At 60.0% G+C, this 115343-nt stretch carries 89 protein-coding genes and 1 pseudogene (2 of these 90 cut by a window edge); 56 read left to right on the top strand and 34 right to left on the bottom strand.

Annotated features, from left to right (window positions below; translation table 11 throughout):
• Both treS and AD670_RS18075 read right to left on the bottom strand, forming a co-directional pair.
• A protein-coding gene (gene treS / locus AD670_RS18080; protein ID WP_053135272.1) for a maltose alpha-D-glucosyltransferase crosses the window boundary here: on the bottom strand, nt 1-462 show its 5' portion. The gene continues 2886 nt to the left of window position 1, outside the view; the window shows 462 of its 3348 coding nt (coding positions 1-462); its start codon is at nt 460-462; the stop codon falls past the left edge of the window.
• A 93-nt stretch (nt 463-555) separates the two neighbouring features.
• Nucleotides 556-2544: an alpha-1,4-glucan--maltose-1-phosphate maltosyltransferase gene (locus tag AD670_RS18075; RefSeq protein WP_053135269.1), complete on the bottom strand. Its 1989-nt coding sequence runs from the start codon at nt 2542-2544 to the stop codon at nt 556-558.
• A gap of 204 nt (nt 2545-2748) precedes the next feature.
• Between AD670_RS18075 and AD670_RS31690 the strand changes: the two genes are divergently transcribed.
• Nucleotides 2749-2925 carry a hypothetical protein gene (locus AD670_RS31690; RefSeq protein WP_172681496.1) on the top strand — a complete coding sequence of 59 codons (177 nt, stop codon included), beginning with the start codon at nt 2749-2751 and terminating at the stop codon, nt 2923-2925.
• On the opposite strand, the gene AD670_RS18070 is transcribed toward AD670_RS31690, so the two are convergent.
• Nucleotides 2903-3394 (bottom strand): MgtC/SapB family protein, encoded by a 492-nt coding sequence (locus tag AD670_RS18070; RefSeq protein ID WP_053135266.1) that lies wholly within the window; start codon nt 3392-3394, stop codon nt 2903-2905. The genes AD670_RS31690 and AD670_RS18070 overlap by 23 nt on opposite strands.
• 120 nt (nt 3395-3514) lie before the next feature.
• Between AD670_RS18070 and AD670_RS18065 the strand changes: the two genes are divergently transcribed.
• From AD670_RS18065 to mapR, 3 genes are all read left to right on the top strand, one after another.
• Nucleotides 3515-3754 (top strand): DUF3203 family protein, encoded by a 240-nt coding sequence (locus AD670_RS18065; protein WP_053135264.1) that lies wholly within the window; start codon nt 3515-3517, stop codon nt 3752-3754.
• Nucleotides 3755-3938: 184 nt separating this feature from the next.
• Nucleotides 3939-5348, top strand: coding sequence for a cytochrome c oxidase accessory protein CcoG (gene ccoG, locus AD670_RS18060; protein WP_053135261.1), 1410 nt, complete (start codon nt 3939-3941; stop codon nt 5346-5348).
• A 100-nt stretch (nt 5349-5448) separates the two neighbouring features.
• Nucleotides 5449-6858: a GntR family transcriptional regulator MpaR gene (gene mapR, locus AD670_RS18055; RefSeq protein ID WP_053135258.1), complete on the top strand. Its 1410-nt coding sequence runs from the start codon at nt 5449-5451 to the stop codon at nt 6856-6858.
• A 123-nt stretch (nt 6859-6981) separates the two neighbouring features.
• Here the strand turns inward: mapR and AD670_RS18050 are convergent, their stop codons facing one another.
• Nucleotides 6982-7728 carry an SDR family oxidoreductase gene (locus tag AD670_RS18050; RefSeq protein ID WP_053135255.1) on the bottom strand — a complete coding sequence of 249 codons (747 nt, stop codon included), beginning with the start codon at nt 7726-7728 and terminating at the stop codon, nt 6982-6984.
• A 53-nt stretch (nt 7729-7781) separates the two neighbouring features.
• The gene (locus AD670_RS18045; protein ID WP_053135253.1) at nt 7782-9878 is read right to left on the bottom strand and encodes a bifunctional diguanylate cyclase/phosphodiesterase; all 2097 of its coding nucleotides are present in this window, start codon (nt 9876-9878) and stop codon (nt 7782-7784) included.
• 252 nt (nt 9879-10130) lie between these two features.
• Between AD670_RS18045 and AD670_RS18040 the strand changes: the two genes are divergently transcribed.
• Together AD670_RS18040 and AD670_RS18035 are read left to right on the top strand one after the other, a co-directional pair.
• The gene (locus AD670_RS18040; protein ID WP_053135250.1) at nt 10131-11054 is read left to right on the top strand and encodes a hypothetical protein; all 924 of its coding nucleotides are present in this window, start codon (nt 10131-10133) and stop codon (nt 11052-11054) included.
• Nucleotides 11047-11514 (top strand): hypothetical protein, encoded by a 468-nt coding sequence (locus AD670_RS18035; RefSeq protein WP_053135247.1) that lies wholly within the window; start codon nt 11047-11049, stop codon nt 11512-11514. Before AD670_RS18040 ends, AD670_RS18035 begins: the two co-directional genes overlap by 8 nt.
• A 7-nt stretch (nt 11515-11521) precedes the next feature.
• On the opposite strand, the gene AD670_RS18030 is transcribed toward AD670_RS18035, so the two are convergent.
• The 5 genes from AD670_RS18030 to tpx form a co-directional block, all read right to left on the bottom strand.
• Entirely contained in the window at nt 11522-13087 is a 1566-nt protein-coding gene (locus AD670_RS18030) for an efflux transporter outer membrane subunit (RefSeq protein WP_053135244.1), read from the bottom strand.
• Nucleotides 13084-16191, bottom strand: a complete 3108-nt coding sequence (locus AD670_RS18025; RefSeq protein ID WP_053135241.1) for an efflux RND transporter permease subunit — start codon at nt 16189-16191, stop codon at nt 13084-13086. The genes AD670_RS18030 and AD670_RS18025 overlap by 4 nt, the downstream gene beginning before the upstream one ends.
• Nucleotides 16188-19289 carry an MdtB/MuxB family multidrug efflux RND transporter permease subunit gene (locus AD670_RS18020; protein ID WP_053135238.1) on the bottom strand — a complete coding sequence of 1034 codons (3102 nt, stop codon included), beginning with the start codon at nt 19287-19289 and terminating at the stop codon, nt 16188-16190. Before AD670_RS18020 ends, AD670_RS18025 begins: the two co-directional genes overlap by 4 nt.
• Nucleotides 19286-20584 (bottom strand): MdtA/MuxA family multidrug efflux RND transporter periplasmic adaptor subunit, encoded by a 1299-nt coding sequence (locus AD670_RS18015; RefSeq protein ID WP_053135235.1) that lies wholly within the window; start codon nt 20582-20584, stop codon nt 19286-19288. The genes AD670_RS18020 and AD670_RS18015 overlap by 4 nt, the downstream gene beginning before the upstream one ends.
• A gap of 232 nt (nt 20585-20816) precedes the next feature.
• Nucleotides 20817-21317, bottom strand: a complete 501-nt coding sequence (tpx, locus tag AD670_RS18010) for a thiol peroxidase (protein WP_053135232.1) — start codon at nt 21315-21317, stop codon at nt 20817-20819.
• 159 nt (nt 21318-21476) lie between these two features.
• Between tpx and AD670_RS18005 the strand changes: the two genes are divergently transcribed.
• From AD670_RS18005 to AD670_RS17940, 14 genes are all read left to right on the top strand, one after another.
• Nucleotides 21477-22766 (top strand): glycosyltransferase, encoded by a 1290-nt coding sequence (locus AD670_RS18005; protein ID WP_053135230.1) that lies wholly within the window; start codon nt 21477-21479, stop codon nt 22764-22766.
• A 72-nt stretch (nt 22767-22838) separates the two neighbouring features.
• Entirely contained in the window at nt 22839-23744 is a 906-nt protein-coding gene (locus AD670_RS18000; RefSeq protein WP_053135227.1) for an AraC family transcriptional regulator, read from the top strand.
• A 146-nt stretch (nt 23745-23890) separates the two neighbouring features.
• A complete protein-coding gene (locus AD670_RS17995) occupies nt 23891-30175 on the top strand; it encodes a hypothetical protein (protein ID WP_156338262.1) in 6285 nt (2094 codons plus the stop codon).
• Nucleotides 30176-30447: 272 nt separating this feature from the next.
• Complete coding sequence (locus AD670_RS17990; RefSeq protein ID WP_053135221.1) at nt 30448-36204, top strand: hypothetical protein; 5757 nt, start codon at nt 30448-30450, stop codon at nt 36202-36204.
• Between the two features lie 485 nt (nt 36205-36689).
• The gene (locus AD670_RS17985) at nt 36690-37169 is read left to right on the top strand and encodes a hypothetical protein (protein ID WP_053135217.1); all 480 of its coding nucleotides are present in this window, start codon (nt 36690-36692) and stop codon (nt 37167-37169) included.
• 287 nt (nt 37170-37456) lie between these two features.
• Nucleotides 37457-38767 carry a sugar ABC transporter substrate-binding protein gene (locus AD670_RS17980; RefSeq protein WP_053135213.1) on the top strand — a complete coding sequence of 437 codons (1311 nt, stop codon included), beginning with the start codon at nt 37457-37459 and terminating at the stop codon, nt 38765-38767.
• A gap of 134 nt (nt 38768-38901) precedes the next feature.
• Nucleotides 38902-39792, top strand: a complete 891-nt coding sequence (locus tag AD670_RS17975) for a carbohydrate ABC transporter permease (RefSeq protein ID WP_053135211.1) — start codon at nt 38902-38904, stop codon at nt 39790-39792.
• Between the two features lie 10 nt (nt 39793-39802).
• Entirely contained in the window at nt 39803-40633 is an 831-nt protein-coding gene (locus AD670_RS17970; RefSeq protein ID WP_032886872.1) for a carbohydrate ABC transporter permease, read from the top strand.
• 39 nt (nt 40634-40672) lie between these two features.
• Nucleotides 40673-41776, top strand: coding sequence for an ABC transporter ATP-binding protein (locus tag AD670_RS17965; RefSeq protein WP_053135206.1), 1104 nt, complete (start codon nt 40673-40675; stop codon nt 41774-41776).
• Between the two features lie 15 nt (nt 41777-41791).
• The gene (locus AD670_RS17960) at nt 41792-43273 is read left to right on the top strand and encodes a mannitol dehydrogenase family protein (protein WP_053135202.1); all 1482 of its coding nucleotides are present in this window, start codon (nt 41792-41794) and stop codon (nt 43271-43273) included.
• 78 nt (nt 43274-43351) lie between these two features.
• Nucleotides 43352-44833: a xylulokinase gene (xylB, locus tag AD670_RS17955; RefSeq protein WP_053135199.1), complete on the top strand. Its 1482-nt coding sequence runs from the start codon at nt 43352-43354 to the stop codon at nt 44831-44833.
• Between the two features lie 12 nt (nt 44834-44845).
• Nucleotides 44846-45784, top strand: coding sequence for a carbohydrate kinase (locus tag AD670_RS17950; RefSeq protein ID WP_053135196.1), 939 nt, complete (start codon nt 44846-44848; stop codon nt 45782-45784).
• A 633-nt stretch (nt 45785-46417) separates the two neighbouring features.
• Nucleotides 46418-47632 (top strand): hypothetical protein, encoded by a 1215-nt coding sequence (locus tag AD670_RS31480; RefSeq protein ID WP_156338260.1) that lies wholly within the window; start codon nt 46418-46420, stop codon nt 47630-47632.
• 98 nt (nt 47633-47730) lie between these two features.
• Nucleotides 47731-48000, top strand: coding sequence for a DUF2790 domain-containing protein (locus AD670_RS17940; protein WP_053135191.1), 270 nt, complete (start codon nt 47731-47733; stop codon nt 47998-48000).
• Nucleotides 48001-48061: 61 nt separating this feature from the next.
• Here AD670_RS17940 and AD670_RS17935 read toward each other — a convergent pair whose 3' ends face one another.
• The gene (locus tag AD670_RS17935; RefSeq protein ID WP_053135187.1) at nt 48062-48331 is read right to left on the bottom strand and encodes a DUF1652 domain-containing protein; all 270 of its coding nucleotides are present in this window, start codon (nt 48329-48331) and stop codon (nt 48062-48064) included.
• A gap of 233 nt (nt 48332-48564) precedes the next feature.
• Nucleotides 48565-49587, bottom strand: coding sequence for a threonine ammonia-lyase, biosynthetic (gene ilvA / locus AD670_RS17930; protein ID WP_082340993.1), 1023 nt, complete (start codon nt 49585-49587; stop codon nt 48565-48567).
• 248 nt (nt 49588-49835) lie between these two features.
• Between ilvA and AD670_RS17925 the strand changes: the two genes are divergently transcribed.
• Together AD670_RS17925 and map are read left to right on the top strand one after the other, a co-directional pair.
• Nucleotides 49836-50036, top strand: coding sequence for a ParD-like family protein (locus tag AD670_RS17925; protein WP_027606410.1), 201 nt, complete (start codon nt 49836-49838; stop codon nt 50034-50036).
• On the top strand, nt 50036-50797 hold the full coding sequence (map, locus tag AD670_RS17920; protein ID WP_053135184.1) for a type I methionyl aminopeptidase: 762 nt from the start codon (nt 50036-50038) through the stop codon (nt 50795-50797). The genes AD670_RS17925 and map overlap by 1 nt, the downstream gene beginning before the upstream one ends.
• Nucleotides 50798-50881: 84 nt before the next feature.
• On the opposite strand, the gene AD670_RS17915 is transcribed toward map, so the two are convergent.
• Together AD670_RS17915 and AD670_RS17910 are read right to left on the bottom strand one after the other, a co-directional pair.
• Nucleotides 50882-51814, bottom strand: coding sequence for a magnesium transporter CorA family protein (locus tag AD670_RS17915; RefSeq protein ID WP_053135181.1), 933 nt, complete (start codon nt 51812-51814; stop codon nt 50882-50884).
• A gap of 6 nt (nt 51815-51820) precedes the next feature.
• Nucleotides 51821-53407 carry a RimK family protein gene (locus AD670_RS17910; protein WP_053135178.1) on the bottom strand — a complete coding sequence of 529 codons (1587 nt, stop codon included), beginning with the start codon at nt 53405-53407 and terminating at the stop codon, nt 51821-51823.
• 94 nt (nt 53408-53501) lie between these two features.
• Here AD670_RS17910 and AD670_RS17905 point away from each other — a divergent pair.
• Nucleotides 53502-53951: pseudogene (locus AD670_RS17905) on the top strand (GNAT family N-acetyltransferase); the annotation flags it as partial.
• Here AD670_RS17905 and sfnG read toward each other — a convergent pair.
• The gene (sfnG, locus tag AD670_RS17900) at nt 53947-55032 is read right to left on the bottom strand and encodes a dimethylsulfone monooxygenase SfnG (RefSeq protein WP_032886892.1); all 1086 of its coding nucleotides are present in this window, start codon (nt 55030-55032) and stop codon (nt 53947-53949) included. The pseudogene AD670_RS17905 and the gene sfnG sit on opposite strands and share 5 nt — an antisense overlap.
• Before the next feature lie 268 nt (nt 55033-55300).
• On the opposite strand from sfnG, the gene AD670_RS17895 reads away from it, so the two are divergent.
• On the top strand, nt 55301-56539 hold the full coding sequence (locus tag AD670_RS17895) for an acyl-CoA dehydrogenase family protein (RefSeq protein ID WP_053135172.1): 1239 nt from the start codon (nt 55301-55303) through the stop codon (nt 56537-56539).
• Nucleotides 56540-56578: 39 nt separating this feature from the next.
• Here AD670_RS17895 and AD670_RS17890 read toward each other — a convergent pair whose 3' ends face one another.
• A complete protein-coding gene (locus AD670_RS17890; protein WP_027606416.1) occupies nt 56579-57364 on the bottom strand; it encodes a sulfite exporter TauE/SafE family protein in 786 nt (261 codons plus the stop codon).
• A gap of 91 nt (nt 57365-57455) precedes the next feature.
• Nucleotides 57456-58226 (bottom strand): class I SAM-dependent methyltransferase, encoded by a 771-nt coding sequence (locus tag AD670_RS17885; RefSeq protein ID WP_053135169.1) that lies wholly within the window; start codon nt 58224-58226, stop codon nt 57456-57458.
• Between the two features lie 137 nt (nt 58227-58363).
• Between AD670_RS17885 and AD670_RS17880 the strand changes: the two genes are divergently transcribed.
• From AD670_RS17880 to AD670_RS17870, 3 genes are all read left to right on the top strand, one after another.
• Nucleotides 58364-58885: a DUF3455 domain-containing protein gene (locus tag AD670_RS17880; protein ID WP_053135166.1), complete on the top strand. Its 522-nt coding sequence runs from the start codon at nt 58364-58366 to the stop codon at nt 58883-58885.
• Between the two features lie 166 nt (nt 58886-59051).
• Nucleotides 59052-59582, top strand: a complete 531-nt coding sequence (locus tag AD670_RS17875) for a sigma-70 family RNA polymerase sigma factor (RefSeq protein ID WP_053135347.1) — start codon at nt 59052-59054, stop codon at nt 59580-59582.
• Complete coding sequence (locus AD670_RS17870; RefSeq protein ID WP_053135163.1) at nt 59579-60253, top strand: anti-sigma factor domain-containing protein; 675 nt, start codon at nt 59579-59581, stop codon at nt 60251-60253. The genes AD670_RS17875 and AD670_RS17870 overlap by 4 nt, the downstream gene beginning before the upstream one ends.
• Here the strand turns inward: AD670_RS17870 and AD670_RS17865 are convergent, their stop codons facing one another.
• Both AD670_RS17865 and AD670_RS17860 read right to left on the bottom strand, forming a co-directional pair.
• Nucleotides 60254-61555, bottom strand: coding sequence for an ATP-binding protein (locus AD670_RS17865; protein ID WP_053135159.1), 1302 nt, complete (start codon nt 61553-61555; stop codon nt 60254-60256).
• 3 nt (nt 61556-61558) lie between these two features.
• Complete coding sequence (locus AD670_RS17860; RefSeq protein ID WP_053135156.1) at nt 61559-62260, bottom strand: response regulator transcription factor; 702 nt, start codon at nt 62258-62260, stop codon at nt 61559-61561.
• Nucleotides 62261-62431: 171 nt separating this feature from the next.
• Here AD670_RS17860 and AD670_RS17855 point away from each other — a divergent pair, with 171 nt between their 5' ends.
• The 6 genes from AD670_RS17855 (at nt 62432) to AD670_RS17830 (ending at nt 70453) form a co-directional block, all read left to right on the top strand.
• Complete coding sequence (locus AD670_RS17855; RefSeq protein WP_053135153.1) at nt 62432-63589, top strand: efflux RND transporter periplasmic adaptor subunit; 1158 nt, start codon at nt 62432-62434, stop codon at nt 63587-63589.
• A gap of 12 nt (nt 63590-63601) precedes the next feature.
• Nucleotides 63602-66691 carry an efflux RND transporter permease subunit gene (locus tag AD670_RS17850; protein WP_053135150.1) on the top strand — a complete coding sequence of 1030 codons (3090 nt, stop codon included), beginning with the start codon at nt 63602-63604 and terminating at the stop codon, nt 66689-66691.
• Nucleotides 66692-66789: 98 nt separating this feature from the next.
• Nucleotides 66790-67431, top strand: a complete 642-nt coding sequence (locus AD670_RS17845; protein ID WP_053135146.1) for a DUF1345 domain-containing protein — start codon at nt 66790-66792, stop codon at nt 67429-67431.
• Nucleotides 67432-67503: 72 nt separating this feature from the next.
• Nucleotides 67504-68343: an AraC family transcriptional regulator gene (locus AD670_RS17840; RefSeq protein ID WP_053135144.1), complete on the top strand. Its 840-nt coding sequence runs from the start codon at nt 67504-67506 to the stop codon at nt 68341-68343.
• A gap of 53 nt (nt 68344-68396) precedes the next feature.
• Complete coding sequence (locus AD670_RS17835; RefSeq protein WP_053135141.1) at nt 68397-69002, top strand: LysE family translocator; 606 nt, start codon at nt 68397-68399, stop codon at nt 69000-69002.
• 116 nt (nt 69003-69118) lie between these two features.
• On the top strand, nt 69119-70453 hold the full coding sequence (locus AD670_RS17830; RefSeq protein ID WP_053135138.1) for a hypothetical protein: 1335 nt from the start codon (nt 69119-69121) through the stop codon (nt 70451-70453).
• Between the two features lie 72 nt (nt 70454-70525).
• Here the strand turns inward: AD670_RS17830 and AD670_RS17825 are convergent, their stop codons facing one another.
• The 3 genes from AD670_RS17825 to AD670_RS31475 all read right to left on the bottom strand — a co-directional run bounded on the left by AD670_RS17825 (nt 70526) and on the right by AD670_RS31475 (nt 77112).
• On the bottom strand, nt 70526-72757 hold the full coding sequence (locus AD670_RS17825) for an autotransporter outer membrane beta-barrel domain-containing protein (RefSeq protein ID WP_053135135.1): 2232 nt from the start codon (nt 72755-72757) through the stop codon (nt 70526-70528).
• 228 nt (nt 72758-72985) lie between these two features.
• On the bottom strand, nt 72986-75007 hold the full coding sequence (locus AD670_RS17820) for a hypothetical protein (protein ID WP_053135132.1): 2022 nt from the start codon (nt 75005-75007) through the stop codon (nt 72986-72988).
• Nucleotides 75008-75126: 119 nt separating this feature from the next.
• Nucleotides 75127-77112, bottom strand: a complete 1986-nt coding sequence (locus tag AD670_RS31475) for a hypothetical protein (RefSeq protein ID WP_172681495.1) — start codon at nt 77110-77112, stop codon at nt 75127-75129.
• Nucleotides 77113-77287: 175 nt separating this feature from the next.
• On the opposite strand from AD670_RS31475, the gene AD670_RS17805 reads away from it, so the two are divergent.
• The 5 genes from AD670_RS17805 to AD670_RS17785 all read left to right on the top strand — a co-directional run bounded on the left by AD670_RS17805 (nt 77288) and on the right by AD670_RS17785 (nt 82418).
• Nucleotides 77288-78307 carry a LacI family DNA-binding transcriptional regulator gene (locus AD670_RS17805; RefSeq protein ID WP_053135123.1) on the top strand — a complete coding sequence of 340 codons (1020 nt, stop codon included), beginning with the start codon at nt 77288-77290 and terminating at the stop codon, nt 78305-78307.
• Between the two features lie 70 nt (nt 78308-78377).
• Nucleotides 78378-79160 (top strand): sugar phosphate isomerase/epimerase, encoded by a 783-nt coding sequence (locus tag AD670_RS17800; protein ID WP_053135120.1) that lies wholly within the window; start codon nt 78378-78380, stop codon nt 79158-79160.
• Nucleotides 79153-80094 carry a sugar kinase gene (locus AD670_RS17795; protein WP_053135117.1) on the top strand — a complete coding sequence of 314 codons (942 nt, stop codon included), beginning with the start codon at nt 79153-79155 and terminating at the stop codon, nt 80092-80094. The genes AD670_RS17800 and AD670_RS17795 overlap by 8 nt, the downstream gene beginning before the upstream one ends.
• A gap of 45 nt (nt 80095-80139) precedes the next feature.
• The gene (locus tag AD670_RS17790; protein WP_053135114.1) at nt 80140-81432 is read left to right on the top strand and encodes an MFS transporter; all 1293 of its coding nucleotides are present in this window, start codon (nt 80140-80142) and stop codon (nt 81430-81432) included.
• The gene (locus AD670_RS17785) at nt 81429-82418 is read left to right on the top strand and encodes an NAD(P)-dependent oxidoreductase (protein WP_053135111.1); all 990 of its coding nucleotides are present in this window, start codon (nt 81429-81431) and stop codon (nt 82416-82418) included. The genes AD670_RS17790 and AD670_RS17785 overlap by 4 nt, the downstream gene beginning before the upstream one ends.
• Before the next feature lie 98 nt (nt 82419-82516).
• Here the strand turns inward: AD670_RS17785 and AD670_RS31470 are convergent, their stop codons facing one another.
• Together AD670_RS31470 and AD670_RS17780 are read right to left on the bottom strand one after the other, a co-directional pair.
• Nucleotides 82517-83218 (bottom strand): hypothetical protein, encoded by a 702-nt coding sequence (locus AD670_RS31470; RefSeq protein ID WP_156338254.1) that lies wholly within the window; start codon nt 83216-83218, stop codon nt 82517-82519.
• Nucleotides 83219-83374: 156 nt separating this feature from the next.
• A complete protein-coding gene (locus AD670_RS17780; protein ID WP_053135108.1) occupies nt 83375-85000 on the bottom strand; it encodes a methyl-accepting chemotaxis protein in 1626 nt (541 codons plus the stop codon).
• 233 nt (nt 85001-85233) lie between these two features.
• Here AD670_RS17780 and AD670_RS17775 point away from each other — a divergent pair, with 233 nt between their 5' ends.
• From AD670_RS17775 to AD670_RS17765, 3 genes are read left to right on the top strand one after another with little or no spacing between them, the layout of a single operon-like run.
• Nucleotides 85234-86661, top strand: coding sequence for a nucleobase:cation symporter-2 family protein (locus AD670_RS17775; RefSeq protein ID WP_053135105.1), 1428 nt, complete (start codon nt 85234-85236; stop codon nt 86659-86661).
• Between the two features lie 13 nt (nt 86662-86674).
• Nucleotides 86675-87136, top strand: a complete 462-nt coding sequence (locus AD670_RS17770; protein WP_053135101.1) for an LEA type 2 family protein — start codon at nt 86675-86677, stop codon at nt 87134-87136.
• 7 nt (nt 87137-87143) lie between these two features.
• The gene (locus tag AD670_RS17765) at nt 87144-87695 is read left to right on the top strand and encodes a GNAT family N-acetyltransferase (protein ID WP_053135099.1); all 552 of its coding nucleotides are present in this window, start codon (nt 87144-87146) and stop codon (nt 87693-87695) included.
• Nucleotides 87696-87930: 235 nt separating this feature from the next.
• On the opposite strand, the gene AD670_RS17760 is transcribed toward AD670_RS17765, so the two are convergent.
• Complete coding sequence (locus AD670_RS17760; RefSeq protein ID WP_053135096.1) at nt 87931-88857, bottom strand: carbon-nitrogen hydrolase family protein; 927 nt, start codon at nt 88855-88857, stop codon at nt 87931-87933.
• A gap of 91 nt (nt 88858-88948) precedes the next feature.
• Between AD670_RS17760 and AD670_RS17755 the strand changes: the two genes are divergently transcribed.
• Nucleotides 88949-89869 carry a LysR family transcriptional regulator gene (locus AD670_RS17755; RefSeq protein ID WP_053135093.1) on the top strand — a complete coding sequence of 307 codons (921 nt, stop codon included), beginning with the start codon at nt 88949-88951 and terminating at the stop codon, nt 89867-89869.
• Here AD670_RS17755 and AD670_RS17750 read toward each other — a convergent pair.
• The gene (locus tag AD670_RS17750) at nt 89841-90095 is read right to left on the bottom strand and encodes a hypothetical protein (protein ID WP_053135090.1); all 255 of its coding nucleotides are present in this window, start codon (nt 90093-90095) and stop codon (nt 89841-89843) included. The two genes, AD670_RS17755 and AD670_RS17750, sit on opposite strands and share 29 nt — an antisense overlap.
• A gap of 165 nt (nt 90096-90260) precedes the next feature.
• Between AD670_RS17750 and AD670_RS17745 the strand changes: the two genes are divergently transcribed.
• Nucleotides 90261-90581 (top strand): YqjD family protein, encoded by a 321-nt coding sequence (locus tag AD670_RS17745; protein WP_053135087.1) that lies wholly within the window; start codon nt 90261-90263, stop codon nt 90579-90581.
• A 96-nt stretch (nt 90582-90677) separates the two neighbouring features.
• On the opposite strand, the gene AD670_RS17740 is transcribed toward AD670_RS17745, so the two are convergent.
• A complete protein-coding gene (locus AD670_RS17740; protein WP_053135084.1) occupies nt 90678-91712 on the bottom strand; it encodes an Ldh family oxidoreductase in 1035 nt (344 codons plus the stop codon).
• Between the two features lie 180 nt (nt 91713-91892).
• Here AD670_RS17740 and AD670_RS17735 point away from each other — a divergent pair, with 180 nt between their 5' ends.
• A complete protein-coding gene (locus tag AD670_RS17735; RefSeq protein WP_053135081.1) occupies nt 91893-97034 on the top strand; it encodes a dermonecrotic toxin domain-containing protein in 5142 nt (1713 codons plus the stop codon).
• Between the two features lie 21 nt (nt 97035-97055).
• On the opposite strand, the gene AD670_RS17730 is transcribed toward AD670_RS17735, so the two are convergent.
• A complete protein-coding gene (locus tag AD670_RS17730; RefSeq protein WP_053135078.1) occupies nt 97056-97325 on the bottom strand; it encodes a PepSY domain-containing protein in 270 nt (89 codons plus the stop codon).
• A gap of 152 nt (nt 97326-97477) precedes the next feature.
• Between AD670_RS17730 and AD670_RS17725 the strand changes: the two genes are divergently transcribed.
• The 7 genes from AD670_RS17725 (at nt 97478) to AD670_RS17695 (ending at nt 103497) form a co-directional block, all read left to right on the top strand.
• Nucleotides 97478-98473 (top strand): FecR family protein, encoded by a 996-nt coding sequence (locus AD670_RS17725; protein ID WP_053135075.1) that lies wholly within the window; start codon nt 97478-97480, stop codon nt 98471-98473.
• 327 nt (nt 98474-98800) lie between these two features.
• Nucleotides 98801-99250 (top strand): hypothetical protein, encoded by a 450-nt coding sequence (locus AD670_RS17720; RefSeq protein ID WP_053135073.1) that lies wholly within the window; start codon nt 98801-98803, stop codon nt 99248-99250.
• Entirely contained in the window at nt 99250-99801 is a 552-nt protein-coding gene (locus AD670_RS17715) for a hypothetical protein (RefSeq protein WP_053135070.1), read from the top strand. Before AD670_RS17720 ends, AD670_RS17715 begins: the two co-directional genes overlap by 1 nt.
• A gap of 67 nt (nt 99802-99868) precedes the next feature.
• The gene (locus AD670_RS17710; RefSeq protein ID WP_053135066.1) at nt 99869-100615 is read left to right on the top strand and encodes a hypothetical protein; all 747 of its coding nucleotides are present in this window, start codon (nt 99869-99871) and stop codon (nt 100613-100615) included.
• A gap of 61 nt (nt 100616-100676) precedes the next feature.
• Nucleotides 100677-101357, top strand: a complete 681-nt coding sequence (locus tag AD670_RS17705; RefSeq protein ID WP_053135063.1) for a C39 family peptidase — start codon at nt 100677-100679, stop codon at nt 101355-101357.
• Nucleotides 101358-101396: 39 nt separating this feature from the next.
• Nucleotides 101397-102140: a hypothetical protein gene (locus tag AD670_RS17700; protein ID WP_053135060.1), complete on the top strand. Its 744-nt coding sequence runs from the start codon at nt 101397-101399 to the stop codon at nt 102138-102140.
• Between the two features lie 49 nt (nt 102141-102189).
• Nucleotides 102190-103497, top strand: coding sequence for a hypothetical protein (locus AD670_RS17695; protein ID WP_053135057.1), 1308 nt, complete (start codon nt 102190-102192; stop codon nt 103495-103497).
• Nucleotides 103498-103572: 75 nt separating this feature from the next.
• On the opposite strand, the gene AD670_RS17690 is transcribed toward AD670_RS17695, so the two are convergent.
• The gene (locus tag AD670_RS17690; protein WP_053135054.1) at nt 103573-104895 is read right to left on the bottom strand and encodes a sigma-54 dependent transcriptional regulator; all 1323 of its coding nucleotides are present in this window, start codon (nt 104893-104895) and stop codon (nt 103573-103575) included.
• Nucleotides 104896-105237: 342 nt separating this feature from the next.
• On the opposite strand from AD670_RS17690, the gene AD670_RS17685 reads away from it, so the two are divergent.
• Nucleotides 105238-105498: a hypothetical protein gene (locus tag AD670_RS17685; RefSeq protein WP_032887053.1), complete on the top strand. Its 261-nt coding sequence runs from the start codon at nt 105238-105240 to the stop codon at nt 105496-105498.
• Nucleotides 105499-105563: 65 nt separating this feature from the next.
• Here AD670_RS17685 and AD670_RS17680 read toward each other — a convergent pair whose 3' ends face one another.
• Genes AD670_RS17680 through gnd form a run of 3 tightly spaced genes read right to left on the bottom strand, consistent with a single transcriptional unit; the run spans nt 105564 to nt 108933 of the window.
• Nucleotides 105564-106388: a Cof-type HAD-IIB family hydrolase gene (locus AD670_RS17680; RefSeq protein WP_053135051.1), complete on the bottom strand. Its 825-nt coding sequence runs from the start codon at nt 106386-106388 to the stop codon at nt 105564-105566.
• Nucleotides 106385-107908, bottom strand: coding sequence for a glucose-6-phosphate dehydrogenase (gene zwf, locus AD670_RS17675; RefSeq protein ID WP_053135047.1), 1524 nt, complete (start codon nt 107906-107908; stop codon nt 106385-106387). Before zwf ends, AD670_RS17680 begins: the two co-directional genes overlap by 4 nt.
• Entirely contained in the window at nt 107905-108933 is a 1029-nt protein-coding gene (gene gnd / locus AD670_RS17670; RefSeq protein ID WP_256243922.1) for a phosphogluconate dehydrogenase (NAD(+)-dependent, decarboxylating), read from the bottom strand. Before gnd ends, zwf begins: the two co-directional genes overlap by 4 nt.
• A gap of 226 nt (nt 108934-109159) precedes the next feature.
• Here gnd and AD670_RS31685 point away from each other — a divergent pair, with 226 nt between their 5' ends.
• The 4 genes from AD670_RS31685 (at nt 109160) to AD670_RS17655 (ending at nt 113954) form a co-directional block, all read left to right on the top strand.
• Nucleotides 109160-109339 carry a DUF6026 family protein gene (locus tag AD670_RS31685; RefSeq protein ID WP_256243920.1) on the top strand — a complete coding sequence of 60 codons (180 nt, stop codon included), beginning with the start codon at nt 109160-109162 and terminating at the stop codon, nt 109337-109339.
• A 160-nt stretch (nt 109340-109499) separates the two neighbouring features.
• The gene (locus AD670_RS17665) at nt 109500-111248 is read left to right on the top strand and encodes a phosphoethanolamine transferase CptA (protein ID WP_053135041.1); all 1749 of its coding nucleotides are present in this window, start codon (nt 109500-109502) and stop codon (nt 111246-111248) included.
• Between the two features lie 123 nt (nt 111249-111371).
• Nucleotides 111372-113600 carry a TonB-dependent siderophore receptor gene (locus AD670_RS17660; RefSeq protein ID WP_053135038.1) on the top strand — a complete coding sequence of 743 codons (2229 nt, stop codon included), beginning with the start codon at nt 111372-111374 and terminating at the stop codon, nt 113598-113600.
• A 144-nt stretch (nt 113601-113744) separates the two neighbouring features.
• Nucleotides 113745-113954, top strand: coding sequence for a hypothetical protein (locus AD670_RS17655; RefSeq protein WP_053135035.1), 210 nt, complete (start codon nt 113745-113747; stop codon nt 113952-113954).
• Between the two features lie 102 nt (nt 113955-114056).
• Here the strand turns inward: AD670_RS17655 and AD670_RS17650 are convergent, their stop codons facing one another.
• Complete coding sequence (locus AD670_RS17650; RefSeq protein ID WP_053135032.1) at nt 114057-114548, bottom strand: GNAT family N-acetyltransferase; 492 nt, start codon at nt 114546-114548, stop codon at nt 114057-114059.
• Between the two features lie 172 nt (nt 114549-114720).
• Nucleotides 114721-115343 carry the 3' portion of a cell division protein ZapE gene (zapE, locus tag AD670_RS17645; protein ID WP_053135030.1) on the bottom strand. 481 nt of this gene lie beyond the right edge of the window, so only the last 623 of its 1104 coding nucleotides appear in the window; the start codon falls outside the window, past its right edge; the stop codon is at nt 114721-114723.

Below are 115343 nucleotides of genomic sequence, written 5' to 3'. Positions count from 1 at the left end.
GAAAATGATGCGGGTGCCGTCGTATTTCTGGTCGTCATCGGACCACACGTAGAAGTCCCGCGCCGCCGAGCCCGGCTTGGCCTTGCGTGCCCTCTGGAACCACGGGTGCTGGTCGGAGGTGTGGTTGATCACCAGTTCCGTGATCACCCGCAGCCCGCGCTTGTGGGCCTCGGCGATAAAGCGCTTGGCATCGGCCATGGTCCCGTAGTCGCTGTGCACGCCACGGTATTCGGCGATGTCATAACCGTCATCACGGCGTGGCGAGGGGTAGAACGGCAGCAGCCAGATGGTGTTCACACCCAGGTCGGCGATGTAGTCGAGCTTGGCGATCAGGCCGGGAAAGTCACCGATGCCGTCATTGTTGGAGTCGAAATAGGATTTGACGTGAACCTGGTAGATCACCGCGTCCTTGTACCAGAGCGGGTCTTTGATAAAGGTGGCAGCCTTGGGTTTCTTCGCCATTGGAAACTCCTGAAATTCTCGAAAAATCTTGCAGACTGAACCGGGTCAATGTGGGAGGGGCTTGCCCCCTCCCACAGTTGATCTGCGCAAGACTTAGGAAACAGTGATGCGCCAGATCCCGAACGGCATGTGCGGCTCAAGCCGCATCCACTGGGTCTTGCCGTACCAGGTCCAGCGATGACCGTTCATCAGGTCTTCGCCTTGGGTCTGAGCATCGTCCGGCAGGCCCAATTCCCATAGCGGCAGCTCGAAGTGGGCTTCCTGGGCATTGAACGGGTCGAGGTTGACCGCCACCAGGATGAAGTTGCTGCCATCCTCGCTGCGCTTGCCGAAGTACAGGATGTTGTCGTTCCAGGCGTTGTAGAGCTTCAGGCCCAGGTGGGTCTGCAATGCCGGGTTTTGGCGGCGGATGCGATTGAGCTGGGCGATCTCGGCGATGATATTGCCGGGTGCAGTGAAATCCCTTGGGCGGATCTCGTATTTCTCCGAGTCCAGGTATTCCTCTTTGCCCGGTACGGGTGCCGCTTCGCACAGCTCAAAGCCCGAATACATGCCCCACAGGCCTGAGCCCATGGTGGCGAGCGCCGCGCGGATGAGGAAACCCGGACGTCCTGATTGGTGCAGGAAGCCTGGGTTGATGTCCGGCGTATTGACGAAAAAGTTCGGCCGGTAGCATTCGCGCCACGGCGACTCGTTCAATTGCGTCAGGTACTCGGCCAGCTCGGCCTTGCTATTGCGCCAGGTGAAATAGGTGTAGCTCTGGGAGTAACCGACCTTGCCCAGGCGCGCCATCATCGCCGGGGTGGTGAACGCTTCGGCGAGGAAGATCACCTCGGGGTACTTGGCTCGCACATCGCTGATCAGCCATTGCCAAAAGGGCAGCGGCTTGGTGTGGGGGTTGTCGACCCGAAAGGTCTTCACGCCCTCTTCCACCCAGCCCACCACCACGTCGCGCAGTTCGGTCCACAGGCCCGGGATCGCATCCGCCGCGTAGAAGTCGACGTTGACGATGTCCTGGTACTTCTTCGGCGGGTTCTCGGCGTATTTGATCGTGCCGTCCGGGCGCCAGTTGAACCAGCCCGGGTGCTGCTTGAGCCATGGGTGATCCTGGGAACACTGGATGGCGAAATCCAGCGCGATTTCCAGGCCATGCTCGGCGGCGGCCTGGACCAGGCGACGGAAATCGTCACGGCTGCCCAATTGCGGGTGGATCGCCTCGTGGCCACCCTCCTCGCTGCCGATGGCATACGGGCTGCCTGGATCATCGGGGCCGGCGGTCAGGGAATTATTCTTGCCCTTACGGTGGCTGCGCCCGATCGGATGGATCGGCGGGAAGTACAGCACGTCGAAACCCATGTCATGAATCATCGGCAAACGCGCGTGCACGTCATTAAACGTACCGTGGCGTGCGGGATCGTCGGTGATCGAACGGGGGAACAGCTCGTACCAGCTGGCAAATTGCGCGGCTTCGCGTTCCACATCAATGGGGTACACGGCGCTGATGCTCAAGTAGGCGCGGTGGTCGGCCTGGGTCATCAGGTGTGCACTGTCTTCGTGCAAAAACAGCGCGACCTGCTCGGTTTCCAGCAGGCCGGAGAGTTCGTGGTGCAGCAGCATCAGGCGGTCGCGCAGTTCATTGTCGCTGCGCTCGGCGGCCTGCAACACCAGGCTGCGCCCTTCCTGCAACTCCAGGCTGACCGGCACACCGGCTTCATGCTTCTTGCGCAATTCGTAGCAGAAGCTGGCGAAGGTATCGATCCAGGCCTCTATGCAGTATTCGTGGGGGCCTTGGACGCTGACGGTAAACGCGCCTTCCCAGCCATTGTTGCCCACGTCGTTCATGACCACGCTGTGCCAGCTTTCTTCATGCCGCGCACGCCAGCGGATCAGGACCGCGAGCTTGTCGTGGCCGTCGGCGAATACCTTACTGGTGACATTGACCCGCTGGCCAACCACAGCCTTGACAGCAAATTCGCCGCCGTCGATCACGGGTGAGGTGCTTTCTATCGCGATCCTGGGCAACAACAGCGCCTGGGACAGCGGCAATATGGAATCTTCTGGAGCCAGTGTTTCAGCAGTCATCGAGCATCTTCCCCTTACGCCCTGTGGACGCTCTTTGCTTGATCCGAATTCTGATACGGCAGCGCTCTCCCTGAGCAGGGCCGCTATAGGTCCGAGCTTGGGCCGAGGTTAAAAGTTCAGGTGGATGTACCGCCATTGGGCGGGGAATCAATTCGCATCGGCGGATGTCCACCGGTAGAGCAAAGCACAAAGGAGGCCACACCGATGAATATCCCGATCCCTGCAGAAACCCCGGACCCGAATATCGACAACCCGACCCTGCCGCCCACCGAGCCATCACCGATTCCCGAGAAGGAACCGCCGGAAAATGAGCCGCCACCGGTGGAAGAACCGCCGACGACCATGCCGCCGGTGATCGTCAGTCCTTCTCGAACCGCTTGACGATTTTTGGCATCACACTGAACACCGCCAATGCAAGCAAGGTACTCAGCACCGCTGTCGATTCCCGACCCAACCCGGCCGAGACCCCAATCGCAGCGGTCATCCACAAACCCGCCGCGGTGGTCAGGCCTTTCACATGCCCTTCTTCATCATCCTTGCCTTTGATGATGGTACCGGCCCCCAGGAACCCAATCCCGGCAATCACGCCCTGCACCACGCGGCTCATGGCATCCGCCTGATTGCCGGACATCTGCGGCACCAGCACAAACAGCGCCGCGCCCAAGGCCACCAGCATGTGGGTGCGCACACCCGCCGCCTTGCCCTTGCTCTCGCGCTCAAAGCCAAGGATGCCGCCAAGGATCGCTGCGATCAGCAGGCGCACGGTGATTTGTGTCACTTGCTTCGCATCGCCGATATCGGCGAATTCGGCTTGCAGGGTTTGCCACACTTCGTGCCACCAGGCGTTCATGGATGCCGTCCGTTGTCTTTGTCGGTAAAGGATGGACAGCGGCGACCGCCAGTCAGTTGCCTTGAACCCACGCCGATTGCGCAGCCCTAACCCCTATAGCCCATGAAAAAGGAGATCGGCATGACCCTACGTATCGAAAACCAGCTGTGCTACTTCATGCTCGACGACAATGGCCAGGAACAGAGCGTGCCAGCCACCCGCGTCAATATCGTGACCGACACCGAAAAATCCATGTCGTATGTGGAATTGGCGGCCGAGCGGATCTACATCACCGAAGCCGAGGCGGACGCCCTGACGGTGGCAGGCGCCCACGATGGACGACAGCACGTAAAGGCGGACGAACCTGGTTCGCTGATTTAATTGATCTGTATCAGCTCTTGCTGGACAAGGCTGTACCCCTTTAACCGTGGGGTGCAGCACATTGCCGCAGGGACGCACAGAAATCCCATCTGATCCGCTTTTTATCGACCCACCTGAGTCTGTTATGCAAACAGACTGGCGCTCATAGTTGATTGGCCTGATGGAGGCTGATGAGCGAACGACCATGAGCGAACGAATCCCAACCGTGGAAACCTTTGAGCCCATACACCCAAAGAAGGTGAAGGCCAAATCCAGCGACAACCTGATCCATACCCGTAGCTTCACCGGCCTGTTCCGCACCTTGCGCGTGGCCGGCGCTGGCTTTCTGTTCCTGGCATTTTTCGGCACGGTGTGGCTGAACTGGGGTGGGCGGCAAGCGGTGCTGTGGGACTTGGCCGAAAGCAAATTCCATATTTTCGGCGCGACCTTCTGGCCCCAGGATTTCATCCTGTTGTCCGCGCTGCTGATCATCTGCGCCTTCGGCCTGTTTGCGATTACCGTGTTCGCCGGTCGAGTGTGGTGTGGCTACACCTGCCCGCAAAGCTCGTTTACCTGGCTGTTCATGTGGTGCGAAAAAATCACCGAGGGCGAGCGCAACCAACGCATCAAGCTGCACGCCGCCCCCTGGAGCCTGGACAAACTCGCGCGGCGCTCGGCCAAACACACCTTGTGGCTGGGCATCAGCGTGCTGACGGGACTGACGTTTGTTGGCTACTTCACGCCGATTCGTCCGTTGGCCGCCGAATTGCTGACCTGGCAAATGGGTGGCGTGAGCCTGTTCTGGGTGCTGTTTTTTACCGGCGCCACCTATATCAATGCCGGTTGGCTGCGCGAAGCGGTGTGCATGCACATGTGTCCGTATGCGCGATTCCAGAGCGTGATGTTCGATAAAGACACGCTGACTATCTCCTACGATACCGCTCGGGGCGAGCATCGCGGCCCGCGTAAACGCGAGGCCAAACCGGCGGATGTCGGCCTCGGCGACTGCATTGACTGTCAGCTGTGCGTGCAGGTCTGCCCCACCGGTATCGACATCCGCGACGGCCTGCAGATGGAATGCATCGGCTGTGCGGCGTGCATCGACGCCTGTGATTCGATCATGGACAAGATGGGCTATGCGCGGGGCCTGGTGAGCTATACCTCCGAGCATCAATTGCAAGGCGGCAAGCCCCATCTGCTCAGGCCACGCCTGATCGGCTACAGTGCGGTGCTGCTGGTGATGATTGCCGCGTTGGTGGTGGCACTGGTGCAGCGGCCAATGGTGTCGCTCGACGTGACCAAGGACCGTGGCATGTTCCGCGAGAACGCCCAGGGCCAGATCGAAAATATCTACAGTCTCAAGGTCATCAACAAGACCCAGCAGCGCCAGGAGTACCGCCTGGAACTGCTGGACGCCAAAGGCTTCCAGTTGCAGGGCAAGACCGAGATCAGCCTGGCGCCGGGGGAAATCGTCGATGTGCCGGTGTCGGTGGCGCTGCTGGCGGATACCCCGGCGAGCAGTTCGCAGACCCTGCGGTTCAAGGTGACGGACGTTGATGAACCGTGGATCTCTACCGCAGCCGACAGCCGCTTCGTGGCGCCGTTAAACCGCTGATACCTGGGTATCAAAAATGATGAAGATCAAATGTGGGGGTGGGCCAGCCCCCCCCCACATTGGGATCTCCACTCATATAAAACATTTGTTTAAGGCCAAAATGAAACGCTACGAAAAATTCGCCGACGACATCGCAGAACTGATCCGCTCTGGCGTACTCGGCCCCGGCCAGCGTGTGCCGTCGGTGCGCTACGCCAGCCAGACGTATGGCGTCAGCCCGTCCACGGTGTTCCAGGCCTACTACCTGCTGGAACGCCGTGGCCTGATCCGCGCACGGCCGCGCTCCGGCTACTTCGTCAACACCCATGCACCCAGCCCGTTCTCCGAGCCGGTGGTGAGCGAGCAGGTGCATGAGTCCACCGAAGTCGATGTCAGCGAGTTGGTGTTCTCGGTACTCGATTCGATCAAAGACCCCAATACCGTGCCCTTCGGCTCGGCGTTCCCCAGCCCCATGCTGTTTCCGCTGCCACGCCTGGCCCGCTCCCTGGCCAGTGCCAGCCGCGAGATGGACCCGCGCCTGGTGGTCACCGACATGTCGCCGGGCAACCCACAACTGCGCCGACAAATAGCCCTGCGCTATATGGTCGGCGGCCTGATGCTGCCCATGGAGGAGTTGCTGATCACCAACGGCGCCCTGGAAGCGTTGAACCTGTGCCTGCAAGCCGTTACCGAGCCGGGCGACCTGGTCGCCATCGAGGCCCCGGCGTTCTACGCCTGCCTGCAAGTGCTGGAACGCCTGAAGCTCAAGGCGGTGGAAATCCCCGTGCACCCACGCGATGGCATCGACTTGGCCGCCCTGGGGCAAACCCTGGAGCGCTACCCGATCAAGGCTTGCTGGACCATGACCAGCTTCCAGAACCCCATGGGCGCCACGCTGCCGGAAGCCAAGAAGCAGGCGCTGGTCGAGCTGTTGCGCAGCCATCAGGTGCCGTTGATCGAGGACGATGTGTACGCCGAATTGTATTACGGGCAACAGGCACCGAAGCCGGCCAAGGCCTTCGACACCGAAGGCCTGGTGATGCATTGCGGCTCCTTCGCCAAGAGCCTGGCGCCTGGATATCGCGTCGGCTGGGTGGCTGCCGGGCGCTATGCGCAGAAAGTCGAACGCTTGAAGCTGATGACCTCACTGTGCCCCTCAATGCCGGCCCAGGCAGCAATTGCCGATTATCTGCAACATGGCGGCTATGACCGGCACCTGCGTAAATTGCGCTACGCCCTGGAGGAGCAACAAAGTGCCATGCTCGCCGCCATCGCCCGCTATTTCCCGGCACAGACGCGCGTCAGCCAGCCGGCCGGGGGGTATTTCCTGTGGTTGGAATTGCCGGAGCAAACCGATTCGTTGAAGTTGTTCCAGATGGCCCTGGCGCAAGGCATCAGCATTGCGCCGGGGCCGATCTTCTCGGCGACCCAGCGATTTCGCAACTGTATTCGCCTGAACTACGGCAGCCCGTGGACTGAGGCCTCGGAAAAGGCGATGGAGACGTTGGGGCGGATTGTGCGGTCGTTCTGAGTGATGGTGGTGAGCGTTCTGACGCCATCGGGGGCAAGCCCCCTCCCACATGTTGAGCGTTGAATACGCTCAAGTGTGGGAGGGGGCTTGCTCCCGATGGCGCCGGTGCAGGCACTGCATGAGCTAGCGACCGCCACCTAAATCGACAAACGTCCCCGTGGCATACGAAGCCTTGTCCGACAACAACCAGATAATCGCTTCCGCCACTTCATCCGGCCGCCCCCCACGCGCCATGGGAATCCCGGACTCCAGCTTGCTGACCCGGTCCGGGTCGCCGCTGAGGGCGTGGAAGTCGGTGAAGATGTAGCCAGGGCGCACCGCGTTGACGCGAATGCCCTCGCCCGCCACTTCTTTAGACAGGCCGATGGTGAAGGTATCGAGCGCGCCCTTGGAGGCCGCATAGTCGACGTATTCACCCGGCGAGCCGAGGCGCGAGGCGACCGAAGACACGTTGACGATACTGCCGCCCTGCCCGCCGTGCTTGGGCGACATGCGCAGCACCGCTTGCTTGGCGCACAGGATCGGCCCGAGCACGTTGGTTTTCATGATGTTCAGGATGCGGAATTCAGACATCTCATCGACCCGCGCCTTGTGCGCCACAGTGCCGGCGTTGTTGACCAGCGCGGTCACGCGGCCCAACTCGACGTCGACACGATGAAACAGCGCGATCACTTCATCTTCGATGCTGACATCAGCCCGCACGACAATCGCCTGGGCTCCGAGGGCACGCACCTGTTCCAGCACGCTATGGGCGGCTTTTTCGTCTGAGTGGTAGTTGATGCAGATACGGTAACCTTCGCGCGCCGCCAGCAATGCTGTTTCGGCGCCAATGCCGCGACTCCCCCCGGTGATGATGACAACTTTGTCCATGCGTGCGGTCTCCTGATCCAAGCCGGTGTAAGGGTTGGATCCGATACTAACCGTCATGCACGGCTTTTGTCAGGCATTGCTGCGTCTTCGGCGCGCTGGATATCGGCCATGAAGCTGTCTGCCGGCAGCGGATGGCCAAGCAGATAGCCTTGCAGGGAGTTGCAGCCCAGCCGCGTGAGGAAGCTCTGTTGCACATCGGTCTCCACCCCTTCAGCGACAATCCTCAGCCCCAGCGCCTGGCCGAGCGCGACGATGGCCGAAACGATGGCCGCGTCGTCGCTGTCGTGCTCCAGGTCCCGCACAAAACCGCGGTCGATCTTCAGCTCGTTGGCCGGCAGACGCTTGAGGTACATCAGGCTGGAATAGCCGGTGCCGAAATCGTCGATGGACAGGTCCACCCCCATGTCCGACAGCTGCTGCAACACCGTCATGCTCGCATCGGCATCGCTCATGGCGGTGGTCTCGGTGATCTCCAGGGTCAGGCTGTTGGCCGGTAATCGGTGCCGGGCAAGTGCGCCGGCCACGCTGTTGACCAGCCCGGCGTGGCAGAACTGCAACGCCGACAAGTTCACCGCGATGCGCCAGTGCTCATAACCCTGGGCGTACCACACGCTCATTTGGCGGCAGGCTTCATTGAGCACCCATTCGCCGATGGGGATGATCAAGCCGGTTTTTTCCGCCAGTTCGATAAAGGTCGCCGGCAACAACAAGCCTTGTTGCGGATGCTCCCAGCGCACCAGCGCTTCGGCCCCTACCGGGATGCCACTGATTGCATCAAACTTGGGCTGGTAATACAGACGAAATTGCTCTTGCTCAAGGGCATTGCGCAGGTCTTGCAGCAACTGCAATTGCTTGCGCGCATTGGTGTTCATCGACACATCAAAAAAGCTGTAGCCGTTCTTGCCCATGCCTTTGGCGTGGTACATGGCGGCGTCGGCGTTCATCAACAGTTCCTGGGGGTTGTTACCGTTGCCCGGGAACATCGCGATGCCGAGGCTGGCGGAAATTTTCAACTCATGCTCGGCCACTTGGAACGCCCGGTTGATCAACATCACCTGGCGTTCGGCGAGGCCAAGGGCATCGTCGGGCTGCGTCAACTGCACCAGCAAGACAAACTCGTCACCACCGATACGCGCCAGGGTGTCATGGCTGCGCAGGTCTTCGCGCAGGCGCAGGCCGACTTCGCGCAACAACTGGTCGCCCATGTGATGACCAAAGGCATCGTTGACCGGCTTGAAGCCGTCCAGGTCGATAAACATCAAGGCGAAGCAACCGCCCTGCTCTTTTACCGCTTCAATGGCCTGTTGAATGCGATCCGCCAACAACGTGCGGTTGGGCAGGCCTGTGAGCATGTCGTGCAGGGCCAGGTGAGTCAGTTCCTGGTTGGCCAGGGTCAGCGAGTCGGCGAGCACCGCGGTGCGTGCTTCCAGACGGGCATCGAGCAACGAAGTGAGCAATGCAATCGCCAGCACCGCCAGGGTGGTGACCAATACCAGATTATCCAGGCCATTGCCGCTCAAGCCGTCCAATGCCGCACCACAGAAGCTTTCATCGGCAAAACGGGCCGCCGCCATACCGGTGTAGTGCATGCCGACGATGGCAAACCCCATCACCACCGCCGCCCCGCCTCGGGCCAGGCGCACGAACGGGGTATTACGGCGCAGGTTGAACGCGATCCACAGCGCGGCGCCGGAAGCGACCACTGCTATCAGTAAAGAAGCACCGAACAGCGTGGGGTCGTAGTCGATGCCCGGCGTCATACGCATCGCGGCCATGCCGGTGTAGTGCATGCTGGCGATACCGCTGCCCATGACCAGCGCGCCAAACGCCAGTTGCCAGGCTGGCAGACGGGGTTGGTTGACCAGCCATAACGCGAAGCCGCTGGACAGCACCGCAATCAACAACGACAAAGCGGTGATACCCACGTCAAAGCCCAGCGCAAATGGCAAGCGCAACGCCAGCATGCCGATAAAGTGCATGGACCACACCCCCACACCCATCGCCATGGCCCCGCCGGCTATCCACAAATAGACAGCACGGCCCCTGGCCGTTGCAATGCGGCCGCTGAGGTCCAGCGCGGTGTAGGAAGCAAGGATCGCGACAAACAGGGAAATAACGACCAGCGAGGGTGAATAGCTACCGATGAGCATGGGACTTCTCGTGGGCAACGGACCTGAAACGCCCGTACCAAGTGGCAAAGCTGGCAATTGTAGCGAGAATAATTCTTGGACAGTTGATTAATTATCAGAGGGCCACTAGTGGCAATTTGACGTCAATTCACCGACTCAAAAGCATCAGATAACTGGCAGGCATGATCCTACAAAACATAGCGAATGGCCTGACATAAAAACCGGGAACTATTCCCCAGGCTCTTTCACCTCTATCGACTCACCGGTGAAAGGATGCCAAGCGATTTCCTGCGTAGCGGTGTGCCGGATGCACACTCCACCACCCGTCAACGACTCATGAGTCTGTTGGACCTGCCCGAACTCTATCGAACCATCGACGCCGACCCCGGCATCGTTGGTGCTGGAGTGGTGCATATCGGCAGCGACTACCAGGTAACAGTGTTACGCGAGTTTGTGCCGCTGTGCAGTATCAAGCCCAAACGGGTGATTTTGCGCGAGGCGGCCGGGCCTATTAAGACTGCCGACGAATATGCAGAACTGGCGGCACGTTCCCCGCGTGAATCACAGCTATGGAAGGAGGCATCGGGGATGGTGATTTCCTGCGGCGGAGCTGTGATTAGCTACATCGTGGCGAAGACGGGTATCGCGGCAGCGCCATTTACCCTAGGTGCGAGCCTCGTATTGACCTACATCGCTTTTGTCGGGACAGCGGCCAGTGGGGCACAGTGTTTGAACAGTTTATGGAGGACCCGAAACGAGTTAATCAATCCCGCCCTGAATGATCACTACGACACGTTAAGGTGGTATCAGGCAACGACGCTTGCCTTAGACGGTATCTCACTTGTGGGAGCAGGCTCCAGCAGCTTCGCTGCGGTCAAATCAGTGTTGGCCATACGGCGTTCGACGGGGCGCCACATGACGGACATCCTGCGGGCCATGAGCCGTCAGGAACGGGCAACGTTAACGGACGAAATCCTGCGGCTTAAAAATCCCCGCCATCCATTCGAAATCGTCCGGCTGAAACAGCTCGCCGGGGAGTTACCCAAACGGTATAGCAATCCACAATTACGCCAGGACATCCTCACTCAAATCAAAGATCAAATCGGAGCGACCCTATCGGTTACTGGCAGCGCGCTGTCAGGGAATATCAGCCACCTGCTTATTGCCCTGTATGAGGAGTTCGACAGCCATGACTGATTACACCGACCCTCTGCGCGAGTATCGAATATGGCGCCGTTATGCGTATCGATTCTTGCCGTCGTTCGGCGGTGCTCTATTGCTTAGTCTCAACAATATCGCCGCTAACATGTCACTTAGCCTGGCGTACTACGCAGAAAGCCATCACTTGCCCAATGAATACGCTTTTGCAGCCGGCATGGCGCTTTGTTTAGTCTTTAACGCTGGACAAATAATGCTATGCCAAGGGTTTCGTTATGCGCCCTGGGTACTCATGCTCGTGGCGATCGTGAATATTCTATTGGCGATAGGTTATCTGGCCAGCCACCCACCCACGCTGCTCAACCTATCCACGCTCATCTCGGCCTTGATCTACGTCCTGGTCCTCAATTCAAAAAACCACCGCCGCTACACCAGCATGTTGCGGGTCAAGCGTCGGCGCAAGCTCAGGGCCCACAGCCAGGTCAACGCCCCAACTTGACGGGTCATCAATCCTTCTCGGCAATCGGCGTCTGCCCATCCCAGCCACCGCCCAGTGCGGCGATCAGTTGCACGCTGGCCACCAGGCGCGTTTGCAGCAAGGTCAACACGGTGCGCTCATTACTCAGGGCGGTGGCCTGGACTGTCACCACATCCAGGTAGGCAATCAGCCCGGCCTTGTACTGGTTCTGGGTCAACCGCAGCGATTCACGCGCGGCCTCAAGCGCTTCGTTGCTGACCACCGCCTCGTCTTCCAGCACCTTGAGCTGGACCATGTAGTTTTCCACTTCACGGAAGCCGTCGAGCACGGTCTGGCGGTACTTGGCCACGGTTTCGTCGTAGGACGCCACGGTGCGGTCGACTTCCGCCGAGCGCTGGCCGCCGTCGAACAGGGTCATGGCCAGTTTCGGCCCTACCGACCAGAAGCGGTTCGGCAGGCTGATCCAGTCGGCATAGGTGCTGCTGGAGTAGCCGCCGGCCAGGCTCAGCGTCAGGTCCGGATAATAGGCGGCCTTGGCCACGCCGATATTGGCGTTGGCGGCGATCACCGAGCGCTCGGCCGAGGCGATATCCGGGCGACGTTCGAGCAATTGCGACGGCAGGCCTACGGGAATCTGCGGCAGTGCCGGGATGTCATTGCTCACCGCCAGGTTGAAGTTGGCGGGCGCTTCGCCAATCAATACGGCGATGGCGTTTTCCAACTGGGCGCGCTGCCAGATCAAGTCGATCAGGCTGGCCTGGGTGGTCTTGAGCTGGGTTTGCGCCTGGGCCACCGCGTCCTTGCCGGAAACCCCGGCGCGGTACTGGTTTTCAGTCATTTGCAGGGAGCGCTGGTAGGTGTCCAGCGTGGCTTGCAGCAGGCGGGTCTGTTCATCCATCACCCGCAGTTGCAGGTAGCTTTGCACCAGTTCCGACTGTTGGCTCAGGCGCATCGCCGCCAAGTCTGCCGAGCTGGCTTCGGCGCTGGCCTCGTTGGCCTCCAGGCCACGGCGCAACTTGCCCCAGATATCGGCTTCCCAGCTCACGCCAAGCTGCGCATTGAGGGTGTCGCGGATGCCGCTGCTGGAACTGCTGAGGCTGGCGCTGCTGCTGCCGGTGCCCTGGCTGGCACGGGTTTTACCGGCGCTCAGGTCGACGGTGGGGTAAAACGCCCCGCGTGAGCTGCGCACCAGGGCCTGGGCCTGGCGAAAACGCGCTTCCGCCTGGGCCACGGTCTGGTTGGAATTGTTCAAGCGCAGTACCAGGTCGTTGAGTTGGCGGTCGCCATACAACTCCCACCAGGCGCCACGGGCCAGGGAATCGCTAGGTGTAGCCTGGCGCCAGCCCTGGGCTTCCTTGAATTGCGCAGGCTCGGTGACTTCCGGGCGATGGTAGTCGGGGCCGACGGCGCAGGCGCTGAGCAATAACGCCAACCCCACTGTAGGAGCGAGCTTGCTCGCGAAGGTCGCTAACGATAACGCGCCGAGCCTGAATGAACGCGGGGCCTGCCGTTTTTTTGCGAGCAAGCTCGCTCCTACGGGGATGAGTGCCGTGTCGGAAGACCGCAGTGCATTGGCGTTAGTTGAATCGGTCATAGCGCAGTGTCCAGGGCAGCATCGGTACGCACGCCGCGCCAGGCGTTGAAGCGGTGGCGCGCGCGGTCGAGATAGAGGTAAACCACCGGGGTGGTATAGAGGGTCAGGACCTGGCTGAAGATCAGCCCGCCAATGATGGTCAGGCCCAGGGGATGGCGCATTTCCGCGCCATCGCCGGTGCCCAGCAGCAAGGGCAAGGCGCCGAGGATGGCCGCCAGCGTGGTCATCAGGATCGGCCGCAGACGCAACAGGCAGGCGCTGCGAATCGATTCCAGCGGCCCCATGCCTTCGTTACGTTCCAGCTGCAGGGCCAGGTCGATCATCAGGATCGCGTTCTTCTTCACCACGCCGATCAGCAGGAACAAGCCCAGCAAGGAAATCAGGCTGAATTCGCCCCCCGTCAGGTAGATGGCGAGCATGGCGCCGACGCCGGCCGACGGCAGGGTCGAGAGGATCGTCAACGGATGAATGTAGCTCTCATACAGAATGCCCAGCACCAGGTACACCGCCACCAGCGCGCCGAGGATCATGAACGGCTGGCCCTTCTGCGTGGCGGCAAATGCATCGGCGGTGCCGGCCATCTTCGCGATCACATCTTCCGGCAGGCCAACCTTGGCAATCGCCCGCTCGATGGCCGCCGTGCCCTGCTCCACCGTGACCCCGGGCGCCATGTCGAAAGCGATGTTTTCCGAGGCGAACTGGCCTTCGTGGCTGACGCGATCATCCGCCAGGCTGTTTTCGTAATGGGCAATGGTCGACAACGGCACCCGTGCGCCGGTAGAGGTGATCACCTGCATCTGGTTGAGGGTGATCGGGTCCTGGGCGTATTTGGGGTTGACCTCCATCACCACCTGGTACTGGTTGAGGCTGTCGTAGATGGTGGAGATCTGCCGCTGGCTGTAGGCGTTATTGAGTACGGCGGTGACCATGTCCATATCGATGCCCAGGCGCTTGGCCTGGTCGCGGTCGACAATCAGCGTGACCTGGGCCGCGCCGCGCCCTTCACGGGCGTCGATGGCGGTCAGTTCCGGCAGCTCGCGCAGCGCAGCCACGACTTTCGGGTACCACAGGCGCAGCGCGGCGAGGTCGCCACTTTGCAGGATGTAGGAATACTGCGCGCTGGTCTGGTCACGGCTGCCGCCAAATTGCAGGTCCTGGTCGGCCATCAGGAACAGGCGCCCGCCCGGCACCAGCGGTACATCCTTGCGCAGACGCTCGATCACCGCCTGGGCGGACACCTTGCGTTCGCTGATGGGCTTGAGGCGGACCAGCATCACGGCGTTGTTGGTGCCGTTGTTGCCGCCGATAAAGCCGGCCACGCTGAGCACCGCCGGGTCGTTGAGTACCGCCTTGCGGAAGGTTTCCATCTTCGGCTGCATGACGCTGAACGACAGGCCGTCATCGCCGCGCACAAAACCGATCAATTGGCCGGTGTCCTGTTGCGGCATAAAGGTTTTGGGGACTACCACGTACAGCGCCACGTTCACGCCAATGGTCAGCAACAGGCTGAGCAAGGTCAGGCGGCGGTGGCGCAGCACCCAGTCCAGGCTGGTGGCGTAGCCGGCGACCATGCGGTCGTTGATCTTCTGGCTCCAGCGTTGCAGGCCGGTCATCTGCCCTTTTACGTGGGGCTTGAGCCAACGGGCGCAGAGCATCGGCGTCAACGTCAGCGACACGATCAGCGACACGATGATGGCCGCCGACAAGGTGATGGAAAACTCGCGGAACAGGTTGGTGACGATCCCGCCCATGAACAGGATCGAAAGGAATACCGCCACCAACGACACGTTCATCGACAGCAAGGTAAAGCCGACTTCCTCGGCCCCCAGGTACGCCGCTTTCATCGGCGGCACGCCGGCGTCGATATGCCGGGAAATGTTCTCCAGCACCACAATGGCATCGTCCACCACCAGGCCGGTGGCCAGGATCAGCGCCATCAGCGAGAAGTTGTTCAGCGAGAAACCGTACAGGTACATGATCGCGAACGTGCCCACCAACGACACCGGCACCGCCAGGGTTGGAATCAGCGAAGCGCGGAAGTTGCCGAGGAACAGGTACACCACCAGGATCACCAGCCCCACGGCAATCAGCAAGGTCATCTCGGCTTCATGCAAGGTGGCGGTGATCACCGGCGAACGGTCCATCGCCAGGCTGAGCTTGACGCTGGACGGCAGCACCGCCTGCAAGGCCGGCAGCTGTGCCTTGATCTGCCTGACGGTCTCGATGATGTTGGCGCCGGACTGGCGGTTGATCACCAGCAGCACCGCCGAATCGTTGTTGAAGAAGCCACTGTTGTAGCGGTCTTCGACGCCGTCGCTGATCTTTGCCACGTCCTTCAGGCGCAGGGCGGCGCCGTCCTGGTAGCGGATCAGCAGCGGCTCGTAGTCCTTGGCCTTTTCCAACTGGTCGTTGGCCTGGATCTGCCAGTTGCGCTCGCTGTCTTCCAGGGAGCCCTTGGGCCGGCGCTGGTTGGCATTGGCGATAGTGTTGCGCACGTCGTCCAGGGCCACGCCGTACTGGTCGAGGGCCTTGGGCTCCAGTTCGATACGCACTGCAGGCAGGGAGCTGCCGCCGATCTGCACTTCGCCCACGCCCGGCACCTGGGACAGGCTTTGGGAGAGGATGGTCGAGGCCAGGTCGTACAACTGGCCCTTCTGCAACACGTCCGAGGTCAGCGACAGCACCATGATCGGTGCCTGGGACGGGTTGATCTTCTTGTAGGTGGGCATGCTGCGCATGCCGCTGGGCAGCAGGTTGCGCGAAGCATTGATCGCGGCCTGCACTTCCCGCGCGGCGCCGTTGATGTCCCGGTCGGAGTCGAACGCCAGGATCACCCGGGTGGAGCCCTGGCTTGAATTGCTGCTCATGGTGGTGATGCCGGCAATCGTGCCGAAGGAGCGCTCCAGCGGCGTGGCCACTGTGGATGCCATCACCTCGGGGCTGGCGCCCGGCAGGCTGGCCGAGACCACGATCACCGGGAAATCGATCTGTGGCAGCGGCGACACCGGCAGCAGGTTGAAGCTGACACCGCCCAGCAACATGATCGCCAGGCTCAGCAGCAGGGTGGCGACCGGCCGGCGAATGAAAGGTCCGGACAGGTTCATGACTCAACCGGCTCCAGGCTTTGCGGCTCTTTGCGCCAGCGGCGGCCAAGGCGATCGAAGTACAGGTAGATCACCGGCGTGGTGAACAAGGTCAACACCTGGCTCACCAGCAAGCCGCCGACCATCACCAGGCCCAGGGGCTGGCGCAGTTCCGCGCCGGAGCCGGTGGCGAGCATCAACGGCACCGCACCGAACAGCGCGGCCAGGGTGGTCATCAGGATCGGCCGGAAGCGCAGCAACGCCGCCTGGTAGATCGCGGTCTGCGGGTCCAGGCCCTGATTGCGTTCGGCGTCGAGGGCGAAGTCGATCATCATGATCGCGTTCTTTTTCACGATGCCGATCAGCAGGATGATGCCGATGATCGCGATCATGCCCAGGTCATTGCCACTGAGCAGCAAGGCCAGCAAGGCCCCTACCGCTGCCGACGGCAAGGTCGAGAGAATGGTGATCGGGTGGATATAGCTCTCATAGAGCACACCCAGCACGATGTACATGGTGACCACTGCCGCCAGGATCAGCAGCAAGGTGCTCGACAGCGACGCTTCGAACGCCTGGGCCGCGCCCTGGAACTGGGTCTGCACGCCCACCGGCATGCCGATGTCCTTCTGCGCCTGGTTGATCAGTTCCACGCCTTTGCCCAGCGCAACGCCAGGGGCCAGGTTGAACGACATCATCACCGCCGGGAACTGGCCGATATGCGCAATTGCCAACTGCGCCTGGCGCTGTTCCACATGGGCCAGGCTGGACAAGCGCACCTGCCCGCCGTCGGTGGTTTTCACATGGATCTGGTTCAGCGCCGCCGGGCCCAGGGTTTCTCCCGATTGGGCCTGCAAGACCACGCGGTACTGGCTGGCCTGGGTATAGATGGTGGAAATCTGCCGCTGGCCGAACGCGTCATACAGGGCATCGGTGATGGTTGACACACTGACGCCCAGGCGCGAGGCAGCGTCGCGGTCGATCACCAGGTACACCTGCAGGCCTTTGTCCTGCAGGTCGCTGGCGACGTCTGTGAGCTCCGGCATCTGGCTCAGTGTGTGCACCAGCTTGCCGCTCCACAGGGCCAACAGGTCGGCGTCCGGCGAGGACATGCTGAATTGATACTGGGTGCGGCTGACACGGTCTTCGATGGTCAGGTCCTGCACCGGCTGCATGAACAGGCGGATGCCCACCAGCTTGTCGATTTGCGGTTGCAGGCGGGTGATCACCTGGGCCGCGCTCAAGTCGCGCTGGCCGTGGGGCTTGAGGTTGATCAGCAAACGGCCGCTGTTGAGGGTGGCGTTATCGCCATCCACACCGATATAGGACGATAGACTTTGCACCGCCGGGTCGGTGAGGATGATCTTCGCCAATTCCTGCTGGCGCTGGCTCATGGCAGCAAAGGAAATCGACTGCGGCGCCTCGGAGATCCCCTGGATCACCCCGGTGTCCTGCACCGGGAAGAAGCCCTTGGGCACCACCAGGTACAGCACCACCGTAAGGCCCAGGGTCGCGATGGCCACCAGCAGGGTCAGCGGCTGGTGCCTGAGCACCCATTGCAACTTGCGCCCGTAGGCTTCGATCAGCCAGTCGATCCAGGCGCCGCTGGCCTTGTAGAAACGGCTCTGTTCTTCTTCCTTGGGTTCGCGCTTGAGCAAACGCGCGCACATCATCGGCGTGAGCGTCAGGGACACCACCAGGGAAATCAGGATCGCCACCGCCAGGGTGATGGCGAATTCGCGGAACAGCCGCCCCACCACGTCAGCCATGAACAGCAGCGGGATCAAGACGGCAATCAGCGACAGGGTCAGGGAAATCAGGGTAAAGCCGATCTGCTTGGCGCCCTTGAGCGCGGCGGCCAGCGGCGTCTCCCCTTCCTCGATATAGCGGGAGATGTTCTCCAGCATCACGATGGCATCGTCCACCACAAACCCGGTGGCGATGGTCAGGGCCATCAGCGTCAGGTTGTTGATGGAGAACCCGGCCAGGTACATGACGCCAAAGGTGCCCACCAACGACAGCGGCACGGCAATCGACGGAATGATCGTGGCGCTGACGCGCCGCAGGAACAGGAACGTCACCATCACCACCAGGGCGATGGCGATCAGCAATTCGTGCTGCACGTCGGTGACCGAGGCGCGGATGGTCTGGGTGCGGTCGGTCAGCACCGTCACGTCGAGGCCGGCCGGCAGGTTGTCGGTGATGCTCGGCAGCAGCGCCTTGATGCGGTCGACCACCTCGATCACGTTGGCGCCCGGTTGGCGCTGGATATTCAACAGCACGGCCTGGTTTTCGTTGGCCCAGGCGGCAAGGCGTTCGTTTTCCGCGCCGTCGACGATCTGTGCCACGTCTTTAAGACGCAAAGGCGCGCCATTGTTGTAGGCCAGGATCAGCTCGGCGTATTGCTGGGGCGACACCAACTGGTCGTTGGCATCGAGCATCGACACCCGCGTGGGGCCATCGAAGTTGCCCTTGGGCTGGTTGACGTTGGACGCGGCGATCAGGGTGCGCACGTCGGACAGGTTCAAGCCGTTGGCCGCCAGGGCTTCGGGGTTGACCTTGATGCGCACGGCCTGGCGCTGACCACCGGCGATGCTGACCATGCCGACGCCGCTGATCTGGGCGATTTTCTGCGCCATGCGCGTGTCGACCAGGTCATTAAGCTTGGGCAGCAGCATGGTCTTGGAGGTGATGGCCAGGGTCAGCACCGGGGTATCCGCCGGGTTGACCTTGTTGTACACCGGCGGCGCCGGCAAATCCTTGGGCAGCAGGTTGGTGGCGGCGTTGATCGCGGCCTGCACCTGTTGCTCGGCGACATCCATATTGATGTCGAGGTTGAAACGCAGGGTCAGTACCGACGCACCGCCGGAACTGGTGGACGCCATCTGGGTCAGGCCGGGCATCTGCCCGAACTGGCGTTCAAGCGGCGCGGTGACCGCGCTGGTCATCACATCGGGGCTGGCGCCGGGGTACAGGGTCATCACCCGGATCGTCGGGTAGTCCACCTGGGGCAAGGCCGATACCGGCAGCAAGCGATACGCGATGATGCCGGCCAGGACAATGGCCAGCATGCTCAGCGTGGTGGCGACCGGGCGAAGGATAAACAGCCGCGACAGGTTCATGAACCGACCTTTTGCGCCTTGCCGGCGTTGGCGCCGGTCTCCCCTTTAGCCGCAGGCTTGCCTTGCAGGTGTTCGGTGGGGGTGGTCGGCACTTCGCTGCTGTCGTTGACCACTTCGATCTCGCTGCCTTCCTTCAGGCGGTCGGTGCCTTCAAGCACCACGCGGTCGCCGGCCACCAGGCCTTCCTTGATCACGGTGTTCTCGCCATCGGTGTCACCCACCACCAGCGGCTGGACCTTGACCTTCTTGTCGCCATCGAGCTTGTAGACAAAGGTGCCGGTATTGCCGAACTGAATCGCCGCAGATGGCGCCAGCACCACGTTGTGCAGGGTATCGGCGAGTAAATGCACGTTGACGAATTGGTTGGGGAACAGGGCCTGGTCCTTGTTATCGAAACGTGCCTTGAATTTCAGGGTGCCGGTGGTGACGTCGATCTGGTTGTCCAGGCTTTGCAGCACACCGGTGGCCTGGCGCTTCACGTCGCCACGGTCCCAGGCTTCCACGGGCAGCTTGTTACCGGCGTGATAACGGGCGAGTACGGTTTCGAGGGTGTTTTCCGGCAGGGTGAAGGCCACGCTGATCGGTTGGGTCTGGGTGATCACCGCGAGGAAGGTGGTGTCGTTGGCGGCCACCAGGTTGCCCACGTCGACCTGGCGCAGGCCTACACGGCCACTGATCGGTGCGCGGATCTTGGTGAATTCGAGATTGAGCTTGGCGTCGTCCACCGCGCCCTGGTTGGTCTTGACCGTGCCCTGGTATTGCAGGACCAGCGCTTCGGCGGTGTCCAGGGTCTGCTTGGCGATACTGTCCTGGGCGTACAGGTCGCGATAACGCTGCACGTCGACCTGGGCGTTTTTCAACTGGGCCTGGTTCTGCATCAGCGTACCCTGGGCCTGGAGCAAGGCGTTCTGGTAGCTGCGCGGGTCGATCTCGGCCAGCAGGTCGCCGGCCTTGACCATCTGCCCCTCTTCAAAGGCAATCTTCACCAGCTCGCCGCCCACTCGGCTGCGCACATTGATGGTGTTGAGCGCGGTCACCGTGCCCAAGGCTTTGTAGTACACCGGGAACTCCCCCAGCACCGCCGGCGCCACACGTACCGGCACCGGGCCGGTGGAACCGCCGAAGCCCGGGCGCGCCATGCCGGTTTTACCGGTGTGCCCGGCCGGTGCGTCTTTGTGGGCGGCGCCGCTTGGCCAGAATTTCCAGCACAGACCGGCGATAACCAGCAGCACGAGCAGGCCGAACAGCCAGCGGCGGGAGTTGCGGGGGGAGGATTGCATGGAGTGATCAACCATTGGGCGCGAGAGCTTCTTCTTCGGGAGGCTGAAAGATAAGCACTGGAGCGCGTTAAGAAAAGCGCCTTTACCGGCTATTTACCTTGGGCTTACAACTTTTAACTTCTGCGGCCTAGTCCGTTGGCTATTTCGCTAAACGTCTGAGCCAAAAAAGAAAACGGCCTGGACTAGGCCAGGCCGCAATCATGTACCAAACGCGTTACTGCAAAACGACAGTAATGCGCCTAAACAGTTACTTCAAAACAGCCAGTGCGGCTTCGTAGTTCGGCTCTTGACCGATTTCCGAAACCAGTTCGCTGTGCAACACAGTGTCGTTTTCGTCCAGTACCACGACAGCGCGTGCGGTCAGGCTGCGCAGCGGGCCGTCAACGATGTCCACGCCGTAGTCCTGAGAGAACGCGGCGCTGCGGAAGTCCGACAGGCTCTTCACGTTTTCCAGGCCTTCAGAACCGCAGAAACGCGCCTGGGCAAACGGCAGGTCCGAGGAAATGCACAGCACCACAGTGTTGTTCAGCTCGTTGGCCTGGGCGTTGAACTTGCGTACCGAAGTCGCGCAGGTCGGGGTGTCAACGCTTGGGAAGATGTTCAGTACTTTGCGCTTGCCGGCGAAGGTGGCCAGGGTCGCGTCCGACAGATCGCCGGCGGTCAGGGTGAAGTCTGCAGCTTTGGAGCCGACTTGCGGCAATTCGCCTTCAACCTGGACAGGGTTACCACGAAGGGTGACTTGAGCCATGAATAGAATCCTTATGCTGGGTTTTGGTTAAACGAATTCGAGAGGCCGAAGTTAACCACAAAGTACCGTGGCTACCTACCGCCAGACACAAATTGTCATGCCACCCGGTTGTGGTTTAATTGCGCGCTTTGCGCCTGCCCCTCAAGGAAACCGTTGCCGATGAATCAGCCCGCCACCAAAGTCCTGGTCATTGGTTACGTCTGGCCGGAGCCCCGTTCCTCGGCCGCGGGCGGGCACATGATGCAGATTTTGGAAGCATTCCTTACACAAGGTTGGGAAATAACCTTCAGCAGCCCCGCCACCCTGGGCGAGCACAAAGCCGACTTGCTTGCGCTGGGCATCGCCGAATGTGCGATTGAGCTCAATAACAGCAGCTTTGACGATTTTATCCGCGAATTGGCCCCCGACATCGTGTTGTTCGACCGTTTCATGATGGAAGAACAGTTTGGCTGGCGCGTGGAGAAATGCTGCCCCGACGCGCTGCGCGTGCTGGAAACTTCCGACCTGCAGAGCCTGCGCGACGCTCGTCACCAGCGCCTCAAGGAGCATCTCAAGGCCCATCCGGACAGCGACGACTTCACCGCACTGTTCGCCCCGGCGCTGGAGGAAGAATTCCAGCGGATGGCCGACACCGACCTGGCCAAGCGCGAAATCGCCGCGATTTACCGCTGCGACATCAGTTTGATGATCTCCGAGGTGGAAATCCGCCTGCTCACCGAACAGTTCAAGGTGCCTGCCGCCCTGCTCCACGGGTGCCCATTGATGATGACGCCGCCTACCGAGGCCTTTGCCCCGTTTGAAGAGCGTGCGCACTTCCTCAGCATCGGCAACTTCCGCCATGCGCCGAACTGGGACGCCGTGCTGTGGATGAAGAACAGCCTCTGGCCGTTGATTCGCCAGCAACTGCCGGGCGCCCAGTTGCATGTCTATGGTGCCTACACCCCGCCCAAGGCCACCGCACTGCACAACCCGGCGCAAGGCTTTCACGTGATGAACTGGGCCGAGGATGCCCTGCAAGTGATGAGCGCTGCGCGAATCTGCCTGGCGCCCCTGCGCTTTGGCGCCGGCATCAAGGGCAAGCTGGCCGATGCGATGCTCTGCGGCACGCCCAATATCACCACGCCGGTGGGCGCCGAGGCCATGGGCGATGAACAGCCATGGCCGGGCGTGATCGCACAGAGCGCCGCCGCCCTGGCCGCCGCCGCCGTGAGCTTGTACCAGGACCGCGAGCGTTGGACCCAGGCCCAGGAGCACGGCCGCCAGCTCCTGGCGCGCCGCTATGACCAAGGCATCCATGGGCCTGCGCTGGTAGCGTGCCTGGAACGCTGTCGCAGCCAGCTCGCCGCCCACCGCCGTGACAACTTCACCGGCAGCATGCTGCGCCACCATGCGCATAAAAGTACGCAATACATGTCCCAATGGATCGAGGCAAAAAACCGTACCGTGTAAACCGTGGTGCTGGCGAGGTCGTGCGCGAGGGGGCATTATCCCCAGCAGCACCCACAATAAAGCGACGGCAGCATGACCCGAGCAACGCGTATCACCGACCCTTCCTACGAGCTGATGGACGATCACAACGGTCTGTCCATCATCTATCGCCAGCATGGTTTCCCCTGCCCGCTGGTGCGCTGGCATTTCCACAAGGAATACGAGCTGCACCTTATCGTCGCCAGTTCCGGCAAGGTGTTCATTGGCGATTACATCGGCAATTTCTACCCGGAAAGCCTGTTCCTCACCGGCCCCAACCTGCCCCACAACTGGATCAGCCAGGTCGAGGAAGACGAGGTGGTGCCCAAGCGCGACATGCTGGTGAACTTCACCGATGAGCTGTTCGAGCAGGGCAGCCACATTTTCACCGAACTGAAGATGCTTGCACCGTTGCTGGAGCGCGCGCAGTACGGCATCGAGTTTCGCTGCAAGAAAACCATCGCCCAGGCGATGACCCTGATGCAACGCATCGAGGACGCCCGGGGCATGGCGCGCCTGGGGCACTTTTTCATCCTGCTGGAAGTATTGAGCGCGTGTGAGGACTACCAACTGCTCTCCGGCGTGACCACGCCGCAACTGGCCGATGAACACAGCATCGATCGCACCAACCGCGCGGTGGATTACATCTTCGCCCACTACGCGCGGGAGTTGCCCCTGGAAGAAGTGGCCGAATACCTGGGGATGAAGCCGACGTATTTTTCCCGGGTGTTCAAGCAGGCCACCGGCCGCACATTTATCGAATTCGTCAATCGCCTGCGCATCAGCAAGTCATGCGAACTGCTGGCCGATGGCGATAAGGCCGTGACGGATGTGTGCTTCGAGTCAGGCTTCAATAACATTTCCAACTTCAATCGACGCTTTCAGCAGCTCAAGGGCATGACGCCTTCCCACTACCGGCGCCTGGCGGTGCAGCGGCTGACCGAACAGAACCTGGCCTGACACGGCATTCAAACAGGTGCTTACAAAGTGTGTCGCCCCCCCGCACGCCAACAGGAACGTAGAACAAGCCCTAGGCCACTTAGCGAAGTGCCTCTCTCTGTGAGCAACAGGAGGTACTCATTTATACGCCGGCATAAGGTAGTTCCATGATCAATGTTCGACCCTCGCACACGCCAAACGCCTTCACTCAAAACGAACTGAATCCGCCCACAAAACCTGCAAGCTCAGCGACACCTCAAGGCATTTCCCAGCTTACTCAGGAAATACAGGATGGCGCATCGCCCAGCGCCCCAAACACTCACCTTGCCCCGACGCGCCTGAGCCGAAAGCTGCGTGATATTTCATCGACATCCACCCCACGCGTTGCAACCATTCGCCAGTTCGCCGAAGCCTTGGTTGACAGGGGGGACCGGCAATTGGCGTTAGGTGTCGCCAATAGCTTGATGCGCCAACGGCTTGCCGTCGAGAAAGATCACCCCAGCGATGCCGAGGACAGGGTTACCGTCCCGGCCGACTCAACCTTCGGCCTGGCCTGGACGGAACTGGCTGACGCCCTGCACTCGGAACCGTTCAAATCGTTTGCCGAGGCCCGGAAGCTCGATATCTCCCAACTGACAATTACCCCCGAGGGCCGCCTGATCGAGACAAGCAAGGAGCCTCCTGCCGACTTCATCCTGGGTAACGACGCGGACTGGGCAGCCGCGTCAGGGGCGGTGTTGGCCGCGGTCAAAAAAGTCGCCGGGAACACTTCGCTGGCCGTTGATGTCCACGGACGCCATCTGGCGTCGGCCTACAACATCGCGGCTTTCTACGGTTTGCAACTGGGTCAAATCGAAAGCGACCACACACTGCTTGCCGTCGGACAACTGCTAAGCGAAGGCAACTTCCACGCTTTCAGCACGCCCGATCCGAACTACACCACCGTTTACGCTCCAGTCAAACAGCGACAAGGAGAAGCCCGCCAACGGATCATGGATTTGCCGCCGGATCAGTTGAAGCAGCGTCTTGAGCAGTTCACACCGTCAACCGTGGAGCAAAAGGTCCAGGAAGCCGATCGAGCCCTGGCGCAGCAGTGCAGCCAGGCCCTGATGCGACTCGCACCTCAAGCCCGAGCCCAAAGCGACGAGCCCCCGCTGGTGCTCAACGCGATTCCGGAGTATTCGACCTTCTACCAGGTGCGCAAAAACCTCCTGGCTGCGCTGGCCGGCAGCGACTTTAACGCCTTTGCACAAGAGAACAACCTTGAGCCCGGCAGCGTTCGTATCCACCCCGGCACCGGTGAGCTCACGGGCAAGGTGAATGGCAACAACCGCTCTTTTAGCGTGAACGATGTTTCGGGATGGGGTGATGTCTGGACAGAGATAAAAGAGGCCATCCAGCAGATGGCCGCTGGGGCAGATCTCGCTGTTCGATACCCGTCGTCACCCTCTGCATCGCTGCACGAGGTCATGAGCTTTTACAACGAAGAGATTCCTCGCCAACCCAACGGCCAACAACCCGGGCTGATCTCGCTTCTGGATCGAAGCATCGCGATGACCCATAACAACGGTTTCCAGGCGCTCACTGACACCCGCACGCGCGACGCCCAATCCATTGCTGTAAGGGAACGACAGTACGCCGTCACGCGACAGCTTGCCGAAATGCCCGCCCCTCTTTCAAACCTTGAAACGCTCGCGGCAGCGGTAGAAGCCGATCCGAGCGCGACAGCGGCCAGCGTAATATCAGCAGAAGAAGCGCTGGCAACTGCCGACAGCGCGCTGGCTGTCGCCACGCACCGGGCAATGCATGATTTGAAAGCGAGCATGGGTCAAGCCTCGTCGAAAATGATCGAATCGATTCCAACTGAAAGCCTGTTCGGTCGATGGCACAGTTACCTGAACAAAGCCATCAACGGACGAGGTTTTACGCAATGGGCTGGAACCCATAACGTTGAACTGACCTCTCTGCGATTCGACCCTAAAGACAGCGCGCTGATAGGCAAGGTCAACGGCGTTGACCAACGTTTTACAGTCGACCACTTTGCGAAAACATACCCCGACTATTTGGATGTCTTCACGCCGGTGGTGACCGCCGCCCAGACATTCGCACGGGACACCCCGATACTGCTGGCTCACGCCAATAACAGCGCGCCATTGGAATGGGTGTGCAATTTTTATGGCATCAACTCGAACCCAAGTACCGCCTCATTCGACGCCAGCTCGGTGCAACTGGGTCGTACGAAGAGCTTTCTGAACAGCCCCAGGCATCCAGAACAAATCGTCAGATGGCTGAACCGGCAAACAAGTGAAGTGGGCGACAGCAATGATCGGCATGCACTCATCGATCAGCTCAAACACGGCAATATCTCAAACGACGACACCACCCGCTTCATGGTCGATCAGGATTCATCCCATCAGCCTAAGGGCATGACCACGGTACAGAAATTCCTCGCGGATCAGGGGTGGTTCGAGGCGAAATCGGCGGCGCAGGTCGATAACCTGTTACAGGCTCTGCAGACACCTACGCCGCAGGCGCCGGCACTGGGCAATAATTGGGGTTTTCTTGCCACGGATCTCCCCCTGAGCACGGTCCAGCGCGAAGCCGTTAGTGGGTTCGTGAAACGCTCCATCGGCAACCATCCCAACCTCTTCGACTACCTGAGTGCCCAAGTCCCCCGCCTCAGCAGTGACCCTGCACAAGCGCTGGACCAACTGCTCTCCAGTGACGGCGCGCTGGAACTGGCCACGAATCTGCAAGTCGAGATGAAGGGTGCATTCACTACGACCAGCCTCAAACAGTGGCTGTTGACCGCTCTGGTACTGGAACTCGATCCCTCAGCCGGCACGCAACGCAATCGTGTCGCGGGTTATGACTTCATGCAGGTGCAAAACTGGGGGCGACCGGCACATGAAATACGCCAACAGTTTGCACGCCACTTTGATCAGCCCAACGCCAGCGACGTGCCGTCTCAACAGGCAATGATTGCGGCCCATTTGCTGATGTCAGGTGCTGCGCCGCAGTTTCTGGTCAAAGATCTGCCACCGTCCATTATTCAGGGCACACCCCAGTGGGCAATGTTTCATACCGCCGTAGACCGGATCGAACAAACAGCGCCCGGGGCCACGCGGTACATGAACTTCAAGCAGGTGATGGACTTCCACAAGATCAAGCCTCTCTCCCCCCAAGAACAGCTGCAATTGCTCAGGGCGCAAATGAACCCTCTGATTGATTGGGGGATCATCAATGGTGTCATCAGCAGGACTGCCAATGACCAATACACGCCGGAGCTGCTGCAAGCGTGTGTCAAGGCATTGGGTGAGCAAACCGCTGCCGTGGCAGATGCCAAACGCTACATCAACGAATTTCCTGTACCCACCCGACGCGCCCTGGCACTTGAGAACCTCAAACAGAAATTTGGTGAGGGGGTGCCCTATGAACAACAAAGTCTATGGAGAGAAAGCGATCAGTTGTACGGCACCATGGCGAGCGTGGTCGAAGCCTATGAAGCCGGACAATTGGGGGATACGTACAGGCCAACAAACCTGATCGATCGTTTGACAAGTGGCGCGGATACTCCTGCCTGGGAAGCCAGGGATACGCGTATCCCTATCCAGCAACTGCATGATCAGGCGAGCCAATTGCCCGACGTCAATGCGCAGTACGACGCGGCGATCGAAAGCGACTTCGTCCCTCGTCGTGCTCACTCGATTGTGATCATCAAAGACTTGCTGTGCAGGCTCCCGGCAGAGGTCCGCAACCATCTGGCCAACGGCAAGATTGAGTACTACAGCGTTCGGGAATCAGACACCAGCACATGGCAAAACCTCAGCGCCAAAACCGGTAAAAAAGGCAGCCACGGCCTGCTGATTCGTGCGACCGGGCAAGACGCAAGCATCACCGATGTCGCCCTTTTTCCCGATGCCGGCACTGTAAAAATACTCTCGAACTTACCCAACCCCATGCCCCTGGGCGGCACGAATAAGGCTTTCGGCAAGATTTATGACGGCGCCGATGAAGGCCCCCATGCATTGCCGTTGGACTTCACCGCCTTCAGCTCAGCGGCGGCGCCACGAGACGCAATCACCTCAAACGTGATCGTCGACCGCATCACACCGGTCACGCTGGTAAATGGGAAGCTCATAAATGATGGTCTGGCCACATTCGGCGACACCCGCTCAAACTCGGCGCCCGCGTTCTCTAATGAGCAACTGGAGAAAATTGCCACAACCAGCGTCGACTCGCACTTCCTGCGCAAAGACGAGTACAAGGCGATCAACCATGGCTACAACCCCTTGGAAACAAAAGGCCCCACCTTTCTTGAACGGCTCAACGTCCTGGCGCGCATGGTCCCCGTTGTCAGCAGCGTCGAAGACCTTTACGAAGGCAACTACGCCGAGGCGGGCCGGGACCTCTTATTTGATGCGCTGAGCATTGTCTTTCCCGGTGCATTAGGAAAGGTGTGGTCAGTCGCGATGGGTGCCTTCGAACGTGCAGCCGTCAGGCTTGGAGAAAATGTCGTTCAATCCGCGGCCGAAGCAGCCGTCGCCTCAATGGCGGTTACAGACGTGACTGCCGCCAGTACTGCGAAGTCGTCCGACGCCGTCAACCGTCTGCAGGGCAGCCCTCTGGTGGAACAGGCGGACGGTGAATGGAACATGGCGGCCGACAGGGCCGATGGCGCGCTTATTCAACCCGGCAGCGCGCAACAGATCAGGCTCACTGCGGTGCGTCAAGCGGGGGAATGGTACGCCTACGACGCCAAGACAATGACCGCTTACGGGCCGGCCCTGGAAGGCTTCATCTCTGATACGTCGTCAGCTGTAAGACGAGAAACCTTTTCAGACGGCACTCAAGCGCTGGTCACGGAAAAGCCACTGGCCGCCGACGCCTACACCCTGCCACGTCGCCATGGCTTTGATGTGGTCAATGAGGGCAAGGTTTACCGTTACGACACCCGCAACCCTGGCGTGCTGAGTGATCTGGAATCAGCCGATCACTACAAGCCGCTGGAGGGTTTTGAAGCGACCTGTCCAGCCCCTACCGTTGCACAGGACAGGGTCAGGCGCGGAGTCAGTAACACATGTTTTTCCAAAGAAATAGAGGTCGTTACCGACACGTCGCGCCAGGAACTTCAGGCGCTTGAGCACCAGCGGCTGTTCCCCTCGGCGCCAGGTCTGTTGAGGCGGGATCAATTTGTCATTTTCGAGCGCCGTCGATACAAAATGGTCGATGGCGACATGGGCCCCCAACTGGTCCCGATGCCTCAGAGCACGCCCATCGCCTACAAATCGCAGATCACCGGCAGCCTGAAACACGATCCCAATTTTGGCTTTTCCGGCGCACAAGCGAGTGGTTCCCTGGCCAGCGAAACCCGTGTGGTCAAGCTCAACAAAATCAGCGATGGCTGTAATGACAAACGTGAACTTCGAGGGGTGGTGGTGAAGGCAGCCGACGGTAAAACCAACTACCTGGTGGTAGAGGCTGATACCGCAGAGTTCTACTACACCAAACTGAGTGGCACCCCCACCGGCGAACTGACTTTCAACAAATGCACACCCCGCGACTTTTCCCTGGTCGAGGGTTACCGCAACGCATTCAGTACACGGCAAGGTGTCACTGAGATGCCGTTTGATGCCAACTTCATTGCCTTGCCCAAACTGGATTCAGCCTTCAAAGAGCTGGCGCGGTCCGGTTTCCTGAAAGAGGACATCGATACATTAAAAGCGTCGTGCAAAGACTTTACTCACGAACAACAGCGCGAAGTGATCTATCAGCTGCAGCAGACCAAGGCGATAAGCAAACCGAATATCGCGTTGCGGCCGAACCAAGTGTCCAAGTTGACCGAACCCGACGGCTTCAACAGTTGGACGCCAGAACGGAAAAACGAGTTCTATGCCGTCCAAGCGAAAAACAGCGTGAATCGGGCCATGAAGGCAACCGGGCTGGGACCCGCCAATATCATCCGCTCAACAGCGGACAAGGCACGCGCAGATGCCGCAAACATGACCAATGAATGGTTACGCAGAACCGTGCCGGAACATGCCGTGAACCGCCCGAGCCTGATCTTGAAAGCCGGCGCTGGCAACTGTGGAGAAATGGCCTTGCTGTCCAAGGACATCATTAAAAAAAGCGGCGGCAGGGCTTACGAATGGGGGGCTTCGTCCGCCCATTCGTTCACCGTCGTCGGAGGTCCTTCCACGCTTCCCCCAGGCACGCCAGACTTTTCCGAAGCCGCTTGGAGGGACGCCTGGATTGTCGATCCTTGGGCAGATATCGCCTGCCCAGCCCGCCTGTACACACAGAAATTGAGCGAAGTCATGTCCCTATGGAGCCGCGAAAATCTGAAGATTGTGTATGGGGGCAATCCTATTAACCCGCTGGACGCAAAATGGATGGAACAACTTATCGAAAAACCGAAGGCCCCCTATTCCCATGGGTATACCGGCGGATAGACCGCAAGGCCAGGGAAAGCGCTGTGGCTGAATCACGGCGCTATCCCCCAGGCTTCACGCGAACGCTTCTAACCACTTTCTTATCCGTGAAAAAGCATCAGTCCACCGAAAAAAACCTGCCCTGACCAATCTGCACACCGGCTTACAAATCCTGCAACCTACTCACCCCTCGGCGTAGGAACGCCCATCAGCCCCTTGGCCACGTATTGAAGTACCTCTCTGTATCAGTTGAGAGGCCGTACTTATAAATACGTAGGTAAAAGGGCAGTCCCATGATCAGCTTTACTCCGTCACACACTGTCAGCACCACTACTCCAAGCGCGCTGAATCGGTCCACGCCCCCCATAGGTTCAGTAGCCTCTCAAGTCATCGAGTTTTTTCATAAACGCCTCAAGGATATTCAAACGTTCCCCGCGTCCGCGCAATCGAGTGATGAACCGGCGCCAGCCGGCAAACGTATCGAGCAATTGCTCAGGTTCGCCGTGACAAAGGAGCAACCCAGCGTAGCCGAGCGCACCGGCCAGTTGATTGAAAGCAGCCATGAGCCGCTGACGGACACCGCGCTGCGCAATCAGGTGGAACAACTCCTGAACCAGCCAAGCGCCATTGACTCGCAAAAAACCTACGCTCAATTTATTCAGGAAATACTCGACAGTTCGGCATCCCACACTCCGAACACTCGTCCTGCCCCGTTGCGCTTACGCCGAGATCTGCAAGCCTCTGAACCGGCCTCCGCTACGCGCAATGCGGCGGTTCGCCAATTCACCGATGCCTTGATCGACAGTGGTGACAGGCAGTTGGCCATAGGTGTGGCCAATAGTTTGATGCGACAGCGGCTCGCAGCCGAAACCAATCGGCCCATTGCTGTGCAAGACCAGGTTGCTGTGCCGGCGGACTCAACCTTCGGCCAGGCCTGGACCGAACTTGCCGACGCGCTGCACTCGGAACCCTTTAAATCGTTTGCCGAGGCCAGGAAGATCGATGTTCGCGGATTGATGATCGACTCCAGGGGACAACTGAGCGAAATGCGCAACAACGTGCCGGTCGACCTCTCGCTGCATCGGGACACAGACTGGGCAGCCGCATCGGCCGGGGTCATCAGCGCCGCCAGAAAAGTCCTCGACGGTAAGCAAGGTGTTATTACTTTCCACGACCGCGAACACGCATCGGCTGACAACATCGCCTCGTTCTACGGCCTGCAACTGGGCGGTATACGAAGCGACGACACGCTGTTCAGCATCGGACAACTGCTGCGCGAGGGTACCTTCCACGCCCTCAGCAGCACCGACCCGCACTACGCGACCGTTTACGCCCCGGTCAAACAGCGACAAAGCGAAGCCAGTCAGCGGCTTATGAATTTACCGCCGGATCAGTTGACGCAACGCCTTGATAGGTTCACCTCTTCAACTGCGGCACGAAAGGTCCAGGACGCCGATCGAACCCTGGCGCAACAATGCAGCCAGGCCGTGATGAGACTCGCCCCTCAAGCCCGAGTCGAAGGCGAAGAATTCCCGCCAATGCTCAAAGAGATTCCGGAGTATTCGACCTTCAACCAGGTACGCAAAAACCTCCTGGATGCACTGGCCGGCAGTGCCTTTACAACCTTTGTACAAGAGAACACCGTTGAGCCCGGCAGCATCGCTATCCACCCCGTCACCGGTGAGCTGACGGCTAAGGCGAACGGCAACGACGCGCGCTTTAGCGTGAACGATCTTTCGGGATGGAGTGATGCCTGGGTAGCGATAAAAGATGCCGTCCAGCAGATGGCCGCTGGATCGGATCTCGCTGTTCGATACCCCTCCCCACCCTCTGCATCGCTGTCTGAGGTCATGAGGTTTTACAACGAAGAGATCCCTCGCCAGCAAAACGGTCAACAAGGCGACTGGCGTCAACGCGAGCTGGTATCGCTGCTTGATCGAAGTACCGAGATGACCCGTAACAATGGTTTCAAGGCACTCATTGACCCCAGCACGGGCGACAACGTCTCTAAAGGTGTACGTGAGCGCCAATACGCCATCAGGCAACAGCGTGCCGACGCGCCCTCGCCCCTCTCTAAACTTGAAACCCTGGCCGCGGCTGTCGAGCCCCGCTCCAGCGCAACAACGGGCAGTGCAATATCCCCGCAAGACGCCTTGGCAAGCGCCGAAAGCGCACTGGCCGCCACTACGCTCAACGCAATGCGCGAGCTGGAAAACAACCCCACCCAAGCCTCGACAAAGATGGTCGGGCCGATTCCGGCTAACAGCCTGTTCGGCCAACGGCGCAGTTACCTGGACAAAGCCATCAAGGCCCGTGGCTTCACCGAGTGGGCCGAGAAAAACAACGTTGATCTGACTTCCCTGCGCTTTGACTCCAGGGACGAGGCCTTGATCGGCAAAGTCAACGGTGTTGACCAGCGTTTTACTGCCGCTGACTTTGCGAAAAAGTACCCCGAGCATTTCGACGTGCTGGCGCCGGTACTGACCGCCGCCTCGGTATTCGCGACACCTGGAAAGCCGATCACGCTGTCTCACGCCAGCAGCAGCAACGCGCCGTTGGAATGGGTGGGCCGTTTTTATAGCCTCCCTACAGACCCGCGCAGCCGCGTATTCGAACGTAGCATGACGTTGCTGGACAGCCTGAAGAAGTTCCCAGCGAGCCCCGACGACCCGCAACGAATGGTGAATGGGCTGAATCAGCAAAAAATCGCATTGGCGGATAGCAATGATCGCTATGCACTGATCAGTCAGCTCAAACACGGCAATATCGACAACGACGACACCACCCGCTTCATTGTCGATCAGGGCTCCTCACACCGCCCTAAAGGCGTGACGACCGTGCAGAAATTCCTCGCGGATCAGGGTTGGTACGAGGCGAAGACGGCAGCGCAGGTCGATAACCTGTTACGCGCCTTGCAAACACCGATACCGCAGGCGCCGGCCCTGGGGAACAACTGGGGGTTTCTCTCCACCGACCTGCCCCTGAGCCCCGCCCAACGCGACAAAATGAGCGCGTTCGTTAAAAACGCCATTGGTTCCCACACCGATCTCCTCAGCTACCTGAGCGCTCAAGTCCCCAACCTCAACACCAGCAGCCCGTTCCAAGCGCTGGACCAGTTGCTCTCCAGCGATGGCGCCCTTGAACTCGCCACCCACCTGCAAACCGAGATGAAAGGCGCCGCAACCGTCACCAGCCTTAAACAATGGCTATTGTCCGCCATGGTGCTGGAGCTTGACCCAGCAGCCGGGACCTCCCGAACTAGCCTGGCGGGCTTTGACTTGATGCAGTCGGATAACTGGGGATTGGGCACGGACAAGATTCGTGAGCGACTCAACAAACACTTGATCGATAATCGAAAAATCCAGGCAAACCTTGCGCCAGTGGCCGCGCGCCTGTTGATGACGGGCGCTGCGCCCCATCTGCTGGTTAACGATGTGCCATCGACCATAACCATGGGCTCGACCGAATGGGTGAGCTTTACCACCGCCGTCAATCGAATCGAACTGAACGCTCCCGGGGCGGCTGCGGACATGACCTTCCAGCAGGTCATGGATCTTCATCGCATCGGCCCCATCAACGACCGTGAAGCCCAACTGCAGTCTGTCGCCCAGATGAACCCGGTGTTGGATTGGGCGGTCATGAACAACCACATCGTCAGAAATGAAGAGGCCCCATACACCCTCGAACAGCTCCTCAGCAGCCAGCAGAAGCTGGACAAACAACTTGGCGAAGTTTCTGAAGCCAAACGCTACCTGCGTACCTTTGAGCCGCCAAACAGAAGGCCAATGGCCCTTGACGCGCTGAGAAAACAATATGGTTCGGCCATCGACTTCGAGAGCCGGGACATCATGACAACTCGCGCGGGGATATTTTCCGACATCCAGACAAGCATCGTAGAAGCCTATGAGGCGGGGCGCCTGTCCGAACATTTTGATCTGAGGCGGCGGGGGCTGGACATCAACGCGGTGTCTGCGCAAGCTCACAACCTGCCTGACATCACTGCGGAATTCGACAAGCAATTCGAAGAAGACTTCCTCCTGCGTCGGCGCCACACCATCACCCAGCTCAAGGACATGTTCAGCAAGCTGCCTTTGGAAGAACGCAATAGCCTCAACTTCGGCACGGTGGAGTACCTGAAAGTGGAAGGCGCCGGTAATGGCGTCGTGTTGAATTCGTTATACCAAGGGGTAAGCCGAAATTTCGCGGTTTACCCGGCCTCAGGGCATATCGTCCGTATCCCTGATATTGCCCCATCGATCGAGCTCGGTCAGAAGGTCAACCTGGCCATCGATGCTGAAGCCTTCAAAACGGGTGCAGAACCGAAACCGGGCGTCAAATCCGATGTTGTCTTGAAGGAAGGCAGCCAATATCTGCTCATGGTTCCCTCCGATCCCCCTGAAAAAGCCATGTGGGAAAGGGTCGATCTTCCTGAGCGCAGCGCAGACCTCCGCCCCCCCTACGACAGCGCTAGATTCGACACGCTGTCGCAGATACTGGTTGACTCGGTATACCTGCGCAAACCCGACCTTGTTGCTATCCATCGCGGAGAGAACAACCTGGAGGATGGCTCGAAATCGGATAACTTCCTCCTGAACGTTCTAGGCGCACTGCCGGGAGTCGACAGCGTTGTAGATATTACCGAAGGCAAATACGTGGAGGCCGCAAGGGATCTGGCCATTGATATTGCGATTTACGTTACCACGGAGGGTGCAGGCAAACTCTGGACTGTGGCTAAATCCGGGACGGCGTGGGCAGCCGCCAAGGCCTCGGCAAAATTCATCGAAAGGTTTGGGACCAAGGAAGCAGAAAGCATTGAGCTCAAAGACCTGACTAGCACCGGCACCGAGGAGGCGTTCAGCTCCGTGAGCCGAATGCAGGGCGGCCAATATAAAAAGCCAATTGGAGAGGCGTTTGTCCCGACTGCGGACATGGCTGATGGCACGGTGAGAAATGGCGAGACCTCTGCACTTGTCAAGCTCACGGCCGTTTTCGAGAACGACGAGTGGTATGCCTATAACCCCCTGACAATGGCGGCTGACGGGCCTGCGCTAGAAGGGTTCGTGCCCGAAAATAACCATCGCAACGTCAATGGCCTGTTTGACTTTTTTACCGGTGCCAGCTCCGATCCGGATATACCCGCCAGATTCGAGATCAACGTCATGAACGCGCAGCTAAGAGATGAGCAAGCCTTTAACGCCGGCTACAACAGCTTGAAACCGGAAACTATACCTGGCTACCGCCGCAGAATGGGCAAAGACCGAATCAGACAACTGATCGCAGACACCCAGCTAAGTGCCGAACAAGTGGGAAGCCTGGTTCGGCAACGGGAAAGACTCGTCATTGCCGAAAAACGCATCGACATGGAGAATTTCAAACGAGAAGTAGAGGGTGCGGGCGGAACCAGTCGTGGAATGTCCCAAGGCTTTTATCTTGCCCTGACACAACCAGGCTCACAAGGTGAATGTGCTGCCCTGTCCAATACGATGGCGCTCGCGCTCTCGGAGGGCACCGAAAACACGTTGATCGATAACGTGAATATTGCCATGGCCAACCCGAAGTCCGCTGGCGGTTCCAAATTCATCTCAGACCTGTCAGCGTTGCAAGCTAACGTAGACAGACAACACACCTTTCAAACCGGAACCTCAGGCACACTCATGCCCTACGAGGACATCGGCACAATACTGGGTAACGCCGAGACTTCGAAGACCTTGCTGATCGGCACGAAAAATCATGGCATGCTCGCGGGGGTTAGGTTCGACCCCGCCGACGCCAGCAAAAAAAGCTGGTTTTATTACGATCCCAACTATGGGTTGGCGACATTCAATTCAGAAACATCAATGAAAGCCGGGCTGGAAAAAACACTGAACAGTGGCAAAGTCGGCAAAGGACTCGACCATTTTGGCAGCGCGTCGACGGGACCAAAATATAACGTCGGTGTCTTTGATATCGAGGCAATGGCGCAGCGCAGATTTGATATTGCCCGGGTTAGAGAGCTGACCCGACCTATCAGCCTTGACACAACGCAAGCCATCCCCCGACAACCTGTATAGCCGAATCAGGATGGAGACCAAAAAGAAACGGTCAGGCCACTTGATGAAGAAATCCAGACATTCATCGATACCTGTCTAGTCCTGAAATAGGTTTACACCTGTTTCATCCTAACGCCCGATGAACAGCATCGGGCGTTTTGTATTTTAAAGACAGGTGCGGTCATTCCTGGTTGTAGATCAAGATTGCCTCCCGCACCATCTGCTCCGCTTGATGGTTTCACCTGTTTACCTGACGAGTGCAAAAAGTATCAGTCCAAGTGCTCCCAAGGACTTGTCACATCTCATCTGAAGACCGTAATCATTGCCCTGCCCCTGGCGCAACAAATCGCAGACGCCAACAGCATTGCACGCCTGGGGCACTTTACCGTGAATCCCGTCGGTCGGAACTGGTAGTTCTCACAGTATCGCCATCGCAGGCCCCCTCCTTAAATGAGCGTGCACATCATTCCTGAATGACTGCGTTCACTTAATTCGAGGATCGAGAAATGAGCCAAACAACACATCAAACACTTAAAGAAAAATCCATCATCCACCATCGTGTCGTATTTGCCGACGAGGGCGAGAAACATGGGTGGACAGGCGGCGGCAGTATCATTATTGACGATGTAAGTGGCAGAACAGCCTGGCTTGTCCAGAAAGCAAGCAGGATTTTCAGCGAAATCCTTCCTCCTCACAGTCAGCTGACCGTGCTTATTTATTGTCGCGTGCGCTTAACGGGCAGTTACTTGAAGGTAACGCATGCGGGGGGAACATATACTTCCCCCAATATTATGAGCAACTCCGACATGAACACTTATTGGGTAAGAAACGCCACAACCAATGGGGAAGGAAAGTTTTGGATAGACTTCGAAACCAGCGACGGCCAAGCCCTGCGAATCCATCAGGTGGAAGTCATGGGACCCGCCACCCACAAGGACACCGATGAGCCGCCGGTGATGAAGCTGCTGAAAGACGCGGCCCCCTGAGGAAAGATGAACGCCATGCAAAGGGTGCCAATACCATCACTTCATGGCGTCTTTCATCACTTGCCTGAACAGCGCACCTGCAGATTTCCCTGGGCTTGAATATCGCGAGGGTCAAAAAGCAGCCCTCACCCGAGTGCAAAAAAGTATCAGTCCAAGTGCTCCCAAGGATTTGTCACACCGTCAATTGAAGGCTGTAATCAACGCACACTCTTCCTGACTCCCCGTAGGAAGACACAACAACAATAACTGTCCTTCTGTAGCCCCTGGGCGCGGAAATGGAGTGCGCGATGAAGTTCACAGCAAAAGCTCTGCTTGCCTGTACCTGTATGACCCTCAGCGCCGTCAGCCTTGGCGCGCAAACCCTGACCATTGCCACCGTCAACAACAGCGACATGATCCGCATGCAGAAGCTCTCGAAAACCTTCGAGGCCGAGAATCCGGAGATCAAGCTGAACTGGGTGGTGCTCGAAGAAAACGTGCTGCGCCAACGCCTGACCACCGACATTGCCACCCAAGGCGGGCAGTTCGATGTGTTGACCATCGGCATGTACGAAGCCGCACTCTGGGGCGCCAAGGGTTGGCTGGAACCGATGAAGGACCTGCCGGCGTCCTACGACCTCGACGACGTGTTCCCTTCCGTGCGTGACGGTCTGTCGGTCAAGGGTTCGCTGTACGCCCTGCCCTTCTATGCTGAAAGCTCGATCACCTATTACCGCACCGACCTGTTCAAGGACGCGGGGCTGAGCATGCCCGAGCACCCGACCTGGAGCCAGATCGGCGAATTCGCGGCCAAACTCACCGACAAGAGCAAAGAGCAATACGGCCTGTGCCTGCGTGGCAAAGCCGGTTGGGGTGAGAACATGGCGCTGATCACCACCCTGGCCAACGGCTACGGCGCGCGCTGGTTCGATGAGAAATGGCAGCCGGAATTCAATGGCCCCGAGTGGAAGGACGCGCTGAACTTCTACGTCGACAACATGAAGAAATCCGGCCCGCCGGGTGCTTCCAGCAACGGTTTCAACGAAAACCTGGCGCTGTTCAACAGCGGCAAGTGCGCGATCTGGGTCGATGCCAGCGTCGCCGGCTCGTTCGTGACCGACAAGACCCAAAGCAAAGTGGCTGACCATGTCGGTTTCACCTTTGCCCCGCACGAAAAAACCGACAAAGGCACGTCGTGGCTGTACTCCTGGAGCCTGGCGATCCCGACCAGCTCCAAGGCCAAGGACGCCGCCAAGGTGTTCACCAGTTGGGCCACGTCCAAGGAATATGGCGCATTGGTCGCCAAGACCGACGGTGTTGCCAACGTGCCGCCAGGTACGCGCAAGTCGACCTACAGCGACGAGTACATGAAGGCCGCACCGTTCGCCAAGGTGACCCTGGAATCGCTGAAAGTCGCCGACCCGACCAAGCCGACCCTCAAGCCGGTGCCGTATATCGGTATCCAGTTGGTGACCATTCCTGAATTCCAGGCGATTGGGACCCAGGTCGGCAAGTTCTTCTCCGGCGCGCTGACCGGCCAGCAGACGGTCGATGCTGCACTGACCGCCGCGCAGACCACCACCGAGCGTGAAATGAAGCGGGCGGGTTACCCCAAGTAACCCCCGATCCTGTAGGAGCGAGCGTGCTCGCGAAAAAGGTACATCCGACGCCGCAAGGCGCCTGAAATACCTTCGCGAGCCAGCTCGCTCCTACAGGGGTTTTACGCACCTGTACCTGACTGGCCTTGATTATCATGAATACACCCTCCAAAAGCCGCCTGGCCAACCCCGGCTGGTTCCTCGTCACGCCTTCGGTCGCCATGCTGCTGCTGTGGATGATCGTGCCGTTGGGCATGACCCTGTACTTTTCACTGATCCGCTACAACCTGCTCTACCCCGGCGAGAACCAATTCGTGGGGCTGGAGAATTTCACGTACTTCATCACCGACTCGGGGTTCCTGCCCGGTGCCACCAATACGTTGTTGCTGGTAGGCAGCGTGCTGCTGATCAGCGTGGTGTTCGGCGTGTTGATCAGTGCGCTGCTGGAGGCCAGTGAGTTCCTCGGGCGTGGCATCGTCCGGGTGCTGTTGATTTCGCCGTTCTTCATCATGCCCACCGTCGGTGCGCTGATCTGGAAGAACCTGATTTTCCACCCGGTGTCGGGAATTCTCGCCGCCGTGTGGAAGTTCTTCGGCGCCGAGCCGGTGGACTGGCTGGCGCACTATCCGCTGCTGTCGATCATCATCATCGTGTCGTGGCAGTGGCTGCCGTTCGCCATCCTGCTGCTGATGACCGCCATGCAGTCCCTCGACCAGGAACAAAAGGAAGCTGCGCGCCTGGACGGTGCCGGCGCCATCGCGATTTTCTGGCACCTGACCCTGCCCCACCTGGCCCGCCCGATTGCCGTGGTGGTGATGATCGAAACGATCTTCCTGCTCTCGGTATTCGCCGAAATCTTCACCACCACCAACGGTGGCCCCGGCTACGCGTCGACCAACCTTGCCTACCTGATCTACAACCAGGCGCTGGTGCAGTTCGACGTGGGCATGGCCTCGGCCGGCGGCTTGATTGCCGTGGTCATCGCCAATATCGCGGCGATCATCCTGGTGCGGATGATCGGCAAAAACCTGACTGACAAGCCTTGAGGGCCGCGCCATGACGCTTCAACAATCCCGCCGCCTGCAAAGCCTGTTGCTCGGCACCCTGGCCTGGGCCATCGCGATCCTGATTTTCTTCCCGATCTTCTGGATGGTGCTGACCAGCTTCAAGACCGAAATCGACGCGTTCGCCACGCCGCCGCAGTTCATCTTCACGCCGACGCTGGAGAACTACCTGCACATCAACGAGCGCAGCAACTACTTCAGCTATGCCTGGAACTCGGTGCTGATTTCATTCAGCGCCACCGCCCTGTGCCTGCTGATTTCGGTGCCGGCGGCCTACTCCATGGCGTTCTACGAAACCAAACGCACCAAGGGCACGCTGCTGTGGATGCTGTCCACCAAGATGCTGCCACCGGTGGGCGTGCTGATGCCGATCTACCTGCTGGCCAAGAGCTTTGGCCTGCTGGACACGCGCATTGCGCTGATCATCATCTACACCCTGATCAACCTGCCGATCGTGGTCTGGATGGTTTACACCTACTTCAAGGACATCCCCAAGGACATCCTCGAAGCCGCGCGCCTGGACGGCGCCACCCTGTGGCAGGAAATGGTCCGGGTGCTGCTGCCGATCGCCAAGGGCGGCCTGGCCTCCACGGTGTTGCTGTCGCTGATCCTGTGCTGGAACGAGGCCTTCTGGTCGTTGAACCTGACCTCGTCCAACGCCGCACCCTTGACCGCACTGATCGCCTCCTACTCCAGCCCCGAAGGCTTGTTCTGGGCCAAATTGTCTGCCGTCTCGACCCTGGCCTGCGCGCCGATCCTGATCTTTGGCTGGATCAGCCAGAAACAGCTGGTGCGCGGTTTGTCCTTCGGCGCCGTGAAATAACGGTCTTTCAATAAAAAATTCAAAGTGGAGGCCCATCCCATGGCCAACCTGAAAATCAAGAATCTGCAAAAAGGCTTCGAAGGTTTCTCGATCATCAAGGGCATCGACCTGGAAGTGAACGACAAGGAATTCGTGGTGTTCGTCGGCCCCTCGGGCTGCGGTAAATCGACCCTGCTGCGCCTGATCGCCGGCCTTGAAGAAGTCAGCGAAGGCACCATCGAACTGGATGGCCGCGACATCACCGAAGTGACCCCGGCCAAGCGCGACCTGGCGATGGTGTTCCAGACCTACGCCCTGTACCCGCACATGAGCGTGCGCAAGAACATGTCGTTTGCCCTGGACCTGGCCGGTGTCGACAAGAAGCTGGTGGAGAGCAAGGTCAACGAAGCGGCGCGCATCCTCGAACTGGGCCCGCTGCTGGAGCGCAAACCCAAGCAACTCTCCGGTGGTCAGCGCCAGCGTGTGGCGATTGGCCGCGCGATTGTGCGCAACCCGAAGATCTTCCTGTTCGACGAGCCGTTGTCCAACCTCGACGCCGCCCTGCGCGTGCAGATGCGCCTGGAGCTGTCGCGCCTGCATAAAGAACTGCAAGCCACCATGATCTACGTGACCCACGATCAGGTTGAAGCCATGACCCTGGCCGACAAGGTGGTCGTGTTGAACAGCGGGCGTATCGAGCAGGTCGGCTCGCCGCTGGAGCTGTACCACCAGCCGGCCAACCTGTTTGTGGCGGGCTTTCTCGGCACGCCGAAAATGGGCTTCCTCAAGGGCAAGGTTACGCGCATCGAGGGCCAAGGCTGCGAGGTGCAACTGGACGCCGGCAGCACCATCAGCCTACCGCTCAGCGGCGCCACCCTGAGCGTGGGCAGTGCGGTGACCCTGGGCATTCGTCCGGAACATCTGGAAATCGCCTCGCCTGGGCAAACCGCCCTGACCGTCACCGCCGACGTCGGCGAACGCCTGGGCAGCGACACCTTCTGCCACGTCATCACGTCGAGCGGCGAGCCGCTGACCATGCGGATTCGCGGCGACATGGCCAGCCAGTATGGCGAGACGCTGCACCTGCACCTGGACCCGGCGCACTGCCATCTGTTCGACACCGACGGTGTTGCCGTGGCCCGTCCACTGCGCGCTGCCGCCTGATTTGCGAGATTTGTGATGAAACTGAATAAACAGAACCTCACCCAGCTGGAGCCGGAAATCAAACTGCCGGCCTACGCCATTGCGAGTACCTCCCAGGGTATCGCCCATATCGGCGTCGGCGGCTTCCACCGCGCGCACCAGGCGTATTACACCGACGCGCTGATGAATACCGGCGAGGGCCTGGACTGGAGCATCTGCGGCGTCGGCCTGCGTGCCGAGGACCGCAAGGCCCGCGACGACCTGGCCGGCCAGGACTACCTGTTCACCCTGTACGAACTGGGCGACACCGACGACACCGAAGTGCGCGTGATCGGCTCGATCAGCGACATGCTGCTGGCCGAAGACAGCGCCCCGGCATTGATCGATAAACTCGCCAGTCCCGAGATTCGCATCGTCTCGCTGACCATCACCGAAGGCGGCTACTGCATCGACGACAGCAACGGCGAGTTCATGGCCCACCTGCCGCAGATCCAGCATGACCTGGCGCACCCCAGCGCGCCGAAAACCGTGTTCGGCTTTATCTGTGCGGCATTGACCCAGCGCCGCGCGGCCGGCATCCCGGCGTTTACCGTGATGTCCTGCGATAACCTGCCGCACAACGGCGCCGTCACGCGCAAGGCACTGCTGGCCTTCGCCGCCCTGCACAATGCCGAGCTGCATGACTGGATCAAGGCCCATGTGAGCTTCCCGAACGCCATGGTCGACCGCATCACGCCGATGACCAGCACCGCCCACCGCTTGCAACTGCACGATGAACACGGCATCGACGACGCCTGGCCAGTTGTTTGCGAACCCTTTGTGCAGTGGGTGCTGGAAGACAAATTCGTCAACGGCCGCCCGGCGTGGGAAAAGGTCGGCGTGCAGTTCACCGACGATGTGACGCCCTATGAAGAGATGAAGATCGGCTTGCTCAACGGCAGCCACCTGGCCCTGACCTACCTGGGGTTTCTCAAGGGTTATCGGTTTGTGCACGAGACCATGAACGACCCGCTGTTCGTGGCCTACATGCGCGCCTACATGGACCTCGACGTCACGCCGAACCTGGCGCCGGTGCCGGGCATCGACCTGAGCGACTACAAGCAGACCCTGGTGGACCGCTTCTCCAACCAGGCGATTGCCGACCAGTTGGAACGGGTGTGTTCGGACGGCTCGTCGAAGTTTCCCAAGTTCACCGTGCCGACCATCAACCGCCTGATAGCCGATGGGCGCGAGACCGAGCGTGCGGCGTTGGTGGTCGCGGCCTGGGCCTTGTATTTGAAGGGCGTGGATGAGAATGGCGTGAGCTATAAAATCCCCGACCCGCGTGCGGAATTCTGCCAGGGGCTGGTGAGTGATGATGCGTTGATCAGCGAGCGACTGCTGGGGGTGGAAGAGATTTTTGGCACGGCTATTCCCAACTCGCCTGAGTTTGTGGCAGCGTTCGAGCGGTGCTATGGGAGCCTGCGTGATAACGGCGTCACCGAAACCCTACAGAACCTCCTGAAGAAACCGGTTTAAATGTGGGAGGGGGCAAGCCCCCTCCCACACTGGACCGGGTTGCCAATCCAAAAAAATAACACCGCTGAGCACACCCTCATGACCCAGCAAAACCTGTTCCTCGGCATCGACTGCGGCACCCAAGGCACCAAGGCCATCGTCCTCGACGCCTCCAGCGGCAAGGTGCTGGGCCTGGGCGCCGCTGCGCACACCCTGATCAGCGGCGCCAATGGCCGGCGCGAACAGCACACCCAGGAATGGCTGGACGCCTTTACCGAAGCCACCCACCGCGCCTTGCAACAGGCCGGCGTGGACGGCCAGGACATCCTCGGCATCGGCGTGTCCGGCCAGCAGCACGGCCTGGTGTTGCTGGATGACAGCGGCCAGGTGCTGCGCCCGGCCAAGCTGTGGTGCGACACCGAAACCGCGCCGGAGAACGAGCGCCTGCTGGCCTACCTGGGCGGCGAGAGTGGCTCGCTGGAGCGCCTGGGCGTGGCAATTGCGCCGGGCTACACCGTGTCGAAACTGCTGTGGACCCGCGAGCAGCACCCAGACATCTTCGCGCGCATCGCCCATGTCCTGCTGCCCCATGACTACCTCAACTACTGGCTCACCGGCCGCGCCGTCGCCGAATACGGCGATGCCTCGGGCACCGGTTACTTCAACGTGCGCACCCGCACCTGGGATGTGGCGCTGCTCAAGCACATCGACCCCAGCGGCCGCCTTGAAGCTGCGTTACCGGCGTTGATCGACGCCGATCACACCGTGGGCAGCATTCTGCCGGCCATCGCCGAACGCCTGGGCATCAACCCCAAGGCCATCGTCTCCAGCGGCGGCGGCGACAACATGATGGGCGCCATCGGCACCGGCAATATCGCCCCCGGCGTCATCACCATGAGCCTGGGTTCATCGGGCACGGTCTACGCCTATGCCGACCAACCCAACGTGAGTCCGCAGGCCTCGGTCGCCACCTTCTGCTCGTCCAGCGGCGGCTGGTTGCCGTTGATCTGCACGATGAACCTGACCAACGCCACCGGGGTGATCCGCGAGCTGTTCGAACTGGACCTCAACGCCTTTAACGCACTGGTCGAGCAAGCCCCGATTGGCGCCGATGGCGTGAGCATGCTGCCGTTCCTCAACGGCGAACGCGTACCTGCCCTGCCCCACGCCACCGGCAGCCTGCATGGGCTGACCATGACCAACCTGACCCGTGCCAACCTGTGCCGGGCCGTGGTCGAAGGCACCACCTTCGGCCTGCGCTACGGCCTCGACCTGCTGCGCCAGACCGGCCTGCAGAGCCAGAGTATCCGCCTGATCGGCGGCGGCTCGAAAAGCCCGGTGTGGCGGCAGATGGTCGCCGATATCATGAACACCGAAGTGATCTGCACCGAACAAAGCGAAGCCGCTGCCCTGGGCGCGGCGATCCAGGCGGCGTGGAGCCAGTCCGGCGAATCCCTGGCCAGCCTGTGCGACAAATGCGTGAGCGTCGACCCGGCCAGCCGGACCCTGCCGGTGGCGGCCAGTGTCAGCGCCTATCAACTGGCTTACGAGCGCTATCAACAACACGTGGCAACCCTTTAAGAGCGAACGACTATGTATTTGGTGTGTGGTGAAGCGCTGTTTGATTTTTTCAGTGAGGAAGATCCCAGCGGGCAGGCCTCCAAGGTCAACTACAAGGCGATTGCCGGTGGCTCACCGTTCAACGTCGCGGTGGGTTTGCGCCGCCTGGGCATCGAGGCCGGGCTGTTCGGCGGCCTGTCCAGCGACTTCCTCGGGCGCCGGCTGTTGCAAGTACTCAAGGATGAAGGCGTCAGCGAGCAGTTCCTGCTGGAGTTTGCCGCGCCGACCACCTTGTCGATGGTCGCCGTGGGCGCCGACGGCTCACCGCAGTACAACTTCCGTGGTGAAGGCTGTGCGGATCGGCTGCTGGAGGTCGCACATTTACCGGTACTCGGCGATGAGATTCGCGGGCTGCATGTCGGCTCGTTCTCACTGGTGGTGCAGCCGATCGGCGACACCCTGCTGAACCTGGTCCAGCGCGAAAGCGGCAAGCGCCTGATCAGCCTCGACCCCAACGTACGCCTCAATCCGCAGCCGGATATCCAGCTGTGGCGCGACCGTGTCGCCGAGCTGGCCAAGCATGCCGACCTGATCAAGGTCAGCGATGAAGACCTGCACCTGCTCTACCCCGACCAGTCGCCGGAAAGCGTGCTGCAAGGCTGGCTGCAACACCGCTGCCAACTGGTGTTCCTGACCCGTGGCGGCGAAGGCGCCAGTGTGTTCAGCCGCCAGCACGGCAGCTGGTCGCAACCGGCACAGAGCGTGGTGATGGCCGATACCGTGGGTGCCGGGGATACCTTCCAGGCGGCATTGATTGCCTGGTTGACGGAGCAACAGCTGGACTCGGTGGAGGGCCTGCAGCAGCTGACCCGCGCGCAGGTCGACGCCATGCTCGGCTTTGCCATCCGTGCCGCCGCATTGACGTGTGGCAAGACCGGGCCGGACCTGCCGTATCGGCGGCAGTTGGGCTGAAGCACTCGCCACCCCGGCAATCTCTAATCTTGAGATGCCCAGGGTCCGCTTCGCAGGAAGAGGACCCGCCTTCTCCATACCTTTTTTCAGGTGAGCACAAGCTGTCAAGTTTGACAGTTGCGTGTGCTATCGATTGTGCCTTTAATTTATTTCACATCCCGATAGCCAGGAACAGGGTCGTTCCATCGCAACGCTCTAATAGGGAAACCAAAGATGGCTCACTTAAGTCTCCACCACTTACTTAACGGTGCTCCAGAAACAAACCACTTTACGACTACGCAGGAAAACCATCGCAACAATACCTCACCGCGCGGCAGGCGAAAATATATCCTGTTGCACTGTACTTTAGTGCTACTTACTATTTTTTCATTACCGGCACACTCAACTCCGACTAGCGGGCTAAATGCACTTTGCAAGGTGTCGCCAGACGAATTCCTTATAATAGCTTTAAAGGCGATGCGTATACAGACAAGGAATAACCACCTCCCCAAATACAAAGTAAAAAACACCCCACCCGAAACTCCTCTCCAACGTCAGCAACGTCTATGCACCCCCGTGCAAACCGTTCTTCATAACGTCACAAAGCCCTAGTCAATCAGGAATAAACCACGCACCCACAAGGAAGAGCCCATCATGAATAGCGCCTGCAAAGCCAAACACATATTGGCCGTCGCCTTAGTTGCATCCGCCTGTAAAACCACTGCAATGGCGGCGCTCGTTGCGATAACGCCGGCAGCCGGATTGCAGTGCGATGTTTCAAATATCAATAATAGTGGCGTGACCGTGGGTAATTGCAGCACCGGGAATGCAGCAATCCCCAACCAGCCCTGGGTGGCCCCTACACCTGGTACCGCTGTTATTTTACCGCGCCTTGCACCCAGTCAACCTTGCAGCGTCGGGGTTATCAGTAACGCAGGATGGATCGCGGGAGAATGCGGCAGCCCGACGGGTGCCCAGTATGGCGTCACGTGGGATGCCAACGACCTGGGAAGCGGCATTCTTCGGTTCAACCCGAGACCCGGGTTGATTGGTCTGTTTCCAGACGTCAGTACACGCATAGCAGCCATGAACCAACGTGGCGATGTACTGGGGTCCAGTATTGATCGGTCGGGTGACTCGACCGTTGTATTGTGGGCAGCAGGCACCGAGTCACCTCTGGACGTGTCCAGCGCCAGGGATAATTGCAGCGGCGTGGATATCAGCACTCCATTGGGCTCTGGCCGCCCTGCGGCTGCGATCAACTGCCCGAACTCAATTGGTACACAGACGGGTAAAATTGCCCAGCACAACGGGCTGTTGTATGTCGCAACCCAACTGCCCACGCCTGCCGGAGCGCTGACTTGTGTAGTGACCGGCATCAACAATCTGCTAAGGGTGGTGGGCGGCTGCCAGTATTCAACCGCGCCCTTTCTCAGGGCCGCATTCTGGGCCTCTCCAAACGCTGCACCGACGTCAGTGCCAAGCCTTACCACCAGCAGCGTCAGCATCGCAACGTCGCTGAACAATTCAGGGCAAGTCGTTGTGACCTACGAGGACGTCAATGGCAATATCAGCAGTGCATTTTGGGATACCACTGCCGGTACCGTGACGGCTATTGCAGCTTTCACCAGCGGGGTGGGAAGTTCAGGCGTTGCGCTGGCAGATAATGGCACCGTGCTAGTTATCGGTGCCAACAGTCAGACAGACACTGAAAGTGCGACATGGACAGCGGCGACTGGCTTGCAATCTTTTGGCTTCTACAACTCGGGCAAGAACACGTCAATTGGCGCCATCTCCCAAGACGGCAGCAAGATTGCCGGCAGTGCCGAGGACAGCACCCAAACCAACATTGCTGTTCGGGTGCAGTGACAGGTGCCAGATGAAGGTTTTGTCAGCCAGGCAAAAATTAATCGATGGTTAATCCCGCAAGTCGAGAGTGAAGTTGTACCCACTTGCGGAGCACCACCATGAAACTGCATACCTTATTGCTCAGCGGCGCCCTGGCGCTGGCTGCGGTGTCGGGCCTGGCTCAGGCTGACGATCAAACCCAGGCGGTCAAACCTGTGCCTTATCATTACGGCATGCCGATGAACATTGCCAAGGTCCTGGCCATGAACGAAACCCCCACTGACGACTGCAAAGTCATCAAGGCGGATATCAAGTTCCTGGACAAAGCGGGCAAAGTGGAAGACGTGAGCTACCGGAAAATGTCCGAAGCCTGCGATTTCCAGAATTGATGGGCGAACGTAAACAGCATTGGGCCTGGCATTTACCAGGCCCACCGTTCACATCCAACGATCAGTAGTGACCCCGTCCGGCGACTCTTTGCTGGGCCGGTGATTGGGTCTGTTTCAGGTCTTCACGCAACCCGGCGATCAGGTTGCAAATGGCGCGACTGCTGTCGAGCTTGTCAGCGTTGATTCCTTTGACTTCCAAATCCACCCGATCACGGTCGCGGTCGTCATAGACCTTGATCGTCAGCGAAGCGTCTTCGGCTTTGGTGCATTCGCACCGCTTAGGCAGGAAACTTCCTTCAATAATGCTGCGAAGTTCTAATTCCGAAAGCATGGCCAACCTCTCCTTTTCTGAGACTGCCAATCGATTGTTTTAAGCCTGGCAAGCAGGTGCCTACCGCGTCTTGCCGACCCTGGCAGACGCTTACCTTCACCAGCCTACTCGGCAAAATCCACTTTCGTTGTAACTTTTCTTCATAAGTATCTTGGCGTTTTATATACCTTAAACCGCGATGTTTAAATCATCGTCGAACCGCTTCGATTAATCGTTTAACCCCAGACTTCGAATTACACGCGGCCTTGTGCTGCCACTCTTTCAGCAACATATCGCAAACTATCAAAGTTGATATTGGCGCCTGAATTAACCGCAACCAACGTCTGCCCCCTCACCCCACGGCTGGCCACGTACTTGCGCCCCCCCGCCACCGCCAGTGCACCGGAAGGCTCGGTGATGGAGCGGGTATCGTCGTAGATCAACTTCATCGCGCTGCACAGTTCGTCATTGCTGACGGTGATCACTTCATCCACCCAGTCGCGGCAGATTTCAAAACCAAAAGCGCCGATCTGCGCTACCGCCGTGCCATCGGCAAACCCGTCGACACTGGGCAGAACCACGCGCTCTCCGGCCCGCAGCGCCGCGAGCAGGCAACTGGAGCCTTCGGGCTCGACACCGATGATGCGCACCTCGGGCCGCAGGTATTTGACGTAGGCCGCGATCCCGGCAATCAGCCCGCCGCCGCCCACCGGCACGAAGATCGCGTCCAACGGGCCCTGCTGCTGGCGCAGGATTTCCATGGCCACGGTGCCTTGGCCGGCGATCACCTCGGGGTCATCGAAGGGCGACACGAACGTGCAGCCGGTCGTCTCGGCCAGTTGCAGCGCATAGGCCAGGGCAAACGGGAAACTCTCGCCGTGCAGCACCGCCTCGGCGCCTCGGGAGCGCACGCCGAGCACCTTTAATTCAGGGGTCGTGCTGGGCATGACGATCCGTGCCTGTATCCCCAGCTCCCGTGCGGCCAGCGCCACACCCTGGGCATGGTTGCCCGCCGATGCGGTGACCACGCCCCGTGCCTTCTGCTCGGCAGTGAGCTGCACCAACTTGTTGTAGGCGCCGCGGATCTTGAAGGAAAAGGTCGGTTGCAGGTCTTCGCGCTTGAGCAGCACCTGGTTGCCCAGCAGTGCCGACAGCGCCGGCGCAGCTTGCAGGGGCGTGCGCACCGCCAGGTCGTAGACCGGCGCGGCGAGGATCTTTTTCACATAGTGTTCAAGCAATGCCGTATCAGCGGTGTGGGGGGCGGGGCACGTGCTCATGGGGTGTCTCCTGGTTGTTAAGGGCCCTGGAGACGGAAAAACAAAACCCGCCTCTAAGGCGGGTTTGGGTGCAGCCGTGTGCTATCCCGCCATGTGAGGAATGGCGGTAATAATGCTTGGCTGGCTGCGGAAGGCTTGATAAGTCATGCCAGGAAATTAACCGGCCATCCGGATCAAGTCAACATCCTGTTTACTGGAAGCATACGAAACATATACGATTCGTATATCCCGCCACTACAGTGAAGACCATGGGCATCGTCAAGATCAGCGACCAACTGCACGAACAACTCCGTCTGGCCAGTGCGGCCATGGACCGCTCCATCAACGCCCAGGCCGAGTTCTGGATCAAGGTCGGCCTGCTCGCCGAACTGAACCCCAGCCTGCCCTACCACGAGTTGATCAACAAACTGCTGCTGGACAAGCCCGACCTGATTCGGGGGCGCAGCTGATGATCAAGACCGCCGCCCAACTGGCTGTGATGCGCGAATCCGGGCGCCTGCTGGCCAAAGTGTTCGACATGCTCGACGGGTTTGTCACCGCCGGCCGTTCCACCCTGGAGCTGGACAGCGCCGTCGAAGCCTTCATCCGTAACGATCTGCAGGCCCGCCCCGCCAGCCTCGGACAATATGACTACCCGTTCTCCATCAACACCTCGATCAACGAGGTGGTGTGCCACGGCATGCCCAGCGCCAAGGAGATCCTCAAGGACGGCGACATTATCAACATCGACATCACCCTGGAAAAAGGCGGCTTTATCGCCGACTCCAGCAAGATGTACATGATCGGCAACGTCGCCCCCAAGGCCCGGCGCCTGGTGGAAATGACCTTTGAGGCGATGTGGGCCGGGATCCGCCAGGTCAAGCCCGGCGCGCGCCTGGGCGATATCGGCCATGCGATCCAAAGCCATGCACACGCCAATGGCTACAGCGTGGTGCGTGAATACTGCGGCCATGGCATCGGCAAGCAGATGCATGAAGAGCCGCAAATCCTGCACTTCGGCCGTCCCGGTACCGGGCTGGAATTGCGCGAAGGCATGGTGTTTACCATCGAACCGATGCTCAACCAGGGCAGTTCCAAAGTGCGCAGCCTGAAAGACGGCTGGACAGTAGTGACCAAGGACAACAGCCTGTCGGCGCAGTGGGAACATACCGTGGCGGTGACGGCGGATGGCTTTGAAGTGCTGACCCTGCAAACACAGCCAGGCGAATAACCTGTGGCGAGCGGGCTTGTCCCGCGTTGGGCTGCGCAGCAGCCCCAAACCAGGCGCAGAGGCGTGCCTGATGCATCGCCACCTTTACATCGTCGCGCCCGCCATCCGCTTGAGCACTAGCACCATCAAGCCTGCCCCCAACCCCATCGCAGCCAGGAACAACGGGTACGACACCCACCACGGCGTACCCGCCGTCATCATGCTGAACTCCGACATACCGCCAATGCTGGCGATCAGGTTGAGCGGCAGGAACACCACATTGATCAGCGTGAGCTTGCGCAACAGGTTGTTCATGCTGTTGTTCATCAGGTTGCCGCGCGCATCGATCAGCCCGGAAAACACGTTGGAATAGATCTCGGCCTGTTTGTAGCACTGGTGATTCTCAATGATCAGATCATCGATCAGGCCGAGGATCTCGGCACTGAAGTGCTCCTTTTCCCCATGGTTGCGCAACCGCGACAGCACGGCGCCGTTGCTGTGCAGCGCGTTGATGTAATAGATCAGGCTTTCGCTGAGGCTGAACATCTGCATCAGGTGATGGTTGCTCATGGACGCGTTGAACTGCTGCTGCAACTCCCGTGCAACCAGCTTGATCACCTTGAGGTGGCCCAGGTAGTGGTGGATGTTGTTGAGCAGCAGGTCGAGCAATACGTCCAGCGGCGTGTGCAACGGCCGGCGCTGGCCCAGGCCACTCAGTGGGGTTTCATCGGTGGCGATCACCAGCAGGCGGCCGGGTGAAAACAGCAGGCCGCACGACGCCACTTCGAACACCAGGTTGCCGCCACCGGAATAGTTCTCCGGGCGCTTCCAGATCAGGAACAGGTTGTCGGGATGAAATTCGATGCGTGAGACTTCGTCCGGGTCGAGCGCCGACGCCAACGCGTGCTCGTCGAGCTTGTGGTGATCGCGCAGCCACTCGCGCTCGGCCAGGTCGGGGTTGTTGAACAACAGGATCGGGGCCGCATCGCTATCCCCGCTGCGCAGCTTTCCATCGGTCAGTTCAAAGCGCTGAATCATCGCGCGTCACCAGACCTGGCCCTGGCGTTTCAACTCCAGGCGCCGCACGAATTCTTCCAGCACCAGGCTGTACAGGTCGTCCTGCAAGTAGGCATCTTCGATGCCGGCATCGAGGTTGGGGTTGTCGTTGACCTCAATCACTACCACCTTGTCGCCGGACTGCTTGAGGTCCACACCGTACAGGCCGTCGCCGATCAGGTTGGCGGTCTTCACCGCCAGTTCCACCACCGCCTTGGGCGCTTCATGGACGGCCAGGGTGCGGCATTCGCCGTTGATGGCCTGGCCGATGGCCTTGTGGTTATAGATCTGCCAGTGGCCCTTGGACATGAAGTACTGGCAGGCGAAGATCGGTTTGCGGTTGAGTACGCCGATGCGCCAGTCGTACTCGGTGTAGAAGAATTCCTGGGCCAGCAGCAGCACCGAATGCTCGAACAACTCGGCGGTGGCCTTGAGCAAGGCTTCCTGGCTTTCGACCTTGATCACGCCACGGGAGAAACACCCGTCGGGAATCTTCAACACCAGCGGAAACCCGAGGCGCTCGCCGACCCGTTCGAAATCTTCCGGTCGCTCCTTGTAGAGAATCTCGGTGGCGGGCATGCCCAGGTGATGGCTGTTGAGCAGGTCGGTGAGGTAGACCTTGTTGGTGCAGCGCAGGATCGAGGCGGGGTCGTCCATCACCACCAGGCCTTCGCTTTCGGCTTTCTTCGCGAAGCGGTAGGTATGGTTGTCGACGCTGGTGGTCTCGCGGATCAGCAAGGCGTCGTATTCGGCCAGGCGCGCGTAGTCCTTGCGCTCGATCAGCTCCACATCAATGCCCAGGCCCTTGCCCACGCGGATGAAGTTCTCCAAGGCCCGGGCGTTGGACGGTGGCAGTTGCTCCTGTGGATCGTGCAGGATCGCCAGGTCATAACGGGCCAGGCGGCGTGAACGGGGTTGGCGCCAGATCTTGCGGCTGAAGTTATCAAGGGCATGGGCGAATTGATCTTCCTGGTCGTCGCGCAACTTGTGCAGTACGCCGGACTTCACCCCTTCGATATGCCAACCGTTGTTCTTTCTGAATTCAACTAAGAGAATCGGGCTGGGAAAGGTTTCAAACAACTGACGGGCCAGTTCCTGCAACGGTTCTATATTGGTCCTGCCGAAGTAGAGTGTCAGGGTAAACCCTTCGGTATTACTGTAGAGGTGATGACTCAAGGCTTTATCAAGGGTTTTATCCAAGTCATCCAGCGCCAGGCCGTACAGCGACTTCTTAGTCAACTCACTGATGGTGCGCACCGAGGGAATTACCTTGTGCCCGCGCGCTTCGGCCAGCAACGAGCAGTAGTAGCCGTGCCCCAGGTACTTGTAGCTGCGGCACAGGTTGATCACCTGCACACGCTTGCCCGTGTCGTTCTGCCAGGTTTGCTCCAGGTATTCCTGGGCGGTGACGATGTCTTCGCTGGGAAAGTAGGAGGCCCAATCTTCCTTGCGTTCAACAATAATCAGCACTTGACTGTTACTTCGAGGCGGTACCGAAAAAAATCCCCTCGAAGTTATTGTCGCCGCGACACTTTGCTCGGATACTTCACGCCAATGACCTTGTACCGCCGACATAATATTTGATCCGCTTTAGAGAACTCGACCTTTTCTATTAAGCACGATCTTTTAGAGAAGTCTCGTTTCGTTACGCAACTTTTACGGCGGTCATATGGCTCTTTTCTCTCGCGTTGCATTACCCGGTGATGTACCGGCATTAGTCGCATTGGAACACCAGTGTTTCAGCAGCGACCGGCTATCATCGCGCAGTTTTCACTGGATGATCGGCCGCGCCCATGGCCAGTTGCTGGTGGCGGAACAGGACGGGCAGTTGCTTGGTTACGCGCTGGTGCTGTTTCGCCGTCGCAGCCGGTTGGCGCGCCTGTATTCCATCGCCGTTGCCGACCACGCACGCGGCCTCGGACTGGGCAAACAGTTGCTCAGCCATGTCGAGGCCTGCGGGGTGACGCACGGGTGCGCGCACCTGCGCCTGGAGGTGCGCACCGACAACCCCGGTGCCTTGGCGCTGTATGAGCGCAATGGCTACCGGCGCTTCGCCGTGGTCAACGACTACTACGCAGACCACACCTCTGCCCTGCGCCTGGAAAAAACCTTGGTCAGGCCACCTGCTTGATCCCGGCCTTGGCTTCCAGCTCACGTACCAGCGGCAACACGCGCTTGCCGAAGTACTCCACTTCTTCCTGGAAGTGCAGGAAGCCCGCCAGTACCAGGTCCACGCCCACGGCCTTGAGCGCGACGATGCGCTCGGCAATCTGCTGCGGGGTGCCGATCAGGTTGGTCTTGAAGCCATCGTTGTACTGCACCAGGTCTTCAAAGCTGGACTTGGCCCAGTTGCCCTCGCCTTCGGGGGACGCCTTGCCGGCCTGCTTGGCCGCGTCGCCAAAGGCATTCACGGCTTCCGGGTCGGCCTTGTCGATGATCTCTGCGAGCACGGCGCGGGCTTCTTCCTCGGTGTCGCGGGCGATGATGAATGCATTTACACCGACCTTGACCGAATGGTTGTTCGCGGCAGCCTTGGTGCGAATGTCATCGACCTGGGCCTTGATACCTTCTGGAGTGTTGCCGTTGGTGAAATACCAGTCCGACACACGCGCCGCCATATCCCGCGCGGCCCGTGAACTGCCGCCCTGGAACACTTCCGGCTGGCCCAGCGGCTTGGGTTTGAGGGTGTAGTTGTTGAAACGGTAGAAGTCGCCCTTGAAGGTAAAGTCGTCCTGGGTCCAGATGCCTTTGAGGGCGCGGATGAACTCCTCGGAACGGCGATAGCGCTCGTCGTGCTCCAACCAGTGTTCACCGATGGCCTGGAACTCGCCCTTGAACCAGCCACTGACGATGTTCACCGCAATGCGGCCATTGGTGAGCTGGTCGATGGTCGCCAGTTGCTTGGCCGCCAGCGCCGGCTGCCACGGGCCGGGCAGGATCGCAGCGATGACCTTCAACTTGGTGGTCGCCGCCAGCAATGCATGGCTGAACGCCACGGATTCATGCTGGTTCTCGGCGCCGTAGCCGGCGGTGAAGCGGATCTGGGTCAGGCCGTATTCGAAGCCGGCTTCCTCGGCCAGTTGCGCCAGTTTGCGGTTGTAGTCAATGCCCCAGTGGGTGCGTTGTTCGATCTTGCTGACCACCAGCCCACCGCTGACGTTGGGCACCCAATAGGCAAATTTCACGGCTTGCTGACTCATCGAACGGTACCTCGCACTAAGGAATGTACTGAGGGGTTGAGCAGCAAGCGTGCCAGACGCGGACAAACGCCCGCGCCACAAGGGTTGCGACACGAATTCGGGGCTGGGAAGCGTGGAATGCCAATGTCAGGGATTGCAACGCTTTGTCGGTTTGCTGTTGCTGGAGCAACAGTAAACAGCGTGCATCCCCCCGTAAACATTGGGCCTGGCACCCGGCACGGAGTGTGCAATCACTCCCAGCACCGATCACTGCCCCGGAGCCTTGCTCATGACCGAACACCACGTTATCAACCCGCTGTCTGTCGGCGTCGACTACCCCACGCTGGCGGCACGCTTTCGTCCGATTTTCCAGCGCATCGCCGATGGCGCGGTGGAACGCGAGCAAACCCGCGCCCTGCCCCATGAGCCGATCCAGTGGCTCAAAGAGGCCGGCTTCGGCGCGGTGCGGGTGCCGGTGGAATATGGCGGTGGCGGTGCGTCGCTGCCGCAGTTGTTCGAACTGCTGATCGAACTGGCCGAGGCCGACTCCAACGTGCCCCAGGCCCTGCGCGGGCATTTCGCCTTTGCCGAAGACCGCCTGAATGCGCCGCCCAGTGCCGGCCGCGACCTGTGGTTCAAGCGCTTTGTCGACGGCGACATCGTCGGCTGCGCCTGGACTGAAATCGGCGGCGTGGCCATCGGCGACGTTGTCACCAAGGTCAGCCCGGACGGCGATCAGTGGAAACTCAACGGTGAAAAGTTCTACAGCACCGGCAGCATTTTCTCTGACTGGATCGACGTGTACGCCCAGCGCAGCGACACCGGCGGCGATGTGATCGCCGCCACCCGCGCGCGCCAACCCGGCGTGGTGCATAGCGATGACTGGGATGGCTTTGGCCAGCGCACCACGGGCAGCGGCACCTCGCGCTTTACCGATGCGGTGGTGGAGGCAGAAAACGTCATCGACTTTGCGACCCGCTTCAAATACCAGACCGCCTTCTACCAACTCGTACTGTTAGCCAGCCTCGCGGGTATCGGCCGTGCCGCGTTGCGCGATGTGGCTCACCAGGTGCGCAGCCGCAAGCGCATCTACAGCCACGGCAATGCCCAGCATGTCAGCCAGGATGCACAAATCCAGCAGGTGGTCGGCGAAGTCGCCGCCTTGGTCTACGCCGCTGAAGCCAGCGCGTTGAAGGCTGCGGTGCCAGCACAACGGGCGTACCTGGCGCGGTTCGGTGGGGATGAGGGTGTCGAGCGCGAAGCCAACGTGGCGGCCGAAATCGAGTCGGCCACAGCGCAGGTGGTGGTGTCGGAGCTGATCCAGCGCGCCACCAGTGAGTTGTTCAACGCACTGGGGGCCTCGGATGTGCGCCAGGGCAAGTCCCTGGACCGCCATTGGCGCAATGCGCGGACCGTGTCGTCACACAACCCGGTGATCTACAAGGCGCGGATCGTGGGGGACTGGGTGATAAACGGCACGGAGCCGCCGTTTGTGTGGCAGATCGGTAATGGCCCGGCGAAAGCCTGAGGCTGAGCGGGGTCAAAACTGTGGGAGGGGCGTATGCCGTTAGAAGGCCAATTTGTAGCCGATGGTCATCAACATGATCGCCAGGCACGGGCGCAGTACGCCGTCCGGGACTTTGCCGGTCATGTGGCTGCCGAAGTAAATACCCGGCAGCGACCCCATCAGCAGAAAGCCCAGCAGGTGCCAGTCCATATTGCCCATGCCGGCATGGCCCAGGCCCGCCACCAGGGTCAGGGGTACGGCGTGGGCGATCTCGGTGCCGACCAGGCGGCGCGTGGCCAGGAACGGATAGAGGATAAACAACGCGACCGTGCCGAGGGCGCCGGCGCCGATGGAGGTGAGCGCTACCATGGTCCCCAGCACCGCGCCGGTCACCACGGTCAGCGCATTCAGGTTGCGCGGGTTCATATGGTAGTGATCGCCCGCATGGCGCTGGGCGAACGCCAACAGGCGCTGCTTGAACAGGATCGCCAGGGCGGTCAGCAGCAGCACCACGCCGAGGGCCTGCTTGATCACCGCGTTCATGGCGCTGGGATCGGTGTGCAGGCTGGCGAGAAACCACAGGGTCAGCAACACCGCAGGCACGCTGCCCAGGGTCAGCCAGCCGGTGATGGTCCAGTCGATGTTCTTGTTCTTGCTGTGTACCAGCACGCCACCGGACTTGGTGATGGCGGCGTACAGCAGGTCAGTGCCCACGGCCGTGGCCGGGTTGATGCCGAACCACAACAGGATCGGGGTCATCAGCGACCCCCCGCCGACACCGGTCATCCCCACGATAAAACCAACGATCAGGCCCGCAATTACAAAACCAAAGTTACCCACTTCCATCAAAGCTACCTGCGGCCTTATAAAATTCTGGCCGCAGGATAGCGATTTTTCTTATAACGACTTATATCAATATGATCTGACTTTATGCCTTTTATGGCAGTCGCCGGCAGACATAGGCTTGCGTCTGATAAGGAAAGGCTACCGTGTCGCGGCCCTTCAGCGCCGGGTGGGTGGCGATCAAGCCACGTAACTGTTCGGTCACAAGGGCTTTTTCAGCCTCGGGCAATGCGGCAATAAAGCTCACGGAGAGGAAGCGATCCATGATCACTTCCTGGGGACTGCCTACGTGGCTATAGGGGAAGCACGTCATTGCGGGGTCGGAAAAGTACTCGCCGTTGAACGCTTCGCGCCAACGCCCGGAGTGAAAACGCGGGGTGTCGCCCTCGTAGGGCATAATGATCGCGGTGATGGCCGCCACCCAATCCACCGACTCATCACGCACATTCCACACCAGCCCAAGGCGCCCTTCGGGCTTGAGCACGCGATGGATTTCCGCCAGCGCAGCCTGGGTGGAGAACCAGTGGAAGGCTTGCGCACAGACCACCGCGTCAGCGCTGGCGGTTTCCAGGGGAATGGCGTCGGCGGTGCCGTTGACCAGGCGCACATCCGGCAGCAGCCGGGTCAACTGCGCGCCCATCGCCTGCACCGGTTCGACAGCGATCAACGTCGGCGCCAGGGTGCTGAGCAGGCGCGTGAACTTGCCGGTGCCGGCGCCCAGGTCGACGACTAATGAATGTGCATCGACGCCGAGTACATCCGTGAGCCAGCCGGTGAGTTGCCGGGGATAATTCGGCCGACCTTGTGCGTAGGTAGCGGCCTGAGTAGAGAAACCTTGTTGAGCAGACGCGTGAACACCAGTCATTGCCAATCTCTCCTCGGGTAAAGCGGGGGCACAGTGTGCGCCTTCAATCATTTATTTTCTAATCGCTGCATCCAATCGTGCGCGTCATGGGTAGTCCCTTCAGTAACCCCGCTGTTTGACTGAATGGAGAACTACCCATGAACGCTAAAGCCCTGCTCTGCTTCACCGGTTTGCTCATCGCCAGCCCCGCCGCCTTCGCCCAGGCCGGCTTGCCCGACAGCATCAAGGTGCCGGATGGCCACAAGGTGGCACTGGAAACCACCGGCATCGGCGAAATCACCTACGAGTGCCGCGACAAGGCCAACGCCGCCGGCCAGACCGAATGGACCTTCGTCGGTCCCAAGGCCGTGCTGAATGACCGCAGCGGCAAACAAGTGGGCACCTACTTCGGCCCACCGGCAACCTGGCAGGCCAAGGACGGCTCGAAAATCACCGGCACCCAACTCGCCGTAGCCCCCTCGGGTGCGGGTAACCTGCCCTATCAACTGGTCAAGGCCAACCCGGCCGAAGGCAAGGGCGCGATGAGCGGTGTGAGTTACATCCAGCGGGTTGCGCTCAAAGGTGGCGTGGCACCGAGCACCGAGTGCACCACCGCCAACAAGGGCAAGCAGGAAGTGGTGAAGTACCAGGCCGACTACATTTTCTGGGCGGCCAACTGAGCAAACTGCGCTACGCTGCTCCACTGTAGGAGCCGGCTTGCCGGCGATGGGCGTCAACGATAACGCGGGGCACCAGCATAAACGCGGTGCCTTTGCGTTTTTCGCCGGCAAGCCGGCTCCTACAGAGGGGTGGTTATCGTTATTACAGGGGTGGAAGTACGTGGCCTTGCCTGACGCCCATTTTGATTATGAAGCCTGCCTATCGGCCTGTGCCCGTGGCGAGCAACGTGCCCTGCGCCAGCTGTATGAGCAGGACAGCAGCCGTTTGCTCGGTGTGGCGTTGCGCATCGTGCGGGACAAAGCCCTGGCCGAAGACGTCGTGCATGACGCGTTTATGAAGATCTGGCACGGCGCCGGCAGTTTCGACCCGTCGCGCGGTTCGGCGCGGGGTTGGGTGTTCAGTGTGACCCGGCACCTGGCCCTCAACCACGTGCGCAACCACCATCGCGAGGTGGCACTGGGCGAGGAACATGAACAGCTCGCCGCGCCTCACGACACCTTTGAATTCCCCGCACGCGCAGGCTTGATGCACACCTGCCTGCAACAACTCGACCCGGCCCGTCGCAACTGCATCCTGCATGCCTATGTCGACGGTTATTCCCACAGCGAAATCGCGTCGAGACTGGGCACCCCGCTGGGGACCGTCAAGGCCTGGATCAAACGTAGCCTCGCCGCGCTGCGGGAGTGCATGGCATGAACGAAACACTCGACGAACTGGCCAGCGAATACGTACTGGGCACCCTGCCGGCCGAACAGCGCGCCGAGGTGGAACAACGCCTCCCGCACGATGCGCAATTGCGTGCGGCGGTGGACGCCTGGGAGCAGCGCCTGTTCCCCCTCACAGTGCTGGCAGAACCGGTGCCGCCCTCCGCTGAACTGTGGCGGCGGATCCAGCGCAACCTCGCCCCTGCGCAACCCCGCGAAGGGTGGTGGAACCTGCTGGCGTTGTGGCGGGGCCTGGCGGGTGCGGGGCTGGTGACGACGCTGGTGCTGGCGGCCTTGTTGCTGACCCGCCCTCCGGCCCTGGCCCCCAGCTTTGTGGTGGTGCTGGTGGCGCCGCAAAACCAGGCACCGGGCTGGGTGATCCAGGCCAGCAATAATCAGCAGATCCAGTTGATTCCATTGGGCGTGATGGAAGTGCCAGCGGACAAGGCCTTGCAGTTCTGGACCAAGGGCGATGGCTGGCAAGGCCCGGTGTCCCTGGGGCTGGTCAAGCCGGGACAAACCCTCTCGGTGCCGCTGGACAAACTGCCGCCGCTGGCGCCCAACCAGTTGTTCGAACTGACCCTGGAAGACCCACGTGGCTCGCCCACCGGTAAACCCACAGGGCCGATCCAGGCGATCGGCCGTGCGGTCAAGGTGCTCTGATCAGGCGACGTTAGGCAGCCACACCCGGAACCGCGCGCCACCCAACGGCGAGGCCAGTGCCGTCAGGGTGCCGCCCTGGGCTTCCATGGCGCGCCGGCTGATCGCCAGGCCCAGGCCAAAGCCACCCGTGGCGCGGTCGCGGCTGCGGTCGAGGCGGTAGAACGGCTCGAAGATGCGCTCACGCTGGTCCAACGGAATGCCGATGCCATCGTCATCCACCCAGATTTCACAGCCTTTGGCGCAGACCTTGACCCCCACCTGAATGCGCTTTTCGCAGTAGCGCGTGGCGTTGCGCAGCAGGTTCTGCAAGGCGCGGGCGGTCAGGCGTGGGTCGAGGCTGACGCGCTCCACGGTGCAATCAAGGGCCACATCAATGACGATCTCGGGGTTTTCCAGTTCGTCATCGACGCTGCCCAGCACGCTGTCGATAAACTCATCGAGCACCACTTCCACGCGCTCCGGCAGTTGCGCCGGGTTTTGCAGGCGACTGTAGGACAGCAACTCCAGCACCAATTCATCCAGCTCACGAATATGCGCCACCAGGCCATGCAGGCGTTCGCGACTGGCCTCTGGCAAGTCTTCCGACAACGCCAGGGCCAGGCCGAAATCCAGGCGCGTGAGCGGTGTGCGCAGTTCATGGGAGACCGCGTTGAGCAGATCGCGCTGCTGGTTGAGGAGGTGTTCGATGTCGTCGGCCATGGTGTCAAACACCGCCGCCAGGCTGCCGATGTTGGAGCTGGACGGGATCTGTGTACGCTCGGCCAGGTTGCCCTTGCCCAGTTGCGTAGCGGTGCTTTTCAGGCGTTCGAGATCGCGCCAGTGCGGGCGCAGCCAGAACAGCAGGCAGGCCAGCAACGCCGCACCGATCAGCACGTTCATCGACCAGTACAACAGGTTCATGTCCAGCGGGTCCGGCGGAACGGTGAGCTTGACCACGAACTGCTCGTTGAGCGGCGAGCTGATGTCCTCCATCCAGCCCCACTCCCCCAGGTGAATCACCGGCTTGCCCTGCTCCAGCAGTTTCGCTTCCTGCGCGGTGTAGCTGGCGTCCTGGCGCAACAGCAATTGCACTTTGAGGGGCGCGAAGTCACTGCCCAGTTGCTCGGTCACCTGGGACCAGCGCTCCACCGGCGCGCGCAGGTACTGCTTGACGATCAGCTTCTGCATGCCCCGTGACTGCTCGACGTTGTAGTCCAGGTAGCGGTGCTCGAACAGTTGGATCACCAGCTTGGGAATCAGGAAGATCGCCGCGCTGTAGGTGACGATGGTGATCAGGTAAAGACGCAGCAGCACACGAAACATCGATCAGCATTCCCACTCGGAACGGCTGAACAGGTAGCCCTTGCCCCATACGGTCTTGATCTTGCGCGCTTCACCGGCGTGGTCGTCGAACTTGCGGCGCAGCTTGGAGATGGCCACGTCCACCGAACGGTCGGTGCCGTTGAACTCGATACCGCGCAGGCGTTGCAGGATCTGGTCGCGGCTGAGCACTTCGCCGGCATGCCGGGCCAGCACCACCAGCAGGTTGTATTCGCCACTGGACAACTCCACCGCCTGCTCGCGCCAGGTCACGGTGCGTTCCGACAGGTCGATGCACAGGTTGCCCATCAGGATCTGGTCGCTGGCCACCTGAGGCTCGGACAGACTGCTGCGCCGCAGCAAAGTGCGCACCCGCGCCAGCAGCACGCGCGGCTCGCAGGGCTTGGTGACATAGTCGTCGGCGCCCATTTCCAGGCCCAGCACCTGGTCGTGACTGTCATCGCGGGCGGTAAGCATCAGGATCGGCAGGCCCGCCGAGTCGGCGCGCAACAGGCGGCACACTTGCAGGCCGTCGAGGCCGGGCAGCATCAGGTCGAGGATCACCAGGTCCGGCGGGTTGAGGCGCGCGCGTTCACGGACGTGGTCGCCCCGGCTGAGCACGCTGACGTGGTAGCCATTGCGTTCCAGGTAGCTGGCAATCAGCTCGGAGAGTGCGGCGTCGTCTTCCACCAGGAGGATGTTGGGCATGGTGTTTCCAAATAATGCGGTTCGTTGATGTGTTGCAGGATTGTGCAAGGATATACGCCCTCGGCGCCCCGCGCGCCGCACCTTACATTTCTTCACAGACGACCTACACAGCTTCACAGCACCGCGACGCAGGTGCCCTTAGGATGCGCCAGTCAATATTGGGATAAGAGCATGTCGAAGAATCTGTTTGCGCCATTTTGCCTGTTGGCCCTGACGCTGGCCCTGAGTGCCTGTGACAAATCCGCCGCGCAAGCGCCGGAAGTGCCCCTGGCCAAAGTGCGCATCGAAACCCTTGAGGCCAAGCCTCTCTCCATCACCAGCGAGTTGAGCGGGCGTATCGCCGCGCCGCGCATCGCCGAAGTGCGCGCACGGGTCGCCGGGGTGGTGATGCAACGGGTGTTCAAGGAAGGCCATGACGTCAAACAGGGCGATGTGTTGTTTCGCATCGACCCGGCACCGTTCAAGGCTGACCTGGACAGTGCCCAGGCCAACCTGAGCAAGGCCGAGGCCAATGCGTTCCAGGCGCGCCTGCAAGAGCAGCGCTACAGCCAATTGGTAGAAGGCAACGCCATCAGCGGCCAGGACTACGACAACGCCCGCGCCGCCGTGCGCCAGACCAACGCCGAAGTCGCCGCCAACAAGGCCGCCGTCGAGCGCGCCAGGTTGAACCTGGGCTACGCCACCGTGACCGCGCCGATTTCCGGGCGCATCGGCCGCGCCCTGGTGACCGAAGGGGCACTGGTGGGCCAGAACGAAGCCACGCCCCTGGCGATCATCCAGCAACTGGACCCGATCCACGCCGACCTCACCCAGTCCACCCGCGAGCTCAACGACCTGCGCCGCGCCTTCCGCGCCGGCAGCTTGAAGCAGGTCGGCCAGGACCAGGCCAAGGCCACGTTGATCCAGGACGATGGCAGCCTCTACCCGCTGCCGGGCAAGTTGCTGTTCGCCGAGATCAGCGTCGACCCGGGCACCGGGCAGATCATCCTGCGCAGCGAGTTCCCCAACCCGGACCTCGACCTGTTGCCCGGCAGCTTCGTGCGGGTACGCCTGGAGCAGGCTGTCGACAAACAAGGCATCAGCGTGCCGCAACGCGCCATCACCCGCGACAGCGCCGGCATCCCCATGGTGTTGCTGCTGGACGCCGAGCAGACCGTCAGCCAGCAGCCGGTAGAACTGGGGGCGGTCATCAATGACCGTTGGGTCGTCAGCCACGGCCTCAAGCCCGGCGACCGTATCGTCGTCGAAGGCCTGCAGCACGCGCGCCCCGGTGAAAAAGTCCAGGTCGATGACAGCCCCACGTCCCTCGCCCAGGCTTCCGGCCAATAAGGATCATTGACAATGCCGCAGTTCTTTATTGACCGCCCGATCTTCGCCTGGGTGGTCGCCCTGTTTATCCTGCTGGCCGGCTTGTTGGCCATCCCGCAATTGCCGGTGGCCCAGTACCCCAACGTTGCGCCGCCGAAGGTGGAAATCTACGCGGTGTACCCAGGCGCCTCGGCCCAGACCCTTGATGAAAGCGTGGTCAGCCTGATCGAGCAGGAGCTCAACGGCGCCGATCACCTGCTGTATTTCGAATCCCAGAGCAGCCTCGGCTCGGCGACGATTACCGCCACGTTCCAACCCGGCACCAACCCGGAAATGGCCCAGGTCGATGTGCAAAACCGCCTCAAGGCGGTGGAGCCGCGCCTGCCCCAGGCCGTGACCCAGCAAGGTTTGCAGGTGGAGAAAGTCTCCGCCGGCTTCCTGCTGCTGGTGACCCTCACCTCCAGTGACGGCAAGCTCGACGACGTGGCGCTCAGCGATTACCTGGCACGCAACGTGATGAACGAGCTCAAGCGCCTGGACGGGGTGGGCAAGGCGCAGTTGTACGGTGCCGAACGCGCCATGCGCATCTGGATCGACCCGCAGAAGCTGATCGGTTTCAACCTCACACCGGCCGACGTGAATGCCGCGATCAGCGCGCAGAACGCCCAGGTCTCCGCTGGCAGCATCGGCGATTTGCCGGGCACCAAGACCCAGGAAATCACGGCGGCGATCCTGGTCAAGGGCCAGCTGTCCACGCCGGCGGAGTTCGCTGACATTGTGCTCAAGGCCAACCCGGACGGCTCCACCGTACGCATCGGCGATGTGGCGCGAGTTGAAATCGGCAGCCAGGAATACCAGTTCTCCACGCGCCTGAACGGCAAGCCGTCCACCGCCGTCAGCGTGCAACTGGCACCGGGCGCAAATGCGCTGAACACCGCGACCCTGGTGCGGGCGAAGATGGATGAACTGTCGCGCTATTTCCCGGCCAATGTGGAGTACAAGATCCCGTACGACACCTCGCCGTTCGTCAAGGTCTCGATCACCAAGGTGGTCTATACCCTGCTCGAAGCGATGGCGCTGGTGTTTGCGGTGATGTTCCTGTTCCTGCAGAACGTGCGCTACACGCTGATCCCGACGCTGGTGGTGCCGATCGCGCTGATGGGCACCTTCGCCACCATGCTGTTGCTGGGCTTCTCGATCAACGTGCTGACCATGTTCGGCATGGTGCTGGCCATCGGTATCTTGGTGGATGACGCCATCGTGGTGGTGGAGAACGTCGAGCGGATCATGGTCACCGAGGGCCTGTCGCCCAAGGAGGCGACGAAGAAAGCCATGGGCCAGATCACCGGTGCCATCATCGGTATTACCCTGGTGCTGGTGGCGGTGTTCCTGCCGATGGCGTTCATGGCCGGCTCGGTGGGGGTGATCTACCAGCAGTTCTCGCTGTCGATGGCCACCTCAATCCTGTTCTCGGCGTTCCTTGCCCTGACGCTGACCCCGGCCCTGTGCGCCACCTTGCTCAAACCGATCGCCAAGGGCGAGCACCATGCCAAGGGCGGGTTCTTCGGCTGGTTCAACAAACGCTTCGAGCAACTCAGCGACCGCTACGAGGGTTGGGTGGCCTATGCCCTCAAGCGCAGCGGGCGATACCTGCTGATCTACCTGGTGCTGCTGGTGGGCCTGGGGCTGATGTTCAGTCGCCTGCCTTCCTCGTTCCTGCCGGTGGAAGACCAGGGCTACACCATCACTGACATCCAGCTGCCGCCGGGTGCGAGCAAGAACCGCACGGTGCAGGTGGCCGAGCAGATCGAAGCGCACAACGCCGAGGAACCGGGGGTGGGTGACACCACCATGATCATGGGCTTCAGCTTCTCCGGCTCCGGGCAAAACGCCGCGCTGGCGTTTACTACGCTCAAGGACTGGTCGGAACGCGGCGGCGATGACTCCGCCGCCTCGATTGCCGACCGCGCCAACATGGCCTTCAGCGAGCTCAAGGACGCGATCGCCTATGCGGTCCTGCCGCCTCCCGTAGATGGCCTGGGCACCTCCAGCGGTTTCGAGTTCCGCCTGCAGGACCGTGGCGGTGTTGGCCATGCGGCGTTGATGGCGGCACGTACCGAGTTGCTCGCCGCGGCCGAAAAAAGCCCGATCCTGGCCAACGTGCGCGAAAGTGCCCTGGCCGAGGCGCCGCAAGTGCAGTTGGAAGTCGACCGCAAGCAGGCCAACGCGCTGGGCGTCTCGTTTGCCGATGTGGGCAATGTGCTGTCTTCAGCTATCGGTTCGGCCTATATCAACGACTTCCCCAACCAGGGCCGCATGCAGCGCGTGGTGGTTCAGGCCGAAGGCGATCAGCGCAGCCAGGTGGCGGATTTGATGAAAATCAACGTGCGCAACAAGTCCGGGGAGATGGTGCCGCTGTCGGCGTTTGTGGTCGCCAGATGGACCCAGGGCCCGGCGCAACTGACGCGGTATAACGGCTACCCCGCCATCGCGATTTCCGGCGAGGCGGCACCGGGGCATAGCACCGGCGAGGCGATGGAAGAAATCCAGCGCCTGGTCAGCCAACTGCCGGCGGGGCTGGGCCAGGAGTGGACCGGGTTGTCGTTGCAGGAACGCCTGTCCGGCGCCCAGGCCCCGATCCTGCTGGGCCTGTCGTTGCTGATCGTGTTCCTGTGCCTGGCGGCGCTGTATGAGAGCTGGTCGATCCCGACGTCGGTGTTGCTGGTGGTGCCGTTGGGCGTGCTCGGCGCGGTGCTGGCGGTGACTTTGCGCGGCATGCCCAACGATGTGTTTTTCAAGGTCGGCCTGATCACCATCATCGGCTTGTCGGCGAAGAACGCGATCCTGATCATCGAGTTCGCCAAGGACCTGTATGACCAGGGCGAAGACCTGATCGACGCCACCCTGAAAGCCGCACGGCTCCGGTTGCGGCCGATCATCATGACCTCGCTGGCGTTTATCCTCGGCGTGGTGCCATTGGCGATTGCCACCGGTGCCAGTTCGGCGAGCCAGCAGGCGATTGGTACCGGGGTAATCGGCGGGATGATCACCGCGACCCTGGCGGTGGTGTTTGTGCCGGTGTTCTTTGTGGTGGTCATGAAGCTGGTGCGCAAAAAGCGCTAAGGCTTTTTGGGGGACACTGTAACTGTGGCGAGCGGGCTTGCCCCGCTCGCCACAAAAAATGCGCTAAGGTGCTCACAGGTAACCCTCTGTGAGCCGCCATGCCCTTCCTCGCCCGCACCCACCCTCGCCTCTCCGCCGCCGCCGTACTCGGCCTTGCCGTGGGCATCCTGGCACCGGCCGACACCCTCGCCAGCAAAATCCTCATCGGCTGGAACGCCGGGGTCTGGACCTACCTGGTACTGATGCTGTGGTTGACCAGCCGTGCCAGGGCCGATGATGTAAAGCGCATCGCCGAAATCGAGGATGAGAACGCCGGGCTGGTGCTGTTCACGGTGTGCATCGCCGCCATCGCGAGCCTGGCCACCATCACCTTCGAACTGGTGGGCAGCAAAGACCTGGCCACTTCCGAGCGCCTGCTGCACTACGGGTTTACCGGGCTGACGGTGATCGGTTCATGGCTGTTGATCGGGGTGATTTTCAGCGTGCATTACGCCCGCCTGTATTACACCTGGAATGGCAAGGAGCCGGCGTTGCGGTTTGCCGAAGGGCTGTTGACGCCGAACTACTGGGACTTCCTGTATTTCTCCTTCACCATCGGCGTGGCGGTGCAAACCTCTGACGTCGGCGTCGCCACGCGCGGCATGCGCAAGGTGGTGCTGGGGCAGTCGCTGATCGGCTTTTTGTTCAATACGGCGATCCTGGGGTTCTCGATCAACATCGCCGCCGGGCTGTTCGGCTAGGCTGCACAAACCTTCTAGACGCTCAGGTGTCGGTGGGCGCTAATACCCTTACACATTCCGTCTCGGTGGTTTATGGCCGCGCACAATTGGATCGATCTGTCCCAAGACGCCGACACCGGCATCGAGACCCTGCGCGCGCATTTCGAGGGCCACGCTTACGACCCGCACTGGCATGACAGCTACCTGATCGGCGTCACCGAACAAGGCGTGCAGCAGTTCAACTGCCGTCGCACCCGGCACAACAGCGTGCCCGGCCAGGTATTCCTGGTGGAGCCTGGTGAATTGCATGACGGCGACGCGCCCACGGCAGACGGTTTTACCTACCACATGCTGTACCTCGACCCGCAGTGGCTGGCGCGGGAAGTGAGTGCGGTGTTCGAAGAGGCGCCGCTCAACAGCCAACTGGGTTTTGCCACGACCTTGACCAGCGATCCACGCCTGGCCATCGCCACCAGCCAGGCGTTCCAGACGCTGCACAGCGGTGAAGTGCGCATCGTGCGCCAGCGTGCCATGGACCAATTGCTGGAGCGCCTCACCGGTCACCTGGCGTGGCGCGCGCGCTACCGTGACGATCCACGCTTGCCACTGGTCGCCCATAAGGCCCGCGAATACCTGCATGCCCACTTGCATCAAGACGTCGGCATGGACGAACTGGCCGTAGCCTGTGGCGTCGACCGCTTCCGCCTGACCCGCGCGTTCAAGAGCGCCTTCGGCCTGCCGCCGCATGCCTACCTCGTACAACTGCGCTTGGCCCGTGCCCGGCATTTGTTGGCCAAGGGCGAGCAACCGGCGGATATGGCGATTGCCCTGGGCTTTGCCGATCAAAGTCACCTGGGCCGCTGGTTCGTGCGCGCCTACGGCATGACACCGGCCGCGTACCGCAAGCGCTGCTCAAATCTTCCAGACAGTTAACGCACAGGCTTGTGAGGATGGACGCCACTGAATGATTCACTGGAGTCCCCAGCATGTCCTCCCCGTTACTGCCCTTCCTGTTATTTGCCTTCATTGCCTCCATCACCCCCGGCCCCACCAATATCCTGGTGCTGAGCAACAGCGCGCGTTATGGCCTGCGGGCAGCACTCCCGATCATCCTCGGAGCCTGTGCCGGTGCGGCCGGGATTGTGTTGGCGGTGGGTTCAGGCCTCGGTGAATCATTGATCCACCTGCCGCGCGTGCAAACCGCCATGCAATGGGTCGGCGTCACCTGGCTGAGCTACCTGGCCTGGCAGATCTTCAGCGCACCGGCCCGCGCCGTCGAGACCGATACTGCACACAGGCGCCTGGGCATGATCGGTGCGGCCGGCCTGCAACTGGTCAACCCCAAGACGTGGATGATGGCGTTGGCGGTGGTCAGCGTGTTCGCCGGGCAGGGAGAGGGGCGTCAGGCGCATGTGCTGAGCCTGTCGATAGTGTTTTTCCTGGTCTCTTTGCCGTGCCTCGGGGTATGGGCAGTGCTGGGGGCTGGGTCTGGCCGGATGCTGGCGTCCGCGAGAGCGATGCAGCGGCTAAATCAGGTGATGGCGATCTTACTGCTGGTTGCTGCGTGGATCGGCGTACTGCCACGGGGATAAAAGCGACGAATGGCTAGTGGAACCTGTGAGTTTTGACAGTTGTGCACTGTCGCCGTGTGGCGCTGAATAAAGCCACTCACGCCGTGTCAACAATTGACGAACCGGGGAGATTACTCGTGGTGCTACAACCGACTAGCAATAATCTGGTTAGAAATGGCAACTTTGCCAATCACGGGACCTATTGGAGTGCGACAGCCACCGCTCCCGGCCGAGTCGATTTCTCACGCCAACACTGCATCATCACGGCCACCGGGCAAGCCGAGCAGGACCTGGCCGTTTCCGACGCCACCACCTACACCTTCAGCGTATTTACGCTGATCACCTACAACGGTAAGGGTTCAGCCCAGCTTGTATTCCAACCCTCGGGAACGACCGAATCCATCGTGCTGGACGGTAATCATGGCTGGTTGCGCAATGAGACATCCGTCAATACGCCTGCCGGCACCACGGGTGTCACCGTAAAACTGGTCGGCGATGCCGGGGATGTCTGGTTCGATAACGTGAGGCTGGTGGAAGAGGAAGGCACGATCATTCCCATCGAGTTGGTCAGCAATGGTGATTTCGCCGAAGACAGAAAGGATTGGATTCTGACGGCAACGCCTCCTGGAACTGTCTCGATCCATGACAACAGGTGCGTGGCCAACCATGGTGGCCACATTGAGCAGGTGATTACCGTCACGCCAGGACAAACCTACGATTTTTCCATTGATGCAATGACCCCCTCAGGCGGTCATGGATTTGCCATATTCGACTTCGCCCCGGACAACGCACCGCAGATTGAACTTCGCGGCGACGGCGGCTGGGACACTTACACTCATTCGTTGACGATTCCGGAAGGAATACCGGAGTTCACGCTGCGCGTGATTGCCGCAACCTTCCTTGAGGTCGATAACCTATCACTGAAAACGGCGGTCGCTCGGAAAACCAAAACAAGCCTGTCCAGTGCACGCTCTGATCACCCACACGTATACAGCCCAGCGCAGGAGAACCGCATCATGACCACTGCAACAGCTCAAAAAACCGCACACCGGAAAGCCCACGAGAAATATTTCCAAGGTTCGATTGGAGACGAGGTTTTCAAGGCGAACTACGTAACGCACACGCTCATGAATAGGAGTAGGAGTAGGAATACGGACATGTATTGGCTACTGGAGGGAACCCAGAAAGCTGAAAACTCGACAAACAAAACAGTGATTGTTTTCAAATACCTCTACGACCGTGAAAAGCTGCCGTCAGGCCGATACACGCTGAAGGAAGATGAGAGAGAAAGCCGGTTTTCGGTCATCATCATGCGATTGGGTAACGCCAATGTGCCGGCCTATACGGCAGAACGTGGCACCGTTGAGTTCTTCCATGACGACGACACGAACCATACGCATGGCGCCTTGGATGTCTACTTTACAAACGCTCAGGGCGCTGAAGTTCGTGTACAGATACTGTTCAGCGAGTAGGCAGCATTCACTCAAGCAAACGCCCCGGATCCGGGGCGTTTGCTTATCGACATGAACACATCGCCACAGGCGTTACCAGGTATAACGCAACCCCACATTCACACCCCACGGCTGATCCACGTTTTTACCCTGACCATAATCAAAATCGCCATGTAACTGCAGATTTTTCGACATCGTCACCGCGATCCCTGCGCCAAACTCAGCACGTGAACCCGACAGATCGTTGTTGAAGGTATGGTTGTTGACGGACACCTTGTTGTTTTTAGCAAACTCATGCGCCAGCGCCGCACGCAGGTAGGGCTGAACCACACTGCCGTTATCCAACACAAAGTCACGGCCTACGGTCACCCCTAACTTGCCCAATACCGAGTTCGCTTGATCGCCCTTGGCCTTCATTTGGTTGTCCAAGGTGTAGCTTTTACCCTGCACGGCAACCACCGAGGCGTGCGCAAAAGGCTCGATGAAAAAATCATCGTCGAGCTTGATATGCTTGCCGACTTCCGCAGATACACCCAGCGCGTTGGTACTGTAGCTACCTTTGGCTTTGGCGCCATCGCTTAAACCGACGGTGGAATGACTGTTCAGCCGGTTCAGCTTGGCCACACCGTCGAAGTAGTAACCGCTTTCCTCATCCAGCCAGGTTGCATACAAACCGGCGTAGTAACTCTTGATATTCCCCGAGGTGCCTCGATTGAGATCCAGGTCAGAGTCGCTATGGCCCGCCATCACCCCCAGCAACCATTGGCTGTCGTCCAATTGCGCATCGGCCCCCAAGGAGAAACCGCGCTGGGTTTGCGTATATCCGCCCCCAGCAGTCCCTGCCACTTCATACTTGTTGCCATAGCTGCGAATCCAGCCCCCTGCCTCGCCGCCGTTATACCGCAGCTCACCCATGCGGCTACGCAATGAGGCCATTTCGCCGTACCACACGGTAGGTGCCGCGTTGAACAAGGCCAGTACGGAACGTGTGCCAGGGCTCACGGTGCGCTGGTTCGGGTCCAGGTACCAATCGTTGCCCACCTGTGCAAGCCCGTAGGACCATGCGCCTACATCGACCGCATCGCCCACCAGGGAGAACTGCGCATCACCCCCGCCGGTATGCACGATACGAATATTCGAGGGATCGTCTGGTTCCGCGCCGCTGCTGGCGATCAACAGCGAATGGGCGCCTGTTGCGTTACCGGAAATGTTCAGAAAATCGGTCCGGCCAGTGGCAAAGTCGGTGCCCATGACAAAGATGCCTTGCCCGGACAGGCTCTCCAGATCCAACTGGTAGAACGCTGCGTCGTCACCAAACTTGACGACGCCATCGGCCAGGCTCAGCGCCCCGACCTGGCTGTCCCCGGTGAGGTTCCAGAACGAGTTGGCACCGATTTGCAGGCTGGATACGTTCTGCAGGCGACCGGTCAACGAGGCAAAATTGTTCAGTTTCAAATGCGCAGTGCTGCCCGTCTCGACGATGACGTTGCCTTCAAGTTGACTGTTGAGGACATTCATATTGGCCGTCGAGCCACCGGTGACTTCCAGCAACGAACCATTGCCGCCGATCAAGGTAGACCCGTTGCGCACCTCAATGTCAGCAGTCGCTGCCACTCCCCTGTTCGCCTGCACCAGCAATGCAGAACCGGTCTGGCCGTGAACGCGTGTCTGATCCAGAACCAGCGTATTGGAACCAGGTGCGGTTCTATCAGCCGACAATTCAATACCGTTGAGGCCACCGGTAATCGTGCTTTGATGGGCCATGGCCGTAGCACTTTGCATGCGCAGGCCGTAGCTGTTCGCGCCAGTCCCCAACAGCTGGCTACGGTCCAGTTGCAGCAGGCTATTGCCGGTGACGGAAGCGGCGCCAATCTCTCCGGCAATGGAGCTGCCGATGACAGTCGCGGTGGAGCCAGCGGTATCTGTCGAATAGCGGCTGACAATCAGGCCAATACCTGCATCGCTGGACACCACACTGTCCGTGACCAAAGCACTGCTGCTCAACAACGTCAGCGCGCTGTCAGACGCCATGATTTTACTGTCGCCAACCGTGACATTCGAGCCGCCTTGAACGTGTAAGACGCCGAACACCTCACTGCCGTTAGTCATATTGACAGTGGAGTTATGGGCATGCACATCCAGCGTAGCGCCTTCAACAACGTTCAGCGTGGCATTGACCAGTTGGTAATCGTCCACCAGATCAGCATGCCCGACGTTCTCAGTGGCATTTTCAACAAGTTTGGCCTGAACATGCGGCGTTAACAGCAACAAGGTGAAAAAAGAAGGCAAATGAAAAAACGTTGCCAAGGGTTTTAACTTAAACATTGAATTGATACTCACGACACACCACTCATTCCACAGACATTCCACAACGGAACTGTTCGGCCTATTTCCAGAGCGTTGGAACCAGGCCAGTCAAGGCCGGCAAATTACCTATCGGCGTTAACGTGGTATGTAGGATTTATCCGCGAGATCCATGCGGTAGGTGTGCGCAAGCTTGGAACCGTCAGCATCAAAACAGTGAGGGGGCGTAAGCCCCCTCGATAAACGCGATCAGTCGTCGGGGTCCTCCAGGACAGGCATATCCTCGCAGAACTGTCCTCCCAGGTTGGCAAAGCGCGTTGTCGTGAAACCTCGCTGGGATTTCACTGGCCCCTCGCCCGGCACATCGACGAAGTAGTGAATATCCACCGAGTTACGGCCGCAAGGCCTGACGACGGTGGCATAGGGGCCGATCTTCATATTGAACCCATTGGCGACCATGTCTGGCGTGAGGGGGTCCGAGATAAACTCAAACGGGTCACCCAACGGCGTCGTGCCCGCCGCATTGCTGAAGATCTGCCACTCAACCCTGATTCGCTCGAACTCCCTGAAATAAACCGTGTTGCCCGGAATCCTGATCACCGCTTCGCGCGTCACCAACTCAAGGTCGGTACAGGCCATGGGGGTCGTGGCCTTTCTAAAGGTAGGCGCCTCCAAAATGACCTTATTGGCGCGCACGTCCACGAGTCGCGAGGGGGATTTCTGGACGTTGCCATTGGTCTCCCAACTCAAGGTATAGAACACGGAAATCAAACCGTTATTGACATCCCGGATATCCTCCCACTCCACATCGAACGTCAGCGTTGCGCCCGGGCCTTCTGTCGACAGCGTTTTAGCCTCCAATGGATGGGCCAGGTCGCCCCAATACGGCGTAATGGTGATGCCAGGGGCCGGTAATGGCACGTCCCAAAGCACAATCGTCAGCGTGGCGTCCTCGCCGAAGTCCCCCGGCAGCAACACGTTCTCCTCATCCGGATCGGTGACCCCAACCACCGTCACCAGATTGAGCAGATCGTTCTCTTCCTCCTCACTTGGGTCAGGGCCTGGGGCCGAGAGGTCGACCAGGAATGAGGCTTCCGGTGCGTTGGTCTCAGCGCCGTTACGGTCGACGACGTAATTGATGACCGTGGGCTGCTCACCCGTGGAGCCTGCATACTCATTGAAAATGGCCTCTGTCGGAATGGGCAGAAGCAATGGAAAAGGCAGGTACAGGCTGACGTCAAAACGCATCGCCGGCTGGGAGCCATATTGCAATTCAATGACATCCGTTGGCAGGTCATTGTCGTACTTGCGGATAATGGCATGCACGCCATCGGGGTTCTGCGCATCCGTCAAGTCAATCAGACCATCCGCAGGTTGAGGTGCCAAGTCCACTTCCGCAGCCAAAGGCACAGGGTCTGCAACCACTTTGACCGATACGTGCGCCGGGGTTGAGTCCCTACTGGAGTTTTCAGCCAAGTCTGTATAGACGCAAAACAGGTAATAATCCCCTCCCTTGCTGAAGTCCAGCTGGTCCCATTCCAGGGTGAACGACAATGCATCGGTCACGGGAAAGGTATCAATGGGCTCAGCGTACAACTGCGAGGACGAGTAGCGTCCAAAATACACCGCGATACTGTCATCTGGTTTGCGACCTTTCGCTGGATAGTCAGGATAGGTGCAGACCAGGCCGTCCGGATTCGCGTCAATCACTTGCTGGTTGATTTCACCCGCGCTGATCACGAAGTCCGGTAGCACAGGCGCTAGCGGGTACTCACGACCGTACGGTGGTTCGTGATCCACTTCCAGCAGCGCTGGGTCGGACTCGGTTGGCGTACTCTCTCCCTCCCAGACGATATAGCCGACCTCATGCTCTCCAGGGGTCAAGCGTGACACCGGGAGATCTCTGACGATCGGATCATCGGGAGACGGGTCCCCTGGTCGGTTGAACGTAATTCTATAGAGACGTGCGCCCCAGCCCGTTACCCCCCTGCCGCGCATATGAACGTCCACGAAATCCTCAGCAGGATTCAAACCCAGCCCGGAAACGTCGATGGTAATGGGCAGGGGTTTTCTAGAGTTGTCGTAGGAAATCAACCCATTGGCGTTCAGCGTGTCAAATTCGGGGGCATCCAACACCAGAATCCCTGCGCCACGCTCGGCCCGATACTTACGTGCAGCCGCACGTGAAGCGAGTGCGGCCTTTTGTTTTTGCGCGGCAGTCTTCCCGGACTTTTTTTTGCCGACTGCCTGTTGGTTCGTCAACGTCGTCATGTGTCTTCTCCGTTCTTACATCGACCATAGTGTTACAACCAAACAGGCTTTCCGTAGGGACTACTGTCGTGCGCGACTACACCTGAGAACACCTGTATTTCATCAACGATTCAGCTTTATTAATCCGGACCATCTCCGCCGGGGCCGCACCACAACGACCCTCTGCGCCGATCAATTTTCACATAGCGAATCCGCGAACGCCCGATCACACGGGTGCCACGCATCAACGTATATTCAACGGAAGCAGAACTACCTGGGCTGTGCGGGTCGGGAGACTTGATGGGTTGGACTTTCTCCGCATAGTTGTCCTGGCGAAACTCATAGCCAGTGCCTGCATATTCGTCGCTCAGGATTGTTTCCAACACATCCCCGGTGCCAGCAATAGGTCGCGTACCGCCGAACTCTTCGTAACCTTGCCAACTTAAAACCAACTTGTCGCCGGGTTTCATGATTGCGTTATGCAGTACCTTCAACGGAATGTAGTTCCAGATACGCGGCTCCGAAAGACAATGGAGATAGTTACGATTATCGGCGCTTGGAAACTCAACATTGGCTAAAGTCACAGGAGGGGTAATATCGAGCGTCGCCTCTGAGAAATTGGCCAGTTGTTCATTCACGCCGTTATAGGCCGTATAAAAAACCGCTAACTTGTCATGACTTGCAAGCCCCTCAAAGACCGCCCAAGGAATATCCGAAAACTCAATTAACTTACCACCTGTATCGTCCGCTGCAGCATTGACTACGTAGCTGGCAACCGGTTTGCTGGTATCGGGAAACTCACCCAAATACAACTCCAGCAATTCACCCGTCAGCGGCGAGTTGTAAAGTTCAACACGCGCATAGATACGTTTATCCTTATCACGAAGGTCAATATAGTTTTCGGTCTGCGAGCCTTCACCGAATAACCTCGCTTTATGATAAGTACGATTGAGCAGCGCGGGCGCCTCGGGATTCGGGTCGCCCGCAGTGTTGAAGTTCCAGTGAAACGAGGTACCTGGACTGGGTGGCGACGGTGCCCCTTCCGGTCCCCGGGTCACATGATAAACCGCGAAATCGGAGCCTGGGCCTTCACCGGAAGCAATCAGCACACTCCAGGGAATCGGAATCGTCGTGGAGCTTTGGCTAACGCGATGGGGCGTAATAAGGGTTTTGCCCCACCTTAAGTGAATAAAGTCGTTCACTTCCCAATTATCATATTCGACACGAACTACTACACCCAAACGCGCGTCATTGAGGGAAATCAGCCCATCGAGCATCGACGGGATGACCGGTGCCTTCAACCTGATGGGTGAAGGAATCAAGTCCACAAGAACGGGTTCCTGAGTGGATCGGGGACCACGGTTGCCGGAGCGGTCTTCCAGTTTAATATGCACATACTGAGTGCCATTTGGAAACTTTCGGAATACCACCCCAGGAATAGGTACTATTAACGGTGTGTCTTCAAAAGGAAACTCTACATAGCCATCTGGCGCACTGTCAGGCGGCGGTGAACCTTCAGACACATAGTAATAAATCCGATCAAATGAGCGGCGACCGTTATAGGCAGGCACGACAATATCGACCGTAGAGTGTGTGGAGAGGTAAGTCTCATTGATCAGCCCGGTAGGTAAACCAGGCGCGGGCGCTGCTACATTGTTATTTGGCGGTAAGGTATCGAGATGGAGTATACGGACATCAGAGGGTGAGACAGTCCCGGTGTGATCTTCAATGCTATAAAACAGCTCGACGCGACCATCCACCAGATAGTCTCGCGAAATCGGGATTCTGAAAGGAAATTCCAAATCGATGGGGCCGCCCAAACGCTCTCTATAGGGCGGGATGCCATGACCTCCATCACGGTTCCAATGAAGTGTCAGTATGTCGAACGCACTTTCATCCGGGGCGGCATCCGGCCACAGTTCCGGGATCACGACTACCAGATCAGTCGCAAGATGCTCATGGGGTACATACCCATCCAGAATGGGTGGTTCCACGTTATCAAGTACTGGGATTTCAAGATCTGCCAATCCAGAAGCGTTTCGGCGTACTGGCCGACGCGGTTTACTGCCGGGAACCTTCATATCTCCTCCTAGCCTTAACGCCTGGTACTGATAAGTGATGACCATGACAAGAATCTAACGCCCATTTAGCGCTGGTGAATACTGTCAGAACTCACAGGTAGGGATACCCGTTCATCGGATTCCCTAAGCTCCGGTTCTTGACCTGATCAATGAATTGGCGTTTTATGAAACCGGTTTCAAAGCAGCCGGCATCCACCTCCAATAAGAAAGGCCCGCGACCGTGACCCCTTTTTCCGCCGCCCAACGCACCCGTGTCACCATGCTCGACGTCGCCCAACGCGCCGGCGTGTCCAAAGCCAGCGTGTCGCGCTTTATCGGCGACGACCGCGCCCTGCTCTCCGACGCCATTGCCCTGCGCATCGAGCAAGCCATCGAGCAGCTTGGCTACCGCCCCAACCAGATGGCCCGTGGCTTGAAACGTGGCCGCACGCGCCTGATCGGCATGCTGGTGGCCGATATCCGCAACCCCTACTCCATTGCCGTGATGCACGGCGTCGAAACCGCCTGCCGCCAGCACGGCTACAGCCTGGTGGTGTGCAACACCGACCGCGATGACGAGCAGGAGCGCAAGCACCTGGCGGCGCTGCGCTCTTACAACATCGAAGGGTTGATCGTGAACACCCTCGGTCATCACCTCGACCAACTGCTGGAATTGCAAAGGGAAATGCCCCTGGTGCTGGTGGACCGCAAGGTCGAGCCACTGCACAGCGACCTCGTGGGGCTGGACAACCCGGCGGCGGTGCGCATGGCCGTGGAGCATCTGGAACAGCAGGGTTACCGCGAGGTGTTGCTGGTGAGCGAAGCCTGCGATGGCACCAGTTCACGGCAGGAACGCCTGGACAGCTTCAAGCACGAAATTGCCCGGCACCCGGCGCTGACCGGCGCGGTGCTGGAGCTCAGTGATGCGCTGGAACCACGCCTGCAAGCCTTTCTCGCCAAACCCGGCCCCAAGGCGGTGTTCTGTGCCAACGGCGTCGCCACGCTGGCCTGCACCCGTGCGCTCAAGGCGCTGGACTGCAACCTGTTCGGCGATATCGGGTTGATCGCCCTGGACGATCTGGACTGGTACCCGTTGGTGGGCAACGGCATCACCGCCCTCGCCCAGCCGACCGAGTTGATTGGTGCCAGTGCCTTCGACTGCTTGCTCAAGCGGTTGCGCGGTGACACCGCGCCGACCCGCACCCTGGATTTTTTGCCCCAGTTGATCATCCGAGGCTCCACCCAGCGCCCGTACACGTAGCAGCTGCTACGGCAGAGTCGATTGGACATTTAACGTAGAAAAATGAAACCGGTTTCAGAGGTAAACAACAATGCACAAATACCCCGTCTCCATCAGCCTTTCCAGCTACGGCGCCGACCTGGTTCGCCAGCAAGGCCAGTTGAGTTTTGTCGAGCTGCTGGCCGCTGCCGGTGCCCAGCGCATCGAGTGGCGTGAAGAACTGCTGACCGTTGAGCAACCCGCCGAATTGGCCCAGGCCGCCGCCGAGCACGGTCTGGAGGCGGTATTCTCATCGCCCCTGGAATTGTGGGTCGCCGGCCGCGCCCAGCCGAATGCCGAACTGAGCGCCACCCTCGACCGCGCCCAGGCCTTTGGTGCGCGCTGGCTGAAAGTCTCCCTCGGCTACTTCACCGACACCAACGACCTGGAAAGCCTGCACGCCCTGCTCGACCGTCACCCAGTCAAGCTGCTGGTGGAAAACGACCAGACCCTGCACGGTGGACGCATCGAGCCGATGCAGCGCTTCTTCACTGAAGTCGAGCGCCTGGGTCTGCCGGTGAAGATGACCTTCGATATCGGCAACTGGCAGTGGCAGGACCAATCCGCCCTGACCGCCGCACGCCTGCTCGGCCGGCACGTCGACTACCTGCACTGCAAGGCCGTGGCGCGTCGCGCGGACGGCAAGCTGGTGGCGCTGCCGCCCGGCGCCACTGACCTGCATCTGTGGGAACAACTGCTCAAGCACATGACTCAAGGGATTACCCGGGCCGTGGAATTCCCGTTGCAGGGCGATGACCTGGTCGACGTCACCGCGCAGCAAGTGGCCGCCCTCGCCCTGCTTGGCCAACCCCGTGCGGAGCACGCCCATGTCTGAGATCGATATCCTCTCGTTTGGCGAAACCATGGCGATGTTTGTCGCCGAGCAGACCGGCGACCTGGCCCAGGTCGCGCAGTTTCACAAACGCATTGCCGGCGCCGACAGCAATGTCGCCATCGGCCTGTCGCGCCTGGGCTTCAACGTCGCCTGGCTGAGCCGGGTGGGCAATGATTCCCTCGGGCGCTTTGTGGTCGACACGCTCCAAAAAGAAGGCCTGGATTGCCGGCATGTAGCGGTCGACCCGTTGCACCCCACCGGCTTTCAACTCAAGTCCCGCGAAGAAGCCGGCGATGACCCGCAGGTGGAGTACTTCCGCAAGGGCTCGGCGGCCAGCCATCTGTCCATCGGCGCCATCAGCCCGGCGCTGCTGCAAGCCCGCCATCTGCATGCCACCGGTATTCCACCGGCCTTGTCCGAGGCCACCCGTGAGCTGTCCCGCGAATTGATGACGCAGATGCGCAAAGCCGGGCGCAGCGTGTCATTCGACCCGAACCTGCGCCCGTCGCTGTGGACCAGCCAAGAACAGATGATCCGCGAAATCAACGCCCTCGCCGGCCTCGCCGACTGGGTTTTGCCGGGCCTGGGCGAAGGCCGTTTGCTCACCGGTTTCGACGACCCGGCCGATATTGCCGCCTTCTACCTCGACCAGGGCGCCGAAGCCGTGGCCATCAAGCTTGGCCAGGATGGCGCCTACTACCGAACCCACCTGGACCAAGGTTTTGTCGCCGCTGTACGGGTGGACAAGGTGGTGGACACCGTCGGCGCCGGCGATGGCTTTGCCGTGGGCATGATCAGCGCCCTGCTGGAAAACCTCAGCTTCCCCGAGGCCGTGCAGCGCGGCAACTGGATCGGCAGCCGCGCCGTACAGAGTCGCGGCGATATGGAAGGCTTGCCCACCCGTTCTGAATTACCCACCCGATCTGTCGCTTGACCCACACCCTGTTGCCACAACTACAACAAGCTCAGGAGCAACCTTATGGACACCGTGAAACTCGCCACCCGTCGTTGGTGGTACATCATGCCCATCGTCTTTATCACCTACAGCCTGGCGTACCTGGACCGCGCCAACTACGGCTTTGCCGCCGCCTCCGGGATGGCCGAAGACCTGATGATCACCCCCGGCATGTCGTCGTTGCTGGGTGCACTGTTCTTCCTTGGCTACTTTTTCTTCCAGGTGCCGGGTGCGATCTACGCGCAGAAGCGCAGTGTCAAAAAGCTGATTTTTGTCAGCCTGATCCTCTGGGGCGGGCTGGCCACCCTGACCGGGGTAGTGTCCAACGCCTACATGCTGATCGTCATTCGCTTCATGCTCGGCGTGGTTGAAGCGGCGGTGATGCCAGCGATGCTGGTGTACCTGTGTCACTGGTTCACCCGTGCCGAACGCTCGCGCGCCAACACCTTCCTGATCCTCGGCAACCCGGTGACCATGCTGTGGATGTCGGTGGTGTCCGGCTACCTGGTGCAGCATTTCAGCTGGCGCTGGATGTTTATCATCGAAGGCCTGCCGGCGGTGCTGTGGGCGTTTATCTGGTGGAAGCTCGCGGATGAAAAACCCGCAGACGCCAAGTGGCTGAGCGAACAGCACAAAAAAGACCTGGAGGCCGCGCTGGCTGCCGAACAGGTCGGTATCAAGGCGGTGAAGAACTACGCCGAAGCGTTCCGCTCGCCCAAGGTGATCATCCTCGCGCTGCAGTTCTTCTGCTGGAGCATCGGTGTGTACGGTTTTGTCCTGTGGCTGCCGTCGATCCTCAAGAAAGGCCTGCAGATGGACATGGTCGAAGCCGGCTGGCTGTCGGCCCTGCCCTATCTCGCCGCAGTGATCGCCATGCTGGTGGTGTCCTGGGGCTCGGACAAACTGCAAAAGCGTAAGCGCTTTGTGTGGCCGCCGCTGCTGGTTGCCTCCATCGCCTTCTATGCGTCCTACGCGTTGGGCGCCGAACACTTCTGGTGGTCCTACACCCTGCTGGTGATTGCCGGGGCCTGCATGTATGCGCCTTACGGGCCATTTTTTGCCATCGTCCCGGAGATCCTGCCTGCCAACGTGGCCGGTGGCGCCATGGCGCTGATCAACAGCATGGGCGCCCTCGGCTCGTTCGGCGGCTCGTACCTGGTGGGTTACCTCAATAGCAGTACCGGCTCGCCCGGCGCTTCATACCTGCTGATGAGCGGTGCGCTGATGCTGTCGGTGGTGCTGACGATTTTCCTCAAGCCCGGCGCCAGTGACCGCTCGCCGGCGCCAACCCTGGAATTGAAGGTAAAGACCTCATGAAAAAGTCCGTTGTGTTGTACAAGAAACTCTCTGCGCCACTGATGGCACGCCTGCATGAACACGCCGAGGTCACGCTGATCGAAGCGCTGGACGAGACCGGCCTGGCCAAGCTGCGCGATGCCCTGCCCACCGCCCACGGCCTGCTGGGTGCCAGCCTGCGCCTGGATGCCAGGTTGCTGGACCTCGCGCCGCAACTGGAAGCCGTGGCCAGCGTGTCCGTGGGGGTCGACAACTACGATATCGACTACCTGACCCGGCGCGGCATCCTGCTCAGCAACACCCCGGACGTGCTCACCGAAACCACCGCCGACACCGGCTTCGCGCTGATCCTGGCCACCGCCCGGCGTGTGGTAGAGCTGGCCGACATGGTGCGTGCCGGCCAGTGGAACAAGAATATCGGCCCGGCACACTTCGGCAGCGACGTGCATGGCAAGACGCTGGGCATCATCGGCATGGGCCGCATTGGCGAAGCCTTGGCCCAGCGCGGGCATTTCGGTTTTGGCATGCCGGTGCTCTACCACAGCCATTCGCCCAAACCAGCGGTGGAACAGCGCTTTGGTGCGCAGTACCGCAGCCTTAACGATTTGCTGCAACAGGCCGATTTTGTCTGCCTGACCCTGCCGCTGACCGCCGAAACCGAGAAGCTGATCGGCGCCGAGCAATTTGCGCTGATGGGCCCGGAGACGATCTTTATCAATATCTCGCGGGGCAAGGTGGTGGACGAGGCGGCGTTGGTCGAGGCATTGCAGCAACGCACCATACGGGCGGCGGGGTTGGATGTGTTCGAGAAAGAACCGCTCAGCCACGACTCGCCGTTGCTGCGCTTGAACAATGTGGTGGCGACGCCGCATATCGGCTCCGCGACCCATGAGACGCGGGAGGCGATGGCCAAGTGTGCGGTGGATAATCTGTTGGCAGCGTTGGCGGGTAAACGCCCGCACAATCTGGTGAATGAAGCAGCAAAAAGAGCGCGCCCATTCAAATAAGCGCTGTCCGACTCAGGTTTGGCACGCTTTCGGCGCGACATCAACATTGGCGTTGAGGGAGAACCGAAAGCGTGCCAATTGTGCATACCTGCAGGACCTCAGAGGTCGACTTGAAGTATTACTGGCGAAGAAGCTCTACTTATATTTCCGGCAAGGTCCTGTAGTGCACTCCAAAAATAGAATCTCCCAGGGCCTGAACGGCGTATATCATCAGCCTTTAGAAGGTAAGTATTACCCTTTTCCTCTAGCGGAACCCTTTCCAAAAGCGGGGGAAAGTTTGTGAACTCATCGCACCAATAGAGTCTGTTGGTATCCCCAGGTTGCCAGTCCTCTGGGTCCTCAAATGAAAACTTCACACCGCCGTGTTCATCGAGATAGTCGGATGTAACCTTTCCATCAGGCAAATTGGAAAGCAGCGATGGCTGAGCTGGTTCATAGTGGGGTGTGAAATCAATAATGAACTGTTTTGCATCCGATATTACAGGTACAGGTGACCCGGACTCAAAGAGTGCTTGCTTTAGGAAATAAGTACCGTCTCTGGCAAGGCGCGCAGGAAATGTGAACTCAATCGGAGGACTTTTCTCATCCATATCATGCGTAATATCAAAATGAAAGAGTGGTGCATTATTCAATAGAACGTTCAGCACATCACCTTTATGCGCGAAATCAACTTTGCATTCAAATAGAAAGCCCCTTCTTGCATCCTCGACAGAAATCAACCCATCTGAATTCAACTCTCCAGGAATAACAGGCGCCGGTAGTAACTCTTCAGAGCGTTTTTCATTCTTTGCGGAAACCATACTCCACCTCACTTTTGTAGTTTGAATGAGGTTTCAGTAATATTCTTCGCCTTCGACAGCGTCTACTGTGAACTTTGACAGGTAGGACCCGGCAGCAGCCAGTTCAGCGAACTGACAACACTGGCCATTGACCGAGATCGTTACTTGCTTTTCAGATCAGATTACGAACCTCGCCACCATCCCATTCAAATCCACCGCCAGACGTGACAACTCGTGGCTGGCGGCACTGGTCTGGTTGGCCCCCGCCGCTGACTGGGTCGCCAGGTCGCGGATGTTGACCAGGTTGCGGTCCACTTCGCGGGACACCTGGGCCTGTTCTTCCGACGCGCTGGCGATCACCAGGTTGCGTTCGTTGATCAGGCTGATGGACTGGGTGATCTGCTCCAGGGCCACACCGGCAGCACGGGCCATTTCCAACGTGGCCTGGGTGCGCTGATTGCTCTGTTGCATCGATTGCACGGCTTCACCGGTACCGTTCTGGATGCCGGCGACCATTTTCTCGATTTCCTGGGTCGACTGCGCGGTGCGATGGGCCAGGGCGCGTACTTCGTCAGCCACCACGGCAAACCCGCGCCCGGCTTCACCGGCGCGGGCCGCTTCGATGGCGGCGTTCAGCGCCAGCAGGTTGGTCTGCTCGGCAATCGCGCGGATCACGTCCAGCACCTTGCCGATGTCACGGCCCTGGGTGGCCAGGCCTTCGATCATCGCCGCAGTGTTTTGTACGTCCTGGGTCATGGTCTGGATCGCACCGACGGTTTCCACCACTCGGTCGCGGCCTTCGCGCGCGGCCTGGTTGGACTGGGTGGAGGCTTCGGAGGTGGACACCGCATTGCGCGCCACTTCCTCCACCGCAGCGGTCATCTCGTTGACCGCCGTGGCGGCTTGGTCGATTTCATTGTTCTGCTGTTGCAGGCCCCGGGACGCTTCCTCGGTCACGTTGCTCAACTCTTCAGCCGCCGAGGCCAGCTGAGTGGCCGAACCGGCAATGTGCTGGATGGTCTGGCGCAGGTTGGTTTGCATGGTCGACAAGGTGTTGATCAGGCGCGCGGGTTCATCGTTGCCATTATCTTCAATGACGGTGGTCAGGTTGCCACCGGCGATGGTTTCAGCCACCTGAACAGCTTTACGCAAAGGCGTGACAATGCTGCGGGTCAGCAACCAGGCCAGCAGCACCGTGAGCAGCGCAGCGGTGACCGACACCACGATAATCCCGGTGATGGCGCTGGTGTAGCTCTGCGCTGCGTGGTCGTTGGCTTGCTTGGCGTTGGCGGCATTGATCGCAATCAGCTTGTTCAACTGCTCGCCCATCTGGTCGGTACCTTCCTTGATCCGGGTATTGATCAGGGTACGCATCTGCTCGATGTTGCCTTGCCTGGACAGCGACAGCATGTCTGCCTGGGCCTTGAAGTAGTTATCCAGGGTGCTGGCAAACGTCTTGTACAACGCCGCCTCCTCCGTACCGGCGGGTAATGCCGCATAGCCGGCCTGGGCCGTCTTCACCTTGTCGACCAGCACGCCGATGCGCGTTTCGGCTTCCTGCAGGGCGGCGGGCTCGCGGTTGACCAGTACGCGAAATGACAGAATACGCATGCGCAGGACGTTCTCCGTCATCTGGCCCAGGTACGTCACGCTGGGCAATTGGTTCGAGCTCATGTCTACCGAGGCTTGGCGGATCAACGTCATGCGGTTGGCCGCGAAGCCGCCCAACACCACTACTAACAGGGCGATGAAGGCGAAGCCGAGAGAAGCTCGAGGGGCGATGTTCAAGTGACGGAGCGACATAGGAGTGATCTCGAAATGGAGTGGCAGCACGCGTCCATGCCACGAAACGATCAGCCAGCGACAACGCACTGCCAGACCTCGGCCATCACTGTTGTTTTTGATAGGTGGGCCTATAAGCAGTATCGGCAGGAATCGGGGTTTTATGCAGGGTCTTTATAAATATTTTTTTACACTTCTGACGCTGAGCAGTTTCTGGCATCCTGCGCCTCCCTTTTCTGACCCGAGCCCTCATTTTGTCTGACGCTCACCCCCCCCGCCCCCGCTATAAGTCCGACCTGATCTATGGCCTGGAAGACCGCCCGCACTTCAGCGCGGCGATATTTGCCGCATTGCAGCATGTGCTGGCCAGTTTTGTCGGCATCATCACCCCCACCCTGATCGTCGGTGGCGTGCTCGGCCTGGAAAGCGAAGTGCCTTACCTGGTGAGCATGGCGCTGTTTGTGTCGGGGCTCGGCACCTTCGTCCAGGCGCGCACGTTCGGCCCCATCGGTTCGGGGCTGCTGTGCCTGCAAGGCACCAGTTTCTCGTTTATCAGCGTGATTCTCAGCGCGGGTTTCATGGTCAAGGCCCGGGGCGGCGGCACTGATGAAATCCTCTCTACGATCTTCGGCATCTGTTTTTTCGCCGCGTTTATCGAAGTGGTGTTCAGCCAGTTCATCGGCAAGCTGCGCAAGCTGATCACCCCGGTCGTGACCGGCACCATCATTACCCTGATGGGCCTGTCGCTGATCAAAGTCGCCGTCACCGACATGGCCGGTGGCTTTGGCGCCAGCGACCTGGGTGCGGCGAGCAACATGGGGCTGGCAGCGTTGGTGCTGCTGACGATCGTGGTGCTGAACCGCTTCAATAACCCATTCCTGCGCCTGGGCTCGATCGTGATCGGCCTGACATTGGGCTTTGTAGTGGCCTGGTGCCTGGGCCGCGTCGATATGGCGGCCTTGCCCCAGGTACCGCTGATCAGCGTGCCGGTGCCGTTCAAGTACGGTTTTTCGTTCGACTGGGTGGCGTTTATCCCGGTGGCGGTGATCTTCCTGATTTCCCCACTGGAAGCGGCGGGCGATCTGACCGCCAACTCGATGATTTCCCAACAGCCGGTCAAGGGCCCGCTGTACATCAAGCGCATCAAGTCGGGCCTGCTGGCCGACGGCCTCAACTCGGCAATGGCCGCGACGTTCAACAGTCTGCCGATGGTGACGTTCGCCCAGAACAACGGCGTGATCCAGTTGACCGGCGTGGCCAGCCGCTACGTGGCGTACTTCATCGCCGGCCTGCTGGTGCTGCTGGGGCTGTTCCCGATGATCGGCGCGGTGCTGCAACTGATGCCCAAGCCGGTGCTGGGCGGCGCGACCCTGATCATGTTCGGCACCGTCGCCGTGGCCGGCATCAAGATCCTCGCCGAAGCCGGGCTGCATCGCCGTAATGTGCTGATCGTGGCGATCTCCCTCGGCATGGGCCTGGGCGTGGCCGCCGTACCGGAAGTGTTGCGCGAGCTGCCCAAGGCGCTGCACAACATCTTCGAATCGCCGATCACCGTGGGTGCGTTCTGTGCAATCCTGCTGAACATTTTCCTGCCGGAAGAGTTCATAGAACTGGAAGAAGATGAATTTGATCCGGAGTCCTCTACCCTCAAAGTGATGCAGGACCCGGACGTCACGAAATAGGAGCACCCGTTGCATGCGCAAGCTCATGGTTCTATCGCTGTTGCTGCTGACCTTGAGCGCTTGCGCGCTGTTCCCCAACCGCGACCCGGTGAATATCAACGTGGTGGGCATCGAGCCGCTGCAAAGCCAGGACCTGGAAGTGCGCTTCGCCGTGAAACTGCGGGTGCAGAACCCCAATGAAACGGCGATCGACTACAACGGCGTGGCCCTCGACCTGGAGGTCAATGGCCGGCCGCTGGCATCGGGGGTGAGTGACCAGCGCGGCAGCATCCCGCGTTTTTCCGAGAGCGTGCTGATGGTGCCGGTGAGCGTTTCGGCGTTTTCCGTGCTGCGCCAGACCTTGGGCCTGAGCCAGACCCAGAGCCTCAACAACCTGCCCTACGTGCTGCGGGGCAAATTGGCGGGCGGCCTGTTCGGCACGATGCGCTTTGTGGACCGTGGCACGCTGGATTTGCCCAATACCGCGACTTGGTAATGACCCCATGCAACCGACACTCTTCACCGAACGCCTGATCCTGTGCCCGCTGACGCTGGACGATGCCGAAGGGATCCAGCAGCAATTCGCGCATTGGGACGTGGTGCGTTACCTCAACGCCCTGGTGCCGTGGCCCTACCCGGCCGATGGCGCGCGTACCTATCTGGAGCAGAACGCCCTGCCCGCCATGGCCCGTGGCGCGGAGTGGCACTGGTCGCTGCGCCTGAAAAGCGCGCCTGAACAGTTGATTGGTAACGTCAGCTTGATGGACGAGCAGGACAACAACCGGGGGTTCTGGCTAGGGCCGCACTGGCAAGGACAAGGTTTGATGTCCGAAGCCAGCGCGGCGGTGACCGACTACTGGTTCGGCGTGCTCAAGCGCCCCGTGCTGAGGGTGCCCAAGGCGGCGCCAAACCTGGGCTCGCGGCGTATTTCCGAGCGTACGGGCATGCGTTTGATCAGGACGGATGAAGGTGAGTTTGTAGAAGGCACTTTCCCGCGGGATATCTGGGAAATGACCCGCGAGGAATGGCTGGAAAACCAAGCCCTCAAACGCTGAGGGCCAAAGGTGGGAGGTCCCACTACCTCTTCGACGTAGCGCTGGCGCGCAGCAAACTGGGACCTCTGTGGCGAGCGGGCTTGTCCCGCGTTGGGGTGCGAAGCACCCCTGCTGAAGACAAATATGGTGTATCAGGCACTCCTCTGCGCCTGGTTTCGGGGCTGCTGCGCAGCCCAACGCGGGACAAGCCCGCTCGCCACAGGAATGCGGTCGACCGAAACCGTTCGACCGGGTTTCAGTCGGTGATATAGCGCACACCTGGCTTGGCGCGCTCATCCACCACCAGCTCGAACACATCCGGGCGGGCGTAATGCCCCACCACGTCATAGTCATACCGTGCACGTACCAGGTCATCGGTGTCGATCTGCGCCGTCAGCAGCCCGGCCTCCCCCAGCAGCGGCCCGGCCAGGATGTCACCCATCGGGCCGACGATCACGCTGCCGCCGGCGATCAACGGGCGTTCCGAAGGCCAGTTGGCAACCTCGATGCCCAGCGCCTCGGGCGAGGCCTGCACCTGGCATGCGCTGACCACAAAGCAGCGTCCTTCATGCGCCACATGGCGCATGCTCACCTGCCACATCTCGCGTTCATCCACCGTCGGCGCGCACCACACCTCTACGCCTTTGGCGTACATCGCGGTGCGCAGCAGCGGCATCATGTTTTCCCAGCACACCGCACCGCCGATACGCCCTACCGCTGAGTCGATCACCGGCAAGGTCGAGCCGTCACCCTTGCCCCAGATCAGCCGCTCGGTGCCGGTGGGCATCAGCTTGCGGTGCTTGGCCACCAGGCCGCCCGACGGTTCGAAATACAGCACGGTGCAATACAGGGTGCTGCCACTGCGCTCGATCACGCCCAGTACCAGGCTGGCGCCGGTACGTGCCGACAGGCCGGCCAGCGCCTCGGTCTCGGCGCCCGGCACATCGATGGCGTTGGCGAAATACCGGGCAAAGGCTTCGCGGCCTTCGGGCAGGCGATAGCCCAATTGGGTACCAAAACCTTCACCTTTGGGATAGCCACCGAGCAGCGCTTCGGGCATCACCACCAAGTGCGCGCCGCTGCGCAGGATCTCGGGTTCATAGCCGAGGATTTGCGCCAGGGTGTCGGCCTTGCCGCCAGGCAGGGAACCGATTTGCAGGGCTGCCACAGTGGAAACTGGCATCACGATCACTCCGAATAAGGGGGGTTGCCCATTCTCCTGCCAGGCTCGATCATGAATAAAGCCCACCTCAGTGCTGAATGATATGAGCCAAATGAATATCGCCCAGGTCGACCTGAACCTGCTGAAAACCTTCGAAGCCCTGCACGATGAGTCCAGCGCCAGCCGCGCAGCGTTGCGCCTGGGCGTCACGCAGTCGGCCATCAGTGCAGGTTTGCGCCGTTTGCGTGACGTCTATGGCGACCAACTGTTCGTGCGCACTGGCCGTGGCCTGGCGCCCACGCTGCGAGCCAACCAATTGAAACCGGTGATCAGCGAGGCGCTGGCGCGTTGCCGGCAGAGCCTGGCGATGGTCAACCCGGACAACTCGAACTATCAAGGCCGGTCGGTGGTGGTGGGCCTGTCCGATGACTTCGAGATTGCCTATGGCCGCCGCCTGATGGACGCCATCGCCCAGCGCCTGCCAAAACTGCGGGTGATCTTCCGCCAGACCCACAGCCAGATCGTTGCTGCTGCCCTGCTCGACCGCAGCCTGGACCTGGCGATCACCGCCGGCGGCTTTGCGCAAAGTCGCTTGAGTCGCCATGTATTGGGAGAAGGGGATTATCGCTGCCTCGTGGACCCACGCAGCCTGGCGCAGGATCAGGACAGCATCAGCCTGGATGAATTTGTCACCCGCGAGCATGTGTTGGTGTCGTCAGGGGGGTTTATCGGCATCACCGACGAGGGGTTGGCGGCGCACGGACTGAGCCGCCAGGTGTGCGCCTCGACCAGCCACTTTGCCGCGCTGCCTTTTCTGCTCAAGGACAGCCAGGCGGTGGCAACCATTCCAGGGCATGCGGCGCAGGCCATTGCCGCGATGACCGGCCTGCGGGTACTGCCCTGCCCGCTGGCACTGCCGCGCTACCCGGTGGAGCTGGGCTGGCGCACCCAGGCCCAGCTTGATCCGATGTTGCTTAAAGTACGCGAGGCGATTGCCGCCAGCTTTACTTCGCCGCCGCCATCAGTTTGTTGACTTCACTGCGCACCATGTTGGAAAACTCCGGTGGCGACATGCCGTCGAGTTCGGCGCGCACCCATTCGGACCACTTGCCCTTGCGCTTGGCGCGCTCACCGAACAACCGCGCGGCTTCACCCTTGGCCTTGCCCAGGTTGGTTTGCCACAGGTCGTAGAGGCGGGACTTTTCATCTTCCAGCTCGGCGCGTTCGGCGAGGGTCTTGTTGGCGAGATTGAAGCTCATGTTGAAATTCCTGCTGTACAAATAGGCGACATCTTACACTGTAGGCCGATTTTTCCGGATTCGGATTTTACTCACCAGTGCCTGCCCGGCAAAAAAACTGCAACTTTTGCCAGCGCCTGACACTCCATTGTTCACTGTCCCATTCACTCGCAAGGAGTCACACCCATGGCCCGCAAAACTGCCGCCCAAGCCGTCGAAGAGCAAATCAAGGATCAAGCATTCAGTGAACTGACGGCGCTGATCGAAGAGTCGGAAAAACTGCTCAAAAGCAGCGCTTCCCTGGTGGGCGAAGAAGGCGAAACCCTGCGCGAGCAGGTTGCGATCAAACTCAAGCAGGCACTGGATTCGGTCTCCAGCGTGCGCGAGCGCAGCAAGCCAGTAGTGGACGCTACCGAAACCTATATCGGTGGCCATCCATGGCAGACCGTGGCCATTTCTGCAGGCTTCGGCCTGGTAGTGGGCCTGCTGCTGGGTCGCCGGAACTGAAACCTTCAGTCCCGTAACCCCGTAATCCCGTAGCAGCTGCCTCGCCAAGGCTTGGCGGCTGCTACCGGCTTGTGCGGTGATTATCTACCGACGAGGTCAGATAGCCCAGTCCCGCAGCTGGTTCAGCGCATCCAGATCGACCAGAACCCCCTCCTCCAACGACTTCGCCCGTGCGCGATGACGTCTGTCTCCCGGCAAACGCCGCAACCCTGCCGCATGCATCTGCCGCACCAGTTCCTGGCTGCGCTCGGCAAAGCTTTGCCCGGCGGTTTTGCTCGGGTCGATCACAATCAGCAGCTGCCCGGTCCAGGGCGTGCGTGCGCCTGGGTGATCGGCCCAGTTGAATTCGAAGGAGAAATTACCGCCGGTCAAGGCCGCCGCCAGCAACTCGACCATCATCGACAACGCCGACCCCTTGTGGCCGCCAAACGGCAACAGCGCACCGCCTTCCAGTACGGCCTTGGGGTCGGTGGTGGGCTGGCCGAGGCTGTCCACCCCCATGCCCGGCGGCAAACGTTCGCCTTTGCGCGCGGCAATCTGCACATCGCCGTGGGCAATCGCGCTGGTGGCCAAGTCGAAGACAATCGGCAGGCCGTCCGCACGCGGTGCAGCGAAGGCGATGGGGTTGGTGCCGAACAGCGGCCGGTCGGCGCCATGGGGCACCACGCACGTCATGCTGTTGACCACGCTCAGAGCCACCAGCCCCTCCTCGGCGAAGGGCTCGACATCCGGCCAGAGGGCGGCAAAGTGATGGGAGTTATGAATCGCCAGCAGCGCAATCCCCGCGCTGCGGGCCTTTTGCACCAGCAGCGCGCGCGCCGCTTCAAGGGCTGGCTGGGCAAAACCGTTACCGGCGTCCACCCGCACGAAGCCGGAGGCCACGTCGGTGACCGTCGGCGTGGCCTTGCCATTGACCCAGCCACTGGCCAGCGTGCTGAGATAACCGGGGATGCGGAAAATGCCATGGCTATGGGCGCCATCGCGCTCGGCACTGGCGCAATTGCGCGCCAGGATCGCCGCCACTTGCGGCGACGTGCCGTGCTTCACAAACACCGCGTGCAGCAACTCTACCAGTTCGTTGAAACCGATGAGCGTTGTCGCGTTGTCAACTATCGGGGACTGGGCAGACATCTGTAGCTCCGATTTTATAATTGGAAGAGACAACAACAATCCAGGCCGATGATTAAACAACGCCTGCCGTGCCTGCTGTCAACGGGCGCCGCACATCCGTCCCAGCTATGTACTGCCAAACCCAGCGTACGCGCATCTAGATTGAGGCCTCATAGCCGCCGCAACGCTGGAGAATGCCCCATGGCGAACGTCACCCCGCCGTACTTTTTCGATGAACTCATGCTCCCGGACAGGCGCAAGGTCCTGACCTCGCGGGAGCGTACGCTGGGATTCACACTCAAGGATCTCAATTGGCTGCACTCGCTGTACTACGCTACCGACGCGGCACGCCAGGACTCTGCGGTGCACGGTTATCCCATGTGCGTGGAGCGGTTGCTGGCCAACCCCAGTGGCGAGCCGGCGATCCCGCTGGCCGGGGCGTTCATGATGAGCCCGACGCCGGACGAAGCAAGGGCTGTGCTCTACACGCCTTATGGCGGCCTCGAACTGTTCGACAGCCACGCCGCCTTGATCAATGAAGTCGAAGCGCGCCTGAACCAGCCCGACCAGCGCAAGGTTTTGCTGCAATTTCTGGCCATTGGCGAGCGTGACGCACTGCCGGCAAGTGCGCACCTCTCGGTGACCAGCGCCGTGATCCTGGGGGCGGTGATGGAGGACCAGGAGCAGGCCATACTGGCTGGCCAGCAAAAAAATGTGGCGGCGATGCTGGCCGAACTGCGCAAGCTCCCCAGCCTCCCGGCGATGCTCGACACCTTGCTCGGGATCATGGCCCATACCTACTTCCGAGGCCTTAGACAAGGTGACACGCGGGTGAACTCGTTCACGGTTGCCGACGGCAATTGGGTCGCCAGCGAACCTCTGCGCGAGGCCTTGTTGCGGTTTTACCTGCAGCAGGCTTGGCCGGTGGGCCAGACCCATACATTCTTCAATAGCGCTCATGACACCCGCGCCTTCACGCCAGAACAACTGGCCCAGGACCAGCAGCGTTGGGACAGCGTCGTCGAACAAACCAGCGGCATTCTTTCAAGATTATTGAGCAGCCTGCTGCAAACCTACTGGAACGAGGACTTCGACGGCAGCCAGTCGCGCCTGCAGTTCTTTGCGCGGGTCATGAGCGACAAGTTCCGCGCCGACCTGCTCTTCAAGCACCAGGCCTGGATCCTATCCACCGATGAAAGCCGCACACTGCGCGCCCTATTCCTTGTGGACCAGGCCGCGCGCAGCGCCTTCGACAAACACCTGAGTATCGAGAAAGTGCGAGTGCATGCGCCCTTTCAACATTATGTCGATCTGGCCAGCACCCTGATGATCAGCAATTCCAAGGCTTATCTCTACACCCAGACACGCGGCGTGCAAGTGCTCGCCGACCTCAACGACCTCAACGATGCCCTGCTGTCCATGCTCAAGGCCGTCGGACACGAAGATGAACTGCTCAACTTCCTGTCCGTGGAGGAACGCAGTGTCTTCGTCGGCATGGAGCACGTACAAGTGACCGGCAAACCCTTGGCCGGCGATGTCTTCCAGGAGATGCTCGAAGACATTATCACCAAGCAACTCGACAACCTGGAGTACGCGCTGGGGCTTTACCGGCGCAGCGCCGGCGGCGTCGACCTGGCCGCCCTGCTCGACAGCGCCCTGGACGTACGCACCATGCTGGACAGTCGCCTGCTGGAGCAGGAAACCGACGGGCGCTGGAGCGTCCATCCGGTTACCAGCGGCAATGGCCGTCCTTCCACAGTCCTGGCCGAAAAGGCCAGGCTGTACCTGCAACGACTGCAGGCCGTGGAAGCCGCCATGGCCGTGGAACGCAATCAACATCTGACGTTTCGCGACCTGGTCGCCAATGCGCTGGAGGCAGAGCTGGGCCGTAAACGCCTGGACCTGCGCGCCGACGCGGCTTACATCAATACCTATCCCACTGCCGCCCTGGAGCGTGAGGAGCGCCTGCCGCAAACGTCGACGAGCATGGTCGAGCACTTCATTGCCCGCCTGGCCGGGCAAGCCGAGGCACTCAAGGGGTCCATCCGGACTGGGTTCTACGGCCCGCCCAGCGCCGGGGCGAGGTATAAGTTGAACAACCTGACGGTCGATACCTTCAATGCGGTCATCACCAGTGTCCTGAGCACATTTACCCAGAATGATCTGCGCACGCTGCCCAACCTGCTCCTGGAGAATAACCGCGCGCACATCAGCCTGGGCATGCTCCAAGGGTTGAGCGGCGAAGCGCACTTGCGCAGGTTGCACAAAAGCCTCGCCCCCGAGAGCTTCGCCCTGCTGGACAGTGTGCTGCAGACCGGCGGCCTGACCCGCCTGACCCGCCACGGCCTGAACGGGTTCATCCCGGATGCCTTCGGCCTGAGCCTCAACGTCGGCGCATCTGCCGCCCCCCTCGCCCTGGCCAATTGTTTTGTCCTGACCGAGCGTGGCGGTACGGACCCGTCACATTCAGGCATGGCCTTGCTGTGGACGCCGCGCAGTGGTTTTGAGGCGTTTGTGTCGATCAAGGTGTTGTGCGAGGCGTTGGGCCAGCGCTTGCACGACCCCCTCAAGCGCCTGCCCTTGATGGAAAATCTGCCGGCCTCCAAGCGTGTGCCCCATCAGGCGTGTCAGTTGGGCCCATTGCAACGCATTGACGACGACCTGCTGCACAATCGACAACAGACCTACAGCGAGTTCATCCGCGACGAAATCGACCACGTGTTCTCGATGAGGCTGCACGCAACGCGCTTTCAGGACTGCATGGACAGCCTGATACGACGGGCACCTGCGACCAACCTGCCGCGGGCCATTGCCATCGCCCAGCTTATGGTCACCCAGCAGGCACTCCCGGTATGGCTGGGCATGGCGCCACCCCATGAGCAAATCCTGCAGGCCGAATTGCTTGAGCAGTACCGCATCAGTGCCCCGGACGAACGCGACTACCTGCACGGCATCACGCCCCTTCGCGACCTGCTCAGGACGACCCTCTCGACCCTGCTCGATGCGCGTTTCCCAGGGCAGTTGCTCAACCCGGACAACGTGTTGATACCCGGCCGTATCGACCTTGAGGGCAACATTCAGACCTTGACGGACTTCGCGCTGCGGCACCTGCCGGAGCTGAGCGCCGACACCCTGCGGCCGCGCTCACGCACCGCCACCGCGCTGCCGCCGGAACTGGATGGCACTGCGGTGGTGCAATTGGTTCGACAAGTGGGGCTGAAAAACCTCTACCGGCAACGCCTGACCACGCTCCTCAAAGGCAACACTGACGATTCCCGCCAGCGTCGCCAATTGTTCTGTCGGCAACTGCCCTGGCAAGTGCTGCAACACGCCCACGAACAAACCCTCGATGAGCGGCTGTCCGCGTCGGCCTGGGGCCTCATCCGGCAAGTCTTCGACATGCCCGATGCCGTGGCGCGTAACGCCGTTGAAGGGGTCACTGCGGTCATTCGCCCGCTTGAATTGATGGCCACGACAGGCGCGGCGTTGGTCAAAGCCCTGGGCTGCTACCTGATCGGAGCCAAGGCCGGCAGCGTCGGCCCGCTGATCCTGTACGCGCCTTATAGCCCCAGACACCAACTGAAGGAATACACCGATGAAGCGGCGTTGATTCAAGAGTTCACGACCCCAGGCGCACTGCAAGACTGGGTCGTCGGCCGATTGGAGGCACCCCATCAAGCCACCTACCGCAACTTGCTGCGCGAGCGCTGGAACCGTGGGCTTTCGGAAATCCGTCTCGGCGCCCGTCCCATCGAGGGCAACCTGTCGCTCCAGCTGTTTCAGGACAATGTCGAGATGCTGATGCAGATGCTCGATTCGCAATTTTCCAACGCGGCTGAGGCACAGTGGGACGCGGTCACCAGTGTGCTCAGCGAGGGTATCCCCAAGGGCTTGCAGTTCATGGCCGGCAAGCTGGCCTACCCGCTGATGGTCTGGCGCAGCTACCAGCAATTCAAAATCTCCGCCGAGGACCTGCAGCAACACCGCTGGCAGCACGCACTCAGAGCTTTTGCCTGTGGCGTGGCGCAATTGGCAGCGTTGCGCAAGGAGTTGGACAACGTCTTGCCGCAAGCCCCGGCAACGCAAAGCCAGGTCAAGGAAGACCAGCCCGCGCAACCCGCCGCCCTTACGCTGGCGCAGCTGGATATGACGGCTCCCTGGCGCACCCAACTGCAGCCGTTTGAAACCCACGATTTTTCCTTGAATGAACTGAAACGCAGGACGCCGACTCACCCCTACGCGGATGAAACCAATACCCATCATTTCGTGCCGTTGGCGGGCAAAGTGTATTCAGTGAAAAGAGCCGGTGACCGCTGGCGCCTGAGTGCAGGCGAGTTGAAGGGGCCGTATGTGCAGCACGACGCCGAGGGCGCGTGGACGCTGGACCTCTACCTGCATCACCCGCGCTACGGCAAAATTTTGAGTCGCTATTTAGACAAGCGCACGACCCTGAAAACCGAACGCGACGCCATCAACATCGAAGCGGTGGGCATGGAGGAAATTGCCGCATTGTCCAGCTGGAAGGCCCAGTGCATTGATGAGGCGCTCAACGTCGCGACCTATTATGCAGTCAACTGCAAACGCAACCTCCTGCACTATGCCGCACAGCGCGATCCCAACAGTCGTCTCGGGCGGTTTTTCGGCGAGTTGTTCGGCGTCGTCACAATGACTGCTGATCAAGCGCGACGGGTTGAACGACGCATCGATGAGGTCCTTGATGGATTGACCGACCAGAGCTTGGTCGGCCGCAACTCAAAACGTTTTATCAGCGGTACCCACCGGTACGATGCGCAAAACAACTATGCCTTCGTAGTGCCCGAAGACCCGGATCACAAGATCTACTTGCTGGACCGTTTTTTCGACCCGTCGATGGATATCTATCAGAACAACTTGAACACGCCATTCGACATCTCGGCCCATGCACGAGCCACCGTGTTGATCCATGAGATTACCCACATCAAGTCCTTGACCGAAGACTTGGCTTACCTGGACAGCATGCGGCCTTTCCAGGACCTGGTGAACGTCGGCAACCACACAGTAAGACTGATGAAGACCGAGCTTGCCAATATTCGCGCAACGGCGCTGTCCATCCGTACGCCTGCCGACCGGTTGTTCAAGACATGGGACGAATTCTCCGAAGAATGGGAGGATTTCAGCCGGAACTACGGCACCCAGATGCAGATGGATAAAGTCCTGAGTACCACCGGTACCCGGACCCTCGCGCACGCCAGGGAGATTTTCATGAGTGACGCCGACAAACGTATCGACACGATTCTGGCCAACGCGGATTCGGTCACCTATCTGATCAGCGAACTCGGACGGGCGCTGGAGGCGGGAGCCTGAGCAGGCTCCCGGCGGGGTGCATCAGTCTTTCTGGTCACGCAGGATATTGCCCGAAGCGCCATCGACACGGGCTTCATACACGCTGCCGTCGGATTTACGGCCTTTGACTTCCCAATAGCCGTTGTCGTCGGCTTCTGCGGCGTAAACCTCGACGTACCCGGCCTTGGTCTTGGCCACTTCGATCGCTTTCTCGATGGTGATCCAGCCCGCACCGGGCTTGTCGGCCAGGGCGGCGCCTGCGCTGAGCAGCGCGGTGGTTGCACACAGGGCGGCTAAGGTTTTCTTCAGCATTTTCGTACTCCTTGGTGGGAATGACGGACTCGTGTCCTCGGCGTTCTGATAGCCACAAACGAGAATAAGTTCCAATTGATGTGCAATCGCCATGACGCCTGTTCTCGCCGTCCACCTCGGGAGGTTAGAATGTGCGAAATCAGGATGAGTTAATGAGCGAAAATTCCGTTTCAGAAACCGAATATGACGCCATCACCGACGCCGCCGCGCATTGGTGCATGCGCATGCACGCAAGTGATTGCACAGCGGACGAACGTCAGGCTTTTGCGCAATGGCATGATTCCCACCCGCTGCACGCCTTTGAATACGCAGCGATGCTGGAAGTCTGGGACGTCGCCGACCACCTGCCCCGCCCTGAAACCCCGTCGCGGCCCGTGCCCTTCAAGCCGCGCAGCCGGCTGCGCACCTATGCGGTGGCCGCAGCAATCTGCCTGGCCGCAATGCCCCTCGCCGCTTTTACCGGCTGGGAGGCCGGCTGGCTGCCGAGTTCCTATGACCGTTTCCAAGCAGCCAATGGCTTGCGCCAAGTCACCCTGGGTGACGGCAGCGAAGTCGAGCTTAACCTGGGCACCGAGTTGGTCTACAGCCACTACAAGGATCAGCGCCGAGTCACACTGAAAAAGGGCGAGGCGTTCTTCAAGGTCAGCCACGACAGCGCGCACCCGTTTATCGTGCACGCCGGGGCGGGTCAGGTGCGCGTCACGGGCACCCGGTTCAATGTCTGGAAGTATGAAGACCACGTGCGCGTGATGTTGCTCGAAGGCTCGGTGCAAATTGCCAGCGATTCGGTACACGGCAGCGTGCCCCTCACTCCGGGCATGCAGGCCAGCTATCAACAGGGCGACGCCACGCCGAGCGTCAGAACGATCCCCGCCAATGACTCCGCCTTGGCCTGGCGCCAGGGCAAGCTGGTCCTCGACAACCTGGCCTTGGCCGATGCGTTGCCGTTGATCAACCGCTACCTGAGCAAACCGGTGATGCTGGCAGACGCCAGCACCGGAGCGATTCGTATCGGCGGCATCTACAACATCACCGAGGTCAACAACCTCATCCCCTCGCTGCCCAAGGTTCTGCCGGTCTACCTGACCCAGAACAAGGACGGCAACCCGGTCATCAATTCCATCCCACGTAAATCCCCCAAAGGCTGAGCGTTAGCCACCGTCATGGGCGTGCCTGCGCCCGCAGTGTCCATTTTTGAAACACTCGACGCCGCTGGATCGCCCGTGCTGGGCGGATTCATTGATTTGTCATACGCAGTGTTACAGCGCTGATACAGCGGGGTGAATCGTTTGTGGTACGGCGGTGGGTGCCTACCTGAACGGCGGGTGTCTCAGCGATGAAACAGCAGTGACATCACTTCGCCCACAAATAACTCCAACCCGTTGAATAACAAAGACAAATAAAAAGCGGCACGGCTTCTGCTCTATCCCTTACAGCGCTGTTTAGGGTCAGCGCGAAGAATAAGGAATGCCGCCGTGATCACACTCACTCAAGGTTCGAAGAACATACTGCTGATCAGCTGTGTACTCAGCGTGGGCATCAGTGTTCCAAGCTTTGCAGATGACGGCGTGATCGTCACCGGGCGCAACGTACAAGCTCATATGTACGGCCGCGCCGCCTTTGGTAAAGACCCCTACCCGACCACCGCCAACGCCAATCCCAGCCGGGACATCATCGGTGCGACTGGCGAGCTCAGTGATATGGATATCGGCAGCATCAGCAGTGGCTCAAGCATCGTCAGTGCGGTTCAGACCAACGGCACCTTGACCGGCCTGCACGCCACACAGAACAGCATGTCCACCCTGGGGGCTGGCACCGCCGCCGGCCACGGTGCGGGCAGCAGCATGGGCGGCCAGATCAGCGACTCGATCCAGCGCGGCATGGCGCCACTGAACAACATCGGCAGCATGCTGGGGGGCAAATAATGAATCGCTCCCTGCTCGTTCTCGCCCTGTTGGCCAGCGCCCCGGTATTCGCCGACGACACCGCGGTGATCAACAACAGCGGCAAACAATACGAAGGTGTCGTGTCGATCAACCAGGCGGCCGGCAACCAGCAACAAATGTCCAACAGCCGTGCCATTGCGCTCGGTGGCCAGGCCACCAACGTCAACATCCAGCGCCTCGACGGCAAGGTCGACCCGTCCCTGAACGCCAAGGCAGCGATCCAGGGCACCTCTTTTACCAACGGCAACGGCGTACTGGGCATCAACCAGTCGGCCGGGGCCAATAACCAATCAATCAACGCCGTGCGGATCAGCATCAATCCTGGCCCGCAAAGCATCGATGACAGCGTCCTGTTGCAACAGAACACGACGACGCTGGCAACCGACTCAGGGCTCACCCCCACCACTGGCAGCCGCCTTGTCGTTACAAGCGACCAGGCCTTCACAGGCAGCCGAGGAGTGATTCAGGTGAACCAGAGTGCCGGGGTGGGGAACCGAGTGGCTAACACCCTAGGCATTACTATCAAGTAAACGCTTGGTAGCACTAGTTAGACCGTACCAACACTTAACCAACTAATTAGAAGCAAGGAGAAACACCATGAAACCTCAAATGGCTCTGAAACCACTGGTTTTCGCTCTGGCTGCACTCATGGCTGCTGCTGCTCAAGCAGGTGGTGGCTGGCACCCTGCGCCTCAACCAACCGGTGTGGTTGCCTCTGTCGTGACCGATGTACAAAACAGCGTTGGCAACAAGTTCGATGACACCAAAACCGAAAACAATGCCTCTGCCGATAACTCGGTCAACGGCAACAGCGGTAACACCGGTGTTAACGTTCAGTCGGGCAGCGGTAACCAGGCAGACAACTCTGGCGCCATCTCCAGTGCCAAAGGTGACTTCGCAACCGTATTCGCTGTCGTCGATGTCAATCAAAACAGCGCACTGAACAACTTCGTCAACAAAGGCACCCAAAACAACGCTTCCGCGGACAACTCCCTTAACGGGAACTCCGGCAACCTGGGTTACAACGGCCAGGCCGGTCAAGGCAACCAGGGTAAAAACAACCTGGCAATCACCACCGCTGATGGCAAAAACATCGCAGCGGCCGCCAACACCGAGCAAAACTCGCTCGCCAACAGCTACCTGAACACTGCCGCTACCAGCTACGGGTATGGTCATGGCAGCAAAGCCCAGTACGTGTCCAACAACTCCAGCCTCGACAACTCGGTTAACCGCAACTCCGGCAACGTGGGTGTGAACCTGCAATCCGGCTCGGGCAACCAAGGCAGCAACAGCCTGTCGATCGGTCAAGGTTGCAGCGTCTGCGCCAGCGGCGTGCGCTTCTGATCCAACGGGGCCTTGGCAACAAGGCCCTTTTTTATTCCAGTGTCCAGCAGGTCATACGATCATGCGCCTCGCGACCCTCACCCTCCTGATGCTCCTCACCGGCCCGACCTGGGCAGGCAACATGGCGATCTCCGCCCTGCCTGGCGGTGCAGTGATCTACAAGAAGGTCGAGAGTATTCGTGAGCGCCGGTTCGCTAACCTGGTGGAACAGAAAACCGATTTCAGCTGCGGTGCTGCGGCACTCGCCACCATTCTGCGCCAGGGCTATTGGCTGGACGTAGACGAAGATCACGTCATCAAAGGCATGCTGGTCAATGCAGACCAGGACCTGGTACGTACCCAGGGATTTTCCATGCTGGACATGAAGCGCTACCTCGAAAGCATCGGCATGCGTGCCCGGGGCTACAAGATCGGACCAGAAACGTTGGTGACCGTGAAGATCCCTGTGGTGGTGCTGCTGGAGATTCGTGGCTACAAGCACTTCGTGGTGTTGCAGCGCGCGGACAAGGACTGGGTCTATATCGGCGACCCGGTGCTCGGCCATAAACGCTATTCACACGACGACTTCGTCAAGGGTTGGAACGGCATCGTCTTCGCCGTGCTGGGTGAAGGTTATGACAAGGCGAATGCCCTGCTCGACCCGCCCACACCGCTGACCGCCAAAAACCAGTTGAATGAGTTCAGGCCCGTAGGCGATGCAGAGCTGATGGATTTCGGTTTCATCCAGAGCGACTTCTTCTAAAGAGGCGCAATAAGGGGCAGGACGCTCCAGGAGCAGCAGATGAACACTTCCCGTTGGCTGACGGTCTTGTGTCTGGCAGCCTCAATGCCCGCTTATGCTTCATCAGGGTTCAAACCCATCGAACTCAAGGATTCGGAAATGGCCGACCTGCGCGGCCGTTACGTGATGCCGGGGCGAATCATCAGCTTCGGCATTGTCATGAGCAGTACCTGGACCAACGCCGTGGGTGACAGCATCACCGGCAAGGCCAGCATGCAGGTCGATTCGTCGACCATCACTCCGCAATTCTACGTACAAACCACTGGCTCGACCGGCAACGGTACGAACCCGAACACCGGCACCGGCACGGTCACCGGCGGCGCCGGCCTGGGCAGCGGCCAGGGTGTGACACAAAGCGTGCGTACCGCCGGCGATGGCAACACCGCCTATAACAATGTGGGCATCACCGTCGAGAACGGTTTTGCGCCCTCCAACATCGTGCAATCGGGGCAAGTGCTGGTCGCCGGCGGTACGGTGACCGGTGACAGCGCAGCAGGCCGCGTGAGCGTATCGGCCAACAACGGTGGCTTGCAGATGGCGATCCAGGCCAACCACAACCAGGGCAACAGCCTGCAGCAGATCGGTGGTGGGAATGTGCTGCAAGGCACGGTTCTGACTGGCAACACTAACTTCGTCAACAACATGACCCAACTCAACGTAGTGATGAACAACAACGGTTTGAACAACGGCGCATTGAACTGCAATCTGGATCAACTCAAAGCCCTACGCACTCTCGGTTATTGAACTACGCTGACCGTCGACACTTACGCATTAGAAAAGGACGGCTTATTTCATGCATCGATCGTTATCGCTCCGTGCTGTGATCTGTTTAAGTACGCTCTTGCCCGCATCCGTTCTGTATGCAGCGCCAGATAGCGACATCGAAACCCTCAAACAGGAACTCCTGGAACTCAAGCAGCGGTACGAAGTGCAGCAAAAAGCGCTGGCCGTGCTGGAGCAGCGCGTGCGTCAGGTCGAAGACCAACCGGCAACCCCGGCCCCCAAACGTCTGGCCAAGTCCCCGGCAGACTTTCAAAAAGCCAACGGCACCGCCGTCGCGGGCACGGGTGCCGCAGCAGCATCCGGTGGCGCAGGAGGGGGTGGCGGCAGTTCCTACGGCCAGTCCCTCAAGGACGACTCCGCCCCGGCGCAAAGTGTCAGCAACCTTTATAACGAAGCCAGCGGCTTTTTCGGCAATGGCAAGTTCAGCTTCGAAACCGGCGTCACCTATGCCCGCTACGACGCCCGCCAGTTGACCCTCAACGGCTTCCTGGCGCTGGACTCGATTTTCCTCGGCAATATCAACCTCGACCGAATCAAGTCCGATAACTGGACCCTGGACCTGACCGGGCGCTACAACCTCGATAACCGTTGGCAGTTCGACGTGAACGTGCCGGTGGTGTACCGCGAGTCGACTTACCAGTCTGCCGGCGCCGGCAACAACGGCACGGCGACGTCGGAACAGTCGGTCACCCGCGATCCAACCATCGGCGACGTCAACTTCGGCGTGGCTTACAAGTTCCTCGACGAAACCCCCACCCTGCCGGATGCGGTGGTATCGGTGCGGGTCAAGGCGCCCACAGGTAAAGAACCGTTTGGTATCAAGCTGATCAACACCCCCGGCAACGACAACCTGTTCGTGCCCGAAAGCCTGCCCACCGGCAACGGGGTCTGGTCGATCACGCCGGGCATTTCCCTGGTCAAGACCTTCGACCCAGCCGTGTTGTTTGGCTCGCTGTCCTACACCCATAACTTCGAAGAATCGTTCAGCGACATCAGCAGCGACGTCAACCAGAAGGTCGGCGGTAAGGTCAGCCTGGGCGACAGCTTCCAGGTCGGCGTCGGCGTGGCCTTCGCCCTCAACGAGAAGATGAGTATGTCGTTCTCGGTGTCAGACTTGGTGCAACGCAAGAGCAGGCTCAAGCCCAACGGCGGCGACTGGCAATCGGTGGTGTCCAGCGATGCCAACGCCGGCTATTTCAACGTGGGCATGACCATTGCGGCATCGGATAACCTGACCATCGTGCCGAACCTGGCGATTGGCATGACGGATGATGCGCCGGACTTTACGTTCAGCCTGAAATTCCCGTATTACTTCTAAGCCGACGCCTATAGGCACACAAGGAAAAGCCCCGCAACGATAAGGGTCGTTGCGGGGCTTTTCGGTTTACCCGCCCTAGCGGATCTGGTGTTTGTGCAGCAACCGGTAAAATGTCGGCCGGGAAATTCCCAGTACGCGGGCCGCGACGCTCAGGTTGTCGCTGTGCCGGTTGAGCACATCGCACAGCGCCTGGCGTTCGGCACGGTGCTTATAGTCTTCCAGTGTAGCCATGGGTGACGAAACTGCCTGTTCGCCCTCCAATCCCAGATCAACGGCTTCGATCTGCCGTCCTTCGGCAAGCACCAGGCCACGGCGTACGCGGTTGGCCAGCTCGCGCACATTGCCCGGCCAAGGGTGTTGCCCCATGGCGACCAAGGCATCTTCGCTGAAACTGCGGGGGCGGCGCCCGGTTTCCTGGCTGTAGAAGCGCGAAAAATGGTTGGCCAGCATTGCCACATCACCATGGCGATCGCGCAACGGCGCGGTGACCACCTGCAACACATTGAGCCGGTAGTAGAGGTCTTCACGGAAAGTGCCCTTGGCAACGGCCGCCTCAAGGTCGACGTGCGTGGCCGCCAGCACCCGCACATCGACCGGGATGGGCTGGCTGCCGCCGACACGTTCGACCTGCTTTTCCTGGAGAAACCGCAGTAGGTTGGCTTGCAGCTCCATGGGCAAATCGCCGATCTCATCGAGGAACAGGGTGCCGCCATGCGCCGCTTCGATGCGCCCGATCTTGCGCTGATGGGCACCGGTAAACGCGCCCTTCTCATGGCCGAACAGCTCGGATTGGATCAGGTGCTCGGGAATGGCGCCGCAGTTGATCGCGACAAAGGGCTTGGCATGGCGTTGGGATTGGCGGTGCAGGGTCTTGGCGACCAACTCCTTACCGGTCCCGCTGTCGCCACGGATTAATACGGGGGACTCTGTGGGCGCCAGCTTCGACAATAATTTGCGCAGCTCGCGAATGGGTCGGCTGTCACCCAGCAGCTCATGCCCCTCATCTACCGGGGTGTGGCCCTTGCCGCGCAGGCGCGCCATGCCAAACGCGCGGCCCAGGGTCACCTGCACCCGCGCCACGTCGAATGGCAAGGTATGGAAGTCGAAAAACCATTCGCAGACAAAGTCACCGACATTCTGCAGGCGCAGCACATCCTGACTGAGTACGGCGATCCACTCGGTGCCGCTGCGGCTGATCAACTCCTTGACGGCTTCGGGCCGCTCCAGGTGATAGGGCTGCAGGCGCAACAGGCCGACATCGCAGGAGCGCTCCCCCACCGATTCCAGCGTGCAGCTGTCCACATCCCACCCCGCCGTGCGCAAACCGGGCAGCAATCCGTGACAGTCGTCACAGGGGTCAACCACGAGCAAACGACGTTGGACGAGGGGCACACCCATGACTGATCCTTGGCGTCAAAATTATTAAAGTTATTTAGAAACAATAGTTTGTGAAAGCTACTACCAACACTATCAAGATATTGACGCCGCGCTTGTACCGTTTCGCTATAAGTGCGGGCAAAAAGCCATGCCGTCTGTTCAGCGGCTAAAAGTTGCGTTAACGCAAAACCTTCATTCAGCTTTCAAAACAGCCGCTTACATGATGCTAATCAGGAAAAGTTAAAATTTGTTGCTCTAACATGTGACCCGTACCCCGTCTTCGCGCATCAGTACAAGTAACCCGCCGCACGGTCAGCCCAACCGCCGGTACTCACTTGAATGGGCATTTAGAGAGAGACCCACATGAACGCCCCGCTCCGCATCAACGAAGCTCTTTTGATCGCAGACCGTGCTTTCCAGCCCTTTCAATGCGTGGCCTGGCACGATGGCAACGGCGCCCTGAGCCTGAGTGTCATTGACCGCACCAATACCCGTATCGGCAGCAAACAACTGTCGTCGAATACCTATAGCGACCCGGCGCAATTGGAAGACTTGCTGTTGCAAGCCCGCGCCGAGCTCGACAAAGATGGCTACCAGTTGCAGTCCTGGGCCATGCCGAAGTAAGTGGCGGTTAACTTGCGATCACTGCAAAACAGTGATCGCAAGTTGCGCAATCAAACTCAAGACGTTTATCGCGCCGTGAGAATAAACCGCTCGATGGCCTCAGCAGCGCCATCCTCGACATTGCTGCCGGTGACCACGCTGGCCTGGCGCTTGACGGCTTCTTCCGCCTGCCCCATGGCAATCGACAACCCGGCCACCTGAAACATCGCCGGGTCATTGCCGCCATCTCCGATGGCCGCCGTCTGCTCCAGCGGCACCCCAAGGTGCGCTGCCAGCGTCTTCAACGCCTCGCCCTTATTGGCCAACATCGCCGTCACATCCAGATAAATCGGCTGCGAACGCGATACCTGGGCCAAGCCCTGGACCTTGGGCTGCAATTGCGCTTCCAACGCCACCAGCAATGGGGCGTTATTGCTCGCCGCGACGATCTTGTCGATACGATCCAGATAGGGCTCAAAACTCTCCACCACCACCGGCCCATACCCCAGGCCATGGGCTTCGCGTGGTTCCACCGGCCCTGGCGGGTCACGGCGCAGCCAGTCACCGTCGGCAAACACCCACACTTCCACATCCGGCTCAGCCGAGAACAGCGCCAAAGTCACCAGCGCCGCCTCCGCCGGCAGGTGGTGGGCAACCAGGATGCTGCCATCCGGGTTGATCAAGGTGCCACCGTTGAAGCCCGCCACTGGCACATCGATCCCGAATGTCTCGATCAGATGCAGCATGGCCTTGGGCGGCCGCCCACTGGCCAGGCTGAAAACCACCCCGGCCTCACGCAGTGCGCTCACTGCATCGGCGGTGCGCTGGCTCAGGCTGTGATCCGGGTGCAGCAAGGTGCCGTCCACGTCGCTGAGGATAAAACGGATGGGATGAATCGCTGCATCACTCATCCGAGCGAGTGCCAGGTGCGGCCATCGCGCGCCAGCAGCACATCGGCCGCTGCTGGCCCATCTTCACCGGCCTTGTAGGTCTGGATCCCATCGTCTTCCTTCCACGCATCGAGGAACGGTTGCACTGCACGCCAGCCGTTCTCGATATTGTCGGCACGTTGAAACAAGGTCTGATCGCCAGTCATGCAGTCGTAGATCAGGGTTTCGTACCCGGTCGACGGCTGCATTTCGAAGAAGTCCTTGTAGGCAAAGCCCAACTGGATATTGGCCATATCGAGGGTCGGCCCGGGCTTTTTCGCCAGCAGGTCGAACCACATGCCTTCATTGGGCTGGATCTGGATTTTCAGGTAGGTGGGCTTGAGTTCATCCACCTCAGTGTCCCGGAACTGCGCATAGGGCGCCGGCTTGAAGCAGATCACGATCTCGGTGTCGCGCACACTCATGCGCTTGCCGGTGCGCAGGTAGAACGGCACGCCGACCCAGCGCCAGTTATCGATCATCACCTTGAGGGCGACGAAGGTCTCGGTGCTGCTGTCGGGAGCGACGTTGGCTTCTTCGCGGTAGCCGGGCAGTGGCTTACCGGCGATTTCACCCGCGGTGTATTGCCCACGTACCGAGTTGGCGCGTGCGTCTTCCAGGGACCACGGGCGTACCGCACCGATCACCTTGGCTTTCTCACCCCGCACCGCGTCGGCACCAAAGGCTGCCGGTGGCTCCATTGCCACCATCGCCAGCAGTTGGAACAGGTGGTTGGGCACCATGTCGCGCAGGGTACCGGTTTTTTCAAAGAAATTACCGCGCGTCTCCACGCCGACGGTTTCGGCGGCGGTGATTTGCACGTGGTCGATGTAGTGGTTGTTCCAGAACGCTTCGAACAGCACGTTGGAGAAACGGCTGATCAGAATGTTCTGCACCGTCTCTTTGCCCAGGTAATGGTCGATGCGATAGATCTGCTTTTCGCTCATCACCTTGAGCAGGCTGGCGTTCAGCGCTTCGGCGGTGGCCAGGTCGGAACCAAACGGCTTCTCGATCACCACGCGGCGGAAACTGTCCTCGGTTTCCGTCAACAGGCCGGCACTGCCCAGGCGCTGCACCACTTCGCTGAAGAAGCGCGGTGCGGTGGCCAGGTAGAACACCGCGTTGCCGGTGCCGCTGTCGGCAATTTTCTTACCGATATCCGCGTAGGTGCCGTCGTCGAGGAAATCGCCCTCGACGTAGCTGATGCCCTTGGCCAACTGTGCCCACAAGGCCGGGTCCAAGGCGTTATCGCCACTGCCTTTGACCTTGCTGGCCGCTTCGGTGCGAATAAAGTCTTCAAGCTTCTTGGCGAAGTCGGCATCGCTGATGGCGTTGTGATCAACGCCAACAATGCGCAAGCCATCGCCCAGCAGCCCGTCACGACTGAGGTTGTACAGCGCCGGCATCAGCAGGCGCTTGACCAGGTCGCCATGGGCGCCAAACAGAAACAGGGTGGTGGGTGGAGCAGGTTCGGCCTTGAGTTTCTTGCCGTTGGCGGTCATTTTTTGGAAGTCTCCACGTGGCCGCCAAAGCCAAAGCGCATGGCAGACAGCATCTTGTCACCGTAGGTGCTCTGCTGGCGCGAGCGGAACCGCGCGAACAACGAAGTGGACAGTACCGGCACCGGAACGGCTTGTTCCATGGCGGCTTCGATGGTCCAGCGGCCTTCGCCACTGTCGGCCACGGAACCGGAGTAACCGTCCAGCTTAGGATCGGTGGCCAGGGCGTCGGCCGTCAGGTCCAGCAACCAGGACGAGACCACGCTGCCACGGCGCCAGACTTCGGCGATATCGGCAACGTTGAGGTCGAAGCGCTGGTCTTCGGGCAGGTTTTCCGAGTTCTTGGTCTTGAGGATGTCAAACCCTTCGGCAAACGCCTGCATCATCCCGTACTCGATGCCGTTATGGATCATCTTGACGAAATGCCCGGAGCCCGCTGGGCCGGCGTGGATGTAACCGTGCTCGGCGCGTGGATCAGCGCTGGCGGAGCGGTCCTTGGTGCGCGGAATATTACCCAGGCCCGGGGCCAGGGCAGCGAAGATCGGGTCGAGGCGTTGCACGGTCTCGGTGTCGCCGCCGATCATCATGCAATAGCCACGTTCCAGGCCCCAGACGCCGCCGGAGGTGCCGACGTCGACATAATGCAGGCCCTTTTGCGCCAGTGCCTTGGCGCGACGAACGTCATCCTTATAGTTGGTGTTGCCGCCGTCGATGATCACGTCACCGTCTTCCAGCAGCTCACTGAGTTCATTGATGGTGTTTTCGGTGGGGTCGCCTGCCGGCAACATCACCCAGACGGCCCGCGGTTTCTGCAGCCCGGCCACCAGGGCCTTCAGGTCGGCAACGCCGGTGGCGCCCTCTTCGCTCAAACCTTTGACAAATGCTTCGTTACGGTCGTAAACAACGGTGGAATGCCCATTGAGCATCAGGCGCCGTGCAATATTCCCGCCCATGCGGCCTAGTCCGATAATCCCCAGTTGCATGTGCTGATGCTCCCAACTACTAAATAAATGTGTGACATAGTTTATAGCGCAATGAGGCTAATGAGGGTTAGTCCAGGGCAGATCCGTGTAGTTTCATGGGAAAAAGTTGCCATCGTTTCACCATCACGGCACCGAAAGTCACACGACCACCAAAAATAAAAAAGTTCCATTGAAGTGAAAAAGAATTCAGAATTGCTTCCGACTGTTGCCGAGAACCTCGACTCAAGCGTTCTGGCACACCGCGACACACCGGCTATTTGCGAGGTAAGCAATGAGCACAGCACAGATGACCCGTCCTCCACAGACCCTCTACGTCACTATCCGTCGTGATGAGTTGCGCCAGTTGAAAGACGAACGCGAACAGCTGCAGCAGGAAGTCATGCGCCTGCGTGCTCATATCATTCAAGCCCAGCTTGATCAGCCTTCCGGTGCACAGCCCGCGCTCTGCTGAGCCCGTCATCACTTTGTAAGATAACAGCTACATAAATCTCACAAAGTTTTCACATGCCCTTCCCGATACTCCCGCCCTCAAGGGCCGCCCCATGCAAGGGTGGCCTCTGTTGCGCGCAGTCCTGCGCGTCAACTGACAAATTACCGGGTTGGAGCGCTGGATGGCGATGTTCGAACGCAGCACCAAGTCTGCGAAAGGCTTTGATTGGGCCGGTCTTGGCTGGTTGTTCCTGTTTTTCTGGTATTTCTCCGGCATTACCCAACTGCTGATCCAACTCAGCGGCACTTCTGGCTTCAGTGGTTTTCGCCAAGCCTTCTTCATGAGTGCGATATGGCTCGCTCCGCTGCTGGTATTCCCCCGTCGTACGCGCCTGCTCGCGGCCCTGATTGGCGTGGTGCTGTGGGCCTGTTCCATGGCCAGCCTGGGTTACTTCTTCATCTACCAGCAGGAGTTTTCCCAAAGCGTCATTTTCATCATGTTCGAGTCGAACATTTCCGAAGCCGGTGAGTACGCCACCCAATACTTCGCCTGGTGGATCGTGCTGGCGTTTATTGCCCACACTGCCGTGGCGATTTTCCTCTGGACCCGTGTACGCCCGGTGTATTTGCCCCGTGGCCAGGCGCTGGTGGCGGCGACGGCGATCCTCGTGGCCATCATCGGCTACCCGCTGGTCAAGCAGATTGCCCGCAGTGACACCATGGACGACGCCATCGACCGCTTCGAATCGCGCATCGAACCGGCCGTGCCCTGGCAGATGATCGTTGCCTACCGCCGCTACACCGAACAGTTGGACAACATGCAAGGCATGCTCGACAGCGCCAGCCAGATCCCGCCCTTGACCAACCTCAAGGACACCATGGCCGGCCAGCCTTCGACCCTGGTGCTGGTCATCGGTGAGTCCACCAACCGCCAGCGCATGAGCCTTTACGGTTACCCGCGCAACACCACGCCAGAGCTGGACAAGCTGCGCGACCAACTGGCGGTGTTCGACAACGTCATCACCCCGCGCCCCTACACCATCGAAGCGCTGCAACAGGTACTGACCTTCGCCGATGAGGAGAACCCGGACCTGTACCTGAAGACGCCGTCGATCGTCAGCGTGATGAAACAGGCCGGCTACAAGACCTACTGGATCACCAACCAACAGACCATGACCAAGCGCAACACCATGCTCACGACCTTTTCCGAACAGGCCGACGAGCAGGTGTACCTGAACAACAACCGCAACCAGAACGCCCGCCAATACGACGGCGATGTGCTGGAGCCATTTTCCAAGGCCCTGGCCGATCCGGCCGAGCGCAAGTTCATCGTGGTGCACCTGCTCGGGACCCACATGAGCTACCAGTACCGCTACCCACCGACCTTCGATAAATTCACCGATCGCCAGGGCGTGCCGGCCGGAATCAGCGACGATCAGTTGCCCGTCTACAACAGCTACGACAATGCCGTGCTGTACAACGATTTCGTGGTGTCGAGCCTGATCAAGGACTACGCCAAGACCGATCCCAACGGCTTCCTGCTGTACCTGTCGGACCACGGCGAAGACGTATTCGACTCCGCGGGCCACGCGACCCTGGGACGTAACGAAGGCAAGCCGACTGCGCCGATGTACACCATTCCGTTCATGGCCTACGCCTCACCGAAATGGCGCGAAACCCACGACTGGAAGTTTGCCGGCGACTTGCAACGTCCCTACAGCAGCTCGCAGTTGATTCACACCTGGGCCGACCTGGCCGGGCTGAGTTTCAATGAGCTGGACCGCAGCAAAAGCATCGTGAGCGACAGCTTCACGCCGCGCCCGCTGATGATCGGCAACCCCTACATGCGTCCACAAAAGGCCTTGATCGACTTCAGCCTGATCAAGCCGAAGAAGGTTAATCCGACCGATGTGGTCCTTCAGGAAAAATAGGGCGTGTAACAGAAAGATAACAATCATTCTCGTTTAACCCTAAAGTTCCTCCCCTCCTTTCGTCTTTGAGCCAAGGCCTTCCCTTTCCGGGGTGGCCGCAAAGACGACAAGGAGTCTTCCGCGATGCTCGCGCCTTTTACCCGCTCCATGACCCTCACACTCGGCCTGTGCAGTGCCGCATTAAGCCCGGACCTGCTGGCTGAAACCGACCCCGAACACACTCCGCTCGAACTCGGCGCGACCAACATCTCCGCCGAAGGCCTGGGTGCCACCACCGAACACACCGGTGCCTACACCACAGGCTCGATGAGCACCGCCACCCGCCTGAACCTGTCGGTCAAGGAAACCCCGCAATCGATCTCGGTGATCACTCGCCAGCAGATGGATGACTTCAATCTCAATACATTGACCGACGTGCTGCGCCAGACCACGGGGATCAACGTCCAGCATAACGATTCCGACCGCGTGTCCTATTCCTCCCGTGGCTATGGCATCACCAATTACCAGATTGACGGGATGCTCAATACCTTTGGCTACATGAAGTCCGATGCCGACACCATCATCTACGACCACATCGAAGTGGTGCGCGGGGCCACGGGCCTGACCACTGGCGCCGGCGATCCTTCGGCCACGATCAATATGGTCCGCAAGCGCCCCACCGCCCAATGGCAGGCGAAAACCGGTGTAAGCGCCGGCAGCCATGACAACTACTACAGCTACGTGGATGTGGGCGGCCCGCTGGCGTTCGACGGCAAGCTGCGCGGGCGCACGGTGCTGGCCTACCGTGACAGCCAATCCTTTCGCGACAACTATGGGCTGCAGCGCGCAGTTGGCTACGGCATTCTCGAAGGCGACCTATCGGACGATACCGTGCTGGCCGTAGGTTTCGATTACCAGAACAAGCAGGTCCAGGGCACCTCATGGGGCACCGTGCCGTACTGGAACAGCCAGGGCGGCAAGGCCGGGCTGTCGCGCTCCACCAATATGGCGGCGCACTGGAGTTCCTGGCCCCTGACGGACAAAACCACCTTCGCGACCCTCGATCATCGATTGGGCGGCGATTGGCATGTAAAAGCCGCCTACACCCATCGCCAGAGCGACACGGATGGCAAGGTCTACTACGGCGGCGCCGGCTTCCCCAACGATGACCGCAGTGGCATGAATGCCTGGGCGAGCCATATGCGCGGCACATCGAGAATGGAGGCGATCGACCTCAATGTGGCCGGCAGCTATGCGCTGCTGGGCCGCGAACATGCGCTGATGATGGGCTATGGCGAGGCCACGCAGCGGGACGTCTCCCCCGTGATGCGCAGCAACATACCCGCCGGCTATTACACCATCGAAGACTGGAAATACATGGGCGGGATCGCCAAGTTCGGCGACACCGTCACCGACCTCAAGGGCGAACACAGCAGCAAGCAACAAAAAGCCGGCTACCTGGCCACGCGCCTGAGCCTCACCGAGCGCTTGCATGCGGTGCTGGGCAGCCGCTATGGCAGTTGGGAACTGAAAAGCGCGGTGCCGAAATACAATGCCAACGACCAACTGACCGATGCCGGCAAAACCAGCCAGACCCACAATGATATGTGGACGCCCTACGCCGGCCTGCTCTACGACCTGACGCCGGAGTACACCGTCTACGCGAGCTACACCGACATCTTCAAGCCGCAAAGCCTCAAGGATGCCAGCAAGAAATACCTTGAGCCCGTGGTGGGCAGCAACTATGAGGTCGGCCTTAAAGGGAGCGTGCTGGGCGAACGCTTGAACCTGGCGGCGGCGTATTTCTGGAGTACCCAGGACAACGTCGCCGAGCGGGACGACTCGGTAGCGCCAAACCCGATCACCGGCGAGGAGTACTACAAGTCCGGCGGCAAAGGTAACAAGGTCAACGGCTTCGAACTGGAGGCTGCCGGGGAAGTCATGCCCGATTGGAACCTGACGGCCGGCTACACCTACACCCATTCGGTCAACGGCTCGGACAAACGCAACAACACCGGGCAGCCACTGAACCTGCTGAAAGTCTCCAGTGCCTACCGCCTACCAGGCGCGTGGCGCAACCTCACCCTCGGCGGTGCGGTGAACTGGCAGAGCGATTTCTATGATTTCAGCAATCGGCCGACGGGCCAGCGAAATACCAACGGCAGTCTGATCACCACGCGGGCGAAGATCACCCAGCAGGCCTACACCGTGGTCAACCTGATGTCCCGCTATCAATTCGACGAACATCTTTCGGCGTCGCTTAACGTTAACAATCTATTTGATAAAAAATATTACGAGCGCGTCGGCTTTTATAACGGTGTGTATTGGGGCGACCCGCGTTCCATCACGCTGGCCTTGGACTGGAAGCTTTAAAGCCGGCCCCCCGAAGTTAACGAGATCGTTAACTTCGGACGTTTCCCGCGTTAATTCCCACTTAATAAGTTCGCCCCAGAATCGCGCCATGAATCTGATCAAGGACAGAGCGGATAACCGATCACACTTAATGAGACTGCGCCGATGAAACTTTCGACTTTGATGCTTGCCAGCCTGATGACCCTGAGCTCCGCCGCCGCCTTTGCAGAAGGCGGTTCAGAGCGTTCGAAGGAGTTCTACAACAACTTCACCTTCATGCAGCAGACGACTCACGGCACGACTGAACAAACAGCGTCCACCGACGGCAACACCTCGAAAACCAACACTGACAAACAGGAACAACCCAAGAGTTAATTTAATCTTTAGTTAATCCGCAACACCCTGGGCCATTCCGCTCCTTTGGCAAAGGTTTATTGGGCGCCATCTAATGGCGCCCTTTTTTTCGCCATTTATTTATTAAAGTGGTTTGCTCCAGAACAACATGCGCCCATGGGCCGGATCAAACTTAGCATCATCAAAACCAAACTTTCGATACGCCGACTGGGCGACGGCATTGCCCTCAAGCACCTCCAGGGTGATCTTGCAGCAACCACGCTGACGGGCAATCTCCTCGACCTTCAGCAGCATTTTCTGACTCAGGCCCAAGCCGCGAAACGCATTCATCACCGCCACGTCGTGAATGTTCACCAAGGGTCGGCAGGCAAAGGTTGAGAACCCCTCAAAGCAATTCACCAGACCCGCCGGCTCGCCACCGACAAACGCCAGCACACTGAAGGCATGCGGGCGCTTGGCCAGCTCTGCCGGCAGTTGCTCCAGCAGATCGGCGGACAGGCTATGGCCGCCGCCCATCGGGTCTTCAGCGTAATGGTTAAGCACGCGGCCAATGGCTTCGGCGTGTACGGGGTTGGTGTAGCTGGCTTGCAGCACCAGGATATCTGGGGTTTCCATTGCCTTCCTCAATCGCGACAACAAGGGAGTCGACTCCCTCTGAGGGGCACGATTGTAAACGTGGTGTCGGCAGCAGATGAAGGAGATTAACGACAAATACCCGACCGAAGTACGAATCTTATGCGCGTGAAAAAACCTCATAAGCCCATTTCGGTTTTTTTTCCTACAGGCTTCAGCCAAAACGCTGCAACTGCATCTCTTGCAGGCGGCTCAGGGTCCGTCGAAACGCAAACTCCAGGTAACCCTGGGTGTAGAGACGTTCCAATGGCACCCGGGCTTCGATGAACAACGGCACCTTGCGGTCGTAGCACTCATCCACCAGGGCGATAAACCGGCGCACGCTGTCGTCGTGCACTGACAACTGTGGCAGCTCGCGATCACCCGCCAGTACACGCTCAGCGCCATCCTCGGTGCCACGGGCAATCCGGCCAGGGCGCTGTTGCGCACTCAACTCGGGAACCTGGCCCAACAGGATGACCTTGAAGCGATCACACAGCAGCATGAAATCCATCGCCGCCAACGGCTGCTCGCACAGGTCGGCATAGCGACACCAGAACACACTGGCGCTGGACTGCACCGCCATGATGGAACGATGGCCGACCATCACCGCCCCGTTGCTCACCCGCTCCCCTCCGGCCAACTGCGCAAACACGGTGGCCAGTGCTTCGGGCTGATTCACCCAATACCGCTGCATGCCGACACCTGGATGCAGGCGATGGTCCTCGCCCCCATCCACCGCCACCACCTGCATATGCTGCTTGATCGAAGCAATTGCCGGTAAAAAGCGTTCACGGT

Source organism: Pseudomonas sp. MIACH (genome assembly GCF_001269925.1).
Classification (GTDB): Bacteria; Pseudomonadota; Gammaproteobacteria; order Pseudomonadales; family Pseudomonadaceae; genus Aquipseudomonas.
This window is presented reverse-complemented; position numbering and strand designations above follow the sequence as displayed.

Excerpts from the sequence above, each read along its gene's own strand:
- AD670_RS18075 (WP_053135269.1), bottom strand. The coding sequence starts at position 2,544 with ATGACTGCTGAAACACTGGCTCCAGAAGATTCCATATTGCCGCTGTCC.
- AD670_RS31690 (WP_172681496.1), top strand. The coding sequence starts at position 2,749 with ATGAATATCCCGATCCCTGCAGAAACCCCGGACCCGAATATCGACAAC.
- AD670_RS18070 (WP_053135266.1), bottom strand. The coding sequence starts at position 3,394 with ATGAACGCCTGGTGGCACGAAGTGTGGCAAACCCTGCAAGCCGAATTC.
- AD670_RS18065 (WP_053135264.1), top strand. The coding sequence starts at position 3,515 with ATGACCCTACGTATCGAAAACCAGCTGTGCTACTTCATGCTCGACGAC.
- ccoG (WP_053135261.1), top strand. The coding sequence starts at position 3,939 with ATGAGCGAACGAATCCCAACCGTGGAAACCTTTGAGCCCATACACCCA.
- mapR (WP_053135258.1), top strand. The coding sequence starts at position 5,449 with ATGAAACGCTACGAAAAATTCGCCGACGACATCGCAGAACTGATCCGC.
- AD670_RS18050 (WP_053135255.1), bottom strand. The coding sequence starts at position 7,728 with ATGGACAAAGTTGTCATCATCACCGGGGGGAGTCGCGGCATTGGCGCC.
- AD670_RS18045 (WP_053135253.1), bottom strand. The coding sequence starts at position 9,878 with ATGCTCATCGGTAGCTATTCACCCTCGCTGGTCGTTATTTCCCTGTTT.
- AD670_RS18040 (WP_053135250.1), top strand. The coding sequence starts at position 10,131 with ATGCCAAGCGATTTCCTGCGTAGCGGTGTGCCGGATGCACACTCCACC.
- AD670_RS18035 (WP_053135247.1), top strand. The coding sequence starts at position 11,047 with ATGACTGATTACACCGACCCTCTGCGCGAGTATCGAATATGGCGCCGT.
- AD670_RS18030 (WP_053135244.1), bottom strand. The coding sequence starts at position 13,087 with ATGACCGATTCAACTAACGCCAATGCACTGCGGTCTTCCGACACGGCA.
- AD670_RS18025 (WP_053135241.1), bottom strand. The coding sequence starts at position 16,191 with ATGAACCTGTCCGGACCTTTCATTCGCCGGCCGGTCGCCACCCTGCTG.
- AD670_RS18020 (WP_053135238.1), bottom strand. The coding sequence starts at position 19,289 with ATGAACCTGTCGCGGCTGTTTATCCTTCGCCCGGTCGCCACCACGCTG.
- AD670_RS18015 (WP_053135235.1), bottom strand. The coding sequence starts at position 20,584 with ATGGTTGATCACTCCATGCAATCCTCCCCCCGCAACTCCCGCCGCTGG.
- tpx (WP_053135232.1), bottom strand. The coding sequence starts at position 21,317 with ATGGCTCAAGTCACCCTTCGTGGTAACCCTGTCCAGGTTGAAGGCGAA.
- AD670_RS18005 (WP_053135230.1), top strand. The coding sequence starts at position 21,477 with ATGAATCAGCCCGCCACCAAAGTCCTGGTCATTGGTTACGTCTGGCCG.
- AD670_RS18000 (WP_053135227.1), top strand. The coding sequence starts at position 22,839 with ATGACCCGAGCAACGCGTATCACCGACCCTTCCTACGAGCTGATGGAC.
- AD670_RS17995 (WP_156338262.1), top strand. The coding sequence starts at position 23,891 with ATGATCAATGTTCGACCCTCGCACACGCCAAACGCCTTCACTCAAAAC.
- AD670_RS17990 (WP_053135221.1), top strand. The coding sequence starts at position 30,448 with ATGATCAGCTTTACTCCGTCACACACTGTCAGCACCACTACTCCAAGC.
- AD670_RS17985 (WP_053135217.1), top strand. The coding sequence starts at position 36,690 with ATGAGCCAAACAACACATCAAACACTTAAAGAAAAATCCATCATCCAC.
- AD670_RS17980 (WP_053135213.1), top strand. The coding sequence starts at position 37,457 with ATGAAGTTCACAGCAAAAGCTCTGCTTGCCTGTACCTGTATGACCCTC.
- AD670_RS17975 (WP_053135211.1), top strand. The coding sequence starts at position 38,902 with ATGAATACACCCTCCAAAAGCCGCCTGGCCAACCCCGGCTGGTTCCTC.
- AD670_RS17970 (WP_032886872.1), top strand. The coding sequence starts at position 39,803 with ATGACGCTTCAACAATCCCGCCGCCTGCAAAGCCTGTTGCTCGGCACC.
- AD670_RS17965 (WP_053135206.1), top strand. The coding sequence starts at position 40,673 with ATGGCCAACCTGAAAATCAAGAATCTGCAAAAAGGCTTCGAAGGTTTC.
- AD670_RS17960 (WP_053135202.1), top strand. The coding sequence starts at position 41,792 with ATGAAACTGAATAAACAGAACCTCACCCAGCTGGAGCCGGAAATCAAA.
- xylB (WP_053135199.1), top strand. The coding sequence starts at position 43,352 with ATGACCCAGCAAAACCTGTTCCTCGGCATCGACTGCGGCACCCAAGGC.
- AD670_RS17950 (WP_053135196.1), top strand. The coding sequence starts at position 44,846 with ATGTATTTGGTGTGTGGTGAAGCGCTGTTTGATTTTTTCAGTGAGGAA.
- AD670_RS31480 (WP_156338260.1), top strand. The coding sequence starts at position 46,418 with ATGAATAGCGCCTGCAAAGCCAAACACATATTGGCCGTCGCCTTAGTT.
- AD670_RS17940 (WP_053135191.1), top strand. The coding sequence starts at position 47,731 with ATGAAACTGCATACCTTATTGCTCAGCGGCGCCCTGGCGCTGGCTGCG.
- AD670_RS17935 (WP_053135187.1), bottom strand. The coding sequence starts at position 48,331 with ATGCTTTCGGAATTAGAACTTCGCAGCATTATTGAAGGAAGTTTCCTG.
- ilvA (WP_082340993.1), bottom strand. The coding sequence starts at position 49,587 with ATGAGCACGTGCCCCGCCCCCCACACCGCTGATACGGCATTGCTTGAA.
- AD670_RS17925 (WP_027606410.1), top strand. The coding sequence starts at position 49,836 with ATGGGCATCGTCAAGATCAGCGACCAACTGCACGAACAACTCCGTCTG.
- map (WP_053135184.1), top strand. The coding sequence starts at position 50,036 with ATGATCAAGACCGCCGCCCAACTGGCTGTGATGCGCGAATCCGGGCGC.
- AD670_RS17915 (WP_053135181.1), bottom strand. The coding sequence starts at position 51,814 with ATGATTCAGCGCTTTGAACTGACCGATGGAAAGCTGCGCAGCGGGGAT.
- AD670_RS17910 (WP_053135178.1), bottom strand. The coding sequence starts at position 53,407 with ATGTCGGCGGTACAAGGTCATTGGCGTGAAGTATCCGAGCAAAGTGTC.
- sfnG (WP_032886892.1), bottom strand. The coding sequence starts at position 55,032 with ATGAGTCAGCAAGCCGTGAAATTTGCCTATTGGGTGCCCAACGTCAGC.
- AD670_RS17895 (WP_053135172.1), top strand. The coding sequence starts at position 55,301 with ATGACCGAACACCACGTTATCAACCCGCTGTCTGTCGGCGTCGACTAC.
- AD670_RS17890 (WP_027606416.1), bottom strand. The coding sequence starts at position 57,364 with ATGGAAGTGGGTAACTTTGGTTTTGTAATTGCGGGCCTGATCGTTGGT.
- AD670_RS17885 (WP_053135169.1), bottom strand. The coding sequence starts at position 58,226 with ATGACTGGTGTTCACGCGTCTGCTCAACAAGGTTTCTCTACTCAGGCC.
- AD670_RS17880 (WP_053135166.1), top strand. The coding sequence starts at position 58,364 with ATGAACGCTAAAGCCCTGCTCTGCTTCACCGGTTTGCTCATCGCCAGC.
- AD670_RS17870 (WP_053135163.1), top strand. The coding sequence starts at position 59,579 with ATGAACGAAACACTCGACGAACTGGCCAGCGAATACGTACTGGGCACC.
- AD670_RS17865 (WP_053135159.1), bottom strand. The coding sequence starts at position 61,555 with ATGTTTCGTGTGCTGCTGCGTCTTTACCTGATCACCATCGTCACCTAC.
- AD670_RS17860 (WP_053135156.1), bottom strand. The coding sequence starts at position 62,260 with ATGCCCAACATCCTCCTGGTGGAAGACGACGCCGCACTCTCCGAGCTG.
- AD670_RS17855 (WP_053135153.1), top strand. The coding sequence starts at position 62,432 with ATGTCGAAGAATCTGTTTGCGCCATTTTGCCTGTTGGCCCTGACGCTG.
- AD670_RS17850 (WP_053135150.1), top strand. The coding sequence starts at position 63,602 with ATGCCGCAGTTCTTTATTGACCGCCCGATCTTCGCCTGGGTGGTCGCC.
- AD670_RS17845 (WP_053135146.1), top strand. The coding sequence starts at position 66,790 with ATGCCCTTCCTCGCCCGCACCCACCCTCGCCTCTCCGCCGCCGCCGTA.
- AD670_RS17840 (WP_053135144.1), top strand. The coding sequence starts at position 67,504 with ATGGCCGCGCACAATTGGATCGATCTGTCCCAAGACGCCGACACCGGC.
- AD670_RS17835 (WP_053135141.1), top strand. The coding sequence starts at position 68,397 with ATGTCCTCCCCGTTACTGCCCTTCCTGTTATTTGCCTTCATTGCCTCC.
- AD670_RS17825 (WP_053135135.1), bottom strand. The coding sequence starts at position 72,757 with ATGTTTAAGTTAAAACCCTTGGCAACGTTTTTTCATTTGCCTTCTTTT.
- AD670_RS17820 (WP_053135132.1), bottom strand. The coding sequence starts at position 75,007 with ATGACGACGTTGACGAACCAACAGGCAGTCGGCAAAAAAAAGTCCGGG.
- AD670_RS31475 (WP_172681495.1), bottom strand. The coding sequence starts at position 77,112 with ATGGTCATCACTTATCAGTACCAGGCGTTAAGGCTAGGAGGAGATATG.
- AD670_RS17800 (WP_053135120.1), top strand. The coding sequence starts at position 78,378 with ATGCACAAATACCCCGTCTCCATCAGCCTTTCCAGCTACGGCGCCGAC.
- AD670_RS17795 (WP_053135117.1), top strand. The coding sequence starts at position 79,153 with ATGTCTGAGATCGATATCCTCTCGTTTGGCGAAACCATGGCGATGTTT.
- AD670_RS17790 (WP_053135114.1), top strand. The coding sequence starts at position 80,140 with ATGGACACCGTGAAACTCGCCACCCGTCGTTGGTGGTACATCATGCCC.
- AD670_RS17785 (WP_053135111.1), top strand. The coding sequence starts at position 81,429 with ATGAAAAAGTCCGTTGTGTTGTACAAGAAACTCTCTGCGCCACTGATG.
- AD670_RS31470 (WP_156338254.1), bottom strand. The coding sequence starts at position 83,218 with ATGGTTTCCGCAAAGAATGAAAAACGCTCTGAAGAGTTACTACCGGCG.
- AD670_RS17780 (WP_053135108.1), bottom strand. The coding sequence starts at position 85,000 with ATGTCGCTCCGTCACTTGAACATCGCCCCTCGAGCTTCTCTCGGCTTC.
- AD670_RS17770 (WP_053135101.1), top strand. The coding sequence starts at position 86,675 with ATGCGCAAGCTCATGGTTCTATCGCTGTTGCTGCTGACCTTGAGCGCT.
- AD670_RS17765 (WP_053135099.1), top strand. The coding sequence starts at position 87,144 with ATGCAACCGACACTCTTCACCGAACGCCTGATCCTGTGCCCGCTGACG.
- AD670_RS17760 (WP_053135096.1), bottom strand. The coding sequence starts at position 88,857 with ATGCCAGTTTCCACTGTGGCAGCCCTGCAAATCGGTTCCCTGCCTGGC.
- AD670_RS17755 (WP_053135093.1), top strand. The coding sequence starts at position 88,949 with ATGAATATCGCCCAGGTCGACCTGAACCTGCTGAAAACCTTCGAAGCC.
- AD670_RS17750 (WP_053135090.1), bottom strand. The coding sequence starts at position 90,095 with ATGAGCTTCAATCTCGCCAACAAGACCCTCGCCGAACGCGCCGAGCTG.
- AD670_RS17745 (WP_053135087.1), top strand. The coding sequence starts at position 90,261 with ATGGCCCGCAAAACTGCCGCCCAAGCCGTCGAAGAGCAAATCAAGGAT.
- AD670_RS17740 (WP_053135084.1), bottom strand. The coding sequence starts at position 91,712 with ATGTCTGCCCAGTCCCCGATAGTTGACAACGCGACAACGCTCATCGGT.
- AD670_RS17735 (WP_053135081.1), top strand. The coding sequence starts at position 91,893 with ATGGCGAACGTCACCCCGCCGTACTTTTTCGATGAACTCATGCTCCCG.
- AD670_RS17730 (WP_053135078.1), bottom strand. The coding sequence starts at position 97,325 with ATGCTGAAGAAAACCTTAGCCGCCCTGTGTGCAACCACCGCGCTGCTC.
- AD670_RS17725 (WP_053135075.1), top strand. The coding sequence starts at position 97,478 with ATGAGCGAAAATTCCGTTTCAGAAACCGAATATGACGCCATCACCGAC.
- AD670_RS17715 (WP_053135070.1), top strand. The coding sequence starts at position 99,250 with ATGAATCGCTCCCTGCTCGTTCTCGCCCTGTTGGCCAGCGCCCCGGTA.
- AD670_RS17710 (WP_053135066.1), top strand. The coding sequence starts at position 99,869 with ATGAAACCTCAAATGGCTCTGAAACCACTGGTTTTCGCTCTGGCTGCA.
- AD670_RS17705 (WP_053135063.1), top strand. The coding sequence starts at position 100,677 with ATGCGCCTCGCGACCCTCACCCTCCTGATGCTCCTCACCGGCCCGACC.
- AD670_RS17700 (WP_053135060.1), top strand. The coding sequence starts at position 101,397 with ATGAACACTTCCCGTTGGCTGACGGTCTTGTGTCTGGCAGCCTCAATG.
- AD670_RS17695 (WP_053135057.1), top strand. The coding sequence starts at position 102,190 with ATGCATCGATCGTTATCGCTCCGTGCTGTGATCTGTTTAAGTACGCTC.
- AD670_RS17690 (WP_053135054.1), bottom strand. The coding sequence starts at position 104,895 with ATGGGTGTGCCCCTCGTCCAACGTCGTTTGCTCGTGGTTGACCCCTGT.
- AD670_RS17685 (WP_032887053.1), top strand. The coding sequence starts at position 105,238 with ATGAACGCCCCGCTCCGCATCAACGAAGCTCTTTTGATCGCAGACCGT.
- AD670_RS17680 (WP_053135051.1), bottom strand. The coding sequence starts at position 106,388 with ATGAGTGATGCAGCGATTCATCCCATCCGTTTTATCCTCAGCGACGTG.
- zwf (WP_053135047.1), bottom strand. The coding sequence starts at position 107,908 with ATGACCGCCAACGGCAAGAAACTCAAGGCCGAACCTGCTCCACCCACC.
- AD670_RS31685 (WP_256243920.1), top strand. The coding sequence starts at position 109,160 with ATGAGCACAGCACAGATGACCCGTCCTCCACAGACCCTCTACGTCACT.
- AD670_RS17665 (WP_053135041.1), top strand. The coding sequence starts at position 109,500 with ATGGCGATGTTCGAACGCAGCACCAAGTCTGCGAAAGGCTTTGATTGG.
- AD670_RS17660 (WP_053135038.1), top strand. The coding sequence starts at position 111,372 with ATGCTCGCGCCTTTTACCCGCTCCATGACCCTCACACTCGGCCTGTGC.
- AD670_RS17655 (WP_053135035.1), top strand. The coding sequence starts at position 113,745 with ATGAAACTTTCGACTTTGATGCTTGCCAGCCTGATGACCCTGAGCTCC.
- AD670_RS17650 (WP_053135032.1), bottom strand. The coding sequence starts at position 114,548 with ATGGAAACCCCAGATATCCTGGTGCTGCAAGCCAGCTACACCAACCCC.